This window comes from Winogradskyella sp. ECml5-4 (genome assembly GCF_036903175.1).
In the GTDB taxonomy this organism is placed as follows: domain Bacteria; phylum Bacteroidota; class Bacteroidia; order Flavobacteriales; family Flavobacteriaceae; genus Winogradskyella; species Winogradskyella damuponensis.
The window spans coordinates 57,672-173,014 of the sequence record NZ_JAYJLF010000003.1; the positions used below are offsets into that span (position 1 = coordinate 57,672).

General features: G+C 32.8%; 90 protein-coding genes. 32 read left to right on the top strand and 58 right to left on the bottom strand.

All coding sequences use genetic code 11. The features are described 5' to 3' along the window. Nucleotides 1-6 precede the first annotated feature (6 nt). A complete protein-coding gene (locus tag VDP25_RS03565) occupies nt 7-1,494 on the top strand; it encodes a pyridoxal phosphate-dependent decarboxylase family protein (protein WP_334466978.1) in 1,488 nt (495 codons plus the stop codon). Nucleotides 1,495-1,549: 55 nt separating this feature from the next. Here VDP25_RS03565 and VDP25_RS03570 read toward each other — a convergent pair whose 3' ends face one another. The 4 genes from VDP25_RS03570 to VDP25_RS03585 form a co-directional block, all read right to left on the bottom strand. Continuing rightward, on the bottom strand, nt 1,550-2,455 hold the full coding sequence (locus tag VDP25_RS03570; protein ID WP_334466981.1) for a TIGR01777 family oxidoreductase: 906 nt from the start codon (nt 2,453-2,455) through the stop codon (nt 1,550-1,552). Between the two features lie 169 nt (nt 2,456-2,624). Beyond that, nucleotides 2,625-3,314, bottom strand: coding sequence for a tRNA (5-methylaminomethyl-2-thiouridine)(34)-methyltransferase MnmD (mnmD, locus tag VDP25_RS03575; protein ID WP_334466984.1), 690 nt, complete (start codon nt 3,312-3,314; stop codon nt 2,625-2,627). Nucleotide 3,315: 1 nt separating this feature from the next. Next, nucleotides 3,316-3,774 carry a hypothetical protein gene (locus VDP25_RS03580; RefSeq protein WP_334466987.1) on the bottom strand — a complete coding sequence of 153 codons (459 nt, stop codon included), beginning with the start codon at nt 3,772-3,774 and terminating at the stop codon, nt 3,316-3,318. After that, nucleotides 3,752-4,255 (bottom strand): DUF4920 domain-containing protein, encoded by a 504-nt coding sequence (locus VDP25_RS03585; protein WP_215925475.1) that lies wholly within the window; start codon nt 4,253-4,255, stop codon nt 3,752-3,754. The genes VDP25_RS03580 and VDP25_RS03585 overlap by 23 nt, the downstream gene beginning before the upstream one ends. A 117-nt stretch (nt 4,256-4,372) precedes the next feature. Between VDP25_RS03585 and VDP25_RS03590 the strand changes: the two genes are divergently transcribed. Next, entirely contained in the window at nt 4,373-5,446 is a 1,074-nt protein-coding gene (locus tag VDP25_RS03590; RefSeq protein WP_334466989.1) for a branched-chain amino acid aminotransferase, read from the top strand. 46 nt (nt 5,447-5,492) lie between these two features. Here the strand turns inward: VDP25_RS03590 and VDP25_RS03595 are convergent, their stop codons facing one another. Then, nucleotides 5,493-5,879: a nucleoside triphosphate pyrophosphohydrolase family protein gene (locus VDP25_RS03595; RefSeq protein ID WP_334466992.1), complete on the bottom strand. Its 387-nt coding sequence runs from the start codon at nt 5,877-5,879 to the stop codon at nt 5,493-5,495. A 41-nt stretch (nt 5,880-5,920) separates the two neighbouring features. Between VDP25_RS03595 and VDP25_RS03600 the strand changes: the two genes are divergently transcribed. From VDP25_RS03600 to VDP25_RS03620, 5 genes are all read left to right on the top strand, one after another. Next, nucleotides 5,921-6,106, top strand: coding sequence for a hypothetical protein (locus tag VDP25_RS03600; protein ID WP_215925472.1), 186 nt, complete (start codon nt 5,921-5,923; stop codon nt 6,104-6,106). A gap of 230 nt (nt 6,107-6,336) precedes the next feature. Continuing rightward, nucleotides 6,337-8,142, top strand: coding sequence for a tetratricopeptide repeat-containing sensor histidine kinase (locus VDP25_RS03605; RefSeq protein WP_334466995.1), 1,806 nt, complete (start codon nt 6,337-6,339; stop codon nt 8,140-8,142). Beyond that, nucleotides 8,139-8,759 carry a response regulator gene (locus VDP25_RS03610; protein ID WP_215925470.1) on the top strand — a complete coding sequence of 207 codons (621 nt, stop codon included), beginning with the start codon at nt 8,139-8,141 and terminating at the stop codon, nt 8,757-8,759. The genes VDP25_RS03605 and VDP25_RS03610 overlap by 4 nt, the downstream gene beginning before the upstream one ends. Nucleotides 8,760-8,928: 169 nt before the next feature. After that, entirely contained in the window at nt 8,929-10,251 is a 1,323-nt protein-coding gene (locus tag VDP25_RS03615) for a DUF5723 family protein (RefSeq protein WP_334466999.1), read from the top strand. 105 nt (nt 10,252-10,356) lie between these two features. Next, nucleotides 10,357-10,968 carry a hypothetical protein gene (locus VDP25_RS03620; RefSeq protein ID WP_334467001.1) on the top strand — a complete coding sequence of 204 codons (612 nt, stop codon included), beginning with the start codon at nt 10,357-10,359 and terminating at the stop codon, nt 10,966-10,968. A gap of 97 nt (nt 10,969-11,065) precedes the next feature. On the opposite strand, the gene VDP25_RS03625 is transcribed toward VDP25_RS03620, so the two are convergent. Then, nucleotides 11,066-11,719: a YceI family protein gene (locus tag VDP25_RS03625; RefSeq protein ID WP_334467004.1), complete on the bottom strand. Its 654-nt coding sequence runs from the start codon at nt 11,717-11,719 to the stop codon at nt 11,066-11,068. Between the two features lie 150 nt (nt 11,720-11,869). On the opposite strand from VDP25_RS03625, the gene VDP25_RS03630 reads away from it, so the two are divergent. The 9 genes from VDP25_RS03630 (at nt 11,870) to VDP25_RS03670 (ending at nt 21,057) form a co-directional block, all read left to right on the top strand. Next, the gene (locus VDP25_RS03630) at nt 11,870-12,427 is read left to right on the top strand and encodes a nucleotide exchange factor GrpE (protein WP_334467007.1); all 558 of its coding nucleotides are present in this window, start codon (nt 11,870-11,872) and stop codon (nt 12,425-12,427) included. Between the two features lie 51 nt (nt 12,428-12,478). Further along, nucleotides 12,479-13,603, top strand: a complete 1,125-nt coding sequence (dnaJ, locus tag VDP25_RS03635; RefSeq protein WP_334467011.1) for a molecular chaperone DnaJ — start codon at nt 12,479-12,481, stop codon at nt 13,601-13,603. 243 nt (nt 13,604-13,846) lie between these two features. Beyond that, nucleotides 13,847-14,773: an ABC transporter ATP-binding protein gene (locus VDP25_RS03640; RefSeq protein ID WP_215925464.1), complete on the top strand. Its 927-nt coding sequence runs from the start codon at nt 13,847-13,849 to the stop codon at nt 14,771-14,773. 2 nt (nt 14,774-14,775) lie between these two features. Next, complete coding sequence (locus VDP25_RS03645; RefSeq protein ID WP_215925463.1) at nt 14,776-16,089, top strand: ABC transporter permease; 1,314 nt, start codon at nt 14,776-14,778, stop codon at nt 16,087-16,089. 3 nt (nt 16,090-16,092) lie between these two features. Further along, complete coding sequence (locus VDP25_RS03650) at nt 16,093-16,968, top strand: mechanosensitive ion channel family protein (RefSeq protein WP_334467018.1); 876 nt, start codon at nt 16,093-16,095, stop codon at nt 16,966-16,968. Nucleotides 16,969-17,034: 66 nt separating this feature from the next. Next, complete coding sequence (locus tag VDP25_RS03655; RefSeq protein WP_215925461.1) at nt 17,035-18,198, top strand: sigma-54-dependent transcriptional regulator; 1,164 nt, start codon at nt 17,035-17,037, stop codon at nt 18,196-18,198. A gap of 11 nt (nt 18,199-18,209) precedes the next feature. Next, nucleotides 18,210-19,091, top strand: a complete 882-nt coding sequence (locus tag VDP25_RS03660) for a PPK2 family polyphosphate kinase (RefSeq protein ID WP_334467021.1) — start codon at nt 18,210-18,212, stop codon at nt 19,089-19,091. Beyond that, nucleotides 19,081-20,484, top strand: a complete 1,404-nt coding sequence (locus VDP25_RS03665) for a M20/M25/M40 family metallo-hydrolase (protein ID WP_334467024.1) — start codon at nt 19,081-19,083, stop codon at nt 20,482-20,484. The genes VDP25_RS03660 and VDP25_RS03665 overlap by 11 nt, the downstream gene beginning before the upstream one ends. 6 nt (nt 20,485-20,490) lie before the next feature. Continuing rightward, nucleotides 20,491-21,057, top strand: coding sequence for a hypothetical protein (locus VDP25_RS03670; protein WP_334467027.1), 567 nt, complete (start codon nt 20,491-20,493; stop codon nt 21,055-21,057). Between the two features lie 62 nt (nt 21,058-21,119). On the opposite strand, the gene VDP25_RS03675 is transcribed toward VDP25_RS03670, so the two are convergent. The 4 genes from VDP25_RS03675 to lysA all read right to left on the bottom strand — a co-directional run bounded on the left by VDP25_RS03675 (nt 21,120) and on the right by lysA (nt 27,128). Next, entirely contained in the window at nt 21,120-21,245 is a 126-nt protein-coding gene (locus tag VDP25_RS03675; RefSeq protein WP_334467030.1) for a hypothetical protein, read from the bottom strand. A gap of 9 nt (nt 21,246-21,254) precedes the next feature. Next, nucleotides 21,255-24,521 carry a S41 family peptidase gene (locus VDP25_RS03680; RefSeq protein ID WP_334467031.1) on the bottom strand — a complete coding sequence of 1,089 codons (3,267 nt, stop codon included), beginning with the start codon at nt 24,519-24,521 and terminating at the stop codon, nt 21,255-21,257. A 277-nt stretch (nt 24,522-24,798) separates the two neighbouring features. Then, nucleotides 24,799-25,833, bottom strand: a complete 1,035-nt coding sequence (locus tag VDP25_RS03685; protein WP_334467032.1) for an AI-2E family transporter — start codon at nt 25,831-25,833, stop codon at nt 24,799-24,801. A gap of 89 nt (nt 25,834-25,922) precedes the next feature. Next, on the bottom strand, nt 25,923-27,128 hold the full coding sequence (gene lysA, locus VDP25_RS03690) for a diaminopimelate decarboxylase (protein ID WP_334467033.1): 1,206 nt from the start codon (nt 27,126-27,128) through the stop codon (nt 25,923-25,925). Between the two features lie 241 nt (nt 27,129-27,369). Between lysA and VDP25_RS03695 the strand changes: the two genes are divergently transcribed. Both VDP25_RS03695 and sucC read left to right on the top strand, forming a co-directional pair. Then, nucleotides 27,370-28,026 (top strand): hypothetical protein, encoded by a 657-nt coding sequence (locus tag VDP25_RS03695; protein ID WP_334467034.1) that lies wholly within the window; start codon nt 27,370-27,372, stop codon nt 28,024-28,026. Between the two features lie 107 nt (nt 28,027-28,133). Beyond that, a complete protein-coding gene (gene sucC, locus VDP25_RS03700) occupies nt 28,134-29,324 on the top strand; it encodes an ADP-forming succinate--CoA ligase subunit beta (protein WP_334467036.1) in 1,191 nt (396 codons plus the stop codon). Between the two features lie 69 nt (nt 29,325-29,393). Here sucC and VDP25_RS03705 read toward each other — a convergent pair whose 3' ends face one another. The 3 genes from VDP25_RS03705 to VDP25_RS03715 form a co-directional block, all read right to left on the bottom strand. Next, complete coding sequence (locus VDP25_RS03705) at nt 29,394-30,095, bottom strand: phosphoadenylyl-sulfate reductase (RefSeq protein WP_334467038.1); 702 nt, start codon at nt 30,093-30,095, stop codon at nt 29,394-29,396. 84 nt (nt 30,096-30,179) lie between these two features. Further along, nucleotides 30,180-30,422 (bottom strand): DUF1456 family protein, encoded by a 243-nt coding sequence (locus VDP25_RS03710; protein WP_215925451.1) that lies wholly within the window; start codon nt 30,420-30,422, stop codon nt 30,180-30,182. A gap of 59 nt (nt 30,423-30,481) precedes the next feature. Continuing rightward, the gene (locus VDP25_RS03715) at nt 30,482-31,291 is read right to left on the bottom strand and encodes an alpha/beta hydrolase (RefSeq protein WP_334467041.1); all 810 of its coding nucleotides are present in this window, start codon (nt 31,289-31,291) and stop codon (nt 30,482-30,484) included. Between the two features lie 142 nt (nt 31,292-31,433). On the opposite strand from VDP25_RS03715, the gene VDP25_RS03720 reads away from it, so the two are divergent. Then, nucleotides 31,434-31,835: a TerB family tellurite resistance protein gene (locus tag VDP25_RS03720; RefSeq protein ID WP_215925449.1), complete on the top strand. Its 402-nt coding sequence runs from the start codon at nt 31,434-31,436 to the stop codon at nt 31,833-31,835. Nucleotides 31,836-32,124: 289 nt separating this feature from the next. Here the strand turns inward: VDP25_RS03720 and uvrB are convergent, their stop codons facing one another. The 12 genes from uvrB to VDP25_RS03780 form a co-directional block, all read right to left on the bottom strand. Beyond that, nucleotides 32,125-34,128: an excinuclease ABC subunit UvrB gene (gene uvrB / locus VDP25_RS03725; RefSeq protein ID WP_334467051.1), complete on the bottom strand. Its 2,004-nt coding sequence runs from the start codon at nt 34,126-34,128 to the stop codon at nt 32,125-32,127. 259 nt (nt 34,129-34,387) lie between these two features. Further along, nucleotides 34,388-35,842, bottom strand: coding sequence for a tail fiber domain-containing protein (locus VDP25_RS03730; RefSeq protein WP_334467053.1), 1,455 nt, complete (start codon nt 35,840-35,842; stop codon nt 34,388-34,390). A gap of 2 nt (nt 35,843-35,844) precedes the next feature. Continuing rightward, the gene (locus VDP25_RS03735) at nt 35,845-36,327 is read right to left on the bottom strand and encodes a T9SS type A sorting domain-containing protein (protein WP_334467056.1); all 483 of its coding nucleotides are present in this window, start codon (nt 36,325-36,327) and stop codon (nt 35,845-35,847) included. A gap of 727 nt (nt 36,328-37,054) precedes the next feature. Next, nucleotides 37,055-39,544 (bottom strand): T9SS type B sorting domain-containing protein, encoded by a 2,490-nt coding sequence (locus VDP25_RS03740; RefSeq protein ID WP_334467058.1) that lies wholly within the window; start codon nt 39,542-39,544, stop codon nt 37,055-37,057. Between the two features lie 33 nt (nt 39,545-39,577). Continuing rightward, nucleotides 39,578-41,866 (bottom strand): gliding motility-associated C-terminal domain-containing protein, encoded by a 2,289-nt coding sequence (locus tag VDP25_RS03745; protein ID WP_334467061.1) that lies wholly within the window; start codon nt 41,864-41,866, stop codon nt 39,578-39,580. Between the two features lie 67 nt (nt 41,867-41,933). Further along, a complete protein-coding gene (locus tag VDP25_RS03750) occupies nt 41,934-44,279 on the bottom strand; it encodes a choice-of-anchor L domain-containing protein (protein WP_334467063.1) in 2,346 nt (781 codons plus the stop codon). 74 nt (nt 44,280-44,353) lie between these two features. Next, nucleotides 44,354-50,854 carry a choice-of-anchor L domain-containing protein gene (locus VDP25_RS03755; RefSeq protein ID WP_334467066.1) on the bottom strand — a complete coding sequence of 2,167 codons (6,501 nt, stop codon included), beginning with the start codon at nt 50,852-50,854 and terminating at the stop codon, nt 44,354-44,356. Between the two features lie 165 nt (nt 50,855-51,019). After that, complete coding sequence (locus VDP25_RS03760) at nt 51,020-55,861, bottom strand: choice-of-anchor L domain-containing protein (RefSeq protein ID WP_334467069.1); 4,842 nt, start codon at nt 55,859-55,861, stop codon at nt 51,020-51,022. Between the two features lie 459 nt (nt 55,862-56,320). Continuing rightward, nucleotides 56,321-58,159 (bottom strand): gliding motility-associated C-terminal domain-containing protein, encoded by a 1,839-nt coding sequence (locus tag VDP25_RS03765; protein ID WP_334467071.1) that lies wholly within the window; start codon nt 58,157-58,159, stop codon nt 56,321-56,323. Between the two features lie 37 nt (nt 58,160-58,196). Then, complete coding sequence (locus VDP25_RS03770; RefSeq protein ID WP_334467073.1) at nt 58,197-61,643, bottom strand: T9SS type B sorting domain-containing protein; 3,447 nt, start codon at nt 61,641-61,643, stop codon at nt 58,197-58,199. Between the two features lie 108 nt (nt 61,644-61,751). Continuing rightward, nucleotides 61,752-62,576 (bottom strand): ABC transporter permease subunit, encoded by an 825-nt coding sequence (locus tag VDP25_RS03775; protein WP_215925441.1) that lies wholly within the window; start codon nt 62,574-62,576, stop codon nt 61,752-61,754. A gap of 64 nt (nt 62,577-62,640) precedes the next feature. Continuing rightward, complete coding sequence (locus VDP25_RS03780; protein ID WP_215925440.1) at nt 62,641-63,534, bottom strand: ABC transporter ATP-binding protein; 894 nt, start codon at nt 63,532-63,534, stop codon at nt 62,641-62,643. Between the two features lie 182 nt (nt 63,535-63,716). On the opposite strand from VDP25_RS03780, the gene VDP25_RS03785 reads away from it, so the two are divergent. After that, entirely contained in the window at nt 63,717-64,778 is a 1,062-nt protein-coding gene (locus VDP25_RS03785) for a hypothetical protein (protein WP_334467078.1), read from the top strand. Nucleotides 64,779-64,791: 13 nt separating this feature from the next. Here the strand turns inward: VDP25_RS03785 and VDP25_RS03790 are convergent, their stop codons facing one another. From VDP25_RS03790 to VDP25_RS03815, 6 genes are all read right to left on the bottom strand, one after another. Beyond that, the gene (locus VDP25_RS03790; RefSeq protein WP_334467079.1) at nt 64,792-65,313 is read right to left on the bottom strand and encodes an IS1096 element passenger TnpR family protein; all 522 of its coding nucleotides are present in this window, start codon (nt 65,311-65,313) and stop codon (nt 64,792-64,794) included. Between the two features lie 25 nt (nt 65,314-65,338). Beyond that, a complete protein-coding gene (locus tag VDP25_RS03795) occupies nt 65,339-66,364 on the bottom strand; it encodes a COX15/CtaA family protein (RefSeq protein WP_334467081.1) in 1,026 nt (341 codons plus the stop codon). Nucleotides 66,365-66,407: 43 nt separating this feature from the next. Beyond that, nucleotides 66,408-67,832, bottom strand: a complete 1,425-nt coding sequence (locus VDP25_RS03800; RefSeq protein ID WP_334467084.1) for a CCA tRNA nucleotidyltransferase — start codon at nt 67,830-67,832, stop codon at nt 66,408-66,410. A 124-nt stretch (nt 67,833-67,956) separates the two neighbouring features. Then, nucleotides 67,957-68,640 (bottom strand): acylneuraminate cytidylyltransferase family protein, encoded by a 684-nt coding sequence (locus VDP25_RS03805; RefSeq protein ID WP_334467087.1) that lies wholly within the window; start codon nt 68,638-68,640, stop codon nt 67,957-67,959. Nucleotide 68,641: 1 nt separating this feature from the next. Then, nucleotides 68,642-69,346: a nucleotidyltransferase family protein gene (locus VDP25_RS03810; RefSeq protein ID WP_334467089.1), complete on the bottom strand. Its 705-nt coding sequence runs from the start codon at nt 69,344-69,346 to the stop codon at nt 68,642-68,644. Nucleotides 69,347-69,349: 3 nt separating this feature from the next. Next, a complete protein-coding gene (locus tag VDP25_RS03815) occupies nt 69,350-70,564 on the bottom strand; it encodes a UDP-N-acetylglucosamine 4,6-dehydratase (protein WP_334467091.1) in 1,215 nt (404 codons plus the stop codon). A 282-nt stretch (nt 70,565-70,846) separates the two neighbouring features. Between VDP25_RS03815 and VDP25_RS03820 the strand changes: the two genes are divergently transcribed. Further along, on the top strand, nt 70,847-71,641 hold the full coding sequence (locus tag VDP25_RS03820) for an ATP-grasp fold amidoligase family protein (RefSeq protein ID WP_334467094.1): 795 nt from the start codon (nt 70,847-70,849) through the stop codon (nt 71,639-71,641). Here VDP25_RS03820 and VDP25_RS03825 read toward each other — a convergent pair. Both VDP25_RS03825 and VDP25_RS03830 read right to left on the bottom strand, forming a co-directional pair. Beyond that, nucleotides 71,622-72,728 carry a glycosyltransferase family 4 protein gene (locus VDP25_RS03825; protein ID WP_334467096.1) on the bottom strand — a complete coding sequence of 369 codons (1,107 nt, stop codon included), beginning with the start codon at nt 72,726-72,728 and terminating at the stop codon, nt 71,622-71,624. The two genes, VDP25_RS03820 and VDP25_RS03825, sit on opposite strands and share 20 nt — an antisense overlap. A gap of 42 nt (nt 72,729-72,770) precedes the next feature. After that, nucleotides 72,771-73,622 carry a glycosyltransferase gene (locus VDP25_RS03830; RefSeq protein WP_334467097.1) on the bottom strand — a complete coding sequence of 284 codons (852 nt, stop codon included), beginning with the start codon at nt 73,620-73,622 and terminating at the stop codon, nt 72,771-72,773. 130 nt (nt 73,623-73,752) lie between these two features. On the opposite strand from VDP25_RS03830, the gene VDP25_RS03835 reads away from it, so the two are divergent. Beyond that, nucleotides 73,753-74,526, top strand: a complete 774-nt coding sequence (locus tag VDP25_RS03835; protein ID WP_334467098.1) for a lipopolysaccharide kinase InaA family protein — start codon at nt 73,753-73,755, stop codon at nt 74,524-74,526. On the opposite strand, the gene VDP25_RS03840 is transcribed toward VDP25_RS03835, so the two are convergent. Then, nucleotides 74,523-75,281, bottom strand: coding sequence for a glycosyltransferase family 2 protein (locus VDP25_RS03840; protein WP_334467100.1), 759 nt, complete (start codon nt 75,279-75,281; stop codon nt 74,523-74,525). The genes VDP25_RS03835 and VDP25_RS03840 overlap by 4 nt on opposite strands. Nucleotides 75,282-75,321: 40 nt before the next feature. On the opposite strand from VDP25_RS03840, the gene VDP25_RS03845 reads away from it, so the two are divergent. Beyond that, entirely contained in the window at nt 75,322-76,146 is an 825-nt protein-coding gene (locus tag VDP25_RS03845; protein ID WP_334467102.1) for a glycosyltransferase family 2 protein, read from the top strand. 3 nt (nt 76,147-76,149) lie between these two features. Continuing rightward, a complete protein-coding gene (locus tag VDP25_RS03850) occupies nt 76,150-76,971 on the top strand; it encodes a glycosyltransferase family 2 protein (protein ID WP_334467103.1) in 822 nt (273 codons plus the stop codon). Here VDP25_RS03850 and VDP25_RS03855 read toward each other — a convergent pair. Both VDP25_RS03855 and VDP25_RS03860 read right to left on the bottom strand, forming a co-directional pair. Continuing rightward, nucleotides 76,968-78,035, bottom strand: a complete 1,068-nt coding sequence (locus tag VDP25_RS03855; protein ID WP_334467105.1) for a glycosyltransferase family 9 protein — start codon at nt 78,033-78,035, stop codon at nt 76,968-76,970. The genes VDP25_RS03850 and VDP25_RS03855 overlap by 4 nt on opposite strands. An 88-nt stretch (nt 78,036-78,123) precedes the next feature. After that, nucleotides 78,124-78,939: a 2,3,4,5-tetrahydropyridine-2,6-dicarboxylate N-succinyltransferase gene (locus VDP25_RS03860; RefSeq protein WP_334467107.1), complete on the bottom strand. Its 816-nt coding sequence runs from the start codon at nt 78,937-78,939 to the stop codon at nt 78,124-78,126. Nucleotides 78,940-79,405: 466 nt separating this feature from the next. On the opposite strand from VDP25_RS03860, the gene ruvX reads away from it, so the two are divergent. The 4 genes from ruvX to mazG all read left to right on the top strand — a co-directional run bounded on the left by ruvX (nt 79,406) and on the right by mazG (nt 81,755). Continuing rightward, nucleotides 79,406-79,816, top strand: a complete 411-nt coding sequence (ruvX, locus tag VDP25_RS03865) for a Holliday junction resolvase RuvX (protein WP_215925423.1) — start codon at nt 79,406-79,408, stop codon at nt 79,814-79,816. Nucleotides 79,817-79,946: 130 nt separating this feature from the next. Next, on the top strand, nt 79,947-80,537 hold the full coding sequence (gene def / locus VDP25_RS03870; protein ID WP_334467109.1) for a peptide deformylase: 591 nt from the start codon (nt 79,947-79,949) through the stop codon (nt 80,535-80,537). Between the two features lie 10 nt (nt 80,538-80,547). Continuing rightward, nucleotides 80,548-80,979, top strand: a complete 432-nt coding sequence (locus VDP25_RS03875; RefSeq protein WP_215925421.1) for a DUF5606 family protein — start codon at nt 80,548-80,550, stop codon at nt 80,977-80,979. A gap of 2 nt (nt 80,980-80,981) precedes the next feature. Then, nucleotides 80,982-81,755, top strand: coding sequence for a nucleoside triphosphate pyrophosphohydrolase (gene mazG, locus VDP25_RS03880; protein WP_334467112.1), 774 nt, complete (start codon nt 80,982-80,984; stop codon nt 81,753-81,755). A 359-nt stretch (nt 81,756-82,114) separates the two neighbouring features. Here the strand turns inward: mazG and VDP25_RS03885 are convergent, their stop codons facing one another. From VDP25_RS03885 to VDP25_RS03960, 16 genes are all read right to left on the bottom strand, one after another. Continuing rightward, nucleotides 82,115-82,990, bottom strand: a complete 876-nt coding sequence (locus VDP25_RS03885) for a T9SS type A sorting domain-containing protein (protein ID WP_334467114.1) — start codon at nt 82,988-82,990, stop codon at nt 82,115-82,117. Between the two features lie 160 nt (nt 82,991-83,150). Continuing rightward, nucleotides 83,151-85,103 carry a DUF349 domain-containing protein gene (locus VDP25_RS03890; RefSeq protein WP_334467116.1) on the bottom strand — a complete coding sequence of 651 codons (1,953 nt, stop codon included), beginning with the start codon at nt 85,101-85,103 and terminating at the stop codon, nt 83,151-83,153. A gap of 90 nt (nt 85,104-85,193) precedes the next feature. Beyond that, the gene (locus VDP25_RS03895) at nt 85,194-85,955 is read right to left on the bottom strand and encodes a shikimate dehydrogenase family protein (protein WP_334467118.1); all 762 of its coding nucleotides are present in this window, start codon (nt 85,953-85,955) and stop codon (nt 85,194-85,196) included. Then, nucleotides 85,924-86,943, bottom strand: a complete 1,020-nt coding sequence (locus VDP25_RS03900) for a DUF368 domain-containing protein (RefSeq protein WP_334467120.1) — start codon at nt 86,941-86,943, stop codon at nt 85,924-85,926. Before VDP25_RS03900 ends, VDP25_RS03895 begins: the two co-directional genes overlap by 32 nt. After that, entirely contained in the window at nt 86,943-87,911 is a 969-nt protein-coding gene (locus tag VDP25_RS03905) for a DUF368 domain-containing protein (protein ID WP_334467122.1), read from the bottom strand. Before VDP25_RS03905 ends, VDP25_RS03900 begins: the two co-directional genes overlap by 1 nt. 38 nt (nt 87,912-87,949) lie before the next feature. After that, nucleotides 87,950-89,356, bottom strand: coding sequence for a tetratricopeptide repeat protein (locus VDP25_RS03910; protein ID WP_334467125.1), 1,407 nt, complete (start codon nt 89,354-89,356; stop codon nt 87,950-87,952). 161 nt (nt 89,357-89,517) lie between these two features. Next, nucleotides 89,518-90,693 carry an aspartate aminotransferase family protein gene (locus VDP25_RS03915; RefSeq protein ID WP_334467128.1) on the bottom strand — a complete coding sequence of 392 codons (1,176 nt, stop codon included), beginning with the start codon at nt 90,691-90,693 and terminating at the stop codon, nt 89,518-89,520. Further along, a complete protein-coding gene (locus VDP25_RS03920) occupies nt 90,694-92,490 on the bottom strand; it encodes an OstA-like protein (RefSeq protein ID WP_334467131.1) in 1,797 nt (598 codons plus the stop codon). It abuts the gene before it with no gap. A 191-nt stretch (nt 92,491-92,681) separates the two neighbouring features. Next, nucleotides 92,682-93,962, bottom strand: coding sequence for an adenylosuccinate synthase (locus VDP25_RS03925; RefSeq protein ID WP_215925411.1), 1,281 nt, complete (start codon nt 93,960-93,962; stop codon nt 92,682-92,684). Nucleotides 93,963-93,974: 12 nt separating this feature from the next. Beyond that, nucleotides 93,975-94,427 (bottom strand): Fur family transcriptional regulator, encoded by a 453-nt coding sequence (locus VDP25_RS03930; protein ID WP_215925410.1) that lies wholly within the window; start codon nt 94,425-94,427, stop codon nt 93,975-93,977. Between the two features lie 115 nt (nt 94,428-94,542). Beyond that, a complete protein-coding gene (locus VDP25_RS03935) occupies nt 94,543-96,750 on the bottom strand; it encodes a RelA/SpoT family protein (protein ID WP_215925409.1) in 2,208 nt (735 codons plus the stop codon). A gap of 130 nt (nt 96,751-96,880) precedes the next feature. Continuing rightward, entirely contained in the window at nt 96,881-97,384 is a 504-nt protein-coding gene (locus VDP25_RS03940) for a hypothetical protein (RefSeq protein ID WP_334467135.1), read from the bottom strand. Nucleotides 97,385-97,510: 126 nt separating this feature from the next. Then, nucleotides 97,511-98,230 (bottom strand): 3-ketoacyl-ACP reductase, encoded by a 720-nt coding sequence (locus tag VDP25_RS03945; RefSeq protein ID WP_334467138.1) that lies wholly within the window; start codon nt 98,228-98,230, stop codon nt 97,511-97,513. 143 nt (nt 98,231-98,373) lie between these two features. Then, nucleotides 98,374-98,823: an SET domain-containing protein-lysine N-methyltransferase gene (locus tag VDP25_RS03950; RefSeq protein ID WP_334467140.1), complete on the bottom strand. Its 450-nt coding sequence runs from the start codon at nt 98,821-98,823 to the stop codon at nt 98,374-98,376. A 49-nt stretch (nt 98,824-98,872) separates the two neighbouring features. Then, entirely contained in the window at nt 98,873-100,105 is a 1,233-nt protein-coding gene (locus VDP25_RS03955) for a M48 family metallopeptidase (protein WP_334467141.1), read from the bottom strand. Between the two features lie 91 nt (nt 100,106-100,196). Continuing rightward, nucleotides 100,197-100,994 (bottom strand): TrmH family RNA methyltransferase, encoded by a 798-nt coding sequence (locus VDP25_RS03960; RefSeq protein ID WP_334467142.1) that lies wholly within the window; start codon nt 100,992-100,994, stop codon nt 100,197-100,199. A 48-nt stretch (nt 100,995-101,042) separates the two neighbouring features. Here VDP25_RS03960 and VDP25_RS03965 point away from each other — a divergent pair, with 48 nt between their 5' ends. The 3 genes from VDP25_RS03965 to VDP25_RS03975 all read left to right on the top strand — a co-directional run bounded on the left by VDP25_RS03965 (nt 101,043) and on the right by VDP25_RS03975 (nt 104,744). After that, nucleotides 101,043-102,812: a T9SS type A sorting domain-containing protein gene (locus VDP25_RS03965; RefSeq protein ID WP_334467144.1), complete on the top strand. Its 1,770-nt coding sequence runs from the start codon at nt 101,043-101,045 to the stop codon at nt 102,810-102,812. A 252-nt stretch (nt 102,813-103,064) separates the two neighbouring features. After that, nucleotides 103,065-103,814, top strand: coding sequence for a hypothetical protein (locus tag VDP25_RS03970; protein WP_334467146.1), 750 nt, complete (start codon nt 103,065-103,067; stop codon nt 103,812-103,814). Between the two features lie 132 nt (nt 103,815-103,946). Further along, nucleotides 103,947-104,744 (top strand): hypothetical protein, encoded by a 798-nt coding sequence (locus VDP25_RS03975; RefSeq protein WP_334467149.1) that lies wholly within the window; start codon nt 103,947-103,949, stop codon nt 104,742-104,744. A gap of 93 nt (nt 104,745-104,837) precedes the next feature. Here the strand turns inward: VDP25_RS03975 and VDP25_RS03980 are convergent, their stop codons facing one another. The 3 genes from VDP25_RS03980 to VDP25_RS03990 all read right to left on the bottom strand — a co-directional run bounded on the left by VDP25_RS03980 (nt 104,838) and on the right by VDP25_RS03990 (nt 110,431). After that, nucleotides 104,838-106,148 (bottom strand): amidohydrolase family protein, encoded by a 1,311-nt coding sequence (locus VDP25_RS03980; RefSeq protein WP_334467151.1) that lies wholly within the window; start codon nt 106,146-106,148, stop codon nt 104,838-104,840. A 12-nt stretch (nt 106,149-106,160) separates the two neighbouring features. Beyond that, entirely contained in the window at nt 106,161-109,133 is a 2,973-nt protein-coding gene (locus VDP25_RS03985) for an amidohydrolase family protein (RefSeq protein WP_334467154.1), read from the bottom strand. 230 nt (nt 109,134-109,363) lie between these two features. Next, nucleotides 109,364-110,431: a DUF3810 domain-containing protein gene (locus VDP25_RS03990; protein WP_334467156.1), complete on the bottom strand. Its 1,068-nt coding sequence runs from the start codon at nt 110,429-110,431 to the stop codon at nt 109,364-109,366. Between the two features lie 145 nt (nt 110,432-110,576). Between VDP25_RS03990 and VDP25_RS03995 the strand changes: the two genes are divergently transcribed. Then, nucleotides 110,577-112,040, top strand: coding sequence for an aminoacyl-histidine dipeptidase (locus VDP25_RS03995; RefSeq protein WP_334467158.1), 1,464 nt, complete (start codon nt 110,577-110,579; stop codon nt 112,038-112,040). A 124-nt stretch (nt 112,041-112,164) separates the two neighbouring features. On the opposite strand, the gene VDP25_RS04000 is transcribed toward VDP25_RS03995, so the two are convergent. The 3 genes from VDP25_RS04000 to VDP25_RS04010 are packed head-to-tail and all read right to left on the bottom strand — an operon-like array spanning nt 112,165 to nt 114,956. After that, on the bottom strand, nt 112,165-113,385 hold the full coding sequence (locus tag VDP25_RS04000) for a peptidylprolyl isomerase (RefSeq protein WP_334467160.1): 1,221 nt from the start codon (nt 113,383-113,385) through the stop codon (nt 112,165-112,167). Next, entirely contained in the window at nt 113,378-113,911 is a 534-nt protein-coding gene (gene gldI, locus VDP25_RS04005; RefSeq protein WP_334467162.1) for a gliding motility-associated peptidyl-prolyl isomerase GldI, read from the bottom strand. The genes VDP25_RS04000 and gldI overlap by 8 nt, the downstream gene beginning before the upstream one ends. Nucleotides 113,912-113,939: 28 nt before the next feature. Beyond that, nucleotides 113,940-114,956: a DHH family phosphoesterase gene (locus VDP25_RS04010; protein ID WP_334467163.1), complete on the bottom strand. Its 1,017-nt coding sequence runs from the start codon at nt 114,954-114,956 to the stop codon at nt 113,940-113,942. Between the last annotated feature and the right edge of the window lie 387 nt (nt 114,957-115,343).

A 115,343-nucleotide genomic window follows, 5' to 3' on the forward strand; every position in this document is an offset into this window, starting at 1 on the left:
CAGAATATGGATAAGCGAGAAAATTCAATAGAGATCAGTAAAACTGAATTTCGAAAAATGGGTTATCAGCTCATCGATACCATTTCTGATTTTCTCGATGATATTTCAAATCAACCCGTCACAACAACCAAGTCAATAAAAGAATTACAACAGCTATTAGGTAATTCATCTTTACCTAATAAAGGTGTTTCGGCAGATGAGCTTTTAATATCAACTTCAAAATTATTATTTGATAATTCGTTATTAAACGGTCATCCTAAATTTTTTGGATTTATAACATCGTCAGCTGCACCAATTGGAGCTCTAGCCGATTTGCTAGCCGCTTCGGTTAATCCTAATGTTGGTGGACAAATTCTAAGTCCGATAGCCACCGAAATAGAAAAACAAACCATTACGTGGTTAGCCGAATTTATAGGAGTGTCTCCAAGTTATGGAGGCGTTTTAGTTAGCGGAGGTAATATGGCTAATTTTACAGCGTTTTTAGCAGCAAGAACAGCTAAGGCACCAAAAAGTATAAAAGAAAACGGACTTTCAAATACTTCTAAACAGCTCATTTCATACTGTTCAAAATCTACACATACATGGATAGATAAAGCCGCGATTCTGTTTGGTCATGGTAGCAATTCTATTCGTTGGATTCCAACTGACGCTTCAAATAAAATGAATATTAAAGCTTTAGAGCAAAGCATTAAAGAAGATATTACACAAGGTCATCAGCCCTTTATGGTTGTTGGGACCGCTGGTGATGTAAGCACAGGTGTTGTAGATAACCTTCAAGCTGTTGCAGCTGTTTGTAAAACTCATGATTTATGGTTTCATATTGATGGAGCTTATGGTATTCCAGCCGCAGTTATTCCTGAGTTAAAAGATTTATTTAATGGAGTAGAGGAAGCAGATTCCATAGCACTCGATCCTCATAAATGGTTATACAGCCCTTTAGAAGCCGGTTGTACGTTGGTTAAAAATCCAAAACACTTAATTGATACCTATAGTTCGCATCCCGAATATTACAATTTTAGTTTAACAGAAGAAGGAGGTGCTTTGAATTTCTTTGAATATGGACTTCAAAATTCAAGAGGATTTAGAGCTTTAAAAGTTTGGTTGGCCTTGCAACAAATAGGCCGTGATGGTTATGTGAAGTTAATTAGAGAAGATATATCCTTATCAAAATATTTTGCTGAATTAGCAGAACAGCATTCAGAATTAGAACCTGTGACACATAATCTAAGTATTGCAACCTTAAGATACATTCCTCAAAATCTTGAAGTAAAGGGTGAAAAACGAGCCGAATATTTAAATACATTAAATGAAGCTTTAGTGAATGGACTACAAGCGGAAGGTGAGTTGTTTTTATCTAATGCTATTATTGATGAGAAGTATTGTATGAGAGCTTGCATTGTTAATTTTAGAACAACCAAAAAGGATATTGAAGAGTGTATTGAAATTATTGTCAAAGAAGGTCGAAAATTACATTCGTCACATAGTTTGACTTAGATAGCTACTATAGCTTAATCAAGTTGCTATTCGTAAGCCAAATAAGTAATTTCTATTAACCCAATAAATCGTCTAAAGCAGGTCTTAAGTTTACATACGTAAAGTTAAAGCCTTCAGATTCTACTTTTTGAGAACTGACGCGTTGGCTTTCAAACAAAAGAATATGCATCTCTCCTAAAACGAGTTTCATAGCAAATTTTGGAATGTTGGGTAATATTAATGGCCGATGTAAAACCTTTGCTGCAGCTTTGGTTAACTCTTCATTGGTTACGGGATTTGGAGCTACACCATTATAAATACCTTCAAAATTGTTTTGTACGGCATAAACAAAAAGTGAGGCTAAGTCTTTAACATGAATCCAACTTTGCCACTGTTTGCCACTTCCAAATGCTGCGCCAGCACCAAACTTAATGGGTTTTACAATTTCGGGTAAGGCACCACCATCTTTGGCTAAAACGAGTCCTATTCTAATTTTTGCGACTTTACAGCCTAAAGCTTTAAAACCATCTACAGCAGTTTCCCATTTGTCTACAACGTTACCTAAAAATGATTCTGATATTTCAGTATTTGTTTCTTGGTAATATTTGGTTAAACTCGTTGGGTAAATTCCAATAGCACTAGCAGACACTACTAAGTTAATTTTATAATTGTATTTTTTTATGGTGTCTTGTAGTAGTTGTGCTGTTTTAGTTCGGCTTTCAAGTATGGCTTTTTTATAGCTATCGGTCCAACGTTTAGATATGGAAGCGCCAACCATATTGATAATTGCAGTAACGTTTTCAAAACATTTAGGATCAATTTTATTGGTGTTAGGATTCCAGTAAAACCCTTTATAGTTTTCTTTGGTACTAAGTTTAGATTTTGAAGTTGTTAAATAATGCACAGCGATGCCTTTAGCATGACATTGTTTTACAATTTCCTGCCCAATTAATCCTGTCGCTCCTGTTATTAAAACGGTCATCTTTCCTTTTTATGTAAAGATACGAAATGGGAAAGGTGTGGGTGTGGAGTTTAGTTTGGATTTAACGTTTAATAGGGCATTGTAAAAATGATTTACCTATATGGTAATCTATTTCACCAGAAATGACTGTAACTAAAGAATATTGTTTTAAATATTTAATCTATGATGTTTAGAATGTTATAGACTCTTTTTTTTGAGCTCGTAACATTTCGCGTTTTCCAGGAGGTCCAGGCAGTCGCTCTACTGTAAAACCAACAGCTTGCATAGCGCGTCTTACACTTCCTTTTGCAGAGTAGGTTACTAACACACCATTCTCTTTTAGTGCATCAAACATGATTTTAAAAATGTCTTCTGTCCATAAATTTGGTTGAACGCGTGCACCAAAAGCATCAAAGTATATGAGGTTAAATTCGTTTTTATCTTCTATATCCTTGAAGAATTTTTGTTGTTTTTTTAGCTGAAAACTTGAAGTGATTTCATGTTGTTCCTCCCAAGACGTATTATGAAGTTTTTCAAAAATAGCATCGTGATTTTTTGAAATTAGCTCAACATAATTTAGTTGATTTATTTCTTCTAATTGAACAGGATAAGCTTCTACTCCAACATAATTAAGTGCTAATTTTAGCTTTTCGGCTTCAATTAAAGTTAAGAAAGCGTTTAGTCCTGTACCAAACCCTATTTCTAGAATGGAAATGGGGTTAGATACCGAATAATTCTCAGAATAAAAAAGCAAACCATGTTTTAAAAACACGTGGTTTGCTTCTTGTATAGCACCATGAATAGAGTGGTATTGTTCGTTCCATTCTTCAATTTGTATGGTTTTAGAACCATCTGAGGTGGTAATTATTTTTCTCTTCAAATTATTGAATCAATAGTTTTTTAATTTTAGGAATAGGACCTGTACATTCTGTTTTATGGCAATTAAGACAATTCGTAATTGCTGTATTAAAACGCTCTTTTAGATCCGTATTTGAAAGTGTATCTGCAATAGCTTCTTGTGATTCTATAAATACATTTACAAAACTCTGCCAATTTTTGGTTCTAGATTTACCATTTGTCATTTCTGCAGAATGTAATTTTAGTAAATCTAAAGGCATTGAATTTGGTGTTTCTCCTGCAACAATTTGCGCTTTTAATTGTTGGTTGTATACGTACATTGCATTCATAAAACCTGCCATTTCAGAAGGTTGGTACATCTCGTATACGACCTTTTCTTGTGTAGGTTCTATAGGTGTTTTTTCTTCATTTTTACAATTATAAAATATTGAAAATGATAGAAATATTAGTGCATAGTGCTTATTTTTTAAGTAGAACTCCATCAGCTTCAAAACCATATTCAAATTTAGGGTCTGTAATCGCAGCAATTTCTTCTTCTGATTTACCAGCATCTTCTGCGTAATGTTTCAATTCATCAACAGATGTTTCAGAAACATAAGCTTTTCCGTTCATTACAACTTCACCTTCAGCATTTAATGGCATAAAAAAACCGTAATCTTTAAATTTTACCATTATTTTATCTTCACCGTTTACATCTATAGTCATCCAACAACCTTTCTTAGAGCAAACTTCTACAATTTTTCCTCTCATTTTTGCGTTAATAGTGTCTCCTGCTTTTAAGCCTTTATAGTGTTCCATCATACGCTCTGTAGTTAAGGCATCAGCATCGTTTATTTCTTTTCCGAAAGATGCATAAGCGATTTCTTGTGTAGCTTCTTCCACTTTGTTTTCAGTAGTTTTAGCTTCGTTTTTACAAGAAAATGCTACTAAGCTAATCGCTAAAAGTAAAATGATTTTTTTCATTATTTATGAATTTTGAATTGAATTATTATCGAATTGCGAATTTAAGCAATTTAAAGGAATATTACCTTTTTTTAACGGTGCCGATTATGTATTTTTGTTGCAAAACCGCATTCAATTATGGCTATTTATACAGATAAAATCAGTGTTGAAGTATCTAAGACGTCTAAAATCGAAAATGTAGATTTTAGTGATTTAACATTTGGCCGTGTATTTACCGACCACATGTTTGTCTGCGATTATGAAGATGGTAAATGGCAAAATCCAAAGATTATGCCTTATCAAGCTATGACTTTTGAGCCATCGGCACGTGTGTTTCATTACGGACAAGCCGTTTTTGAAGGTATGAAAGCTTATAAAGATGATGATGGAAAGGTTTTTCTATTTAGGCCTAAACAAAATTTTAACAGAATTAATAAGTCGTCTGCTCGATTAGCAATGCCTGTTTTTCCTGAAAACTATTTTTTTGAAGGTTTAGAAACTTTATTGAAATTAGATAGCGATTGGATTAAGCCAGGAGTTGGTAACTCATTGTACTTACGTCCATTTGTAATTGCTACAGAGCCAGCGATTTCTGCGTCACCTGCTAGCACTTATAGGTTTATGATTATTTGCTCGCCTGCAAAATCGTATTATAACTCTGCAGTACGTGTTTTAATTGCAGATCATTATAGTCGCTCTGCCAATGGTGGAGTTGGTGCGGCAAAAGCGGCAGGGAATTATGCTGCTCAGTTTTATCCGACAAGTTTAGCACAACAAAAAGGATTTCAACAAGTGGTTTGGACAGATGCAGACACCCATACGTTTCTTGAAGAAGCAGGAACCATGAATGTGTTCTTTAGAGTAAATGATAAGCTAATTACAGCACCAACAAGTGATAGAATTTTGGATGGAATTACTCGTAAAAGTATTATTCAACTTGCAGAAGATTTAGGTATTACTTGTGAGGTAAGACAAATTACAGTAGAGGAAATAAAAAATGCAGCAAAAGATGGAAGCTTAAAAGAGGTTTTTGGCGCCGGAACAGCTGCGGTAATTAGTCCAATATCTGCATTTGAGCACCAAGATGAATTATTTGAAATTTCGGGTGTTGATGCAGAAGATTCTTATGCTAAATTATTTAAGCAAACCTTATTAAATATTCAACATAATTTATCTGAAGATAAGCATGGTTGGAGACATGAGGTAAAATAAAATAATAATAATAGTAAAAAGAAAAGCAGCCCGTGGGCTGCTTTTTTTATGATTCTAAAATGGCTTTAATGTGAGGTTTAAAATAGTTAGGACCTTTTAAAACTTTGCCATCTTCACGATAAATTGGTTCGCCATCTGCGCCTAATTTACTCATGTTACTGCGTTGTATCTCTTCAAAGACTTCTTCTATTTTGTGCTGCATACCGTGTTCTATAATGGTACCACACAAAATGTAGAGCATGTCACCTAAAGCATCTGCAACTTCAACTAAGTCATTATTACTAGCAGCTTCTAAGTATTCTTCATTTTCTTCGCGCATTAATTTGTAGCGTAACATATTTTTTTCGTGACCTAAGTCGGCTTTAGGTGTTTCACGATGTCCTATTTTGAAAGCCGTATGAAACGCTTTTACTGCATTAATTTTGTCTTGCATAGTTGTTGTTTTAATCCTTATTTTTGCATAAAAATAAGAAGATGTTTAGTACTGGTCAATTGATTTTTGGAATATTATTTTTTATTGCATTTGTAATCGTTATTGCATATCAGTATCGTAAAGATCTTCAACTTCATAAGAAACACTATAAAGGAACCTTTTGGGTGCTCATTGCTTTTATTGGTTTTATTGGTATGATTGCAGCAATTAAGTATGTTTTTATGTAATCATCTGTTTTTTAGTCTTTTTGTCTAAGATTAGTATACAATTCAAATTTTATAACTTATTTTCAAAAATATACCTCTTATTAGGTATGTTTTGGTGTGTTTTTACTTTGCATCTTTGACATGAAAAATGATTTTTAAATCAAAAATTTATAAATCCCTGAGATTTTATGAAAGTAGAGTGCTGTTATACAAATTTTAAGATTATACTATGTGTCTTACTACTGCCATTGATGTGTAATAGCCAAAAACAACAAGATTCTTTATATACAATTTGGGGGAATACGCAATTAGCTGATACTACAAGAGCTAGTGCTTACAGGGATTTTATTTACAATAATTATTTCGAAAATAAAACAGATAGTGCTTATGCTATGGCATTGCGTTTAATGGATTTTACAGAAGTACATCAATTAAAAAAACACAAAGCAGATGCACTTATACTTTTAGGTAAAATAGAACATATTTTTGGAGACACTCCTAAAGCGTCAAAGAATTTTGAGTCGAGTTTGAGCATTTATAAGGAATTAAACAATAAAAGAGGGCAGGCAAAAGCTATTAATGGTTTAGGTGTTTCTTATAAAAAAGTGTTTAATCTTGATGAAGCCAAAACATATTATGAAAAATCATTAGAGCTCAGTAAAGAGATTAAGGATACCATTTTAATGTCTCAATCTTTAGTTAATATAGGTAATATCTATATTTGGAGATACAAATCAGACAAAGCACTAAGTTATTATACGGAAAGTTTAAAGCTATCTAAAGCCGCTAAAAATAAACGAGAAGAAGCTTTAGCTTTAATAAATATAAGTAATGCTTATACCCAGAAACAAGATTATAAACGGTCTGAAAATTATATGAATGATGCCATAAAAATTGGAGATTCATTAAATAATTATAACATTTTAGCTCATGCCTACCAAGGGTTGTGTCTTAAATATTTTAAACAAAAGGATTATGATAAGCTTATAAGTACAGCAGATAAGCTATTAGGCTATGGGCAAAAGACGTTTAATGATGAAATGATTGGTTCCGCTTATTATTTTCTTTTAGAAGGCTATAAGGGAAAACGAAACTTTGATTTAACCGTAAAATATCTAGAGTTAATTAAAGATTTTAAAACCAATATAGATGATGTTCTTACAATAAGAACACTAGCAAAAATAAAAATAGATAACCACCGCACAAAAGATAGCCTTCTTCATATAAACCATACCTTAAAAACAGGAATGTCGCATCAAAAGGAAAAAGCGAATCTGTTTTTAGCTTGGGGCGGAAGCATAGCAGTGCTTTCAGTTATAGCGTTTTTTATATACAAAAATATAAAGCGCAAGCAACATAAGGCAGAGAAAGAACGTCAAGATGAAATTGATGAAAAAGAAAAAATTCTAAAAGATTTAGAGCTATCTACGATTGATGCTATGATTGAAGGTCAGGAAAAAGAGCGCAAACGTTTGGCTGCCGACTTACACGATAGTGTTGGTGCTACTTTGGCAGCAGCAAAATTACAGTTCGATTATTTAGTAAATCATCAAAAAGATACTGCAGATTCAGAAGAGCTCACAAAAAAAATAAGCACATTATTAGAAACGGCCTATGTTGAAATTCGCTCTATGGCACATCTAAAAAATTCTGGTGTAATTGCAAAAAATGGTTTACTACCAGCTGTAGAAAAATTAGCAAAAAATGCATCCGGAATAAACGGGTTAGAGTTTGAAGTTCAGAGTTTTGGTTTAGATCAGCGTTTAGATAATTCGTTAGAAATTTCAATTTTTAGAATTATTCAAGAATTGGTAACTAATATTATAAAGCACGCTAAAGCAACTCAAGGAACAATTCATATTACGAATCACTCTGATAATCTCAATATCATGGTCGAAGATAATGGTGTTGGCTTTAATCCTAAGCAACTATCTAAAGTAAAATCGAAAATGGGAATCACTAGTATAGATAGGCGTGTAGAGTCTTTGGGTGGAGAGTTTACAATTGAGTCTGAAATAAGTAAAGGAACAACAGTAATAATAGATCTGCCATTATGATAACAATAGCTATAGCCGAAGACCACCAGTCTTTTATAGATGGTATCAAATTGCTTTTAGAATACGAAGAAGATATAGAAATTGTAGGCACTGTAAACGATGGTGAAGCGCTTTTAGATTTAGTACGCCTTAAACAACCTAATGTGGTGATTACAGATATAAGAATGCCAAAAAAGGATGGTATTACGGCAACAAAAAAGATAAAAAAAGAATGGCCACACATAAAAATATTAGGCTTTACAATGTTTGATCAAAAAGATGCCATTAAACAAATGTTAGAAGCAGGAGCTTCTGGGTATTTATTAAAAAACTCACCTTTAGAAGAGGTTCTGAAAGCTGTAAGATCAGTATATGAAGGTAATACTTATTTTGACGCTAACATTGAAATAGAAGTAGAGAATGATGCCAATAAAAAGGCAAAAAGCATTCTAACGAAACGACAAGTTGAAATCTTAAGTTTAGTAGCACAAGGAAAAACATCTCGAGAAATTGCAGACGAACTTTTTATAGGTGTGCATACCGTTGAAACACATCGTAAAAACATGATTCGAATTCTTGGGCTTCATGGTAAAGGAGAGTTAATGCGTTATGCTTTAGAAAAGAAGTATAGGTTTTAAGATTATTACCAGCTTGCTATATGTCAATTCCAGAGCAAAAGTATATCCTGTTATCGGCATATTATTAAAGCAACTAAAATTTTAACCTTTAAAAAAGGTTTTATATCTAGAAAAAAAACTCAAACTCAATTATAATTCTAATTTCGCTATTAACCAACCTTAATGTATTATGAAACATAAAAACCTATTAAACATTTCTTTTTTTCTCTTAATTCTTAATTTATCCTTTGGCCAAAGTTATGTTGGTCATTCTATTGATAATTATTCTGGTATCCAGGGTGTAATTTACAATCCATCGAGTATTGTGGGCTCTAACTTAAGAGCTGATGTAAACTTAGTATCTGCTAGTGTCTTTGGTGGTAGCGATTATTTTGGAATAAATGCCAGTGATATTATAAATTCTAATGGTAGTTTTGATTTTGAAGAAGATAGTGAAAAATTCTCAAGTAATTCTAATAACTTTTTTTTAAACGCAGACATTGTCCTGCCATCGTTTATGTTCAACCTTACTAAAAAGAGTAGTATTGGTATCGTAACTAGAGCAAGAGCAAACTTTAATATTAATAATATAAATGGAGAGCTTTATGAAGTCATTGCAGATGATTTTAATTCAGATGAAGACTTTGACTTTGATTCTAAAAACTTAAATGGAACAGTGCATGCATGGGCAGAAATAGGATTAGCCTATGGTAGAATACTTATGGAGAAACCTAATCATATCTTAAAAGGAGGTGTGACCTTAAAATACCTCCAAGGTGCAGGTAGCGTATTTATGAGTAGTCCTGGTTTACAGGGAAACTATGTGGCATCAACAGAAACATTAACAACTCAAGGTGTTTTAAATTACGGTACAAGCCAAGATTTTGATAACGATGATATAGATTTTAGTAATCTTACCTCTGGTTTTGGTTTAGATATTGGCTTTACTTACCAATGGTATAAGGAGCGTGAGAATGATGATCTTCCTACTTACAAAGACCCTTATAAATTAAAAGTGGGTGTATCTGTTACAGATATTGGTTCTATTAATTATGATAATTCTACTGTTAATAGTTACGATTTAGATGCTACGGTAAATACGGCAAATTATGAAGACGATGTAGAAGACTTTTTAGATTCTAACTATGCAACTGTAGAAACCAACAAAGCAGCAAAAATAAACTTGCCAACGGCATTACATTTACTTATAGATTACAGGCTGACAAAAAAGTGGTTTGTGAGTGCGCAAGCAGATTTGTCTATGGTAAAAAAAGGATCAGAGTTAAGTACTTCTGTTCTTAATACGGTAACTATGGCGCCAAGGTTAGAAACAAAATGGTTTAGCTTTTACGCACCACTTAGTTTTAGACAATATGGAGATGTGTCTTTTGGAGGTGGTATTCGATTAGGACCTTTAACAGTAGGTTCTGGATCTGTTTTTACAAACCTTTTATCTGATAGTTCTAAAACTACAGATGTTTATTTGGGGTTAAAGATTCCGTTGTATAGATAACATTAGATATAAAAGATAAATTAAAAAATACCCAATAGCGGGTATTTTTTTAATTTATAGCGTTTTGTAAGTTTACAGAGCTATTAATCAGTAAATTATAATGTTATGAAGCAATTAAAAATTTTATCTGTTCTTTTTATTTTTGTTATTTTTTCAACCTCTTGTAGTAAAGATGATGATGAAGCCAGTGATTTTGATGGTAGTATAGAATCTGTTAAAGACTTTTTTACACCAGAACTTGTAGTCGCATTAGAAGACCTTGGCTTCAATATTAATCAAGGAGATACTCCTCCAAATATAGAAGGATCTTATTTGTCTGCACCTTTTAAGCTAGAAGCCTCAACAGTATCTGGAGATTTTGTAGGTAAAAGTTTTCCAGATTATACTTCTATTTTTTCAAACCAAAATAATAGTCGTTTAAAAATAGATTTTAATGGCATGGGTGGCAGCCAAACAGACGAAGGTTATGGGTCTTTAATTTCAGGAACTGATAATGAATTTTCGGTTTACTTAAAACTTACCTCACAAATATCTGGCTCTGTAGAAGTGGTGTCTGCCTATGCTATATCTGGTAGAATGACCGATAATGGTATCGAAGATTTTCAAATGGCTATTTTAATGTTAGATGACAAAGGTGATCCAGACGGTGTCTACATTGATAACAATACAGGTAGGTTATTATACGATACAGATAACTTCTCAGAAAAAATTAATTAAAAACCTAAATTATGAGAATTTAAAAATTTATTTCTCTTTTAATAAAAAAAAAGCAGCCATTTTAATGGCTGCTTTTTTTTTGTAATAATGGGATCTTTTAAGCTTTATTTGCTGTTAAAGTGACTTTTAACTCAATGTCATCGTTAATAAATTTATCGCCTAAATTATCAAAGAATGATTTAGAACCATATTCAACATTCCACTTAGAACGATCTATTGTAAACGTTTCACTTGTTAGCGTTAATTTATCACCATTAACAGTTGTTGTTACAGGGATGCTGATATTGTTTGTAGCGTCTTTTAATGTTAAATTGCCAGATAGCATAGTTTTTCCATCTTTAGTTTCAATTCCTGTAATCTGAAATTTTGATACAGGATATTTTTCTACATCAAAGAAATCAGCACTTGATAAGTGTCCTACTAATTTGGCATTACCTTCTTTTTCTACTGGAATATCTAAAACAGTAATACTAGTCATGTCAATAGCAAATTTACCACTTTCAATAGCTCCGTCATTAACATTTATTATTCCTTCTTTAATGTTAATTGTGCCATTATGAGTGCCAGTTGGTTTAAAACCTTTCCATTCAATAGTAGAATCATCGGTATTAACATTGTATGTTACAGACATAGCTTCAGCAACTGCCGCTTCTGCAGCTTTCTTCGTTTCTGCTTCTTTTGCTTTATCACCACAACTTGTAAATGTAATTATAGTAATTAGCGTAAAAATGTTTAAAAAATTAGATTTCATGTTAGTGTTTTTTTTATTAGAGTTGTTAAAAACAAAGATATGAAATACTGTGTTTAATGTATGATAAAAAAATGTTAATGACATTTTGACATTTTTATAATAATGGCAGTACTTTTGCCTATCTAATTGAAAGTTAAAAAAGAACTCAAAATGAGTAAAAGAGATAAAAACAATAAGGTTGAGGATCCACAAGTAGAGGATCAAGCAACAACTACTACAGAAGCTGATGTTGAAACACAAGAAAACGAGATGAAATCTCCAGAAGAACAATTACAAGATCAACTGGTTGCTGAGAAGGATAAATTTATGCGTTTGTTTGCTGAATTTGAAAATTACAAAAAGCGAACTACAAAAGAACGTATAGAATTGTTTAAAACAGCAAGTCAAGACGTTATGATGTCTATGTTGCCTATTTTGGATGATTTTGAACGTGCTTTAACACACATAGAAGACGATAAAGAAGCCGAAGAATTAAGAAAAGGTGTCTTATTAATTTACAATAAGTTAGTAAGTACATTAGAGCAAAAAGGCTTGTCTAAAATAGAAGTAAGACAAGGAGATGTCTTTAATGCTGACAACCACGAAGCAATTACCCAAATTTCTGCTCCAAGCGAAGACTTAAAAGGAAAAATTATTGATGTTGTAGAACATGGTTATAAGTTGGGAGATAAAGTCATTCGTTTTCCTAAAGTGGTAATTGGGCAATAAAATTAAAAAAAAGAGTTTTCCTTTATACGGAAACGAACAATAAAGCATTCGATGAAAGAAGATTATTACGATATATTAGGCATAAGCAAAGGAGCTTCTGATGCAGAGATAAAAAAAGCATATCGAAAGATGGCTTTAAAATATCATCCAGATAAAAATCCAGATAATATTGAAGCAGAAGAAAAGTTTAAGAAAGCAGCTGAAGCTTATGAAGTATTAAGTAACGCTGATAAAAAAGCACGTTATGACCAATTTGGTCATCAAGCCTTCAACGGTGGCGGCGGTGGCGGCTTCGGTGGCGGCGGAATGAATATGGATGATATCTTTAGTCAGTTTGGCGATATTTTCGGAGGAGGCTTCGGAGGTGGAGGCGGTTTCAGTGGCTTTGGCGGAGGTGGCAGACAGCGCGTAGTTAAAGGTAGTAATTTACGTATTCGTGTAACGTTAACTCTAGAAGAAGTCGCTAACGGTATTGAAAAGAAGATAAAAGTAAAGCGTAAAATTCAAGCGCCAGGAACAACGTACAAAACGTGTAGTACCTGTAATGGATCTGGTCAGGTTACAAGAGTTACTAATACTATTTTAGGCCGAATGCAAACTGCAGCAGCTTGTCCAACTTGTGGTGGAGCAGGTCAAAGTATTGATAAAAAACCTTCAGATGCAGATGCACAAGGTTTAAAAGTGTCTGAAGAAACCGTAACGGTTAAAATACCAGCTGGTGTTGTAGATGGTATGCAACTAAAAGTAACAGGAAAAGGTAACGATGCGCCTGGAAATGGTATTGCTGGTGATTTGTTAGTTGCCATACAGGAAGAAGATCACCCAACATTAAAACGAGAAGGTGATAACTTACATTACGATATGTATGTTAGTCTTCCAGATGCCGTATTGGGTAACTCAAAAGAAATAGATACCGTAACCGGAAAAGTAAGAATTAAGATTGAAGCTGGCGTGCAGTCTGGTAAGATATTAAGATTACGTGGCAAAGGTATACCTAGTATTAATGGGTATGGTAAAGGAGATTTATTGGTTCATGTAAATGTCTGGACACCAAAGACTTTAAATAAAAAGCAAAAAGACTTTTTTGAAAGTATGAAAGAAGATGAACATTTTGAGCCTAAACCTGAAAGTTCAGATAAATCTTTTTTCGAAAAGGTAAAAGATATGTTTTCATAAGCACATCTATTTAATAAAAAATAGTATATTTGAATTATCGCTAATGCTAATTAGCGGTAATTTTTCTTTTTCATAGCAATTTTTTCCCATCCTTATTTAGTTATAAGGGTGGGTTTTGTTTTTATAATATTCGATGTTTTAGTGCATTATAAAAAAGAATAATTAGTAAGGTTTTTATTCTTTATAACTCTTCAACATTTAATATATTTACATACGAACCTATTTATAAAAAACTAATTGAATATGAATGACTTATTAGTCGCAAATTCTGTATCAAAAAATTTTGGGGATTTTAAGGCGTTAAATAAAGTTTCTATTGCGGTACCTAAAGGTAGTATTTTTGGCTTACTAGGGCCAAATGGCGCAGGGAAAACAACGCTAATTCGTATTGTAAATCAAATTACAATGCCAGACGAAGGCACTGTGCTATTAGATGGAAAAACATTAAAGCCAGAACACATTAGAGATATTGGTTATTTACCAGAAGAACGAGGCTTATATAAGTCTATGAAAGTTGGTGAGCAATGTTTGTATTTAGCACAATTAAAGGGTTTAAGTAAATCTGAAGCTAAAACAAGATTAAAATATTGGTTCGATAAGTTAGAAATTGGAGATTGGTGGAATAAAAAAATTCAAGAATTAAGTAAAGGACAAGCACAGAAAATACAGTTTGTAGTAACGGTTTTACACCAACCTAAATTATTGATTTTTGACGAACCTTTTTCAGGTTTTGACCCTATAAATGCGAATCTTATTAAAGATGAAATCTTACAGCTTAGAGATGAAGGAGCAACGGTGATTTTTTCAACCCATCGTATGGAATCTGTTGAAGAATTATGCGATCATATTGCTTTAATTCATAAGTCTAATAAGGTTTTAGATGGTAAACTGAATGATATAAAACGCCAATACAAAACAAATACGTTTGAAGTAGCCTTAGAGTCCCCAAATAAGGAAAGGGTACTTTCAGAAATTCAAAATACTTTTGAAGTGCTTCCTGCAACGTTTAAAAATTTGAATAACGATATTAAATTGAATGTGAAAATAGGAGAAAACACATCGCCAAATGATTTATTGTCGTTTTTAACCTCAAAAGCAGAAGTACATCATTTTGTAGAAGTTATACCTTCAGCTAATGACATTTTTATTCAAACTGTAAAAAATAACTAAAAATGAATCATTTACCACTCATTATAAAGCGTGAATATTTAACAAAGGTTAAGAATAAGTCATTCATTATAATGACCTTTTTAAGTCCTTTAATAATGATAGCGCTGATTGCAGTTGTTGCTTATTTATCACAATTAAATAACGATAAGCAACGTACAATTTCGATATTGGATGAAACAGGTTATTTGTCTGATATTTTTCAAAATACTGAAAATACAACTTACACCAAATTAAACGGATTAGATTTAGATGATGCTATAGCTTTAGTTAAAGAAAAAGAAGATTACGGACTTTTGCATATTGCTAAAGTAGATGCTTTGGATGCCGTTTCTAATAATGTAAAATTCTATTCAGAAGAGTCGCCTTCATTGAGTATTATGTCTGGTTTAGAACGAAAAATTGAAAAGCGTTTACAAGAAATAAAATTGCAAAAAGATGGAGTGACACTTACTCAAATAGAAGCTTCTAAAACCAATGTAGATATTGCTCAAGAAAGTTTTGAAGGTGAGAAAAGCTCTAAAATAGACAATGTGGTCAAATTGGCTTTTGGAGGTATTGCGGGGTATTTGCTATTTATGTTCATAATTATTTATGGAAATATGATCATGCGAAGCGTAATAGAAGAAAAAACCAGTAGAATTATTGAAGTAATTATTTCTTCCGTTAAGCCTATTCAATTAATGATGGGTAAAATTATTGGGACGTCACTAGCCGGTGTTACGCAGTTTGCTATTTGGGTTATTTTAGGTGGAGTTTTAATGATGGTAGTGTCTTCAATTTTTGGAATAGATTTGTCACAAGCCTCTACACCACAACAAGAATTAATGAACCAAGCTATGGAAGCCGAAGGAGCGCAAGCCATGGCAGAAAATTTAATTACTGCGATTAGTAACTTGCCATTAGCAAACCTTGTAGTTGCCTTTATGTTTTTCTTTATCGGAGGTTATTTATTGTATAGTTCTTTATACGCAGCAATTGGTGCAGCGGTAGATAATGAAACAGATACTCAGCAATTTATGCTGCCAATATTAATGCCATTAATTTTAGCCGTTTATGTTGGTGTATTTACGGTTATTGAAGACCCTCATGGAACGGTTTCAACCGTATTCTCGTTTATTCCATTTACATCTCCTGTGGTAATGTTAATGCGTATTCCGTTTGGTGTACCGCTTTGGCAACAAGGCTTATCATTAGTGTTACTAATAGGAACATTTATTCTTGCAGTTTGGTTTGCAGCTAAAATTTATCGTGTAGGTATTTTAATGTATGGTAAAAAACCAACCTATAAAGAATTATTTAAGTGGTTGAAATATTAATTAATGGTTCAAGATTTAGAACATATTGAAGATACGATTACCAATAGTAGTTTTTGGGAAGCAACTAAAAATTTCTTAGGATTACACATGAATATCGGTAACGATATTAGTATTTCAATTCTTGATGTTCTCGTTATCATTACAGCTATTTTTATTACAACAATTGTATTAAGAATAGTTTTAAAAATAATGATAAGAAAGATACCAGAAGAAAATAAAGGTAAGTTTGGTGTTGTATATGGGTATTTTAGATGGCTTGTATATATTATAATATTCTTAATAACCTTACATAGTGTAGGTGTAAATATAACAGCTGTTTTTGCAGCTTCTGCAGCACTTTTAATAGGTATTGGTTTAGCCTTGCAAACCTTGTTTCAAGATATTATATCTGGTATATTTATTTTAATCGATCAATCAGTACATGTAGGTGATATAATTGAAATTGATGGTAAAGTAGGTAGAGTAGAGGAAATTAAACTACGAACAACGAGAGCTGTAACCATTGACAATAAGGTGCTTGTAATTCCTAATCATTTGTATTTAGAAAACAGTTTATACAATTGGACACAAAATGGAAATACAACTCGCGAAAGTGTAGAAGTTGGTGTAGCTTATGGCAGTGATGTTCAGTTGGTAAAGAAATTGCTGTTGCAGGCAGCAAATACAAATGAGAGTGTACTTTCAGAACCAGCACCATCAGTCATTTTTACAAATTTTGGAGACAGTTCTTTAGATTTTAAGGTTTCATTTACAATAGCAGACAGTTTTAAAGCGCAGTTTCCTAAAAGCGATATTAGGTTTGAAATCGATCGTCTTTTTAGAGAGAACAATGTTTCTATTCCGTTTCCTCAACGCGATATTCATATTATTAAAACATAAAATATGTTAGTGATTTTAATCGATTGAAGTATTAAAATTAGTTATAACATAAAATAAAATAGAGTTATGCCAAAAATATTAATTATAGAAGATGAAGCTGCAATTCGCCGCGTATTAGTAAAAATACTTTCTGAAGAAAATAGCACGTATCAAGTTGAAGAAGCAGAAGATGGTTTGGTTGGAATTGAAAAAATAAAAAAGAACGATTACGATTTAGTATTGTGCGATATTAAAATGCCAAAAATGGATGGTGTAGAGGTATTAGAAGCAGCTAAAAAAATAAAGCCAGAAATACCAATGGTAATGATTTCTGGACATGGAGATTTAGATACGGCAGTAAATACAATGCGTTTAGGAGCTTTTGATTATATCTCAAAACCACCCGATTTAAACCGGTTATTAAATACCGTTCGTATTGCTTTAGATCGAAAAGAACTCGTTGTTGAGAATAAGATGCTTAAGAAAAAAGTAAGCAAAAACTACGAGATGATTGGTGAGAGTGACGGCATTGCACGTATAAAAGATATGATTGATAAGGTTGCACCAACAGATGCAAGAGTATTAGTTACAGGTCCAAACGGAACAGGAAAAGAACTTGTTGCGCACTGGTTACACCAAAAAAGCGACCGTTCAAAAGGGCCAATGATAGAAGTGAATTGTGCTGCAATCCCTTCAGAGTTAATAGAAAGTGAACTGTTTGGTCATGTTAAAGGAGCATTTACATCTGCTGCAAAAGACAGAGCAGGTAAGTTTGAAGCAGCTAATGGAGGTACCATTTTTTTAGATGAAATTGGTGATATGAGTTTGTCTGCGCAAGCCAAAGTATTACGTGCTTTACAAGAAAGTCGTATACAACGTGTTGGTAGTGACAAGGATATAAAAGTAAATGTAAGGGTAATAGCTGCAACCAATAAGAATCTTAAAAAGGAAATCGAAGACGGTAAATTTAGAGAAGATTTATATCACAGATTAGCTGTAATTTTAATTGAAGTTCCTGCTTTAAATGAAAGAAGAGAAGATATTCCTTTACTGATCAATTATTTCACAGATAAAATTTCTAAAGAGCAAGGCACATCTAAAAAATCATTTTCTGAAAAAGCGATAAAATTGCTTCAGAATTATGACTGGACAGGTAATATTCGTGAACTCCGAAATGTGGTAGAGCGTTTAATTATTTTAGGAGGAACTGAAGTTAGTGAGAGTGATGTAAAAGCATTTGCTTCAAAATAAAATGTATAAATATGAAAGATATTAGCATTGATAATTTTAAAATTTCGTCTCCAATAAATATTAAGGACTTGCAAACGTCCTTCGATTTAGAAACAAAGAAAAAGAAGATTGAGCGTGAACTTAGAACGGTAAGCGAAAACTTAGCAGACATACAAAACACCATGTATGCGCATGGTAAATATGCCGTTTTAATGTGTATTCAAGGTATGGATACAGCAGGTAAAGATAGTTTGATTCGTGAGGTTTTTAAGGAGTTTAATGTTAGAGGAATTGTGGCTCACAGTTTTAAAAAACCTACAGAGTTAGAATTAAAACACGATTACCTATGGAGGCATGTCATTGCACTGCCAGCAAGAGGAAAATTTGGCATTTTCAATAGAACACATTACGAAAATGTATTGGTAACAAGAGTACATCCAGAATACTTAATGTATGAGAACATGCCAAACGTTAAAACAGTTGAGGATGTTACTGAAGCATTTTGGGATAAGCGTTTTAATGAAATCAATAATTTTGAAAAACACATTGCAGATAATGGAACGATAATTTTTAAGTTTTTCCTAAACATTTCTAAAGACGAACAAAAAAACAGATTACTAAGACGACTTGAAAAACCAGAAAAAAACTGGAAATTCTCACCAGATGATTTAGACGAACGTTTATGCTGGGATGCATATCAAACTTACTATGAAGATGTCTTAAACCGAACTTCTAAATCACATGCACCTTGGTATAATATTCCTGCAGACGACAAACCAACGGCAAGATATATTGTAGCTAAAATTCTTTACGATACTTTAAAAGAATACAAAGACATTAAAGAACCAGAATTACCGGCACATCAAAAAGCAAATATAGATTCTTACAAACAGCAATTAGAAAATGAAGACTAAACTATTTACAATAATTTTATGTTGTTTTTTAACATTCAATTATGCACAAGAAGATGAAACTGTATTAAGAACACTATATACAGTATCATTAACAGATGGTATGAGTTACGAGTGGTTAGATCATTTGTCTAATGAAATTGGCGGACGATTATCAGGTTCTAAAAATGCTGAGTTAGCTGTTCAATACACAAAAGCAGAACTTGAAAAATTAGGTCTAGATAAGGTGTGGTTACAGCCGGTTATGGTTCCAAAATGGGAAAGAGGCGAAAAAGAAAAAGCATTTTTTGAAGTTGCTGGTTTTGTTAACGAAGTTAATATTTGTGCTTTAGGTGGTTCTGTTGCGACTCCAAAAGATGGGATTTCTTCAGAGGTTGTAGAAGTTCAGAATTTTGAAGAATTAGCCGCTTTAGGAAAAGAGAATATAGAGGGTAAAATTGTGTTTTACAACAGACCAATGCAAGCCGATTTAATAAGCACGTTTAATGCTTATGGTGGTTGTGTAAATCAGCGTTATGCTGGTGCAATGGAAGCTGGTAAATATGGAGCGGTAGGTGTTATTGTAAGATCTATGACTTTGCGTCAAGACGATTTACCACATACAGGAAGTATGAGTTATGGAGATTTACCTGTTAATCAGCGTATTCCCTCTGCAGCAATAAGTACTAATGATGCAGATTTACTGAGTAAAGCATTAAAGAAGAATAAAGGAATTCAATTCTATTTTAAACAAAGTTGTCAGCAATTTGAGGATGTGTTATCTTATAATGTCATTGGTGAAATTACTGGAAGCAAATTTCCAAATGAATATATTATTGTTGGTGGTCATTTAGATTCTTGGGATTTAGGAGATGGAGCACACGATGATGGTGCTGGAGTGGTGCAGTCTATGGATGTATTAAGACTTTTAAAGAAAAGTGGCATTACTCCAAAACGAACTATCAGAGTCGTTTTATTTATGAATGAAGAAAACGGTTTACGTGGTGCTACGGAATATGCCAAAGTGGCTAAAGAAAAAAATGAAAATCATATTTTTGCCTTAGAAAGCGATGCTGGTGGTTTTACTCCAAGAGGCTTTTCGTTTGCAGCAAATGAAACCAATTTTAATCAAGTATTAGGTTGGAAAGCTTTATTTAAACCTTATTTAATTCATTATTTTGAATTAGGAGGAAGTGGAGCAGATGTTGGGCCATTAAAGTCAGAAACCAATGTATTGGCAGGTTTACGACCAGATTCGCAGCGTTATTTTGATCATCATCATGCTGCAAATGATACGTTTGAACATGTTAATAAACGCGAATTAGAATTGGGAGCCGCAACAATGGTATCGTTAGTATATCTGTTTGATAAATATGGCGTTAATCCAATTACAAATCATCGTAAAATTAAGGAGTAATAAGATATGAATAAATTGTGCTTAATTCTAATGTCAATGGTTTCTATTAATAGTTTTTCGCAAGACAAAGACCAACTTCCATACTACGAAATTCCTGATTATCCTGAAACATATACAGCAGGTACAATGGCAGCAAGAATGGTAGATGCTTTAGGGTTTCGGTTTTATTGGGCTTCAGAAGGTTTAACAGAAAAAGATTTAGCATACAAAGCTAATGATGATGGTAGAACCTCATTAGAAACTATTGGGCATATCTATAGTTTGTCTAAAACCATCGTTAATTCTACTTTAAAACAATCCAATTCTAGAGCAAAAGAAGATTTAAGTTATTCAGAATTACGATCTAAAACATTACAAAACTTAAAAATAGCAGCAGATATTTTGCGAGAGAGTGATGATATCTCGCAATACAATATCATTTTTGGAGATCGAGAAATTCCATTTTGGAATCAGGTCAATGGTCCAATTGCAGACGCAATTTGGCATTGTGGCCAATTATCTATTTATAGACGGTCAACAGGTAATCCTATGAGTCCTAAAGTAAATCATTTTAGTGGTAAAATTAAGGACTAAATCATAATCATTGAGTATTATATCTAAAGCAATTGTGTGTTTTTATGTAGAAAAAGAGACTTTTAATCTAGTCTTTTTTTTTCGCCTTCATCTTCTTTTTTCATTTTAATATATTTAGAGACTAATCGCATTCCTAATCTTGCAAAAAGGATTACGGCAAATACCAATACAATATCTAATCCTGTCATTATTTTATATTAATTACCTGTTGCTGGAAGGGGAAATTGAGGTGCTTTAACTTCAGGTTTACTACGTAACTGTGTCATTAATTCCTTAACGGCTCTTTCGAGTTGAGGATCGTTTCCATTAGATAATGCTTTTGCATCTTGCCTTACTTCAATATCTGGTGCGACTCCTTCATTCTCCGCAATCCATTTGTTGTTTATAGGATCAAATACTGCATTGTCAGGTGCTGTTAAACCTCCGCCGTCAATTAAAGTATAATGTGTTGACGATTTTACCAAGCCTCCCCAAGTTGTCATACCTATGAGTTTTCCAACATTTTGTTGTCTAAACACCCAAGGGAAAAAATCTCCACCAGAACCAGCAAGTTCATTTATCAATAATACTTTTGGACCTAATATACCTGCAGGCAAGGTTAATGGTTTGCCATTGGGTACTTCATTGGTTAAGCCGGCTCTTAAGCTTCGCGTCATTAAATCTACCATATAATCATCTAATAAACCACCACCATTAAAACGCTCATCTATAACAGCCCCTTCTTTATCTTGCTGTGCAAAGTAATATCTGTTGAAAGATACAAATCCTGGACCTCCTGTATTTGGAACCCAGATATAACCGAGGCGTCCATTTGATAGTTTGTCGACTAACCTACGATTGTCTTCCACCCAAGTCCGTTGTCTCAAAGAGTTTTCGTTAGAAATAGGTTCTACAATTTCAGTCCAATGGCCTTTAAATTCAGGTTTGTCATTAATATGTAAAAGGGTTTGTTTTCCTGATGTACCATCAAGATATTTGTAAAAATTGTCGCCAGCCTTTATTTCGTTCCCGTTAATACCCACAATATATTGGCCTTCTTTTATGTTTAGTCCAGGCGCATCTAATGGTCCTGTTAAACCTGGATTCCAACTTTCTGTTGTGTATATACGGTCAATTTTCCAATGGCCTTTATCTAGTGCTAAATCGGCTCCGAGTAATCCTGTTGTAGAACGTTCTACATCTGGATAATCACCTCCAAACACAAAGCTGTGCCCAACGGATAACTCACCATTTACCTGATCTAAAATATAATATAAATCTGTACGATGCTTTATAAACGGAACTAATGGAGCGTAACGTTTATATACAACGTTCCAATCACGACCATGCATGTTGGGATCGTAAAAATAATCGCGCTCGTATCTCCAAGCCTCTTCAAACATTTGTTCCCATTCGGCAGAACGATCTAATTTCATTTGTAGATTAACCTTAAGACGTTTGCCTCCTTTTGCATCGCTACCGCTTGTGCTTATAACTTGCCAATCTCCATTAATTTGAGCAAGCATGTGTTCACCGTTTGTGGTTACAGAAACTGAACGTACGCCAGAAGCAAATTCTTTGCTTTCTTGTTTTTTAAGATTAAATTTATGTAGTGTTGCACCTCTGTCATTTGGAATGTATTCGGAAATAAACATTGATCCTTTTGGGCCAGCAATGATATAACCATAATTTCTTGAAGGTATTGAAAGCGCTAGCGTACGACGACCAATAGCTTCAAAATCTATAATCATGGATTTATTTTCGTCGTCCTTCTTTTCTTTATCTTCTTTTTTTGCTTTGTCTTCACTTTTGCTGTCGTCCTCTTTTTTTATGTCTTCTTCATCACTTTTGGGTTTAAAAGGGGAATCGTCGTTAGCATCTAAATTAATGACATAAGCGGAGTAGGCTGGGTTTGCTGTCATAGAGCTTGTGTTAGCCCAACCAGAACCAAGAGCTACATCGGTACTCGCTAAAAAGTAGAGTTGTTTTTTGTTTAAATCCCAAGCCGGTGAAAAAGAATCGGCGAAAGGATCTGTAATTGGTGTTGATGTGTCGTTTTCAATAGAGTAGATATAAATCTGTCTAAAGTTATTTGAAGCCGATTTTTCATAAGCAATCCATTTACTATCTGGGGACCATTTTAATTCAATACTGCCACGCTCTAGGTTGTTGCCGCCTATGTCAAAGGTTTTTATTTTTTTTGTCTCTAAATTCACAAAACGCAAGCGCACATCATCATCAACAAAGGCAATGTGCTTTCCATCCGGAGACCATGTTGGGTTCCAACCCAATTTAGATTCTCCAATAGAAATGACTTCAGGTTTTGATAAACCATTCTGATCTGAAATCATTAACGTATAATTCTTTCTATCGGCATCAGAAAACCAAGCTATTTTATCTCCTTTTGGTGACCATATAGGACGTCTATCTGCTATGCCAGAGCTTTTAGTAATATTTCTTGAATCACCGAATTCTACAGGAATTGTAAAGATATCGCCACGAGATTGCATAATCGCTCGTTTACCATTTGGAGATAAAGATGCAGAACGTGTACTATTAGAAACATCCTCCCATTTGGTTTCAGCCCAAGGAAAATCACCAACCACAGTAATTGATAATTGGGTGTGCTTACCTGTTGAAATGTTCATGATATGTAAATAACCATCACGTTCATAAACCAAAGTATCTCCATTACCACTTAACCATTTAATATCAGAACCTTTAAAGGTTGTGATTTGCTCAATTGATTTTGTCTTCGGATTGTAAGACCAAATATTAGCGACTAAATCGCGATCTGATAAAAAATAAATGTGATCGCCTAACCACAAAGGCTGAATGTCTGTTGTTTTTTTATTAGGTAGTAAAACTTCGTTCTGCGTTTTTAAATCTAAAATAATAAGTGGTGTATTTTGGCCGCCTCTATAGGCGCGCCATTCTTCATCCCAACGATCCATTTTATCTAAAATTAATTGCGTTCCATCTGGTGAATACGACCCATCATTACTCCATTGTTTGGTAAGTAATTTTGGAGCGCCACCTTCAACTGAAATTGTATAAAGGCGATTATATGGACGTGGAGCTGTTGCTCTGTTGCTTGCAAATAAGACGTGCTCTCCGTCGTTGGTCCAACCTCTAACTATAGAACCACTAGGATGCCAAGTTAAGCGTTTTGGTTCTCCTCCATTTTTAGAAACGACGTAAACATTGTTTGTGCCAGCTCTGTTAGAACTAAATGCAATCCAATTACCATCTGGTGAAAAGTATGGGTTAGATTCCACAGCAGCAGTCGAGGTGATGCGTTTAGCTTCGTTTGAATTTAATGCAGAAATCCAAATATCACCACCATAAGTATATGTGATATGGGTTTGACTGATATCTGGTTGTCGTAGTAACCTTGTCCCTTGAGCAAATGTAGTTAGGCTTGATAGTAGGAATAAAAGAGCGAAAAATGAGGTTTGGAAATTCGTTTGAAACTTTAACTTCATATGAGGTAATGGATTAAATTAAAAGGTTGACGTTCTAAAGTTACAAATAAGAGTGTTAAGAGCATAAGTTAAAGTCTCTTTTAAAAGAAATGACTAAATCATTTATTGAATTTCGTTATAACGCAAATGCAGTTATAACCTTTAGAAGTATGAGATTTTAAAGGGAATTCTATTTTTTTAGTGAAGTTGAGAACCTCTTGAATACTATGAGTTTATAAATATTAAAATTATTGAGGTTGTTTTAGTTACTTGTATTTAAAGTATTAGTACTGAAAAATTAGGTGGGTTTTGACTGGTTTTCTTCAGTTTTACCATATTCTTCTGTATAAATTTTAACCAAAGCCATAAAAATACTTATAAGTAAGGGGCCAAAAATCAAACCGATAAATCCAAATAATGGCACTCCTACAATAACACCTATAAGGGTAACTAAAGGATGTACATCATCGAGCTTTTGTAATACATATAACCGAATAATATTATCAGTAGAACCGACAACAACAATACCATAAATTAAGATGCCCCATGCTTGAGCAGATTGGCCACTAGATAAGGTTAATATAAAGACAGGAATAATGCCCACAAAAGTACCTATAAAAGGGATCATGGATCCAATGGTAACTATGACAAACCAAAATAACGGATCTTCAACTCCAAAAATTAAAAAACCAATCAACGCTATAATTCCTTGGGCTATGGCCACTAATGGAATTCCAATGGCATTTGATTTGACCATGGCTTGGATTTCGCTACCAATTTCAGAAATATTTTTATTATTCATTGGGATGTAGTTTTTAAGCGATTGCCTTAATTGCTTACGATTGGTAAGCATAAAATAAAGCATAAAGTACATTAGTCCTAAAGCGACAAGTAAGTTAAACGTACTGCCAGCCATACTTTGTGCGCTTTCAGAAAGCCATGTGGTGATTGCTTCTGTATCAATTTGAGAATTAATGTCAAAGCCCGTTTTAAATTTTAATTGGCCGACTTGATCTTTAAATGCATCAATAACTTTTTCACTATTACTAGCTACATCCGAAATTTTGTTTCCTAGCATAATACCAAAACCCGTTAGAGGTACCATTATAATAATGAAGGAACTAAGCATCAAGGTTAAAGCAGCTAGCGTAGGATTCCAATTATATTCATTAACTAATCGTTTCATTAGTTTTCGAAGCAATATGTAAAATGTAATTGCGCCTAAAACACCGCTCAAGTATGGTAACATTTCACCAAAAATTAGACTTCCAAAAAGTATAATTAATAGTAAAATGAAAATTTGACGAATTATTTTAGGCGCAATTTGTGTCATTGGAAGAGTGTTTTAGTCTTCTCAAAGGTAATTGCAAACTATCTATAGGCTTACTTTAATCCCGCAAAATGTTAACTCAGATAACTAAATTATATGGCAATTTCAATTTGATTATGTAAGATGTCTTCAAAGACTTCACGTTTTCTAATGAGTTGCGCCTTACCTTTATATAGCAATACTTCGGCAGGTCTGTAACGCGAATTGTAATTGCTGGCCATAGAGTAACAATAAGCTCCTGCATTTTTAAAGCAAAGAATATCTCCTTCGTTTATTTCTGAAATCCGCCTGTTATTAGCAAAAGTGTCCGTTTCGCATATGTAACCAACAACCGAATAAAAACGTTCACGCCCTTTAGGATTAGAAATGTTTAAAATATCGTGTTGAGAACCATATAACATTGGTCTTATTAAATGATTAAATCCAGAATCTATTTGAGCAAAAACTGTAGAGGTGGTTTGTTTTACAACATTAACTTTTGCTAAAAAGACACCAGCTTCGCTCACTAAAAATTTACCAGGTTCAAAAGCTAAGGTTAAATCTTTACCGTATGCTTTACAGAATTCATTGAAGCGTTTTGATAGTTTGTCTCCTAATTCTTCAATATTGGTTTCTATGTCCCCTTTTTTATAAGGCACTTTAAATCCTGAACCAAAATCTATAAACTCAAGCGTTTTAAAGTTCTTAGCCGTTTCAAATAAAATCTCGCTGGCATATAAAAATACGTCAATATCTAGAATATCACTTCCTGTATGCATGTGAATACCGTTAATATTCATCTTTGTATTTTCTACAATACGTAATAATAATGGAATCTGATGTATAGAAATTCCAAATTTGCTATCTATATGACCAACCGAAATATTAGTATTTCCTCCAGCCATAACATGAGGATTTATTCGAATACAAACAGGGATTTTTGGATGTTTGGTTCCAAATTGTTCTAAAATAGAGAGGTTGTCAATATTTATCTGAACGCCTAATTTTGCGGCTTCTTCAATTTCTTCAAGAGATACTCCATTAGGTGTAAAAATGATATCTTCAGGTTTAAAACCAGCTTTTAATCCTAATCGTAATTCCTGAATAGAAACCGTATCAATACCTGATCCTAGCTTATTAAACAATTTTAAAACAGAAATGTTAGAAAGGGCTTTAACAGCGTAATTCAACTTTAGCTGTTTTACCTTACTAAATGCTTTTGTTAATCGTTTGTATTGAGATTCTATTTTTTCAGCGTCATAAACATAAACCGGACTCCCAAAGTCTTTAGCAATCTGTAATAAGGTACTATCTTTCATTCTTTATCTTTCTTAAAATTATCTGGCGAAAATAGATGTAATCCATCCTATAAACATAAAAAATGAAAAAATATAGCTATTTTTACACAAAATGTTAAATAGTTAACAAAATGAAACAGATATTTAAAAGGAAACTATTTTTTAAGTCATAATTGAAGCTTTTTAAAATATGAGAACACAGTGGTTTTACGCGTTCTTCGTCTTATAATTATTTGTTTCACTATTATCAAAATTTAAACCTGTGAAAACTATTGCGTCCTGTGTACAAGATATTATAGTTGCTAGTCCTTTTTTAGAAGAAGGCTTATCTCGAGAGATTATTAATTTTTCAGCTTTAGCAAAAGATTTGAACGCACCTATTTCTAAAATGTTACGAAAACCTGTAAAAGATGGAGCGATTATGATGGCATTACGTCGTTATCAGCAACCCTTAAATCTTGAAAATTCAAAAAGTTTAAAGAAAACCTTTAGTCAATTAGGAGATATTACGGTACGGTCTAACTTAAGTGATTTTACATTTCAAAATTCAAAAACATTAATCCATAGTCACTCTCAAATTTTAGAGAAGATAAGTGAAAATCATCAAATATTTTATGCCTTTACACGTGGTATGTTTGAAAGTAATATTATCATTTCAACTTCTGAAAAAGAAGATATGCTCAAAGCATTTAAAAATGAAACACAAATAGGTTTAAAAGAAAAACTATCTGCTATTAGTATATATTTACCTAAGGGGAGTTCTAAAATAGTTGGCTTATATTATCAAATATTTAAGCGCTTGGCATGGGAAAATATCACATTATATGAAGTGGTTTCTACAACAAATGAGTTTACTATTGTAGTAGAGGATTATTTGGTAGACAAGGCCTTTTCTGCTATAAAGCGTTTAATAGATTAATCCTATAATTTAGAAAATGAGAAACCTATATAAATCAATTTTAAAAACAATTGGTAGAAACTATTAGTATGCTTATTTTTGTTGGACCAATAAATTTCTGATTAAAAATGAATTTACACGAATATCAAGGAAAAGAATTATTAAGCAGTTTTGGAGTACGAATCCAAAGAGGAATTGTAGCTCAAAGTGCTAAAGAAGCTGTTGATGCAGCAAAGCAATTAACAGCTGAAACTGAAACAGGTTGGCATGTTATAAAAGCACAAGTTCATGCAGGTGGACGTGGAAAAGGTGGAGGCGTTAAATTGGCCAAAAACCTTAAAGAAGTTGAAGAAATTGCAGGACAAATCATAGGAATGGATTTGGTAACACCTCAAACTTCTGCAGAAGGAAAACGTGTTCATCAAGTTTTAGTTGCTGAAGATGTTTATTATCCAGGTGAAAATGAGCCAGACGAATATTATATGTCTGTTTTATTAAATCGTGCAACAGGAAGAAATATGATTGTATATTCTACAGAAGGTGGAATGGACATTGAAACTGTTGCCGAAGAAACACCAGAATTAATACATAACGAAGAGATTGATCCTTCAACTGGTATATTGCCTTTTCAAGCACGTCGTATAGCCTTTAACTTAGGGTTATCAGGTACTGCTTTTAAAGAAATGACAAAATTTGTAACAGCTTTATATACTGCTTACGATAAATCGGATGCGTCTTTATTTGAAATCAACCCAGTATTAAAAACTAGTGATAGTAAAATAATGGCTGTTGATGCTAAAGTAACTTTAGATGCTAACGCATTATACAGACATAGAGATTTAGCTGAATTACGTGACTTACGCGAAGAGAATCCAATTGAAGTTGAAGCAGGTGCTTTAGGTTTAAACTATGTAGACTTAGACGGAAACGTTGGTTGTATGGTTAATGGTGCTGGTTTAGCAATGGCAACTATGGATTTAATTAAGCAAGCAGGTGGTGAGCCAGCTAACTTTTTAGATGTTGGTGGTACTGCAGATGCAGCTAGAGTAGAAGCAGCTTTTAAAATTATATTAAAAGATCCTGCTGTAAAAGCTATCTTAATCAACATTTTTGGTGGAATTGTACGTTGTGACCGTGTTGCTCAAGGTGTTATTGATGCTTATAAAAACATGGGGAATATTAATGTTCCTATCATTGTACGTTTACAAGGAACAAATGCAGATATCGCAAAAGAATTAATTGACAATTCTGGATTAGATGTAATGAGTGCTACTGAGTTCCAAGAAGCAGCTGATAAGGTGCAACAAGTTTTAGGATAGTATTATTTTATACTAAACAGTTAATTATAAATTAAAAAGGTTCTCAAATTTGAGAACCTTTTTTGTTAGTTATAAATGTAATCCACATTCCGTTTTGGGATTGTTATTCCATCGTCCACTCCTATCTTTTCCTGGAACAGTACAATGCTTACAACCAATAGAATGATAACCCTTTGCAACTAATGGGTGAAAAGGGAGTTGATGTTCTTCAATATAAGCATCTCTTTCTTTTTTTGAAACATCCAATAAAGGGTAGAATTTTAAAATATTACCACGTATTTCAAAAATATCTAAAGATGCTCTGTGATCACTTTGCCATTCCATTAAGCCAGACATCCAAATTTTATAATGTTGTTTAATACGGTCTAAAGGCTGTACCTTATTTATAGAACAACAGAAATCAGGATTCTTTTTCCAAGTTTCATCTTTGGTGGTAAACTCGTGTTCTTCTTTAATTGCAGATACAGATTTTACATTGAGATTGTACTTAGCTTGTAAAATGGATTTGTACTTTAAAGTATCATCAAAATGGTAACCCGTATCAATAAAATAAATTTCTTGCTTTAGGTTTGTATCAGACACTAATTTTAACAAAAATGCAGATGTAGCAGCAAAAGAACTTGTGACCATAACATCTGTAGTCTCAAAATCTTTATACAGTTGTGCTATACGTTGGCAAGAAGTAAGTGGCTTATACTTTTTATTTAATGCTTTTATATCTTCAATAGAAAAATACTGTTGTGGATCAATTTTGGGTGTTGTTTCAAACATGGATAAATTTCTTCTGTTGAGTACAAGTTATTAACTTAAATTTTAAGTAAAAAATTTACTTCTAAATTTTATGGATATTTTAATTTACTCCTTCTTTTTTTTAGGTTTTGGCATTGGACCTCTTAAATGGATGATTAATCCATTTAAAAAATTTCGTAGAATTTGATCTCCACATTCCATATATTTAGGATGATCTTCATTTCTGAACATGGCATTAAGTTCACTTTTAGAAATTCTGAAGTCAACTAATGATAAGATTTTTACAATATCATCATCTCTTAGTTTATGTGCTACTCTTAGCTTTTTAAAGATGTCGTTGTTTGTCATTTTAGAGTTTTAATTATGTTGTTTGTGATATAAAATCTGTTATTTTTAATAGTAGGAAATTAAGGTTTTTTATTTAACCAATCATAGGCTTTATTAAAATTTGTAGCCCATAATTTTTCATTATGTTGGCCTCCTTCAACAATATGATTTTCAATATGTGTTTCCTTAACTCCTTTAAATTTTAATAATTTAAGCATTTCTTCTAATTTCGGAATCATAGTTTCTCCTTCATCAGTACCAGCTAAAAAATAAAATTTTGAAGTTTTTGGGATATCAGTTGATGCTACCATTTCGAAAATTTCAGGATTAATCCAAAATGAAGGTGAGAATGCTACAGCGGTTCCAAATGTTTCAGGATATTTTATTGCAGCATAGAATGATATTAAGCCACCTAAAGACGACCCAAATATTGTAGTGTTTTCTGTTTCTGATTTTGTTCTATAGCTAACATCAATATGAGGTTTTAAGGTGTTTTTTATAAATTTTAAATAGGAGTCACCTTTTCCGCCACCATACTTTTCATGTTTATACGGTGTGAGTTCATTTATGCGTTCTTCATTGCCATGTTCTATGCCAATAATTATACTTTGGTTGTCTATTAATGTATCCATATATTCATCAACTTCCCATTCTCCTACATAAGATGTTGTAGCATCAAATAAATTTTGTGCATCATGCATATAAATCACAGGATACGATTTTTCTGATTTTTCATATTCTGAAGGCAAATACACCCAAATTGTTTTCGACGTATTTAATTGAGGAGCAGCAATTGAAAATCGTTTAACTTGTTTAGAGGCAGTGCTTTGGGCTGTTAGTTGAGTGGTTGTAAATGCTAAAATAAGCAGGTATAAATACGGTAATTTCATCCTGTTGCTTGTCTTGTGAGTTGACAAAAGTTTAAAAAAATCGACTAAGTACATTTAATTTTTCGACAAGATACATTATATCAACGACAATAAAATAATCAACCTCTGTAACTTTACAGTATTAAATAATCCCCTCTTAATAATGATAAATCGTGCTGAAAAACTGAGCTTACTTTCTGAAATGATAGCATTCGCTCAAACAGATGAAAATATAAGGACTATTGAATATAATTTTTTATTCAGTATTGCCAAACAATTAGATATATCTAAAGAAGATTTTGAATACCTTTTTAATCATCCTGTGACATATGTTAACTTAAAATCTCATAGCGAAAGGATTGTTCAATTTCATAGATTAGTACTTCTAATGAATTTAGATCACAAAGTCGCACCAAAACAATTGGTTAAAATTCACAATTTTGGATTACGAATGGGATTAAGTCATGAATCAATTAACCGCGTTCTAGATTTAATGGATAGTTTTCCTAATAAAATTGTACCACCAGATTTCTTGATTGATATTTTTAAAGTGCAGTATAACTAGTTTTTAGTATCTAGTATTCAGTTTGCAGTCTCAATGGTAATTTTAAAAAGCTATCCTATTTAAATATATGCTTAATTTTTAGAACAATCTCTCTGTGAATCTTTGTGCCTTCTCTGTGTAATAATTTCAGTTTTCAGTTTTAGTCTCAGTTTTTAATCTTGAAATTTAGTTATTGAGTTTCGGAATGTTTTCTCCTTCGGAACTTTATGTAAAATCTTCCAATCTTCCGTCAATTTTTTTAGTTTCACTCTTCACTCTTCACACTTTTTACTAATCACTGACCACTGATTTACACCTTTAACTTCTCTAACTTACTCTGATAGGCTGTAATTTCATCTCTAAAACGAGCGGCTTCTAAAAAGTCTAAAGCCTTTGCGGCTTGTTCCATTAATTTGCGTCGTTCTCTAATTTTCTTTTCGAGTTCTTCTTTTGTTAAATATTCGCTTTCTGGTTCTGCAGCTATTTGCGCATCTAATTCGGTCCGATAAGTACTTACGGAGTTTTTAGTTAATGCACTATCTAAACTCTTATTTAAAGCTTTAGGTACAAGATTGTGTTTTGTGTTGTATGCAATTTGTTTTTCACGACGATAATTAGTCTCATCAATAGTTTTTTGCATGCTTTTTGTAACTTTATCAGCATACATTATAGCTTTTCCATTTAGGTTTCTTGCGGCTCTACCAACAGTTTGTGTTAGTGAACGCGCAGATCTTAAAAAACCTTCTTTGTCAGCATCTAATATGGCTACAAGTGATACTTCGGGTAAATCTAGACCTTCACGCAGTAAGTTAACACCAACCAAAACATCAAATACCCCTTTTCGTAAATCTTGCATAATTTCAACACGCTCCAGAGTATCTACATCACTATGGATGTATCGGGTTCGTACTGAAATTCGAGTGAGGTATTTCGTCAATTCTTCCGCCATTCGTTTGGTCAACGTGGTTACTAAAGTCCGTTCGTCTTTTTCAACACGATTTTGAATTTCTTCAATTAAATCATCAATCTGATTTAGGCTTGGGCGCACTTCAATAATAGGGTCTAATAAGCCTGTTGGACGAATGACTTGCTCTACATAAACACCATTTGTTTTTTGCATTTCGTAATCGGCTGGAGTGGCCGATACATAGATTACTTGGTTTTGAAGTGCTTCAAATTCTTCAAACTTTAAAGGTCTGTTGTCCATGGCGGCTGGCAATCGGAAACCATAATCAACTAAGTTGACTTTTCTGCTTCGGTCACCTCCGTACATGGCATGAACTTGTGAAATGGTCACGTGACTTTCATCAACCACCATTAAAAAATCATCTGGAAAATAATCGAGTAAACAGAACGGGCGTGTTCCTGGTAATCGTCCGTCTAAATATCGCGAATAATTCTCAATACCTGAACAATACCCTAATTCTCGAATCATTTCTAGATCAAATTCTGTACGCTCTTTAAGACGTTTGGCTTCAAGATGTTTACCGATCTCTTTAAAGTAATCGTATTGTTTTACCAAATCATCTTGAATATCTTTTATTGCCGCATTTAGTACATCAGGTGATGTTACAAACATATTTGCAGGATAGATATTTAGACGATCGTAGCGTTCTATAACTTCGTTGCTTCTGGCGTCAAACGCTTCAATTTCTTCAATTTCATCACCAAAGAAGTGAATTCTAAATGCATGATCAGCATAACCAGGAAATACATCTACGGTATCACCTTTTATTCTAAAGTTTCCGTTTTTGAATTCAGATTCCGTTCTAGAATATAAACTTTGAACCAGTTGGTGTAATAGTTTAGTACGAGAAATAACTTGATCGCGTTCTATAGAGATGACATTCTTCTGAAATTCTACAGGATTTCCAATACCATATAAACACGATACTGAAGCAATCACAATCACATCACGACGACCAGAGAGTAGGGAAGATGTGGTACTTAAACGCATCTTCTCTATTTCCTCATTGATAGATAAATCTTTCTCTATATAAACGCCAGAAACGGGAATGTATGCTTCGGGTTGGTAGTAATCATAGTACGATACAAAATACTCAACAGCATTCTCAGGAAAAAACTGTTTGAATTCTGAGTAGAGTTGTGCTGCTAAAGTTTTATTATGTGCCAAAACCAAAGTTGGTCGTTGTACTTCTTCAATAACATTGGCAACAGTAAAGGTTTTACCAGAACCAGTAACACCCAAAAGCGTTTGGTATTTTTCGTTATCGGTAATCCCTTTTGCTAGTTTTTTTATAGCTTGTGGCTGATCACCAGTAGGTTTAAATTCGGATTCAATTTTAAATCGCATTTTTTTGAAGTGCCTAAAGTTAGAAAGTACTTCAATTAGTAAAGTACTTAGTGTTAAAAGTACGTATTGTGACTAAAATCAAAAAAGTACTTAGAAAACAAAGTTACAAATAAGTATTAAAGCTAGAATTTAATTTCTAATAGTAGTGCGGTACGCATTAATCGTTTAATCCCATCTAAATAATAAACCCAAAGCCGAAATAAATTAATATTACAGACTTTGGGTTTTTTACTATTTTAAATAAGGTAATGACAGATAGTTAATTGTTTTCTAAAATCTCTATACGTGCTTTCAGCGTTTCTATAGTTTGCTGTTGCTCTTTTATGGCTTTAAGTGCGATTACCGTAAGTTGGTTATAATCGACCATAAGCGTACTTTCATTTTTACCTTCTCTATCAGCTATTTCTGAAACGACTTCTGGAAATTGTTCTTGAATATCTTGAGCTATAAATCCAATAAATTGCTTTTTGAGATTGGTTTTGTAATTATAAGATTTGGCGTCTAACTGAGTTACTTTGTTAAGAACGTTTTGGGCGGGATTAATATTCGTTTTTAAGCGACGGTCTGAAGTCGCACTGTAGTTACCACTGTTTTCGTTAAAATTACCCACTAAACCTGCTCCTGAATAGAGATTTAAATTTCCTGAATTTGAACCGAATAACTCCCAGTTTTTGGTAGCATCAGTACCATTGACCAATTGTAGCCCAAAAATACTTGGCTGAACAATACGAACCGCATAAGCATTGTCGCCAACACCTGGCGCAGTACCAATATTTAATTGGCGTGTGCGCATTTCTATGATACCTTCTCCAACACCTGTAGCATCTGAAGCTCTAATCCTAGAGTAACCAAAAGTAGAACTGGAACTTAATTTTAAATTTGTTGTAGGATTTCCAACTTGTAAACCTCCACCAGTAGCATTACCAATAGTTGCAGCAGGAATAGCCCAACCTGCCCCTAAATTATCACCAATAACAAGTTCTTCGTCTGGATTCGTATTGCCAATACCTACATGGCCATTTTGTTTTAAGGTAAATCTATTACCTACAGTAGCAGACCCAGATGCTCTAGATTGAAATAAAAGGTCTTCACCTCCATTTAAAGTTGAAAAAAGCCATTGATTGCCATCACCTGGATACCCAATTTTAAATTTACCTGAATTAGATTGTACTAATAAATCACCATCGACATGTAAATCCGCTTCTGGTTCATCTGTACCAATACCAACATTTCCATATTCGTAAGCAATATCATCTACACCTTCTGCAGGAAACCAATATTGGTTACCTGAACTTAAGGCATAGGGAACAGCATGCATTTCTGTAGTGCCGATTTCTGTACCGTTTAGTGAGACGTTAATGTAAGGGGCTAAATTTCCCCATTCTAAAGTGTCATAATCTCCAAAGGTTGTTGTACCATCTCCAATTCTTAGGTTAAAAACACCACCTGCATCTGTGGTAACATTATGAGTTTCTGTATATAATGAAGAGATATTTGGGGCACCAAAGCGTAGTTCTATTTCTAAAGCAATGTCTTGATCTGCTAGAATATCTCCTTCGGCATCTCTAGCAACACCTTGGTAGTTAATAAAATGAGATTGACTAGCTTGTGCATTTATAAATTGCGTGGCTAAAAATAATGCGCTTATTAGTGTTATATACCTTATGATAATATTTATCACATGAGTTTCTTTATTTGTTTTTGAAAAGTTCATAATTATAGTTTTAAGAATTTAATTGTTTTTGAAAAAGTTATAGCTGTGTCTGAAATCTTTAAAAGATAAGTCCCGCTAGGTAGCTTTGCCACATTAAGTGTACTAATGCGTTTGTTGTTTACCGAAGATTCTAGTATTTTTTTTCCTTCAATATTAAAAATGGTAAATACATAGTCTTGCTCAATGTTAGAGGCGATGGTTAGCTCTTGGTCTACTGGATTTGGAAATATGTTCAGTTCCATGTTCAGTGCAATGGCGTTTGTGATACCTAAAGTTTCGTTTGAAAAAGAGATAGCCCAAAACCCTTGATGCAAAGTTTGAGAACTAGTAACAGTGCCAACTATGGGTTCTCCAATAGTAGCGTTAATTGAATTTGTTCCGTTACTTATTAATTCGCCTCCGTTTGAGAAGGAGTGGTCTTCAATAGATTGTGCATTGATAAATGCACAGGTTAACAAGAATAATAACGTTGTTTTTGTTTTCATAATTTTTGTTTCTTAAAATGTGGTTATTAAATGAATTGTTTTCCGTGTATAATTTTTAAAACATTCTTACCAAGTAGCTATAATTATTTATAGGTCTTGTTTTAAAAATAAAGTTGCCAATATTACATTCATGGAAGTAAGTTTTAATTTTACACTTCACAAATCTAACTTTAAGATTATCAGTTGTATATAAGAAATGTAACAAAGGATATAACTATTGTGACATTGTTGAGATATGAAAGGGAATAAACGTTAAGAAATTGACATGTTTTAAAAAAAAAACGTTTTTAAAACGCTATGTCATAAAAGTGATCTGTAATATATTAAGTCTAAAAAAATGTAAACTTCTGTGAATATTTAATTCCGTATAAATTAAGATTGAAATTACACGGTTTTTTTTATTAGAGTTTCCTAAAGAGAGTATTATAAAAAATGACTTCTTTTAAATTGTTCGAGACAATTATTGCCATAGCCTTATGTTGCTAGATCAGTATTTTGTGAAATTTTACAAGATTAACGGTATCATTTATTTATAATGAAAAAGCTAAATCATCACGTCTCGATCACTAGAGAGTAGGGAAGAGTTTGTGCTTTTTATTAATATTGAGTGCGGTGGTTTTTCTATAGCTTGTGATAGATTGCTAATAGCATCAAATACTGAAGCCCTTAATACTTACATTGTCAGATTTGGTAACCTTTTTTTAATTAGAGTAATTGTAAAAAAGACTTAATGCTTTAAAGCAAAATGCCCTCTAAGCTCTTTACCATTTTTTAATGTAATTAAATACCAGAAATCATTGGATTCTAGCAGTTCTCCATTGTAATAGCCATCCCAAGAATATTGTGAAGGGATTAATTGTTTGATAAGTTTACCGTATCTATTAAAAATAAGTATTTCTTTTACAATGCTATTTCTGTCAATAACGGTCCAGAAATCATTAGTAGTATCGTTATTAGGAGTGAAAAAGACAGGAATGAAAAGATCTACTTCAATTTCAAAAGAGAGTGTTTTTAAAACACAACCGTTACGGTCTTGAACATATAACAGGTGTAAACCAGTTGTAAGGTTATTAAAGGTATTAGATATTTGAAAATTGTTGTCATCTATTGCGTATTCGTAATCTATAGATGCATCTGTCATGTTTACAGTAAGTGTTCCTTCATTTATGATAATATTAAAATCATCTAAAGTAAAATCTACAGCATCATTAATAGTAATATCAAAACTACTTTCGTTAGAGCAGGTATTTGGCGCTGTGCCTATTTCGTTATAAATGTATAAGGTTTGTGAATTTGTAATAATATCTCCAGCATTGAGTTGCGTTCCTGTACCATTTGTTCCTGTAAAATAGTTACCATTGTTTAGTGCTGGTAATATAAATTCAGAACATATAGTTTGGTTAGCAAGCGTATCTACATTTGGTGCACCAGTAATAGTAACATCAAAACTACTTTCGTTATTACAAGTGTCTGGGGCTGTACCAATTTCAACATAGATATAGATGGTTTGTGAGGTTGAAATAGTATCTCCTGCATTTAGAGGTGTACCTGTACCGTTTGGTCCTGTGTAGTAGTTGCCATTAGTAAGTGTTGGTAAGGTATATGAACCACACTCTGATTGATTAGAAAGCGTATCTACATTAGGAGTTCCACTCACTGTAACTTCAAAACTACTTTCATTTGAACAAATATCGGGAGCTGTTCCTGTTTCGTTATAGATGTAGATGGTTTGCGTTGTTGAGATGGTATCACCAGCATAGAGTTGTGTTCCTGTGCCATTAGTGCCCGTAAAATAATTACCATCAGTTAATGTTGGTAATGTATAATCTGAACATACAGCTTGATTAGCAATGGTATCTACATCAGGTGCTCCTGTAATAGTCACTTCAAAACTACTTTCATTAGAGCACGTATTTGGTGCTGTTCCTATTTCGTTATAAATGTAAATGGTTTGATTTGTTGAAATGATATCACCTACATTAAGTTGTGTTCCAGTGCCATTAGTGCCTGTAAAATAGTTACCATTAGCTAGTGCAGGTAAGGTATAACCTGAGCATGTAATCTGGTTTGAAAGCGTATCTACAGCTGGACTATCAATAATTAATTGAGCTACATTTGTAATTAAAGAACAAGAGTCGTAGATGACTTCGCAATAGTATTGATTTCCATTAAAATTTAAAGGAGCATTAGTGATATCCAACCAGCTGTTTTGTGGGTCAGAATATGGACTAGCATTAGGAACGTTTATCCAATTTCCAGAAGTATCAAGAACTTTCCATTGGTATTGGAATATACTATTATTTAAAGATGTCGTAAACGTTACAGAACCATTCTCACAAATGGTTTGGGTTATTGGGTCAATAATATTTGGTATGTTATTTGTAATTGGATCTGCTGTATGTGATCCTAAATCCGAACAATTTTCACTAGATTGAATAGACCAATCACTACTATCATATGTCGTTTGAGGTAGTGGTGCATCTGCGTTTCTAACAATAGTATAACCTCTTTCGTCAGGTGCGTTTACAATATCAATAAGATTTCCGTTTTTAAAGAGTTTGAATTCATCATTATCATTAATCCCTGTAGGAATATTGAAATCTACATCTAGAGGAGAACAATCATTGCCACTTCCCATTTGAATGATAAATGTATCTAGTGGTGGAATTGTTCCGGTAATGTTATTAAAAACATTATTAGGTGTTGGGTTTCCTACATCACCATAGCGTTCTATGATATAAATATTATCTAAAACCACAGGAGCGTTTGTAGGATTATAAAGTTCTATAACTGCATAGTCACCACTATTGGCATCAAATATTTCTGAAATATAAATATCGGCAGGTTCACAATCTGAAGTTATCAACGTAAAATCTGCAGCAGATGTCCCAGTGCAACCTCCATTACTTACAATTGAAATGCTAGAAGTATCGCTTATACCAGCAGGTATAATAGCAGTAATTTGATTGTCATTTATAATGGTGAATGTCGTGTTAACACCATCGATAGAAACCGAAGCAGTAGCATTAAAATTACTACCACTAATTGTAATCAATGTGTTTTCCGGTCCACTAGAAGGTGTAAATGTATTAATTATTGGAGCAGGACAAAAGTTATTATCTGTTATAGCATCGCTAGCCATTATGGCATAAGCGTTCGTTATAAAAAATAAACTTAAGACGTAGGTATAGTGAATTAATAAATTAATGCGCGTCATTACTTCAAATTAAACGTTGAAAAAATAATTGATTTATTTATTGAGGTACACCCAACCTGTATAAGGTTTAGAACTTGTATTAGGCTCATTTAAATATAATACGTAGAAGTAAGTGCCTACAGGTAGTACTTTATCTGTATGCATTAAGCCTTTGTTTGCTGTTCCGAACCATTTTTTAGTATTGTTGCCTTCAAAAACTAAAGTACCGTATCGGTTATAGATTTCCAACTTATGGTTGGTGTAGACATCATATAGTCCTTGAATGTTAAACCAATCATTCTTGTTGTCATTATTAGGTGAAAAACCATTTGGTATAATTGGTTCATCTACTAATGCAGCAATGTTAAAATCGATGGACTTAATAATACAACCATTAGAATCTTGCACATATAAGGTGTGAGTGCCTTCAGAAATATTTGTAAATGTATTTTCACTTTGAAAACTAGAACCATCAATGGCGTATTCGTAATTTATTGTTGTGTCAGTCATGGTTATCGTTATTGAATCTTCATTGATGTCAATATTCGAATCCGTTAAAGTAAAATCTGTAGAAGGATAAATTGTAACATTAAAGCTGCTTTCGTTATTACAAGTATCTGGAGCTGTACCAATTTCATTAAAAATGTAAATGGTTTGTGAAGTTGAAATAATAGCACCAGCACTAAGTTGTGTTCCTGTGCCATTGGTTCCTGTAAAATAGCTGCCATCTGTAAGGTTTGGTAAAATAAATTCAGAACAAATAGACACATCAGAAAGGGTATCTACATTTGGCGTGCCAGTAACATTAATATCAAAACTACTTTCGTTAGTACAAATATTAGGAGCAACTCCAACTTCATTATAAATATAAATTGTTTGTGATGTCGATATGATATCTCCTTCATTTAAAGCTGTACCATTACCATTAGCAGCGGTAAAATAATTTCCATTAGTAATACTTGGTAGCACATATTCAGAACAAACCGTTTGGTCTGCTAATACACTTACTAATGGGTTTCCACTAATAGAAACGGTGAAGCTAGATTCATTTTGGCAGGTATTAGGAGCAGTGCCAGATGTGTTAAAAATATAAATGGTTTGGAAAGAGGTTATAATATCCCCGGCATTAAGCTGAGTTCCTGTACCGTTAGGTCCTGTATAGTAATTTCCGTTAGTTAACTCAGGTAATGTATAATTAGAGCATACAGTTTGGTTTGGCAAAGTATCTACTTCAGGATTTGAAACCTCAAGTTGAGCTGCATCTGAAACAAGGTTACAACTTACAGATGATAGTAAACAGTAATATTGAAGACCATTAAAACTAGTAGGCGCATTAGTAATGGTTAGGGTGTTGGTAGTTGCACCAGAATAATTACTGTCATTATTGACATTTACCCAGTTTCCTGAAGCGTTAAGAACTAGCCATTGGTAAGTATATGAGCCTGTATTTACAGCTACAGAAAAAGTTGCTGTACCATTTTCGCAAATGTCCTGATTATTAGGTTGTGTAATATTTGGAGTAGAACTCGCATCTGAAGTGTGCGATCCTAAATTTGAGCACTCTTCAACCTCTAATAATAACCATTCGTTAAGGTTAAATGTTGTACTTGGAGCAGATGCATCTGCATTTCTAATAAAAGTATAGCCTACTTCATCATCTGTATGCATGACATCTATGATAGCTCCGTTTTTTAGTAATTTAATTTCATCATCTTCATTAATACCAGCAGCTACAGATGTACCAGCAGTTAAGCCACTACACGTATTGCCTGTACCACCCATTTCGATAATATAAGTACTAAGAGGCGCAATAGAACCTTCTAGTAGGATTGTAGCACTTGGAGCAACATTACCAATATCTCCAAAACGTTGCACTTCGTAAATAGAATTTAAACTTATGGCTGTATTGGTTGGATTGTAGAGTTCTATAACACCATAACTTCCTCCGTCAGAATCATAAACCTCTGAGATATAAATCTCATCAGCAGAAGTGCAATCAGAATTAATTAAGGTAAAATTAGAGGAGGTTGTTGTATTACATCCTCCAGAAGTTGTAAGCGTTATATCAGACGTATTAGAAATTCCAGAAGGAACAAAAACTGAAATTTGAGTATCACTTAGTATTGAAAAAGGAGCATTAACACCATTAAAGTCTACTGTTGTTGTCGTAGTAAAATTACTTCCATTTAGTGTAATTTCTGTATTTACAGGTCCACTAGAAGGATTAAATGTATTTATTATTGGCGCCGGACAATCTATATCGATAATAGAATTATTAGAACTATATAAAAGGTGCGCGTTAATTAATAGGGTAATTGTAAGTAGAAAAAATCGGTTATTCATTTCGTTATTTTAAGCGGTAAAAATAGATTAGTAATACGTTTTTATTGTTAAGCCTCGGTTAATATAATTATCTTTTTAATGTAAAATGACCAATGTAAGTTTTGCCATCTATAAAATTGGCAATAAACCAATAATCGTCACTTGGGAGTGGTTCGCCATTTAGAGTTCCATCCCAACCAGCGGTCATTGCATTTTGTTGCGTAATTAATTTGCCATAGCGATTAAAAATTTGAATTGATGTTATTTGATTGAATTGTGCATCCGTGCCTATAACTTGCCAAGTAGGATTGTCATCATCTCCATTTGGTGTGAAGAATTTAGGGAACCCTAAGACTGAAATAGTTGCTTCAATAGCATCACAACCATTTTTATCTTTAATATAAACGGTGTGAAAACCTTGAGAAACATTAGTAAAGACAAAGTTATCTTGATAAAATCCATTAGGATCATCTAAAGCTATTTCATAATCACCTGTACCAGAAACAGTAATTGTAACTGTATTATTGGGAGCAACACCAGTAACACTAATTCCTTCAATAGTTGCGGATTCTGAGGGTAATACGGTTATTGTTCTACTAGAAGAGCAACCGTTTGGATCTGTAACAATTACAGTATAATTGCCAGCTTCTGTAAGGTTGTAAAATGAGGTGTTTATATCTGTAACAGTACCATTAAACTGCCATTCGTAATAATAATTATTAGGTAAATCATTAAGAACACCTCCATATATAGTTAAAGGTTCTGAAGAATCTATACAATAAATATGTGTTTCATCAGCCTCTAATAAAGGTGTATAAAGTATATTAAGATTTACTGTAGAAATACTAAAACATTGATTGTTAGTACTCACTTTTACATAAATAGTTTGAGAATTTGCTATACTATTTTCAAATGTATTAGAAAGCGCATTGGTTTCATTAAACGCATCTTCTTCGGTTTCGTAATAGGTTACATTAGAATCAACCGGAATTTGATTTAAAATAGAAGTTTCAATTTCAGATAAATCAAAAGTTGTAAAACCATCTGTAACATCGCCGTCACAACCTTGTAAATCAGGAATAGTTAAAATATTATTTGACGTTTGTAATTCTAACTCTGAGATATTAAAACAATTAGATCGATTAACAATTCGTGCATAAACGGTTTGGAAAGGGGAGGTGTTTTCAAATGTTTCAGGATTTGCAATTGCATTTATGTTTGCAATAGCATCAGTTTCTGATAAGAAAAAGCTATCCACATAAACCTCTTGGTCTCCGTTAGTTAAATCGTTAGAAGCATTAAATAAATTATAAGTGGTTATACCATCTTGATTTAAATCACATTCAATTAAAATAGCATCAGATTCAATAGGTAATGAAGCATATTCTATTATTACTTCTCCATAAGCAATACAACCATTAGCTAGCGTTACTTCTACAGTATAAGTTCCTGCCTCTGTAACAGTATAAGTACCACATGTGCCACAAATAAGAGAACCACCTTGTACTAGTACGTTATCTTTATACCAATCATAAGTGTTTTGCCCATTTTGATAAGCGTTTAATTCTAATGTTTCGCCTTCGCAAAGAGCGTTTTCAGTAGCAATAAGTCGGTTTGGTCCAATATCGGAAGACAACTCAAAACTACTAGCTTCTAAAAAAACAACAGAGTCATATCTGTAGTTATTTTCGTCTGCAATTACTAATTTAACGTGATATGTTTCATTGGGTACTACATTTGCAGTTGCTGTTAAAATCGCAGTCTGGCCATTAAAGTTTATAGGTGAGTCAGCTCCGTTAAAACTACCAAAAAAGGTCTCGTTTTCAGGAGGACAGCTACCAGGAACTCCCGGAGAAACCGTTGTTACTTTTACAGGAATGTCTGTATTTGGTACTAAAGCAATATTTTCATAAGGGGTTTGGTTATCGTCAGGACGAATTAAAAACCCAAATAAATCTGAATATTGACAGGTATTAGCATTGTTTTCTTGATATTCTTCAGAAGCAAAAATATATCTGAAGCTAATTTGAGAAGCCACAGACGTAAATTCAAATTCTAAAATGGTAGCGTTTATTGTTCCAGATTCATTCAGTGCATTTTCTAAGTCAGCATCTCCATTCCAATTTGGTGCATCATCATCACTTAAATTATTATTTGGCCCTGGGACATTATTTAATCTTCCTGTACTTAAAACTATACCGCTTTGAAAAGGAAAAGTAGAACCTGTGGCATCAAAATAGCCATAGCTTTGATCTGCTCCACCAAAATCGCCCCCAACAACATTAGTTACAGTAACATTATCTATACAATCACTATCAATTAAAATATCCTCTACAAGTTGTTGAGGCGTATAGGTTTGGCTATCTATCGTAATGTTTTGAGAATACGTAAATAAAGATACCAATAAGGCAATTAAAAGGATTATTTGCTTCATTTTTAATTTAAGGGACAGCGAAGATAAGTAACTAACTTTTATTGGGATTAAAAAAAGGTGTTAAAGGTCGTAACTTAACGACGTAATGTAAAATGACCTTTCACTTCAAAAGCAACATTACCTTGTTTTATTTCTGCTAAAAACCAATAATCACTGGCAGGCATATTGTAACCATTATATGTGCCATCCCAACCTTGAGTATGAGAGCTCAGTTGTTTTAAGAGTTTACCATAACGGTCAAAGATATAAATAATACTTCCTGGCAAAGTTTCAATACCAACAATATGCCAGGTTGGATTTTGTGCATCACCATTAGGAGTAAAAAATGGAGGAGCATCTACAACGACCACTTCTTTAGTTACTTCTGCACAACCATTTAAATCAATTATGGTTACCGTATGATACCCTAAAGCCACATTTTCAAAAACATTAGACTCTTGAGGGAGGCCGTCGTCTAAAATATAAAGGTAATTACCAATCCCTGTAATGGTTATTGTAATATTATTTGGGTCTGAAAAGTCAACAGTTTCAGCAAGTTCTATTGTTGCTGATTCAGATTCAATAACATTAAAAACACTTGTTGTTTGACAGTTATATTCTGAAGTTACAGTAACAGAATAGGTGCCAATTTCTGTGATTTCAATTTCAGGACTTGTTTGGTTTGTAGACCATAAATAGGTGTCAGTGGTATTAGACGTTTCTGCAGAAACCGTTAAAGGTAAGTTGTCTATACAAACAACCTGATCTGGAATATTGACATAAGGTTTGCGGTTTACAATTAATGAAAAATCAATAAAACTATAACAGCCTGTTAAATTGTTTTCTATGCGAGCTGTGATAATTTCGTTGTTATACCCATTATAAGATGCGCTGTTGATATAATTTAGTCCTTCTTCGGCATCTACAGTATTGTTATAATAAGTAATACTGTAATTATTTGAATTTTGATTGCCTAAAATAATGGCTGTTTGTTGGTTTAAATTGAAATTAAAATGTCCATCAAAATCATCGTCACATGTAGTGAGATTTGGTGGTTGATTGGCTATAGGTAGTGGGTTTACACGTAGCTCAATTGGGAAAACATAAAAACAATGTGTGGTGCTGAATTCTACACGCGCATATATAGTATCATTTGTACTTGTATAACTATAATTAGTGTCTAATTCATTTTCATTAGCATTAGCGTCAATTTCAGAAGCGAAATAACTAAAAAGCACATTAAAATTGTTGTTTGAAATCTCTTGATTTAGAGTGGTTAAGTCGAAACTGTTAGTGTCGTTTTCACAAATGTCAAATACATTGATAGCATTAGTTGCTGGTGGCAGATTTACATTTAATTCTAGAGGAACATAAGTGTAGCAAAGGGCTGTTGTATTGTAGATTTTTATAAAAACGGTTTGTGGATTGCTAATGTTAGAATAATTTTCAGGATTTAAAATAGGGTTGCTATCAGTTTGTAAATCGTCAAATGTTTTAAAATAAGAGATATTATTATCAGGGTTTGATGTTGAAAATAAATCAGTTTCAGCCAGTGTTAAATCAAAAGTTGTCACAGCATCATAATTATTGTCGCAGGCTATAAGTGGTTCTGGTATATTAGGATGTGGATTTACAATTAAAGTAAAATCAGTTAAACTAAAGCAACCTGTTTCATTATTTTCAATTCTTACAATAATTAATTGTTCATTTAATCCTGTATATAAAGGTCCTATAGCATTATCACCACTTTCTGCATTTTCAGTATTAAGGTGGTAGGTTACTGTAAAATCATTAGAGTTTTGCGTTCCTAAAACAGTATTGGTTTGCAATTCCAGATCAAAAGAAGCTAGCCCATCATTAGAGTCGTCATCACAAGCTTCAATGTCGTTGGGTTGATTAGCAATAGGAAGTGGATTAACCTGAAGGATAAAGTCATAAACATAAAAACAACCTGTATTAGGATCTTCTACACGAATAAAAATATTGTCGTTTATGCTTTGGAATGTGTAGTTTGTAGCTAATGGACTCGTATTGTTTTCTGCATTATTATAAGTTTCAAAATATGAAAGTAAGGCTTGCGTTTCAGGATTTATAATGGCGAATTCTACTTCAGAGAGGTCAAAATTATTTGTTGGGTTATCGCAAATTTCAAACACTTCAAAATCATTGATTGGTGGTGGTAAATTAGTGTTTATTTCTAATGGAACTGTTGTGTAGCAATTAGCAGCATTGTTAAAAACTCTAATGTATAAGGTTTGTGGATTGCTGAGGTTGGTGTAATTTGTTGGAGACGAAATTTGATTTGTGTTTGCTTCTAAATCGTCTAGTGTTTCAAAATAAGAAATTGAAATGTTACTTGGTATTGTGGGAAATAAATCAGATTCTGCCGTTGTAAGATTAAAGGTGTTTATACCATCATAATTTGTGTCGCAAATAGTTATTGGAGTTGCACTTGAAGGAGCAGGATATACGATGGCATTAAAATTGGTTATAGAAAAACATCCTGTATCTATGTTTGTGACTCTAGCAAAAATGGTTTCATTGTTTTGAGCATTGTAATCTTCTGGTAATGCGTTTTCTCCATTTTCAGCATCTTCTATAGAATTATGGTAACTGACTATAAATACAGTTGAGTTTTGCCCTTGAAGAATTGTACTGTTTTGTGCAGTTAAATTAAAAACTTCAAAGGTGTCGTTAGAAGTGTCATCACAAGTTTCAATATCATTAGGTTGATTTGCGATAGGTAATGGGTTAATCACAAGTTCAAAAGGATAAGTAATGTAACAACCGGTTGTACTGTAAGCTAATCGTACAACAATATTATGAGATGCTGCCGTATATATATAATTAGTGTCTATTGGGTTTATATTCGCAATAGCGTCTGCATTTGTATTATGATAGCTAAATACAATACCTGTTGTATCATCTACAATCATATGGTTTACTGATAGTAAGTCAAAACTAGACGTGGGATTATCACATATTTCAACGATTTCAAAGTCATTAATTGGTGGCGGTAAATTAATAATTAAATCTAAAGGAACAGTTACAAAACAGTTGCTAATAGTGTTATTTACTTTTATATAAACAGTTTGCGGATTTGTGATATTGGTATAGTTTTCAGGATCTAAAATAGGATTTAAATCGACTTCTAAATCTTCAATAGTTTCAAAATAAGAAACGACTATATTATCTTGTCTTACATCTAATATGTCTTCTTCTGCAATTGTAATATCCCAAGTTAAAATCCCATCATGGTTATCGTCACAACGTTCAATAGGTGTTGAAGGATATACAACAGGAGCAGAAATGATATTAATTTCAAAAGCATTAATTCCTTTACAATAATTACCATTATCTACTCTAGCAAAAAGCTGTTGTGGGTTTGTAGAATTGGTATAAATTAAAGGCACTGCATTAAGGTTGTTATTTGCGTCAAATTCTGAAGGGTGAAATGTAATAGTTAAAGTTTCTGGACTATTCGCTATCATTTCTGCAATGGTTTCATTAAGATCAACGGTTACAAAACCATCATTACTAATATCATCACAAAGGGTAATTGTTTCAGCAGGATTAAAAATAGGAATTGATCCCACTTCTAACTGAAATGAAGAAGTGCCAAAACAATCTGGATCGGATAAGTTTTCTACTCTAACATATATAATTTGAGCGCTAGTAGTATTTTGGTAAACGGAATATTTATCAATAGCATTAATACCTGCAATAGCATCAGCCTCCGTTTCAAAATATAAGACTTGTTTGTTGGGTTGTCCGTTTAGTATTTCAGCATCTTTTAAATAAAAATAAAAGTCAGCAACACCACTAATATCTGCTTCGCAATTTTCGAAATTTGTAATTGGTATAAATTGTGGTATCGTATTAATGTAGACATAAAATCCTGAAAGACTATAACAGCCTGTTGTTTCATTTTCTACTCTTGCATAAATGTACTCTGTTGAGGTTGTGTAATTGGCAGGATTAGCAATTTCATTTTCTCCTGCAATCGCAAAACTATAATCATTGTAAAATGTAATGTTAAAACCAGCCGTTGTGCTTGTGATTTCTGGTATTTTAGAAACTAAATCTACGGTAGAAATACCATCGTTATCGTCGTCGCAAACAATTATAGACTCAGGGTACATGATAGTTGGAGCACTAACAACGTTGACTTCTAGGGTAGAAATGTCATAGCATCCTGTTTGTGAATTGGTAACTCTTATATGAAATAATTGCGGATTAGATGTGTTGTAATAATAATTAGGAAGTATATTTTCATTGTTTATAGCGTCTTCCTCTGTAATATAATATTTTACATTTACAGCTGGTACACCTTGAGCAGCAACACTATTAAAAGTTTCCATAATTAAAGTGGTAAACCCATCATTGTCTTCATCACAATAATCTGTACTTTGAGGTGTTAAAACTATTGCTGGAGAAATTTGTAGTACAACATCTACATATTCTATACACTCGCCGTCTACAACAGTTGCATATATTATTGTGCCATTATCTGTAACATTAAAAGGGACGGTTTTATTTAAAACATTTATAGCATTTTCTCTGTCATTTTCAGTTTCAAAAAAGGTGATTTCAAATTCGTCATAACCATCAGCAAGATCTGTTTCAACGTCATTTAGGTCAAAATCAGCGATACCATCATTAGATTCGTCATCACAAACTATAACGGCTTCATTGGATATCCCTGTTTGAATAATATTAGCATGCAATTCAAGATTGGTAACCGTATAACAACCTGTGGTAGGATCTAAAACACGTATATAAATTAATTGAAAAACAGGTGTTGTATTTTGATAGTTTTCAGGATCAGGTATTGGGTTTAAATTGTTGTGAGCATCGTAAAACGTGGTGTGGTAACTAACGTCTAAGCCTGTAACTCCTTGTAAAACATTATCGATAACACTAGTTAAATCAAAATCTTCAAAGCCATCTTCGTCTTGCTCACAAGCGTTAATCCACTGATCGTTTAAGTTAATCGGTGGACTATCTTGAAATTCTATAGCAATTGATGTTGTAGAATAACAACCTGTTTCTGCATTGTAAATTCTAACATATAGAGTTTGATTTGTGTTAAAATTTGCATAAGGTGAAAGAATAGGGTTATAACCTAAATCTGCTTCGGGTTGGGAGTAATGATAAGAAATGTATAAATCATTTGCACCATTTAAAATCTGATCATTTGCAATGTTCAAATCCACAAACGTATAGCCATCTAATGTGGGATCTGCACAGGCTATTATGGTATCTGGTTCTACATATTCGGGTTTTTCATTGACAACAAGATTAAATGTAGAAAAAGCCAAACATCCGTTTATTGTATCTTCTATGAGGACAAAAATAGCTTGAGGTGAAGTTGTATTTTGTATTGTGCCAATAATTGGGTTGACACCATTTTCAGAATCTTCAAGTGTATAATGATAGCTTATATCATAGTTGGATGGAGGTACAGATGCTAGTACCTCATTGTTTTTTGTAGTGAGATCAAAATCTTCTATACCATCACCATTATCATCACAAAGAATATAATCTGAAATTTGAGTTGAAGCCTGTTCAGAATCTAGTGTAATTTCTACTGTATCTTCAATAACACAAGAGGTTTCATTGAGCTGAATGGTAATTTCAACTTTGTAAGTTCCTGAAGAAACCGCTTGTAAAATAGGATCGTTTTCACCTGTTATAGGAATATTATTTTGAAACCATTGATATGTGGCTTGTGAGTTTTGAATATCACCATTTAAAGTTACAGAATCTCCACAAGTGCTAATATCAGGACCTAAATTTACATTGGCATTAAAACTATTCCCTTCAATAAACACTGCTGAATCAAAATTTTGATCATCTTGATCTGCTATAATAAGTTTTATTTCATACTCTACATTTGGTAGAATTGTAGCAGTAGCAGAAAGTACAACTGTACGACCGTTATAATTTGTATCTCCAACGTTGTAGCCTTCAAAAAAGGTTTCGTTTTCGGCAGCACAAGATCCCGGAATTATAGGATGTATGGTGTTGGTATTTACAGGTATTGAGGTGCCAGGAATTACAGCAATATTTGTAAATGGATCAGAAGAACCCGCTTCTTTTATTAAAAAAGCAAATCCATCAGAATAAAAACAAGGATATTCTTGTTGGTACTCTTCGGACGCTAAAATATAATTGAACTGAATTTGATTAGCGACAGACACAAAGTTAAATTGTACAGAAGTCGCATTTAAGGTTTCATTTATACCTAAGGCATTTTCTAAATCAGTGTCAGTTCCCCAAGATTCATCTCCTTCATTTAAGGGGTTTGTATTAAGTACATTTCCTGCGGAATTTACATTTCCTGTAGTTAATAAGATGCCATTTTCAAATGGAAAACTAGAATTGCTACGTTCAAAATAGCCATAACTATTGATGCCATTTAAACCTCCGTTTACATTGGTTGAAATATTTGAAATTTCAACACAATTTTGTCCTAAGTTTTGTTGAATAAGTTGCTCTAAGGGTAGTGAATCGTCTGTGGTTATTTGTTGAGCATAGAAAGGAATAATACTAATTAAACAAATAAAGATGGTTAGGGTATACTTTAATTTCATTGCAATATTTTGAGAAATATGCCCTAGCAAAATGAGCAAAATTTAATTGAAAGCAATTTAGGTGAAGAAAAAGTAATTAAAAATCCCCAGTATTGGGGATTTTTTAAGGTAAGTTACTTGTTTAATTGGATGAATGACAATTGTTTAAATTATTTTTTTGAAAATTTATCGTTTTAGGGTGAAATGTCCTTTAACTTGAAATGCAATAGAGCCACGCTGTACATCTGCTACATACCAATAATCATTTGTAGGCATTTTTTCACCATTATAGTTACCATTCCAACCAGGCGTGTTAGAACTCAATTGGGTGATAAGTTTACCATAGCGGTCAAAAACACTAATAGTTGTACCAGGTAAAGTTTCTATTCCTACGATATGCCAAGTGTCATTAGTGCCATCATTGTTAGGTGTAAAGAATTTTGGAATATCAACAACCAAGACTTCTTTAGTAACATTAGAACAACCATTTAGGTCTATAATAGTTACAGTATGATAACCCATAGGTACATTGTCAAAAACATTAGATTCTTGAGGGTCTAAATCGTCTAATTGGTATAGGTAATCACCAATTCCGCTAATAGTTACTGTAATATTATTGGGATCTGAAAAATCAATAATTTCAGTGGTTTCAATAGTTGCAGATTCAGATTCAGAAACACCAAAATAACGTGTGTTTTCGCAACCAAATTCTGAGGTTACTTTTACCCAATAACTACCAACATTTGTGATTTCAATTTCTGGTGTAGTTTCTCCAGTTGACCATAAATAAGTATCTGTAGGGTAATTAGTATTTGCAGAAACTAATAATGGCCCACTATCTAAACAAATTACTTGATCTCTAATATCTATAATAGGAAGTGGGTTTACTATGATAGAAAATTGACCAATACTATAACAACCTGTAGTATTGTTTTCTACACGTGTGTAAATTACTTCACCATCATAAGCCATATAATTGGTGTCTAAAGCAAAATTGTTTTCTTTGGCTTTAAGTTCGGTATTATGATAAGTTACTGTAAATAAATTAGGATCTTGACCACCTAAGATACTAGCATTTTGTTGTGATAAATCGAATTCCAAAATACCATCAAAGTCATCATCACAATCTATTAAATCACTTGCTTGATTAGCAATTGGTAAAGGCTGTACTTTTAAATTAAATTGATAATAGGTTGAACAATGCGTAGTGCTATATTCTGTTCTTACAAATAAAGTGTCATAATCTGTCTGATAAGTATAATTTGTGTCTAAAGCATTTGTATTGGCAATAGCATCTGCTTCATTAGAAAAATAACTAAATAGTACATTATAATTAACGTCAGTAGCAATCTCATTGATCTCTGTTAAATCTACACTATTGGTATCATTAGCACATATAATGTATTCTTCAAAATCATTAATAAGTGGAGGTTGATTTACTATTAACTCTATAGGTTGCGTTGTATAACAGTTAGATATAGTATTAGTTACTTTAATGTAAACTGTTTGCGGGTTAGAGGTGTTTGTATAGCTTTCAGGATTACTAATTTCATTAGCATTCGCTTCTGCATCTTCAAAATTCTCATAGTAGTTAATAAGAAGATCTTCCTGTCTAATATCTAAAATATTATCTTCTGCACTTGTTAAATCAAATTGAAGTGAGCCATCTGTATCATCATCACATTCTATTATAGGATCTGTAGTTGAAACATTTGGAGTGCTAATTACATTAACAACAAATGATGTAATAGACTGGCAAATAGTACCATTATCTATTTGTACATATATTTGTTGCGGATTTACTGTATTTGCAAATACTAGTGGAATTTCATTAATGTTATTTATAGCGTCTTCTTCCGATGTGAAGAATTTTACAGTTTGTATATCTGGAATACCAGCAGACACTTCATCAATTTTACTTGAAAAATCGAATGTTACTGAACCATCAACAGTACTGTCATCACATACAAATATATCTGTAGGTTCATTGTATTCAGGATTGGTACCAACTTCAATAGTAAAAGAAGATGTTGTATAACAAGATTCATCTGTAATATTATCAATTCTTACATAGATTTCTTGTGGATTACTAATGTTTTCGTAAACACTTGTTTTGTCTATGGCATTTGTTTTATTATCTGCATCTGCTTGACTTAGATAATAAGACACTTCTTTTCCAATTTGCCCACTTAAGGCTTCTGTATCTTTGTTTTGGAAAATAAATTCTCCTATACCATCTGAGTTATCTTCACAAAAATTATATTCGTTAACATAGTTAGATAAATCTCCAACAAAAGGTAATTTGTTTACTATAATATCTAACTCTTCTATAGAATAACAACCCGTGTTTGTGTTTTCAACACGCATATAAACAATTTCTGTTTGTGCTGAATAATTAAACAAGTCAGTTATTGGGTTTTCATCTAATTGTGCATCACTTAGACTATTGTGAAAAGTAACAGATCTATTAGGTGTTGCTAAAATTGAGTTAGGAATACTGTTATTTAAATTAATAGGAGAAAAACCATCTCTATCTGCATCACAAATAATGATATCTAAAGGTTTTTCGCTTTCGGGTGCTGGTAATACAGTAACCTCAAAAGAGTTATAGTCGTAACATCCTGTTTGAGTAAATGTAATTCTTGGGAATAAGGTAAACGGATTGGTTAAGTTTGTATATAAGTTAGGTAATGGATTTGTATTATCAATCGCATCTTGTTCTGTTAAAAAGTAAGTTACTCCAAAACCTTCTTGTCCATTGGTAACGTCTGCATTTAAACTTGATAAATCTGTTGTTGTTAATCCGTCTTGGTCTGTGTCACAAACAATTAGGCTTACAACAGATTCAAAAGTTACGATAGGGAATAATATTAAATTAAATTCAGCGACTTCAAAACAAGTTGGACTTTCTAAAGTTATATATATTGTTTGTGGGTTGCTTTGTGAGTTATAGACAACGCTTTTATCAATAGGATTGATTTGATTATCTCTGTCTGATTCAGTTTCGTAAAAAACAACTTCAACATCTTCTAAATCATTAACAATACCTACTTCAATGTTTTCAAAATCAAATTCTTCTGTACCGTCATCACTAATATCACATAAGGTGACATCTCTAATATTTGTGGCAGTCAAAAGTAAATTAGTATGGAGTTCAATAGGAGTAACAGAAGCACAGCCAGAAGTTCCATTTTCTACTCTAATATATACGATTTGTTCTTCACTAATAATATTTTGATAGTTTGTATCATTTGCAATAGGGTTAGCACCAGAAAGTGCGTCTTCTGAAGAAACATGAAATGTTACATTAACACCTGTTATGCCTTCTAATACATCAGGAATAATTGATGTTAAATCAAAATTAGCAAAACCATCATGATCTGCGTCACAGGCATCTATAAGATGAGGTTCCATATTAATTATAGGACTCTCTATAACACTTATATCTAATGTTGTTGTTCTAATACAGCCTGTTTCAGGGTTTTGAACACTAACAAATAATTGCTCAGTTGGGTTAGTGTTGGTATAAGGCATTGGGTAAGCGTTAATACCAATAGCAGCATCACTTGCAGAGCTGTGATAAGTTACTACAAGATTAGTTTGTCCAAGAGTAATTTCGTTATCTTTAAGAAAATTTAAGTCCATTGCAGTACTTCCGTCTGCTATTTGATCATCACAAACCTCTAAAGGCGATGGGTCCGTTATTATAGGTAAACTATTAACGATTAAGTTAAACGTAGAAAATGCTAAACAACCATTAATAGTATCTTCAATTCTTACATGAATGGCTTGTGGGTTTCCTGTATTTTGAATAGGATTTGTTATAGCGTTACTATTACTAACAGCATCTGAGTTGGTGTAATGATATGAAATGGTATAACTAGAAGCAGGTACAGAAGCCAATACTTCTGCATCTTTATTAGATAAGTCAAATGTTTCAATACCATCGCCATTTAAATCATCACATAAGAGATAGTCTGTAATAGGATCTGATGTTTGTGTAGAACTTAAAGTGATATTAATTTCATCTTCGATAACACAAGAGCTTCCTGCTAAAGGAAGTTCAATTTCTACTCTATAATTTCCTGATTGTGACGCTGTTAATGTCGATTGGTTTTCTGAAGGAATTAAAGCATCATCTAAATACCAAGAATATGTTGCGTTTATGTTATCTATATTTCCATCTAGTACAGTACTAGTGGCACATGTTGTAAAATCTTCACCTAAATCTACAGAAGCATCAAAACTATTACCTTCAATAAATACAGCTGAATCATAATTTTTATCATTTTGATCAGCAATTACCAGTTTGATTTGATATTGCACATTAGGTTGAATAGTAGCTGTTGCAGAGAGTACAGTTGTTCTACCATTATAATTTGTGTCACCAAGGTTATAACCTTGAAAATATTCTTCGTTTGAAGCAGGACAAAAGCCTACAATTTCATCGTGAACTGTATTTGTATTTACAGGAATTGTTGTACCTGGTATTAAAGCAATATTGGTATAAGGGTCACTCGTTCCAGCTTCTTTAATTAAAAAGGCGAATCCATCAGAATATTCACATGGAAAGTTTCCAAAGTATTCTTCAGAAGCGAGGATATAATTAAATTGTATTTGATTTGAAATAGAAGTAAATTCAAATTCTATAGATGTTGCATTTACTGTTCCTGAGATACCTAAAGCTGTTTCAAGGTCACTGTCTGTGAGCCAGGTAGCATCTCCTTCGTTTAATATGGTATTGTTTTGTCCATTACCGGCTGAGTTGGCATTACCTGTGGTTAAAACAATTCCGTTTTCGAAAGGGAAATTTGAAGCAGCGCGTTCAAAATATCCAAAACTGCCTATGCCAATAGACGATCCGTTTGAGGGTGATGAAATATTTGAGACTTCTACACAGCCTTGAATTAGTGTGTTTTGTATTAAGTCTTGGGGTGAAACTGAATTATTTACGGTAACTTGTTGTGCAAATGAAAAACTACAAATTAAGCCTATAAATAAGCAGAGGGAGCGGTTAAAATAAGTCATTAGTTTCGGTTGAGTTTAAATTTTTAGTGTAGGGTAGATTTGGGGCTAACGCTAACACGTACTTTAATATGGGCGAAATGTAAAGTTAAAAAAGTCGAAATGCAATAAAATACGTTGAAATACACAAAATGTTAACATTTTGTACGTATAAACTTACTTTTAAAAATAAGAAAGGCCTCTAAAGAGGCCCTTCTTCCCAAATTGAATTAAAAAATTCTAACCGTAATGTATTAGAAGTAGCTTAACCCGAAACTCTTATGACTATGATTTTACCTAATTAAAAAATCTAACTTATAGACTTTTAATTTAAGTACTATTATCGAGGGAAATATTAATAAAATGAAGAGGGAATTAACAGTGAAACTTGTTAACGGATATAAAATTAAATGAAGTAATTCGTTATTGCAAAAAAATAAGACGAAAGGGCTAAAACTTTAACAAATTAAAAAAAGGCACATTTTAGTAGTTTACATAGACCCAACCCATAAACGGTTGGTAGTTAGAATCATTCAAGTTTAAGAGGTAGAAATAGGTGCCAACAGGCACTTTATTACCTATATTATTAAGACCTCTATTTATCTTTCCAAACCAAGGGTTACTATTGTTACCTTCATAAATAAGAACTCCGTAGCGGTTATATATTTTTAAGTTGTGTTCTGTAAATATATCGTATAAGCCTTGAATATTAAACCAATCGTTATGCATGTCGTTATTAGGTGAAAAGCCTTGAGGTATAAAAGGTGGACAGTTTTCGGTGTTTAAATTAAACTGAAAAATTTCATAACAGGGCAGACTTACCATACGCATGTAAATTGTTTGAGGGTTTGACGTATTAGTATAGTTACTAGGTATTAATATAGGGTTAGATTCTGTTTCTAAATCTTCTAAAGAGTGGTAAAAAGCTACATTTTCTTCAGTATAACTTAAAGTATCAAGTGCCTCATATAAATTATAAGTAGATTTTTTAAAACCCTCATTACATCCTAAAAGACTAGGGAGAATTGTTATTTCAGGAATGAGCAGCAATTCAATATCAATAAATGTACTATTGTTATTTTCATTAGTTTCAGTAACAATTCCATTTAATGCACCGTCATCATCTACGATTGCTAAAATGTTTACATTAGGATTTGTGCTTTCAGGAATATTAAGCATAATGGAATTACTTTCACTAGCATTTATTGCGATATCATTTATAGTTTGGCTTTCACCAATAAGTAGACCATCACTATAAAAAGCTATAGGAGTATTAGCAGGTAAAATGTCTGTAGAGTTAAAGTTGTTTACGGTATAATTGACTTCAATATTAAAATCATTACAATAGACGAAATAATTATCTAAGGTAATTGTAGCATCTGGTAACTGACTATTGAGAACAGTGATGATATTATTGATAATAATGAGGTCGGCTTGAAATATACCATTTGTATCATAATCACCAGTAGTAAGTTTAATAGAAACAGAAGTGTCTCCAATAGCAATATTGTTTTCTATGCTATAAACATCTAAATCTCCATTGAAAAAAGTGTTAGAATTGGTAAATGTATTAGTGCCATTAAAAGCATTGTTGGCAAGATTTAATGGAGGATTAGAAATTAAATTATTATTAATAGAAAGTGATTCGCCATAATTTAAAGCGTTATCTCCTTCCCACGCTAGAAAACCTATTCTTGCTCCATCATTATCTAAAACATTAATATCTGATAATGTCATATCTAGTTCGGGGACATTTCTACTAATAATTTCTAGACCTTGAAATAAACTAATTTGATTTAAAGGAAGGGTATTGTCTTCATATATGACATAAATGCTCCAACCACCAAAATTGGTTCTGTTTCCGCAATACCCAGGATTTGATAAAATTGAAGTATTAATATCTGCATTAGCAAATTGATAGTTTACATTACCTTCAGTTATAATTTGTTCTGTGATATCGGCATAGCATGAGAAGTAACTAAGTTCACCAAAAGTTGTATCATCGTAAAACACATTATAGGTATGGTCTGCAATAATTGCTGTGTCATTTAAAGTTACTTCTGTATCTCCAAGTCCAGATCCTGCCCAATAAAGGTAGGCTTTAACAACCGTAAAATTAGGGTCTAAAGCTAGTGTTGCACTAGATGTGTCTAAAATACTACAAAACGAAGACGTATTATTTTCGCTTGGATTTAGCGTATTACCAATAGCCGTATAATCATATCTACCATTGAATTGCTGAAATAATGAAATATCTTGTGCAACTAATGGAAATGATATACTTAATAGAAATAAGTATAATATATAATATGTGCTTTTCAAGGTATTAGATTGGTAGGACTAAAATACAATAATTAAATTACCGTTTCAAAGTAAAATGACTAGTAAAGGTTCTGCCATCTTCTAAAGTTACTTTAAACCAGTAATCGTTAGTAGGCATATTTTCACCGTTATACCTGCCATCCCAACCAATACTTAAGGGATCGAGTTCTTTTAGTAGCTTACCGTATCTATCAAAAATATAGATTGTTGAATTGGCCTGAAACTCTTCCGTAATCCCACGAACTTGCCAATAATTATTGTCATAATCATCATTAGGTGTGAAAAATTTAGGGAAACCTATAACCGAAATTAAATCTTCTACAATACCACATTCGTTTTTATCGCGTACGTAAACGGTGTATAATCCTGGTTGCACATTACTAAATGTGTTAGAGTCTTGGTAAGGACCATAAATATCATCTAATGCATATTCGTAATCTCCTTCACCTGTCACAAATACTGAAATTGAATTGTTTTGTGTAGCATCAATGACTTCAATATTTAAAACTGTTGCGATATTAGATGGTAACACGGTAATGGTTCGGTCTTTAAAGCAACCGTTGGTGTTTGTTACTCTTACGTTGTAGGTGCCTGGAGTGTTAATTTCTATTTCTGTAGTATTTTCACCTGTAGACCATTCGTAATAATAGTTACTTGGAGAATCACTTATAACTCCACCATTTAATACAAGTGTTTCAGGGAATGAGTTTAAACAATATAGTGTTTCAAATGTTGTTTCAATATTGGGTAACTCTAAAACAGTGAGTTCAATTTCGCTTATGCCATAACATGCGCTTGCGTTTTCTACACGTCCGTAAATTGTTTGGTTATACGGAATGGTATTGGTAAATGTAGTCCCAATAGGATTTGTTTCTACTAAAGCATCTTCATAGGTTTCGTAATAAATTACATCTAAACCACTAGGTGTATTGGCTAAAATGATGTCATTGGTTTCTGTTAAGTCAAAGGTCATAAAACCATTTTCAGTACCATCTGTATCACACAATGCTATGCTTGCGTTGTTAGACGAAGTGGTGCTTACTTCTAAAGAAATTTCACTATAATTATAACAGGCAGAATCTGTATTTGTTACTCTTGCATATATGATTTGAGGATTGAAGAAATTATTGAAAGCATCACCATTTATTTCATTTTCTTGATTTTCGGCATCTAATAACGATAAATAAAATTCAATGCTATTATTTGAGATGTCATCTGTAATATCTTCTAAATAATTATTAATATTAAAGGTGGTAAAGCCTTCAGGAATACCGTCTTCGTCACATTGTAAAATAGAAATGTTATTTGCAACAGGAATAGGATTTACTACGAATTCAAAACTAGCTGTAGTAAAACAATCTGTATTTGCTGTATTTTCAATTCGGGTAAAGATAGTTTCATTAAAAGCATCACTGTTTGTATAGCTTAATGGTAAAGGGTTTAAATTATCATTTGCATCGTCTTGTGAGGTATGAAACGTAATACTCGTTTCATTTTCATCTTGTGTTCCTCTTATTGTTGGTTTTAAATCTTCTAAATTTACTGTAGCAATACCATCTAATTCATCACCTAGGTTATCGCAAATCTCAATAGTGTTTAATACGGGGACTTGTGGTGTTGAAAAGACTTCAAGCTCAAAGGAGTTAATGTCGTAACAATTGGTGTTTTCAATATTATTTACACGAACAAAAATCCTTTGTGGATTACTAATATTGGTGTAAGGAAACGCAATTTTATTGTCACCAGAATTGGCATCAGCTAGTGTTTCAAAATAACTAACCTCATACAGTAAGGGGTCTTGAGTTAAAAGGGCTTCGGAGTTCTTATCTGTAAAATCGAAAGAAAATAGACCATCATTATCTGTGGCATCACAAACCTCTACTCTTGAAAGTGAATTTGCTACAGGAATATCAAAAATACCAACAACAGCAGTTCCTTCTATTGGGCAATCACCATTATTAGGTTCTATATACACTTCGTAAAATCCAGGAGTATCTACAAACAATTGTGATGAGGTTTCAGATATGATTAAGCCATTATAAGACCAAACATAATCTGCTCCAACAATATCGGTAGCTTGCAGCGTGTAGTTGTCTCCTGTACAAAGTTTTAGTTCTGAGGTGCTAATACCATTTTGAATAATATCAATTTCAGAATTAAACAAAGATTGAATAAAAGGAGGTAAGCCTATCTGACTTCTATTTGTTGGTGGTCCGCCGACATCAAGAAGAACACCTTGTGCGTCGTAAATAACATCTTGCCAATCTGCTTCTGGGTTGGTAATAACTCCGAGATATGTGCCTGAATTACTTTGATTATTAAAATCAAATTGTGCTCTGTAAATTTTTCCATCAATTCCTAGTTGAATGGCTGCTGCACTATATTGATTTGCGTTTGGAGTACTAATGGTTCCTCTAGAGTTGGTGATGTGGTCATTATCGCCATCTAAATCCCATTGCATAATTTCACTTGATCCAGAACCGGCAGCTCCTATACCAATGGTGGCATATACTTTTTTATTATTTGCAGAAAACTCAACACCATACGGACTATTGCCTTCAGAAGGACTGTAAAGTTCTAAAGGATTAGAGATTAAGCCAGAATCGTTATCAAAATCAAATAAATAAACACCACCAGGCGCATCATTTCCCGCTTGCGTATCTTCAAAACCATGATGTGCAACAACTAATTTAGTGCCATCAGGCGAGGCTTTTATATAGCCTAATGCATTTTTGCGATAGCCACTAGCTGGTACAATAAGATTATCACCATCACTAGTGTCAAATGTAGAAATTACAGGACCTATATTTACACCATTTTCGTTAATAGAAACACCATTTTCAGTAACCTTAAAGGCATAAAAAGAATCTACAAAATGTGTAATTACCCAAAAAGAGGTACAATCATCTGCTTTTACGGCTGTAATTTTTTCTGAACATTTAAGTTCCGATTCTAATGGATTTGTAGGGTCATAAGTTATAAGTGGTACGTTTTTCTCAATAGCATCAACAGCTCCTAAACCACCATCTTCATTCATGTTTATTTTGGTATACATTAAACCATCATTTACACCATCTCCATCTGTTTGTCCTGAAAAAGCAGGATTAGACGTGTTAAAATGATGTGGCTCATCTACCGTAAAAATGTAATAAATATTAGGGTCTTGTGGTTTGGGTACAATTAAACCAGAAGAGGTACTAGATGGGTCTCCTTTTAAACCTGTACCATTTTGCATTATAGCATGCTGACTGTTCCAAACAGTTATACCGTCAGAATAGAATAATAAGTTGCCATCAGTATCAGATATTGAAGTACAGCCTTCTAAAGTATTAATTTCTCCGTCATTTACAGCTGTAACAGTATTACTAGAGGCATCAAAACGCAAACCCGCATTTCTTCCAAAATACCAAAATGAGGCTTCATTTTGTGCAAAAAGTTGGGTGCTTGTACATAGTAAGAAGATAATAAAAAGAGTCTTTTTCATAATAACTTTGGTGTATTGCTAACACACTAATCAATACTATATAACAACTAGAGCTGTAAAAGCCCTAGTATAGTGTTGAGTTTGTTATAGCAATTGCTATCAAAGGTATTATAAATCTCTCTTTTTTAATAATCGGTATGATAAAAAGATAAAAATGGCAGTCCAACCTAGTACGATAGCTATTTCATACCAATGTACAGCGTAATCATACATAATGTCTGCTTTTTCTGGGAACTTTGTCATTACAATTCTCTGAATAGGTTGGTTAATTAAATTCCACATAGATTGTAAAGGCATGAAATTGTAAATTCCATCTGCAACGGTTTCATTAAGTTTCCATTTCATTAAGCCATAAGTAATACTTTCTGTAATAAATAGTAGGAATAAGAATCCTAATGCAAATGCAGATCGTTTTAATAGCATACCTAAGAATAAACACAAACTAAAGAACCCAACAAGTTTTACAAAATAAGCAAGTAAAAATTCTACTTCTCTAAAAATAATGGAAGCTTCTGTATAACTTGAATAATATAAGCCAATTAAGAATGTTGCTAAGCCAATTAATAGCGTAGCACACAATGAGAAAAATACAATAGTATAAAATTTAGATAGTATAAATTCCTTTTTACTCAGCCCATCAATAAGGTTTTGTTTGAGCGTTTTGTTACTGTATTCATTACCAATCATGCTTACGACAACTATAGCAAAGAAAAATTTGAATTGTGCCGCAAAGAAGGTTGTAATATGCCAAATTATTGGGAAATTAAAAATACCTAACTCACCTAATTCTAAAGTAAAAAAACCAAAGAAGTTAATTTTTATTGAAGACAAAATTAATACCGTAAATGGTAAAATAAATGAGATAATTATTAAAACTCTACTCGCTTTATTAAGCCAAAGTTTTTGTAATTCGAGTTGTATAAGACGTAACATATATTGGTTGGTTTTACATCCTTCTTAAAAGATAAGAAGGGTGCTGTTTTTTTTGATTGATTTATTAATGGTCTGTTAATTGTAAAAACTGTTCTTCTAAACTTTCTTTTCGTTTTACAAGATGTGATAGAAAAATACCTTTTTCAAACATTAATTTATTAAAATCAGAAGCAGACATTGGTTCGTTTAAAAAAGCCGTAATCAATTCGTCCTCTACTGTTACGTTGCCAATGTTGGGGTGTGATTCTAATATGGCTATTAACTCTTGGTGTTTTTCGGCTTTTAATTCAAAAAAACCATGACTGTTAATCATTTCATCTACACGACCAGAATACAATTTTTCTCCTTTACGTAAAACAACCACATGCGAGCAAACTTTTTCAACTTCGTCTAAAAGATGCGAAGCTAAAAGAATGGTAGTGCCTTTAGCTGCAATTTCTTTTATAATTTGACGTATTTGATGAATTCCTTGAGGATCTAAACCATTAGTAGGTTCATCTAATATTAAAATTTCAGGATCGTTAAGTAGGGCAGAAGCAATGGCTAAACGTTGTTTCATTCCTAAAGAATAAGTTCTAAACTTATGGTTTTTTCTATCTAATAAACCAACGACTTCAAGTTTTTCGTCTATTTTACTATGCTCAACTCCTTTTATTTTACAAACGAGCTTTAAGTTTTGTTCTGCCGTCATATAAGGATAAAAGTTTGGTCGCTCAATAATAGCTCCAACTTGTTTTAAAGCATTGTGTGTAGTGGTATTGCCATCAAACCAATGAAAATCGCCTTGTGTTTTGTTTACGACATTTAAAACAATACCTAATGTGGTAGATTTACCACTTCCATTTGGTCCTAAAATGCCATAAACATTGCCTTTGTTAATTGTGAAACTCAAATTTTTCACAGCTGTTAAATGACCAAATTTTTTTGTGAGATTATTGATGGTAAGGATTGGCTCCAAAATGATTGATTTTTAAAATATCAAAATGACACTTCAAATAGCTTAGTGTGACAAATTAGATATTGGTTGGTTATAAAGGTAAGACGATTAAGACTTTTAATTGTTACAATTATTTTTGTTTTATATAAAATAACTTCATTATAGGTGCCAATAAATTTATTAAAAACACTTAAATTTAACACATGAGCAACGATTTAAAAATATCAAAGAAGAAACCAACCTATCCTATTTCAGAGAAACTAGATGCTTATTTGTTTAAGTATAGAAGAAATATAGATTTACCTATTTTATACTCAGATTTATTACGGTTTCAGGGGTCAATAGTTGTTTATGATAAAAATGATGTTGATACGCTTTGGGTACGTGTATTTTACAATGAATTTGAGCGCGAAGAAATTGACAGTAGTTTAAAACAAGTCTATTCTAGTTTAATCTCAGATGGAGGAACATGGATTTTAAAATATTTGAATGTAGATGCGATTGATTTTTGCACGTTTGGAAATTCGAAACCGTTCAGAATTAAAGTTAGAAATATTCTCAATGATAATTTTACTCATTTTTATGTTAAAACAGCAGATGCATCAAGGGTTTATGGGCTAGAGTTAGAACAGATGCTATCACCATATCAAATTAATTTTTTGGTATGTAAAGACACATTAATTGAAGAGCATATTGCAGGTATTCCTGGTGATGAGTTTATAAAAAATATGTTGCCAGATTGCAGTCCGTCAGAGAAAGCACAAATAGCCAAAGAATTTGTAAAGTTTAATGAACGTTGTTTAATTAGGCTTTTGGGAGATATGCGTTCTTATAATTATGTGATAGTACCAACGCACGATTTTGACCATGTGGTTTTTAAAATTAGGGCCATTGATTTTGATCAACAATCTTTTGAAGGTAATCTAAAAATTTATAGACCTCAGTTTTTTAAAGAGAATTTTAAGATGGTTGAGTTGGTGCGTCAAAAAATTCAACACGAATCAATCGATCAGTATAAGGTTGAAGAGCGTTCTATAGTTGCCAAACGAATGCTAAGTTATCATACGCGTTTAAATGCCTTGTTAGATTGCATGGAGGCAGATGAAATCTCACTTCCAAAACATATAGAACGGCTTAAAGAAGATATCTATAATTATACCATGGATTTAAACTTTAGAAAGAGTAAAAACATGGGGGAAATACTTAAAAATGCACTCGATTTTGTAAGACGGAATTACGAGGATGTTAGTTTAAAGCGGTTTTAATTATACCAGCTTTTTAATTCCAATTTTCATCAAAATTCAAATTATCGTAATCATTAGGATCTAAGTCGTCTTCAAACTCATTATAAAGGTCATCTTCATCTTCATCGGCTTCAAATGTTTTCTCAGGTGCTTGATCTGGAATTTGGCCATGAACATACATTAAGTTTGGGTAGTCTGTTCCTTCTGCTTCTTCAACAATTTCACCTAATTCTACATAAAATGTCCACATATTCATAAAGTCGTAGAGATAGATTAAGCGTGTAGATGCTTCATGAATCATATCTTTAATGATGGTGGTACTCATCATTTTTACTTCGTTACCAGCTTCACTCATATCCATCATCGCAATTTCTTCTCCTTGATTCCACTGCTCATCACTCATATAAAATGAAGCCATTTCCATACCGTCAAATCCAAAAGATTGTGTAATAACATTATGCAAATCTTCCATGGTATCCGTTTCGCGGATTTCTATATCGCGGAATACATCATCTTCGGTATCGTTATCTAGTATAATTCTAAATCTATAAATCATGCTGCAAAGTTAAATCATTTTTTAATTATTTCGTAAAGCGATGTAAGGTAAATGTCATAGCACTTAACAAAATAAATGCACCTACTTGATGTAAGACACCTAGCCATACAGGAACGGCTAATATTAATGTAAAAACACCTAGTAAAAACTGAACACCAACCATTACTAAAAGCGTATTAATACCTTTTGTTTGCCATGTAGTTAATTGCATACGATTAGCTTTATACCAAATAGCTAAAATAAATATTACCACAACATAGGCTAGAGTTCTGTGTACAAACTGAACGCCACTTTTACCTTCTAAAAAGTTGAGGTAAGTTGGGGTTTGTTCAATAAAAACGGTTTCGTGAATCCATTTACCTTCACTCATTAAAGGCCAGTGGTTATGAATCCATCCGGCATCTAAACCTGCCACAAAAGCTCCATAAATAATTTGAAGTATAAGAACAGCTAAACCAATTCTTATAAAATTTCTAAATTTTTTATCAATGACTTTCTTGTCAGGGAACATGAGATCTAAAGCCACCCAAAAGGTGTAAGCAAAGGTTAAAAATGCTGTGGTTAAGTGTGCCGCTAATCTAAAATGACTGACGTTAGGCTCGTCTACTAAACCAGATTTTACCATATACCAGCCTAGAAAACCTTGAAAACCTCCTAAAATAAGAAGTATTACGGATTTTTTTATTGTGGATGTTGAAAGGCGTTTTTTAATTAAGAAATAAATAAAAGGAATGATAAAAACTAAACCAATAAAACGTCCAATAACTCTGTGAATCCATTCCCAGAAGTAAATGTCTTTAAATTCTTCTAAACCAAAGTGGTTATGTAATTTTTGATATTCAGGGTATTGTTTGTAAAGTTCAAAGGCTTCATTCCATTCTACTTCATTCATTGGAGGTATAGTACCAGAAATTAATTTGTAGTTTGAAATAGATAAGCCCGAATGTGTCAGTCTAGTGATACCACCAACAATCACCATGATAAAGATTAAAACACAACCTGTCAATAACCAATATATAACTGCTTTGTTTTCTTTTGTTTGATGAGCCATAAATACAAGAATTAATATTATTTTACTGCTTACTGCTTACTGCTTACTGCTTACTGCTTACTGCTTCAAGTCCTAATTTTTTACCTTTCTCTAACATCAACTCAAAAGCGGCATCATGTTCATTAGGAATTTCTCCTTCTAAAATGGCTTCCTTAATTGCTTCTTTAATTATTCCAATTTCTCTAGACGGTTTTAAATTAAAGGTTTCCATAATTTCTTCTCCAGAGACTGGTGGTTGAAAATTTCTTACCTGATCGCGTTCCTCTACTTCAATAATTTTATCTCTTACCTTCTGAAAGTTGTTGTGATATTTTTTAAACTTTTTAGGATTTTTTGTTGTGATATCAGCTTCACAAAGTGTCATTAAGTCTTCAACATAGTCACCTGCATCAAACACCAAACGTCTAACGGCAGAATCGGTTACATCTGAAGCTAATACAATTGGTCGCGAACTCATAAATACCATTTTCTGAACAAATTTCATTTTATCATTCAAGGGCATTTTTAGTCGCTTAAAGAGTTTATAAACCATTTTAGAGCCTACAAATTCGTGCGCATGAAACGTCCACCCAATTTTTTTGTGAAATTTCTTAGTTGGTGCTTTTCCTATATCGTGTAATAACGCAGCCCAACGCAACCATAAGTTGTCTGTAGTTCTAGCGATATTATCTACAACTTCTAAGGTGTGATAAAAATTATCTTTATGACGTTGACCTTCAATTTCATCAATACCTTTAAGTGCTGTTAGTTCAGGAAGAATATATTGTAAAAGGCCTGTTTTTTCTAAATGAATAAAACCAATAGACGGAGTTTTACTTTCTAGAATTTTATTGAGTTCAACAACAATACGTTCTTTGGTAATAATTTTTATACGCTCTTTATTATCGGTAATTGCTTTAAGAGAGGCGTCTTCAATTTTAAAATTTAGTTGCGTTGCAAAACGAATAGCACGCATCATACGTAATGGGTCGTCGCTGTAGGTAATGTTGGGTTCTAAGGGGGTCCGAATAATACCTTCATCTAAATCTTCAAGGCCATTAAACGGATCTAAAAGCTCGCCAAAATTGTTTTCATTTAAACTTAAAGCTAACGCATTAATCGTAAAATCGCGTCTATTTTGGTCGTCTTCTAAAGTACCATTTTCAACAATTGGATTTCTGCTGTCTTCATTATAGCTTTCTTTACGAGCACCAACAAATTCAATTTCAATATCGTCAAAGCGTAACATCGCTGTTCCGTAGGTTTTAAAAACTTGAACTTTAGGTTGGTTAGGTAGGTTTTTTGCTACTTGTTTTGCCAATTCAATACCACTTCCAACAGCTACGACATCAATATCTTTAGCATCACCACGGTCTAGGAGATAATCGCGAACAAAACCACCTATAACATAACTTTCTACCTGTAATTCTTTAGCAGATTTTGAAATGTACTTAAAAATATTGTGCGTTAACGCTTGTTTGTGGTTCATAAGCTAATTGAAACAACAGAAATTCTATAAATAGGTTGAAGAAATATCTGTTTTTTTGCTGTGCAAAGATACGACACAGCACTAACCTTTAAAAATGAAAACTAAGCTTTTTAAGGTGTAATATTTATTTGGAATCTTGAAGATAGAATTCTGCGATTTTCCAATCTAAAGGAGTGTCAATATCAATAGAAGTTTCTTCAGACATGATATATTTTTTAACTTTACTAAATGCTTTTATTTTTTGTGTTCTCAAAGCTGTTGAGTTAATAACATAGATGGCTCCATTTAGTTCCCAAACATCAGGGCAATCTTGTCGTCTGGTGTAGTTTCCTTCTTTTGAAGGCTTTAAAAAGCCATTGTTTTCTTCGTATAAATTATAATAAGGATTTGCAGATGCTTGCTTTGCAGATACAACCATGTCTATAGAATTATCATAGCGGTTTATACAGTCTTGAACTTGCTCTAAAGTTCTAAACGGCGAGGTTGGTTGTAATAGTACAATAGCATCGTAAGTTTTATTATTTAGTTTTTCGTAGGCTTCTAAACCATGTAAAATAACATCTTGAGAATTGGCGGTGTCAGTTGCTAATTCTGCTGGGCGTTTAAACGGAATTTCTAAACCAAGCTTTTGGGCAACCTCAATAATTTCATCGCTGTCGGTTGTAAAACAAATGTCTTTTTTATCTGCAATTTTTTTAGCAATATCAATACTATACTGAATTAAAGGTTTGCCGTTTAAAAGTTTAATGTTTTTTTTAGGAATGCCTTTGCTTCCGCCACGAGCTGTTATTACAACGAGATAATTCATATTACAATTTTATGTGTTTTATGTCTTCTTGTGCTTTTTCAAAATCTTCAGGTTTGCCAATGTCTAACCAGTATGTTAAAATTGGATAATTGATGATTTTTTTATTCTTAGATAGTAAAACCTCAATTAAATCAGTGGCATCGAAAAAAATATTTTCAGGAATAAAATTTAAACATTCTTTTTTAAACATATAAATACCAGCATTTGAGTAATAAGTATAAGAGGGTTTTTCTTTTAAGTCGGTAACATAACCCGCTTTGGTTTCTACAACACCATGTGGAATATTTACTTTATAAGGTATAGTTGCTATTAAAGCATCACCTTTTTTTGAAAGAAAATCATTAAAAATCGCTTCAAAATTTGCATTAGTGAGCAAATCTGCATTCATCACTAATATGTAATCTTTTTTTAAGTTTTTGTTTAGTTTTAATGCTCCAATAGTTCCTAAAAACTTGGGTTCTTTTATAAAATTGAAATCAATTTGATGCGGATTATTCTTTTGAAAATAAGCGATAATTTGATCACTTAAATAATTAACAGTTATATTAATATGTTTAATTCCGTATGAAGCAAGAAGGTCTGTATTGTACTCAATTATTGGTTTGTTACCTACTTTTAAAAGAGGCTTTGGTGTGTCTGCGGTTAATGGCATTAAACGTTTGCCTTTGCCACCAGCCATAATTACAACATCTATTTTGTTAAGCATCAGCTACATTTTATGATCTAAATATTTCCCAGTTTCTTTGTGGTTAAAGTTCGGTAATATTTTATGAAATAATTGAGTTATATCTGCCTTTGTCCAAGATTTTTTTGCTCTTAGGTTATTTATTTCATTAGAAAATAATTTGTGTTGATCTTTAGTATTTGTGTTGGGCTTGTTTTTTATAATTCCAATAGCATTATAACGCTCTATGTCTAAGGTTTCATTTTCTGTAAAAAACACTTCAAAATCTTTTTCGCCAGTGGTGTCTGTTTTAGTAAATAAGCAAGGCCATTTTCCGGTTTGAGGTAGGGTTTTTGCTAGTTGTCTAGCTTCATTTTCATCTTTACATAGATAAGGTTCGTAACCTAAGTGTTTAATATATTTTACAGCAATATTAGCAAAACTAACAAGTTGTAGGTTTGTATTCAGTTTAGGAAAAAATATATCATTATTCTCTCCAAATATACAGGACATTAAACAGAGTTCTCCAGATTCTTTTGGTGTAATAAAGTATCTTTCAATATCGTTTGGAGCAACGATGGGTTGCTGTTGTTTAAAGCGTTGCTCAAAGCTATGTAATAAAGAACCATCAGAAAAAGCAACATTTGCAAAACGTGCTGTAGAAATATTAATTTTTTTACTTTTTTCCATTAAAAAAAGTTCCATAATGCGTTTAGATGCTCCCATCATGTTTACAGGATCTGAGGCTTTATCTGTAGAAACGCAAAAATATTTTTTTACATTATTTTCAATGCATTGTTGAACTGTTTTTTCGGTGTTTAAGATGTTAACATTAACCATGCGCATTAATGTAAATGGATCTTCTTCGCTTCTTACATGTTTTAAGGCAGAAAGATTTAGAACATAATCATAATTGCCGTCTGAAGCTATAAATGCATCGTATTCAATAGAACCAATATCTAAAGCAAAAGTTTTAAAATCTCCATTGCTATAGCCAAAAGAACTTCTAATATCTCTTACCAATTCTACCAAGTTGTTTTCACTAATATCTACAACATGAAGTTTTTTAGGATTGCGTTTAAAAATTTCTTTGGTCACTGCTAGACCAATAGTGCCTGCGCCTCCTAGAATTAAAAATTTTGAGGCTGAAATGATAGTGTTTAATTCCGTGTGATATTTATCGATATCAGTTTTAAATAACTCACTTTCTCTATTGATGAGGTTTAGTATGTTGTTTTTGTTGGCTTGATTGTAATTCATAAGAGTAATTAAAACGACATAACCGTTTTTTATGGTAGTGTAAAGATACGATTCGGAACCAATGATTAAAAATTCATTAATTTATCACATGTCAAATGATATTGATTTGAAAATACTTTATTATTTATAAAATATAGTAAATAACTATTAATATTTTTGTGATTCAATAAATCGAGCTATTTTAATATGAATTTTTTTAAAAGAAAATATTATCAAATACTTACAAAGTATCTGCAGAATAAACCTAATAAAGTTGAGGAGTATTTAAAAAGCTCATATTACTTGAAAAATGAGAAGCATCTCAATATTGAAAATCCAAAAGAGATTTCCGAAAAAATTCAATGGTTAAAATTGAATTTATATACAGAAGCATATAAAGATTATGTAGATAAATATGAAGTTAGGTCTCACATAAAAAAAGTTTTGGGACCTGAATATCTTGTTGATATCATTGGTGTTTATGATAATGTAGACGATATTGATTTTGAAAGCTTGCCAAATAAATTTGTTATGAAAGGAACACATGGTTCTGGCTATAACGTAATTGTAGAGGATAAAGCTAGCTTAGATTGGCAAAAAACGAAAAGAGAGCTTAATAAATATTTATCATTGAATTATTACGATAAATATAAAGAGCTTATATATAAAGATATAAAACCTAGAATTCTAGTTGAACATTTTTTAGATCAGCTTAGTGATGCGGCTATTGTAGATTATAAATTTTTGTGTTTTCATGGAGAACCAAAATATATATATGCTAAAGCAGAAGAGGATGGTATAAGAAAGAGGTCTTATTATGACATGGAGTGGAATAAAATAGAGTTGCCATCTGAAAAACCAAATTATTTAAGACGCGCATTAGATAAACCAGAGAACTTTGATGAAATGGTTGAAACAGCTAGAAAACTAGCTAAGGATTTTATTTTTATACGTGTAGATTTATACTCTATTCAAGGGAAAATATATTTTGGTGAATTAACTTTTTTTCCAAAAAGTGGTATGAAACGCGTTATGTCAGAACCTCTTAATCAAATAATGGGCGACTTAATACAACTGCCTAACGAAGCTCGTGCTTAGATAGTTCGTCAAACATCTTTTTAGAAATTACCGATTTAGTAAAATTATCTAAAAGGTATTGGTATCCATTGGTTGTAAATTTATCTTGAAGCGCTTTATCATGCATTAATATCGTCACTTTTTTAGCAAAATCGGTTGCATTACCAACTTTTGCCAAAAGGCCAGTTTCGCTATCTACAATAACTTCTGATATGCCACCTGCATCAGCAGCAACAATAGGCACTTTGCAGGCGTAGGATTCTAATAACACACCACCTGTAGGTTCATTATTAGATGTAAATAGAAATAAATCAAGCTCAGGTAATAGTTCTGGGACATCACGCCTAAAACCTGTAAAGATAATATGTTCTGTTAACCCTTTTTCATTAACATAATTGCGTATATCTTGTTCCATACTACCTTTTCCAACTAAGATATATTTGGCTTTAATTTTATTTTCTTTTACTAAAATTTCAACCGTATCAACCCAAGTATAGTGGTCTTTAAAACCTGTAAACTCTGCAATATTTCCTATGAGTTTGTAATCTTCAGGAATTTTAAATTCTTTATGCAGCATTCCTGTAGGAGCTTGTTTTTTAAATTTGTTAATATCAGTCACACTTCCTATAACGGTAAATCGGCTATGGTCTTTTACAGCAAACTTTAAAGATTCAACTACAGGTTGCGACACACATATAATTTTTTTAATGCCTTTGTAGTTGTATTTCCACTTTCTAAAAAAGTTAGTGTCTACACGTTTTATAAGTGTTCTACAAAGCACTAAAGGTACTTTCATACCATAAATAAAATGCGATAGTACAGCTAAAGTATGTGCTTTACTACTGTGAATAAAAATAACAGATGCTTTCTTCTCTTTGGCGAGTTTTTTAAATGCCTTAGCATAAGATAAACTGTATTCCGATTTGTATTCAAACGGAATTACTTGCATGCCTTTTTCTGTTGCAATGCGATACAATTCTGAATCTATAGGACAAACAATCCATTGGTCTTCAACATAGCCTTCCGCTTTAAAAGCTTCATATAAATAAATGATTTTTTGTTCGTGTCCACGCCAACCATTTGAAGCTGTAAATTGTATTAATCGCATTTAAGAGAGGTTTGATTTTTGGTAAAAATAGGAATTATAAGCTTACTTAATTTTATAAAGTCCTACGGCTTTTTTTAATTTCTTACTCATTAAGACATAGTTGACGTAAAGTTTATTTTTAAAACTTAAATAGCGCCATTCTTTATGAGGAATGATGTGTTTTGAAACCTTAGCGTTGATATCGTCAGAAACAATAAAGTCGGTTTTTATTGCATCCCAACTTACGTTGTCATAACCATCAAACTCGTTGACTTTATTTTTTTCGTGAATAATAGACATCCATAAGCGTTGATTGGCTATTTCAACACGTCTCGATTCTTTTTTCCACATATTATGGTCACTAAACCATACTGTTTTTGGTGTGTCGTTTTTTTCAATCAGGCTTATAAAAGGATTAAAAATATGCTCTTTCTTTCCTAGCATAATATCTGGTGAAACTTGTAGTGAGTAGCCTTTTAAAATATCAATAGCCATAAAATCTTGCGATTTAAATTGCTGTTGAATTGTTGCTATATAGTCTTTACGAATACAATCGTCGTTATCAATTCGCGATGTAATAATATAAGGACTGTCTTTGCTGTCTTCTGCTATATATGATTTAATAGACGAATGAAAAGCGTCCATACCATCAATGTAAAAAGCCTTAAAATGTGGGTAAGGTTTTAAAAGCGCTTCAATTTCTGTTTTAAAATCGGCATCGGTTGTCGTGTCAAAAAATAACAACCATTGGAAATCTGTATTGGTTTGGCTAGCAACTGAGGGTAAACAGAAATTACTAAACAAACCAATTCTATGTGTCATCCACTCTCTAGTTAATAATGTTTCGTTATTCTTTGTGACGTCCCAATTTTTATTTTTGAGATTAAAGCGAGTGATGAGATAGTGTTTAAACATAGGAGATTATTAGATGACACAAATTTACAGAAATATTTGGAAGTCTTTCAGCTATAATTGAAGCGGCTTTTAATCTTTTGTCCAAAGAATTAAATACCTACTTTTGCAGTCAAAGATTACTATTATTTATATGTCAGTAACTGTAAAAATTCATGATAATTCTGCACTAACTAAAGATCAGTTAATGAGTGCCATTAAAAATTTTGACCAACAAGGTGAAATGATTGGTAATGGTTATAGGAATGTTATAAAAATACTGACTATTGGTGGAGAACGCTACAATATAAAAGAATTTAAAGTCCCTAATTTAGTTAATAAAATTGTCTATAAATTTTTTAGAAAAAGCAAAGCAGAGCGTTCATTCTTATATGCAACACGTTTGCTTAAAGCAGGTGTTTTAACCCCATCACCAGAAGCTTTTGTTGAATATAAGTCGGCATTTACTTTTGGTAGTAGTTATTATATCAGTAAGCAATTAACATACGATTTTACAATACGAAAGCTTATTGATGAGCCAGAATGTGATGATTATGATAATATCTTAAGGCAGTTTACACAATTCACTTACAGGTTGCACGAAAATGGTATTCATTTTTTAGATCATTCGCCAGGTAACACATTGATACAAAAAGAAGATGGAGTTTATAACTTTTATTTGGTAGACCTTAATCGAATGGATTTTAAAACCTTGAGTTATGATGAACGATTAGCAAATTTTGCACGCTTATCTCCTAAGGATTATATGCTGGATATTATTAGCGATGAATATGCTAAGTTAATTGAGAAGCCACATGATGAAGTTAGAGAACGTATGTATTTCTTCTCTCAAAAATTTTCATCAAGTTTTAAAAAGAAAGAAGCGTTTAAAAGAAAGTATTATTTCTGGAGAAAGAAAAAACGTTAAGGTTTTTTATATAACTCACGCAATTTAGAATACTTTAAAAATGTAATATTTGCGGTTTGTACACAAATAACAAATCCATTAAACCCATCTAAAAAACCTAATCTTAGGACATAAGATTTAAAAAAGGCCCAAGTTGGATTGCATATAATTTTCCAAAGAGGAGCTTTTTTTCCTTTATCCATATAAGCTTTAGCTGCAATCGTAGAGAAGTATTCTGTTTTTTGATTAAACTCGGAATACGTTTGATATGTTTTGTGTAAAATATCACCTTTTAAGTGGCCTGTTTTAGCGTTGGTATCAAAAAGTTGCACATTATCGTGCGGATTAATGCCTTGCCATTCCGCTTTTCTTCTATCAAAAATCCTAAGTTTTTTATTTGGGTACCAATCCGAATGTTTAATCCATTGTCCACAGAAATTATTAAAACGATTGGCATAATAACCGTCAAATTTCCAGTTCGATTTTAGATTTATAATCGATTTTTGAAGGGGTTCAGATAAGGCTTCATCTCCATCTAAAGAGACCACATAGTCATAATTAGCTTGAGATAAAGCAAAATTCTTTTGTTCTATATAGCCTAAGAATTTTTGTTCAATAAAAACCACGTTAAACTGTTCGCAAATAGCCTTGGTGTTATCTGTAGAAAAAGAATCTACCACCACAATTTCATCAACAACACCTACTAAAGACTGCAAACATTGCTTAATGTTGCGTTCTTCGTTATACGTAATAATGACTCCAGATAGTTTTAACATTGTATTAATTTCTCAGTTGTAAAAATAGTATTTTTGTGCTATGCAATCTAATTCACAAGCATCTGTAATTATTAGTACCTACAATCAACCAGAATGGTTAGCTCTGGTATTGTATAGTTATAGTATTCAAACGGAAAATAATTTTGAAATTATCATCGCAGATGATGGTTCTGATGAGCGAACAAAAGCTGTAATAGATAAATGTTCTTCAGAGACAGAATTAAAAATTACTCATGTTTGGCATGAAGATAATGGTTTTCAGAAAACAAAAATTTTGAATAAAGCGATTGTAGCATCACACTCAGACTACCTTATTTTTACGGATGGCGATTGTATTGCCAGACAAGATTTTGTAGAAACACATCTTAGATTACGCAGACCTAACTGTGCCCTTTCAGGTGGCTATTTTAAATTGGTAGCGTCTATTTCAAATGCTATAACTAAGACTATTATTTCTACGCAAAAGTGTTTTGATAAAGATTGGTTAATTGCTGAAGGACAACCTAAAAGTTTTAAATTCAATAAATTAACTAAGTCTAAATCTAAAGCAAACATTTTAAATAAAATAACACCAACTAAAGCCACTTTTGATGGTATGAATGTCTCCTGTTTTAAATCTGACATTTTAGCTGTTAATGGTTTTGATGAACGTATGCAATACGGAGGAGAAGATAGAGAAGTAGGTGAACGGATGATGAATAATGGTGTTAAGTTTATACAAGTACGTTACAGTACTATTTGTGTACATTTGCATCATGAAAGGCCTTATAAAAATGAAGAAGCAAGAGCTTTGAATGAACAAATAAGGAAAGAAACAAAACAAAAGAAAGTAACCTATACCAGTTTTGGTATTAAAAAAGAATAGACAATGGCACTACCTAAAATAACAGTGATTATTGCAACCTATAATAAAATAGATTGGTTAGAGAAAGTCCTTTACGGTTATAGCGTTCAGACTTATAAAGATTTTGATATCATTATTGCAGACGATGGTTCTACCAGTGAAACCAAAGATCTAATCGATAGATTTAAAGCAGATTATCCCGTAAATATAACACATGCTTGGCATGAAGATAAAGGGTATAGACGTCAAAAAATATTGAATGAAGCCATTGTTATGGCTAAAAATGAATATATTTTATTCACTGATGGAGATTGTATTCCGCGTAAGGATTTTGTAGAAACGCATGCTAAATTTGCTGAAAAAGGGTATTTCTTATCTGGTGGTTACTGTAAGCTTAATATGGATTTAAGTGAAACCATTTCTGAAAATGATATTACGTCTCACAATTGTTTTGATGTAAAATGGTTAAAATCTAAAGGTGAATTAGGGAGTAAAAACACTCTGAAATTATCGGTTAAAGACGGATTAGCTAGCTTTTTAGACGTGGTAACACCAACAGGAGCGACCTTTAATAACTGTAATTCTTCTGCTTGGAAATCAGATTTAATTGCCATTAATGGTTACGATGAGCGTATGCAATATGGTGGGCCAGACAGAGAATTGGGAGAGCGCTTAGTGAATTTTGGAATGAAGACGAAGCAAATACGTTATAAAGCAATCGTTTTACATTTAGATCATGCTAGAGGCTATAAGACACAAGAATCTTTAGATCGAAATTTAGCCATTAGAGCTAAAGTGAAAAAAGAAAATTTAAAATGGACACCATTCGGAATTAAAAAAGATTAGTGCAACCGTTTTAAAAAAGCCTTTAAATTACTTTCAAAAAAAGCGGGCTTAAAATCTAAATACAATTCTGTAGCTTTTGATTTTAATACTTTAGGGTGTTCAATATTTAGATATGGTTTATTGTCATAATCTTTAAGATGAACAGAAACGTATTTTATATTGTCGTCAAACATATTCCAAGCCTCTTTCTTAATCCAAGGTGAGAATATGGTAAATGTTGGAATATAAAGTGCTTTTGCCATATTTATGGCTCCGCCTTCATTGCCTATTAAGGCGTCACAATGCGAGGTTATAGCCAAAAAATCTCTTAAAGATTTTCCAAAGACATCAAAATAAATATGTTTTTGAGTTTCTGGAGAGCATAATTCTAAAATAGCTTTAGCATCTGCTTCCTGTTTTGGAATGTAATTGAATAAAATCTGACTAGTGGGTTGTTCTAATACGATTTGGTCAATCACCTTTGCCATATATTCAAAAGGATAGGTTTTGTTGTGGCCGCTACCTAAGACACCAATCATAAATAGGGGGTTTTCCAAATCAATAGCGCTAGATTCTAAAAATTGTTTAGCGTTATTTTTTTCATCTTCTGTGAGATATATTTTTGGTCGTACAATTTTTAAAGCATCAATGTCTAAAGGTTTTAACAGTTGTAAACGATTTTCAATCGCTAGGCCAGCATTTGTATGTGCTTTGCTTTTATGTTTAAAGGTGTGAGTATAGATAAACGATTTTTTTCCTTTATCAATAGAGATTTTAGTTTTTGCTTTAGATAAAAAAGTCATGAGTTTACTCGATAATTTAGAGTAAACATCAATAACGACATCAAAATTTTGCTTGTTTAAATCTTTAGCAAATTTATAAAGTTGGAATTTGCTCTTTTCGTGTTCCGGAGTGAAAAAATGAAAATAATCAATAAAAGGATTGTTTTTAACCACAGGAAAAGTGTGCGAATTAATCACATAGTGTAATTCTGCTTTAGGATATTTATGTTTTATAGCTTCAAATAAAATACTTGTAGCCAAAACATCACCAATCATTTTTTGTTGAATAACTAAAATTTTCATTCTTCAAGTTATAAGAAATCCAACTGAAAATCAATAGCTCTCAGTTGGATTGTTATAGGTTTATTTTTTTTAGAGCTCATATAACCAGTTAAACAGCTACATCATACTCACGTAAAGCGTCATTTAAAGATGTTTTCTTATTTGTACTCTCTTTACGCTTACCAATTATTAAAGCACAAGGAACTTGGTATTCGCCAGCAGCAAATTTTTTGGTGTAGCTGCCAGGAATAACTACAGAGCGCGCAGGAACAACACCTTTAGTTTCTATAGGCTCATCACCAGTTACATCTATAATTTTTGTACTCATTGTTAATACTACATTAGCACCTAAAACAGCTTCTTTTTCTACACGTACGCCTTCAACAACAATACAACGAGAACCAATAAACGCACCATCTTCAATAATAACAGGAGCAGCTTGTAAAGGCTCTAACACACCACCAATACCAACACCACCAGAAAGGTGAACGTTTTTACCAATTTGTGCACAACTACCAACCGTTGCCCATGTATCTACCATAGTACCTTCATCTACATAAGCGCCAATGTTTACATAACTTGGCATTAAAATAGTACCAGAAGAAATGTAAGCTCCATGTCTAGCTACGGCATGTGGTACAACTCTAATTCCTTTTTCTGCATAACCACGTTTTAGTGGGATTTTATCATGATATTCAAAAATTCCAACTTCAAATGTTTCCATTTTCTGAATTGGAAAATATAAAACAACTGCTTTTTTTACCCATTCGTTTACCTGCCATCCATCATCAGTTGGTTCTGCGACACGTAAGGTGCCCGCATCAACAAGATCTACGACGCTTTTTATCGCTTCAATAGTAACGTTGTTAGTTAAGAGAGAACGATCGTCCCAAGCATTTTCTATTACAGATTGTAGTTGTTTCATATGTATCTATTTTATTGTTTTATTAAAGTCACATGCTGTTGGCTATTTATTATTTATCATGATAATAAAGCTTATACATGCTCATTTCTGTAGAAAAAATTAAGTTCAAAGATAAGTCCATAAACACCCATCAAAAAATATTTTTTAAATAAATGTGACCTATTCAAAATACAAGTGTCTTATAGAATATTAAATGGAGGGTAATTTATTTTTTTTATAACTTTTATCTGATAATTTAATTAATAGCTAGTATAGAAAACCCCTTTCCCCGTAATTTAAGGGGTTTTCTTTTTTTTAGGAAGATATATGTGACTTAAGTAAAAATGAAGTGTCTTATATATACATTGATAAAGTGATTTATTTTTTGAGGGAATAAAATCATAACATTGGTTTGATTAGATTGGTTATCTATGGAAACGCTTCTTTTTTTAAGGAAGCGTTTTTTAATTACTGTATCTTTGCAATTATGGGAAGAATTTTAGCCATTGATTTTGGTACAAAACGAACAGGTTTAGCGGTTACAGACGAAATGCAAATTATTGCTTCTGGTTTAACCACAGTTGATACTAAGGAGTTACTACAATTTTTAAAACACTATGTTTCTACTGAAAAAGTTGAGAGATTTGTAGTTGGCTTACCTAAGCAAATGGATAATACAGCATCAGAAAGTGAAGTTTATATTCAGAAGTTTTTAGAAAAATTAAGTAAAAGCATTCCTGAAATTCCTGTAGATCGAGTTGATGAGCGTTTTACATCTAAAATGGCTTTTCAAACGATGATTGATAGTGGGTTGAAGAAAAAGCAGCGACAAAATAAAGCCTTAATTGATGAGATTAGTGCAACACTTATTTTGCAGAGTTACCTTTCTAGTATTTAGTAAATAAATGTAAAGTGTTGAAAATTTGCGTCTTTGCTACTTAGCGAGAACGTCTGTGGGAATTTAGTTTTTGAAATTTGAAATTATATTCTTTAAAATTGATACTTTTGCACTCGAAAATAAACGAATTATGATTTTACCAATCGTTGCCTATGGAGATGCTGTTTTAAAGAAAAAAGCAAAAACCATTGATAAAGATTATCCAAAGTTAAATGAGCTAATTGAAAACATGTACGAAACCATGTATGGTGCGTATGGTGTTGGTTTAGCGGCACCTCAAATAGGATTAGCTATTCGTATGTTTTTAGTTGATGCGAGTCCCTTTGCTGACGACGACAGTCTTTCTGAAGAAGAGCAAGAACAACTTAAAGGTTTTAAAAAAACATTTATAAATGCTCAGATTTTAGAAGAAGAAGGAGAAGAATGGGCTTTTAACGAAGGCTGTTTAAGTATTCCAGATGTAAGAGAAGATGTTTTTAGAAAACCTAAGATTAAAATTCAATATCAAGATGAGAATTTTGATACTCATGTTGAAGCGTACGACGGTTTAATTGCAAGAGTAATTCAACATGAATATGATCATATTGAAGGTGTTTTGTTTACTGATAAATTGTCGTCATTTAAAAAGCGTTTAATAAAAGGGAGATTGACTAATATTTCAAAAGGTAAAATTAAAATTGATTACAGAATGCGTTTTCCTGCAATGAGCAAGAAACGTTAATACAATATATATGAGCTTAGACAAAATTTTATCCATTTCTGGAAAACCAGGTTTATACCAAATCGTAACACAGACTAGAACAGGTGCTGTTGTAGAATCTTTAATAGACAAAAAAAGAATCACAGTTGGTGCACATAGTAATATTAGCATTCTTAGTGAAATTGCAATTTATACGCTAGCAGAAGAAGTGCCTTTAAAAGATGTGCTTAAAAAAGTAAAAGACAAAGAGAATGGACAGCCAACATCTATCAGTCATAAAGATGGAAAAGATGTTTTAGAAGAATTTTTCTTTGAAGTATTGCCAGATTATGATGAAGATCGTGTGTATCCTTCTGACATAAAAAAAGTGGTACAGTGGTATAATTTACTTCAAAAGAATGACCTTTTAGATGCGCTTGAAGAATCTAAAACCAACAACGATACTTCTGAGGAAGAAGAATAAACATGTCTGATAAAACAGCTCAATTAAAAGCCTTTGAACGTTTGTTACGTATCATGGACGAGTTGCGAGAGCAATGTCCTTGGGATAAGAAGCAAACAATGGAATCTTTACGTCATTTAACTATAGAAGAAGTTTATGAACTTGGAGATGCTATTCTTGATAACGACTTAGAAGAGGTTAAAAAAGAATTGGGCGATGTTTTACTTCATATTGTGTTTTATTCTAAAATAGGGAGTGAAACCAATAACTTTGATATCGCCGATGTTTGTCATAGTATTTGTGATAAGCTTATAGATCGTCATCCTCATATATATGGTGATGTGGTTGTAAAAGATGAAGAAGAAGTAAAACGTAATTGGGAACAATTAAAGCTTAAAGAAGGCAAAACAAGTGTGCTTGAAGGTGTCCCAAAAAGTTTACCAGCTATGGTAAAAGCAAGTCGGATACAAGATAAAGTTGCAGGAGTAGGATTTGATTGGGAAACACCTGAACAAGTCTTTGAAAAAGTAGAAGAGGAGCTAGCCGAACTAAAAGTTGAAATTTTAAAAGGCGACCAGGATGCTATTGAAAGTGAGTTTGGAGACGTTATGTTTTCAATGATAAATTACGCACGTTTCCTTAACGTAAATCCTGAAAATGCTTTGGAGCGCACTAATAAAAAATTCATTAAACGCTTTCAATATCTAGAAAGCAAAGCCAAAGCCTTAGGTAAGTCTTTAAAAGACATGACACTTTCTGAAATGGATGTGTTTTGGGAAGAGGCAAAACTGTTATAAAATTCCTGATAATTTAAGAATTCCTGTAGCAAATTAGAGACGTTTAGCCTCTGTCTACGCAGTGTAAAACAGTAAAAATGCTGTGTTTTACTATCTAAATCATAAAATTTTCTAAAAATTTAAAATAGAAACATCCAAAACTAATTTCTGTGCGTAAATACTTTATATAAAAACAAAAAACGTTTTTATAATCTTAGTAGGAGATCTTAATTATTATTTTAAGCGGTTATAATTAAGGTTAATTTAGTTTAGTTAGGGCAAAACCCATCTGTAGAGACAGATGGGTTTTGATATGTTATGGCTTTAATGAGCCTATTTTTTAATTTATTGATGTGGATTCTCAATATAAATAAAGAAGCTTAATTTTTTATAAGCTTTTTTCTAAAGATGTTTCCGTTAGTGTTTTTTATCTCAATAATATAATTGCCAGAATTTAGATCTTGGATATTAATTTCCTGATTTAATTTAGACTGCCCATTTTTAACAATTCTGCCTAATACATCTATAATGTTAAATGTAATAGCTTCTGTTACATTTTCATTACTGGTAATTGTAATAGCATTACTAGTTGGGTTAGGAAATAATTTTAATTCAGGCTTTATTTCAAAAGTTGGTGTGCTTAACGTTTGATCTTCAGCCATAATATTATCAATATCTAATATGGCATCTATAGGTTCTGATTCCCACGAAGGAACAGCATTGTGTAATATTCTCATTTCTTCAACTCCTTGACTTCCACTCCCAAAAGTAACGGCATAATTAAAAGTATCAGACAGTGCTGTAATGTTTTCTTCAAGTATAGAAAAGGAAATTCGTTTCCATCCTTCGTTTGGTAAAACAGCTATAGCATTAGTAGTACTACAACGATAAATAAGACCATAATCAGTTTGAAAAGAAAGTCTCAAAAAAATAACATTAGAACCAGAGTTTCTAACATCCATTGATATATATTTTACGCGACTTGAAAGATTACCTTGATAGTAATTGCCCTGCCACTGTGCATTGTTTTTAGTCATTAATTCGAGGTCTGAACCAGAGCCACTAGAAGTGACACGTAAAAAATTATCCTCGTCACCTAAAGGTCCTCCGTTGTAAATGTTTTCATTTGGTATGGAACTGTTTTTTGTCCAATTGCTCATTGTGTAGTCTTCAAAGTCATCAACTTGATTTAACGCAACTTGTGATAATACTACAGTGGGTACGCATAATAGTAAAAAGGGTAATAGTTTTCTCATAAATTTTTTTGGTGTTAATATTTAGTTTTTCTTTTTAATGGACTATGCTATAAAAAAATTATAGCACTACTTTTTCTTTTAGCATTAAAGCGAAAGCTTCTGGCTCATGACAAAATCAACGGTCATAAGTTGAAGCACTCTGTTTATGTTAATTGTGATTTTAATTATACATCCCCCGAACTTTAGTCAGCTTGGCTTTCCAAGTATCTAATTCTTTTTTATGGTTAGCAATATTTTTGTGTACATCTTTTACTAACGGATTATCTGATTTTACATTAGAGAAAAACTGTAAATTATTTTCCAATTGATTAATTTCAGATTTTATCTCATCAATTCTCTTTTTGATAAAGTTATACTCATTGTCAAGTAATCTTGTATCATCAGGATTAGCTAAATTTTCAAGCTTGCTTTCAAACTTAATCATGTCTAATTTAGACTTATCCATTTTTAGCTTATCAAAGGCATCATCTATTGCTTTGTAGAATTTACCATCAATGTAACGTTTGGTTTGTGGTACATGACCAATTTCTTTCCATTCAGAAATTTTAGCTTTTAAAACGTCAATATCGGCTTTAGGATCATCTGTAAGCTCTAAGGTTTTTAAAGCATCTAGAAGCTTAACTTTTTTGTCGAAAGCATCATATAAGTGTTGGTCTTGTGCTTTACGCTCTGCATGCATTCTGTCAAAATAATGGTTACAAGCTCCTTTAAACTGCTTCCAAATTTTATCGCTATCTTTTCTTGGAACATGACCTATTTTTTTCCATTCATTCTGAATTTTCTTCATCAATGGAGTTACCGTTTTAAAGTCGTCACTGTCTTTATGCTCTTCTGCAATTTGAATTAAATCCTTTTTCTTTTTAAGGTTATCGTATTGATCTTTCTTTAAATCTTTGTAGAAGTTATTTTTACCACGATTAAAAGTTCTTACAGCATCTTTAAACTTTGCCCAAGTTTGTTCGTTTACTTTTAGTGGTACTTTTCCGGCTTTGAAAAAAGCATCTCTTAAAACTTCAATATCTTTAATTTTTTTCTGCCACGCACTATGAGAATTACCTTTGTCTTCAGCAATTTTTACTATTAGTGCTATAATTTCTTCTTTGCGTTCAAGATTTTTTTCGTGGGCTTTATCCATATCAGCATAATAAGCTTGGCGCTTATCGTGTATGGCTTTTGTTGCATTACTGAAACGTTCCCAAATAGCTTCTCTGTGTTCTTTACTAACAGGTCCAAGCTCTTCTTTCCATAATTTATGTAAGACTTGTAATTCTCTAAATGAACGATTGGTGTTTTCGTCTTGTGCTAATTCTTCAGCACGTTCTATGATTTTTAATTTTTGATCATAGTTGTGTTTAAAGTCCATATCTCTCAAATCATTATTGAGGTGTAGAAAGTCATAGAAACGTTCTACGTGATGATGGTAAGTATTCCAAGCGTTATTGTATTTGTCTCTAGGAATTGGGCCAGCATTACGCCATTTTTCTTGTAATTCTTTAAAGTGCTTATAGGTTGTGCCCATGTTTTCTTCAACACTAAGCAGGCCTTTTATGTCTTCTATAATTTGTAGTCTATCGTCTAAGTTTTGCTTGAGGTTTTGCTCACGCTCCTTATAATAGGCATTTATTTTTTGTTTGTATTCCTTATAAAGTGAATTGAAATGTTTTTTGGTGTCGTTGGTATAATAGAAATCTATTTCATTACCACCTTCTGCAATAAACTCTTCTTTTTTCTCGTCTAAAAGTTCACTGAATTTAGCATTGAATTCAGTTTTAATTTCATTAACGTGCTTTGAAATGGTCTGAATTTTATGATTTTTTAGGAGTCTGCTGATTTCGGTTGTCAGCTCATCCATAGTCATGGCATGATAATCTTTTTCTTCAACTTCATGACGTTCTGCATTAGACTCGTCTTCGGCATCTTCAGCATTTGAAGCTTCTATTTCTTCAACGTGATTGTCTTTGGTTGAATCCGTTTTTGTTTCAATTTCTAGAGCCTCGTCAGTTGAGGTTATTTCAGTTTCAACGTTAGAAGTTGTTTCTTGTGTTGGAGTAGTTTCGTTAGATACTACTTCTTTTTTTCCATCTGCTTCTTGCAGGTTATCATTCTCAGACATGTGTCAATTTTTTTATATAGGAGGTTAAAGATACTAACTAGTAGCTGAATTACAAAGGGATTTGCAGATTGTACTAATATTATTGAGCGTTTAGGGCTTATTCCATATTTCCCAAGATTTTTCGGCCTGTAATCGTAACATCTCTAAGCCATTAATAGTTGTAGCTCCTTTTAAACGTCCTTGGTTTAAAAACTTAGTTTCTTCTGGATTGTAGATAAGGTCGTATAAAATGTGATTTTCACATAAAGCTTCGTAAGGTATATCTGGACATTTATCTACATTTGGAAATGTGCCAATTGGGGTACAATTAATTATAATAGTATGTTCTGAAATGATTTTTTTAGTCAAATCTGAATATAAAAAACGAACCCCTTCTTTATGAGAACGCGATACAAAATTTAATTTAATGTCTAGCTTTTTAAGCGCATAAGCAATGGCTTTAGAAGCGCCTCCAGTGCCTAAAATTAAAGCCTTTTTATGATGTGATTTTAAATGTGGTTGTATAGAGTTTTTAAACCCGTAAAAATCGGTATTATAACCTATTAGTTTTTTGTTTTTTGTAAACCTGATGGTGTTTACAGCTCCAATTTCTTGTGCTTTTTTATTAAGTTTATCAAGTAAAGGTATTACTTGTTCTTTATAAGGAATAGTTACATTAAGTCCTTTTAAATTTGAGGTGCTTGTTATAACTTCTGAAAGTTCATCTATAGATTGTAAGTCGAAATTTACATAAGAGTGCTGTAAATTTTCAGTTTCAAATTTGGTTTTAAAATAACTTCTAGAAAAGGAGTAGGAGATGTCTTTACCTACGAGTCCGAATTTAAGTTTTGAGTTGTCTTGTGCGTTGTCCATACCATTCTAATCCTAAAACTATGAGGATTCCTAAGGCAATATAAGCAATTGCAATGTAAGTTTGCGTATTCAAATCTGGTAAAAAGCGTTGGTAATTGGCAATAATTTGTTTTCCAGTTGAATCCAAAATAAGTGAACCTTCAAGATTTGTTTTGTAAATCGTTTCTTTCCAAGGCCAAACCACACCAAGTGAGCCAATTATAAACCCCATTATAGTTGCTAAAGTAATGTTTTTATAATGTTTTAGAATATAGTTTAGGATATGAGAAAAGGTTACTAGACCAACAACAGACCCCAAAGTAAAAACAGCTAAAACTTTTAGCATTCGTATTCTTACGGCATTGTGTATAAATTCAAAATTACCACTAAAAATATCAAATACAGTATCGTAAAGTGCATTTACAGAATCGACTAAGAGCAATACATAATTGCCTAATAAAATAAGAATAAAAGACCCAGAAAATCCGGGTAATGTCATGCCGGAAACGCTTATAATTCCACAGAAAAACACAAAAAAGAGATTGTCGTTTTCTTTAGCAGGGTCTAAGAAGCTAATGCTAATTCCTGCTATAGCGCCGAGTGTTAGCGCTAAAATAGTGGTTCTATTCCATTCTTTAAAATCTTTACTTATGTAGTAAATGGAACCTAGAATCATTCCAAAAAAAGTACTCCAAACATAGAGTTCGTAATGTACAATGAGGTAATCTAATAGTTTAGAAACGCTAAAATAGCTTACTATCATACCTAAGAATAATAGGCTTAAAAATTTACCATTGATGTAACGATAAAAGCTTTTAAATCTTCCGTTAAGTAATAGTCTAAAAGCTGTTTTGTTAACACGTTGTAGTGAGTAGATAAACTCTTCGTAAAAACCGGCGACAAAAGCAACCACTCCTCCAGAAACACCAGGAACTTTGTTTGCAGCTCCCATAGCCAAACCTTTAATGACCAGGAATATACGATCTTTAAGGGCTCTTGTGCTTTGCATTACACGTTGTTTTTTTGTTTTCCTAAAGTTTCTAAAACAAGAATTGCAGCAAAACCAATAATAATAAATACAATAGCCATTACTATCTCATTATCTCCACTATAGGAAGACGGTAAAATACTTTTGTCTAGTAAGGTTACTACTTCTCCTTCAGAATTTACGCGTGTTTTTAAAACCTCTTTCCAAGGCCATATTTTGTTTAAAGACCCAATCATAAAACCAGTTAAGATGGCTAATGTTAGGTTTTTATGATGCTTAAACATCCAGTTTAGCGCTTTAGAAAAGACTTTAAGTCCAATGACAGCACCAACGGCAAGTAATACAAATTTAAAAAGAGCATCTTTAAAAAGTTCCATGTTACCATTAAGTAAACCATCTCTTAAATTGTTAATTGTATCTATTGCTGTTTGGTAAGCTCCAAGAATAAGTAAAATAAAAGCACCAGAAACACCAGGTAATATCATAGCTATTATGGCAATAAAACCACAAAACAACAAATAGAATGGACTGTCTGGAGAAGCAAACGGTTCTGCTAGTGTAATGTAAAATGATAAAATAGAAGTAATAATAATTGCAATTACTAATTTTAACGACCAACCATTGATTTGTTTAGCGATGTAAAGAATACTTGCTAAAACAAGTCCAAAAAAGAAAGACCAAAGTAAAATAGGTTCATTGTGTAGTAGCCATTTTATCAGTTTTGCTAAGGATAAAATGCTAATAGCAATTCCTGAAAATAGAGCTAATAAAAAATTACCGTTAATAGAATTCCAAGCGGTTTTAAAGCCATCTTGTTTCCAAACTTTAAAAACATTTAGATTTACTTTGTCTATACTTTCTATAAGTTCTTCGTAAATACCAGAAATAAAAGCAATAGTTCCTCCAGAAACACCTGGAACAACATCTGCAGCTCCCATAGCAATACCTTTAAAAGTGATGGCTAAATAATCTATAAATCGTCTTTGCATTCTTTTGTAAAATAAGAGCTGCTAAGGTAAGATTTTTTTTAGTTTGATGTCTTTTTAGCTTCTGAAATTATAGCCTTAATTAAAGGTCTGTCTGTGAGTTGAGGAAATAATTCTGAAATAATAAAACTATAGTCAATATTAAGACATGTGGCGTTTTTTAGATGGAAACGGCCTTCTTCAGGTTGATATACCATAAAGTAGAGTCCTGCTAAACGATACTCAACTTCAGGGCTTTCTGGATAGAATTCTGTCGTTTGTAATAAATTGAAAATAGCAGCTTGGTACTCGCCAAGTTCAATTAAGATATCTGTTCTGTTTAACCAAGTATCTAATTCGTAATTTCCTAGTTCTAAAGCGCGTTTGTAACCTTGTTCTGCTTCTTCAAGAAAATTTAAATGTTTGTTTACTGTGGCATACAATTTCCAATATAACACATTGTCTCCGTCAATTGCAACGGCTTTTTTTATGTAATCAAGTGCGTTTTGGTAATCGTGACGTTTAAGGTAAAATTTAGTAATTGCAATCCAACCTTTATCTAGTAAAGCATCTTCATCAATCGTTTTTTTGAAAAATTGAATAGCTAAATCACTCTGTCCAAGTTTTGAATAACAATAGCCAATTCTCAAAAGCGCAAAAGAAGTAGGATCGTCTAAAGCTAAAGTGATTTTATAATTTTCAATCGCTTCTTCGTACTTTTTTAGTTTTTCTAAAACTTTACCTTTTTCAATATAAGCTCCGACAAAAGTATCATCAGAAATAATTGCAAAATCAAAAGCTGCACTTGCTTTGGCATATTCTTTAATAGCAAAATATTGTCTGCCTAATTGATGCCAGGCAACTTCACAATAAGGATTAGTATCTAGGAATTCATTCAGGTATTCTATTGCTTCAGAATTTTTATTTAAAAAATCGTAGCAGTAAATTATATTATGAAGTGCAGAATAATCTGTAACATCACTTTCTAGACATTTTTTAAAATAGATAATAGCATCATCAAACTGATCTAGGAATAAATATTCCATACCTACCAAAGCGTACAAATCTGCATCATCTTCTGGTGAGTTAGACATGTCAATGGCAATAAGCAATGTATTTATTGCTTTTTGATGCTCATCTTGCTTAGATAATACATTTGCTTTTTGAATGAAAATCTCTTCGTTAGTGGGTTCTAAACTATGAAGTTTATCGAGAAGTTCATTGGCTTCTGCAAACTTATTCTCAATAACCAATATTTCTACTTGAAATAACCTGAGGTTAATAGATGTAGGGTGTTGTTCTAAACCTAATTTTATAGCACGTTTAGACAAAGCAATTTTACCATTTTCAAGATAATGATGAATAATGTTCTCAAATTCGGCCGAATCAAAGAACAATATATTATTGGTCTTTAACATCGATTCAAATCGAGTAAGTGGAAAATTTTCGTCTTCGTGACTGTACTGCATATATGGATTAATATTTCACCGAAATAAAATTACAGTTATCCTTTAGTCTACATTGCTTTTTGAGCGAATGTTTTTAACAAAGTAGTTAACATTAAAACCCCACTTTATTTGTTGTGGCTTAAGAATCTGTAATTTAGTAACTTGTGTATTGAAGGATATGTTTAGATACTGTCTAATATTGACGTAATAATACGACAGCCTTCAATTATTTCATCATTTGAGATGGTTAATGGAGGTGTAATTCGGATAGCTTTTGGTTCAAAAAGTAACCAAAATAGGATTAATCCTTGGTTTTGAGCTTCTAAAATAACCTGACTTGTAAGGTCTGCACTTTCTGTTAAAGCGGCTAACATTAATCCACGACCTCTAATTTCTTTGATGTGTTTATGCTGAAGGTGTTTTCTTATTAATGCTTCTTTTTTTAAGGTTTCAGCAATGAGATTAGACGTTGTTATTTCTTTTAAAGTAGCTAAAGCAGCAGCAGCAATTACAGGATTGCCTCCAAAGGTTGTGATATGTCCAAGTTTAGGATTGTCGCTTAAAGTACTCATCATTTCTGTTGAGGCGGTAAAAGCTCCAATGGGTAAACCGCCTCCTAAGCCTTTACCTGTAACAACAATATCTGGTTGGCAGTTGTAGTTTTCAAATCCAAATAGCTTTCCCGTTCTGCCAATTCCTGGTTGAATTTCGTCAAGAATAAATACAGCTCCAACGGCATTGCAACGTTCTTGAACTTTAGCTAAATAATTATTAGTAGGTTCAATAAAGCCTGCTCCTCCTTGAATGGTTTCTAAAATAACTGCAGCTGTGTTTTCTGTAATTTGAATTAAATCGCTTTCTGAGTTAAATTCAATATGTTTTATGTCTGGAATTAGTGGTAGAAAAGGGTGTTTACGTTCTTCGTAATCCATTAAGCTTAATGAGCCTAATGTGTTGCCATGATAGGCATTTTTTGCAGCAATTATTTCTGAACGCTGTGTATAACGTCTTGCTAATTTTAGGCTACCTTCAATAGCTTCTGTACCAGAATTAACTAAATAGGTAGATTCTAATGGTTTTGGCAAATGTGCAGCGATGAGCTTAGATAATTCAACAGCAGGTGCTTGAATATACTCACCATATACCATGACATGAAGGTATTTGTCCAATTGCGTTTTTACAGCGTCAATGACTTTAGGGTGTGCATGTCCTAGGCTACAAGCAGAAACACCTGCAACAAAATCTAGATACGCTTTAGCGTTGGTATCATAAATATAAGAGCCTTTAGCATGGCTTATTTCCATGGCTAATGGATGTGGTGTTGTCTGGGCTTGGTATTTAAAAAAGTCTGTTTTCAATTAGTCTTTTTCTTTTTTTGATTGTAAGGGTTTTGCTTTTTTTAACGTTGCTTTTAAAGGAGCCGTCGTTGTTTTTTTAGGTAAATTCCGAGCTGCTTTGTTGTCTTTTTTTGGTGTTGCTTTTCCGGCTTCTTCAACACGTTTGGTGGTGTTGTCATCAATAAATTCTTCGGCAGGAACGTAATCTTCTAAGCCTTTAATTATTGGCAAATCTAATGGAGGATCGTCTTTAAATAAATCTTCAACTGAGAGTGGGCGCTCTTCGCCTCGCCAATCAAAACCTCTTAATTGTCTTGCGCTTTTAGGGAAATCTGTCTCAGGAAAAATATCTCCATCAATTTGGTTAATAAAGCGTACTTCCTCAACAGCTTGGTCAATAATTTTAACATTAATACTACCAGATTTTGACTTTTGAATACCAATTAATTCATTGTCGTCATTCCGTAAATAGCGAATGGTTTCTGCATTTTTGAGTACATCAACATTGTATAGTTCATTGTCTTTAAATAAACCAATTAGTTGTTGTCCTTTTATTTGGTTGAAGCCATCTTTGCTTATAGTGTCTTTACTAACTAAAAAAGCATTGTTGAATACTTTTAACGAATCGAGTTGTTCCGTTTTAACGTTAGAAATTAAATGAATAGTGTCTCCTGTCATTTGATTTTCTATATTCCAGAGTACTGGTTTGCGCTGTATTGCAAATGCATCTGTAGAGCTAAATCGGCTGAGATTTATCATTTGTGTCAATCCCGTTTTGTGATCTACGTGAATAGAGTCTGATTTACCTGCTAAGTCGCTTTTGTATAATTTCACATTGTAAAAAGCTCTTGTGATTCTGTGATCTTCTTTACCTGTAACCAATAAGGTGTCTGCGTGCATATAAACAGAATCTTTTTCTTGAACGGTTATGGCTAGAGCTCTTTTGGTAATATACATAGAGTCTTTTTCGCGCCAGACTTCAGCATAATGGCCTTTTACAATACTTTTATTTAAAGTGTCTGTTACAGTAATATTATTAGTGGCTGAAGCAAAATTTTTGTTTCTATCAAAATATAAGCTGTCTCCTTCTACGGTTCTGTTTTCATAATCGATTTTAGCATTACGCTGAAAATGACCAGTATCGTTGTTGGTGTTGTAAAAGCCACGTTCGCAATAGACCTTACTGGTTTCTCCAACAATAGTTGATGGTCCAAAAAGGTAAGCGTGTCCATTTTCTGTATAAAAATCGAGACGCTCTGTATTGAGTGTATATTGTGGGTTTACAAGTACTACATCTTTTACAAATTGATATTTACTCGTATTCATGTAGTAACGGCCAATTTGACTTGTAATGGTTCCTGAAGAATCTCTTACAACCGTTCCACCTGTATTGTAATAAGCTTGTTGTCTGGTTCTATTAAACCAAAGTGTATCTGTTTTTAGTGTTGATTGTGGTTCGGTTAAAACAACATCTCCACTTGCAAAAGCTAATTGTGTTTTTCCGCTATACTCTACATATTTGGCAACCATATTAATAGAGTCTCCTTGTTTCATTACAACATTACTAAAAGCTTCAATGAAATCTTGATCTTGATAATAAATAGCTTTGTCGCACCACATATTTACTCCTTCATGGATAAAGTGGATTTGTTGTGATTTGTCTCTAAGAAAGACTATGGCGCCATCTTCAACTTCTGGAGCGGTTGAAGCATTACCAGCGTATTTAATGGTAATACGTTGTTTTTCTTGAGCAAAACTAATGCATACAAAGGAAAAGCAAATGAGAAATAATAAATTCTTAAAACGTTTCAAAGGCATATGTTTTTTACAAAATAACACTTATTAGATTTGCTTTAGTATGTGTTAACGTTTTTTTTAACAGAAATGTATAGCTTACCAAGCTTAATAGTAGATAAAAATATTGGTTTTTCTGAGAAATAGTTTAAAGTTAAGACACTATATCTTTACCGTAAATTTCACAAAAAAACCAATATTTTATTTAAGTCTAATTATATCTTCTTACGAATGATAGTCTGTTTACGATCAGGACCCACAGATACAATTGTAATAGGAATATTTAATTCGTTTTCTAAGAATTCAACATAACCATTTAAATTTTCAGGTAGTTGTGACGCTTCAGTCATTCCTGTTAAATCTGCAGCCCAACCTTTTACTTCTGTATAAATAGGAGTAATGTTTTCTTCTTCAATGTTATATGGTAAATGCGTAATGGTTTCACCTTTATACTTATAAGCAGTACATACTTTAAGGGTTTTAAAACCAGAAAGCACATCTCCTTTCATCATTATTAATTGTGTAACTCCGTTAACTTGACAAGCATAACGTAAAGCGACTAAATCTAACCAACCACAACGTCTTGGGCGACCTGTAGTAGCTCCAAATTCGTTTCCAACCTTGGCCATAGTTGCGCCATCTTCATCAAATAATTCTGTTGGAAATGGTCCAGAACCCACACGAGTAGTATAAGCTTTAAAAATTCCGAAGACTTCTCCAATTTGGTTTGGTGCAACCCCTAAACCTGTACAAGCACCTGCCGCAGTGGTATTAGACGATGTTACAAAAGGATACGTTCCAAAATCAATATCTAATAAAGAGCCTTGAGCCCCTTCTGCTAATATCGATTTTCCAGATTGTTGTGCTTGATAAATGTATTCTTCAGAGTCAATAAACTGTAATGATTTTAAAGTTTCGATAGCTTCAAAGAAATCGGCTTCTAATTCTTTTAGGTTGTATTGAATATCTACGTTGTAAAATTCAATCATTGCTTCGTGCTTGTCTGCTAAAGCTCTGTATTTGTCTTTCCAATCGGCTAATTCAATATCTCCAACTCTAATTCCATTTCTACCAGTTTTGTCCATGTATGTTGGACCAATACCTTTTAATGTAGACCCTATTTTAGCTTTACCTTTAGAAGCTTCACTTGCGGCATCTAATAAACGATGCGTAGGTAAAATAATATGTGCTTTACGAGAAATGCAAAGGGATTTTTTATAATCTACGTTTTGTTCTTTTAACTTATCTAGTTCTTTCTTGAAAATAACAGGATCGATAACAACACCATTACCGACGAGATTCACTTTGTTCTCGTGAAAAATACCTGATGGAATTGTGTGCAATACATGTTTTTTGCCGTTAAATACCAAAGTATGACCTGCATTTGGCCCACCTTGAAAGCGTGCAATAATATCGTAGTTAGAGGTAAATACATCGACAATTTTTCCTTTGCCTTCATCTCCCCATTGTAATCCAAGTAGTAAATCTACTGCCATTTTAAAATTGAGTTAGTCGTCTTTTTTACGATTACCGTAAAAATATAGTGAATGATTAGTTATCTGAATATCAAAAACCTCTTCAATGGTTTTTTTTATGGATTGAATGCGTGGATCACAGAATTCTATAACCTCTCCTGTGTCTGTAAGAATAACATGATCGTGATTTTTGTCGAAATAGGATTTTTCGTAATGTGCTTGACTTTTTCCAAATTGGTGTTTGCGAACCAAAGCACATTCTAACAATAATTCAATCGTATTATAAAGCGTGGCTCTACTTACACGGTAGTTTTTGTTTTTCATTTTAATATAAAGAGACTCTATGTCAAAATGATCTTCGCTGTCATAAATTTCTTGAAGTATAGCGTAACGCTCAGGTGTTTTTCTGTGACCTTTATCTTCTAGGAATTGTGTAAACACGCGTTTTACAATTTCTTGGTTGCTTTCTTCTGTAGTTGCATTCATAATTAAGGAGCAAATTTAAGCAAATTTTAAATGATATAAATTGTAAAAACTAGGATTTAAAAGGAAAAGAAATGAACATGTTTTTAATAACTTTTTAAAAGTTTAAAAAAACGAGTTATACTCTAGTAACTTTATCAATGCCATTAATTTTTTTAAGCTTTTCAATTACCTTTTTTAGCATAGTTTGGTTTTTGACTTCCACTGTTATTTTTCCTGTGAATACACCGTCATCACTAGAAAAGCTTAGGCTTTTCATATTTACGTGCATATTCTCGGAAATTAATTTTGTAATATGATTCACCAGTCCCATATCATCAATACCAGATAATGTAATCTGTGAGGTGTATACTTGCTGTGACGAATCTATCCATTTTGCTTGTAAAATTCTGTATGCGTAATTAGATTGTAAGCTTACAGCATTAGGGCAATTTTTCTTGTGCACTTTTATACCTTCATTAATGGTTACAAAGCCAAATACTTTGTCGCCAGGAATTGGATTACAGCAATTTGCTAATGTATAGTTGAGTTTTTCTTCCTCTTTACCAAAAACCAACATGTCATATTTAGAAGTAATTTCTTCTTTATGAATATCTTTTGGAACCGATGGTTTGTATATTTTGTTTTTAAAATAACTAACAAAGGCATTGCTACGAGAAGACGCAAATGCTTTTAATTTGCTGTTGTCAATAGTACCAATACCAACACGATAAAATAAATCTAAAGACGTATTTAGTTTAAAATAACTAACCAATTCATTAATGGAACTTTCATTTAAAGTTATTTTTAATTGCTTTAATTTTCGTCTTAAAATCTCTTTTCCTTCTTCTGCGATAAGCTTGGTGCCTTCGTTTAATGCCGATTTAATTTTACTTCTAGCTCTTGCTGTAGTAGCATAATCTAGCCAATTGGCGTTTGGTTTGGCATTTTCTGAAGTCATAATCTCAACACGATCGCCACTTTGTAGTTCATGACTTAAAGGCACTAATTTTCCATTCACTTTGGCACCGCGAGTTTTCATACCCACTTCTGTGTGAATACTAAATGCAAAATCGAGTGGAGTTGCCCCTTTTGGAAGCGATTTTAAATCACCTTTGGGTGAAAAGACAAAAATTTCTTTAGAATATAAGTTGAGTTTAAATTGTTCTACAAAGTCTACAGCATCAGCTTCATTGTTTTCTAAGGCTTCTTGTAAACGGTTAATCCACAAGTCTAAATTGTCTTCTTTGGCATCTGCATTTTTATATTTATAGTGAGCAGCATAGCCTTTTTCGGCAATTTCATTCATGCGCTCACTACGAATTTGAACTTCAACCCAGCGGCTTTTTGGACCAACAACTGTAATATGAAGTGCTTCGTAACCTGTAGATTTTGGTGACGAAATCCAATCTCTAAGTCGAATTGGATTTGGCGTAAAATGATCGGTTACAATAGAATATATTTTCCAAGCTAAGAATTTTTCGTTAGCTAAATCTGATTTATAAATAATACGAACCGCAAACTTATCGTAAACTTCTTCAAAAGAGACGCCTTGTTTTACCATTTTTCTACGAATGCTAAAAATGGATTTTGGCCGTCCTTTAATTTCGTAGTTTAGACCTTCGGTATTTAAAGAGTCTTCAATAACTTTAGAGAATGCTTTGATATATGCATCTTGCTCTTCTTTGCTATCTTTAATTTTTTCTAAAATATCATTATAGACCTCAGGTTCAGTGTATTTTAATCCTAAATCTTCGAGTTCGGTTTTAATATTGTAAAGTCCAATTCTATGAGCTAGAGGTGCGTATATGTATAGTGTTTCAGATGCAATCTTGACTTGCTTGTCTGAACGCATAGAATCCATGGTTTGCATATTATGCAAACGGTCTGCGATTTTAATAATAATAACTCTTACATCGTCATTTAAGGTCAGAAGCATTTTTCTGAAATTCTCGGCTTGCAAAGACACATCCATATCTTTTTTTAACGATGAGATCTTGGTGAGGCCATCAACAATTCTCGCAACAGTTTCTCCAAACAGCCGTTCCATATCGTCAATGGTATATTCTGGGTTGTCCTCAACCACATCATGAAGTAAAGCTGCAGCAATAGATGTGGCGTCTAAACCAATTTCTTGAGCTACAATTTTAGCAACAGCAATAGGGTGAAAGATATAAGCTTCTCCAGATTTACGACGTTGATCTTTGTGCGCATCTACAGCGACATCAAAAGCATGACGGATTAATTTTTTATCCTCATCTGTTAACGTCTGATAGCTTACTTTTAGTAATTCTTTGTAAGCTTTTGCAATGGCCTTATTTTCTTTTTCTATAGCTTCCTCAGTCATAGAACTAAAGTAGTGAAAGGATTTCTAATTGGCAATTGTTTTTTTAAATGAAATTCGAATAAACTTTGATTTTTCAAGAAAACAGTGTCATTCTTTCAGGTAATAATAGAAAAATCAAGAGCTGTATTTATTATTGCGTAAGATTAAAAAAACTAATCATGGCTATTTGAATTAGCATTATGATAAATGAAGCTAAATTCATCTTTATTAATTCATTGCTTTTTATGTGATAAACGACCTTTGTATTGTCTTTATTGTTCATTACTCCAATGAAGATCATTGGAAGTATTACGAAAAGAAAAGCAATTACTATTGACCCATCTCGTTCAAGTTCGGCATCAATAAAAAAATAAATAAAAAGGCTTATTAAAAAATAGTAAAAGGAAAGCATTAGAACCCAACCCATTTTTGTTTTTAAGAAGACACCAATTAGAGGAATAAGCATTAAAAATGAAGTCCTTAATGTTGAAGTAGTAAATACTATTTTCAAATAGTCAACAATGGAGTTGCTATTTCCTGTTAATTCAAAATAATCAATTAAACTATTATAATCACGAATGAAGACTAGGATTGAAATAATAACAATTGGTATTTTAACTATAATATTTGTTATTGGTGTTTTAATTCTAGTCAATCTTAAGGGTTTAAATGTTTTAATTATAATGATTTAGAGTTCAATAATACAAATACTTCAAAATAAAAAACAACAAAACCCGCAATTAATGCAGGTTTTGTAATGACTTATTTCAATTTGAAACTTTTACGGATTAGTAGACCACAACGACGCATTAGCCATCATAGCGCGTCTAGGTAGTTTTAAACCAGATACAATTAGTTCTGCAAAATCTTCGGGCTGTAATACGCTGTCTTCAGAATCTTTGCTTGCAATACCTAATGCTATAGACATATCAGAAGCTATGGTGCTTGGTGTTAAAGTACACACTCTAATATTGTTTTTACGTACCTCTTTCATTAAAGATTGCGACATTCCAATAACGGCAAATTTTGAAGCTGAATATGCAGAAGTCGTAGCATTACCTGTTAAGCCTGCTGTAGAAGAGATATTTATAATATCACCTTCGTTTTTAGCTATTAAATGTGGTAAAACCTCTTTGGTGACGTAATACATTCCCATTACATTGGTTTGTATAATTTGACTCCATTGATCCACTTCCATATCGTTTAAAGATCCAAAAGCAGCTATACCTGCATTGTTCACTAAAATGTCTATAGCACCTAATGTTTCAATTAAAGAAGTAATGCCTGCTTGAACTTCCTCGTAATTACTCACATCAAATACAGCATATATAGCGTTAACTCCAAATGTCTTTAATTCTGAAACGGTTTCTTTTAAAACGGCTTCATTTCTGCCTGTAATAGCCACATCAATACCTTCTTTAGCAAAAGCGATAGCTGTTGCTTTTCCTAAACCTCTTCCGCCTCCTGTAATTATTGCTTTTCTATTTTTTAAATCTGTCATTTTATTATGTTTCTTTTTGTTCAAAGTTATAAAAATTGTGGGTTAGTCATGTTATAATAATGTGAACTTACAACCTTAAATTCTTAATGCGTTCTAAAAGTGTGAGATGCGTTTTTTTGACAAGTATTGGGTGTTAGAAAATGTTATTTACCGTGCTTTTTCCAATACGATTTACCGTAGCTGCAAAATACTTCTTCACCATAGTTTATGTCTTTTATTGCTTTGATGCAGACATTATTATCATCGTCTAAAGTAATTGCAGCATTATTTTTAAAATTACTTTGCGTTAAGCCTTCTGCATCATTAGCGTATTTGGCAAAGCAATGGGTATGCATACTGTCCATAATAGTGCCATCTAGTAAGTTAATAAAATACCTATCTTGGTGCTGTGCTGCTCGTTTTTCGGCTTCTTTGTTATCGATAATTTCCCCTTTAAACAACGCAATGATTTCATCTTTATAAATGTCAACTGCCGTAAATAAACCTTGTCCAGCATGTTTAATTTGTGAAGGTTGAATAAACAAGTAATCTGATTCTGGAGCTTCAATAGTATTTGTACTTGTATAATGGTCTTCTGTATTGGAGGCGTTCAAGGTTTATAAGATTTGTTAAGGTTGTTAGTTGCTAGAATTTAAATCGCTTTTATTTTTTCAAGTTATTTATGCGTTCTAAAAGCGTAGGATGCGAATAATGCATAAACACATAGGCTTTATGAGGTGTTAAATTACTCAAGCTATTTTTAGATAATTTCTTTAATGAGGTGATTAAAGGTTCGGCTTTGTATGTTGCTTTAGCATAATCATCCGCTTGGTATTCAAAAACTCTTGAAACATAATTCATTATTAAACTTGTGACTTCAGAAATAGGCGAGTAGAGTAGTCCAAAAGCAATTAAGCCAACATGAAAACTCGGCGTTTCAACTCCAATAGCATTGGATAATAACGGATTTGATATAAAGATGGATAAAATGAATAGTGTTAATCCTGTAAGTAGAATAGAGGTCACTAAATTGAAAATGATGTGTTTCTTTTTGTAATGTCCTACTTCGTGTGCTAAAACAGCAACGATTTCTTCATCGTCTAAATCATTGACCAAAGTATCGTAAAGGGTGACGCGTTTTTCACTGCCAAATCCCGAAAAATAAGCATTGGCTTTAGTACTTCGTTTTGAACCATCGATGATAAAAATCTTTTCAAGATTAAAACCAACAGATGCTGCATAGGCTGAAATTTTAGTTCTCAATTCACCCTCTTCTAAAGGAGTTTGTTTATTGAATAGTGGTACAATAAGTTTGGAGTAAAACATATTCATAAATACAGTGAAAGCGGTTACAATGCCCCAAGCGTATAGCCAGAACTGATTTCCTGTAACTTGATAAAACCAAACAATAAGTGCAATGATGCCTCCGCCGAGAAGTACGGTCATTAGCAAACCTTTTAATTTATCTAAAATAAAGGTTTTTTTAGTCGTTTTATTGAAGCCGAATTTTTCTTCAATTACAAAGGTTTTGTAATAGCCAAATGGTGTTGTAATTATATCGCTAGCAATCATAATAATGCCAAAGAAAATTAAGGCAATTAGTATTGGGTTATCAGAATAACGTCTGGCGAAATTATCAACGTATTCAAAGCCATCTAAAAGTAAGAAGCCTAAGGTTAATACAAAAGAAAACAAGGAGGTTATAAGTCCAAATTTATAATTCACGGTTTTGTAAGCTTGTGATTTTTTATATTCCTCTGCGTCATACACATCGTTTAATACTTCAGGAATTGGATCGTTATAATGTTTTGCGTTTATAGCATCGAGCACTTTATCGATTATAAAGTTGATGACAATAATAGCGATGATGATATAGAATAGGGTTTGTGCTGTCATTAATATATTTTTTTGTCACCTAGAGTTCAGGTGAAAGGTTTTAGAATACTATTAAAATAGGTTTCGACTGCGCTCAACCAAACAAATTAGGTTATTTAAAATTGCGTTGGCGTTTGGCTTCAAAAATAAGAATTCCAGCAGCAACAGACACATTCATGGAGTCAATCTCACCTTGCATTGGGATACTTATATTTTGTGTGGCACTTTGGCGCCATTCTTCGGTTAAACCTGTTGCTTCTGTACCCACCACAATAGCTGTTGGTAGGGTATAATCTTGCGTGTGATAGGGTTCTGATTCTTGTAGAATTGCCGAAAAAATATTGAAGTTGTATTTCTTTAAAAAGTCAATAGCTTCATCAGAACTGGCCATAGCAATTTCAGTTGTAAATACGCAGCCAACACTAGAACGAATAATATTAGGATTGTATAAATCAGATTTTGGATTTGCAATAATAACGGCATCAACATTTGCGGCATCAGCTGTTCTAAGCAAGGCACCAATATTACCAGGTTTTTCAGGGGCTTCGGCCACTAAAATTAGTGGGTTTTTAGATTCAAATTTTAAATCTTCTAATGTATGATGTTTTGAATTCACAACAGCAATAACCCCTTCAGTAGTATCGCGATGTGCTAATTTCTGAAAGACTTCTTTTGATATTTCAATAATCTCAATATTGTATTGTGACATCGCTTGAGCTTCGCTTTCAGAAAATAATTCTGGATAAAATAGTAAGGTGTCAATATTATAGGCACCCTTTATAGCTAATGATAATTCACGTTTGCCTTCAATTAAAAACAGTCCTGTTTTTTTGCGTTGTCTCGCTTTTTCTTTGAGCAGAACAAGTTGTTTTATAAATGGATTCTGAACGCTAGAGATGGATTTACTCATTACTATATTATTTATATCTATATTTGAGAGATACAAATTTAACCTATTATGAAACAAAAACTACTTTACCTATTTCTATTCTTAACAATCAACACAATTTCATTTGCTCAGGTGGCGAATCAACCAAACGATTACGTGGTTTGCGATGATGATAATGATGGTTTTGCTTTATTCGATTTAACTTATGCAGATGCACAAATTTTAGGAAGTCAACAAAGTGCTGTAGATTATACGGTAACGTATCACGAAACAATGAGTGATGCAATCAATGGAGTTTATGCGATTAATTATCCTTATGTTAATATTACCAGCTGGTTACAAATTATATATGTGCGATTAGAATCTAATGCTACTGGGAATTATGCGCTTACTGAATTAGCCTTAGTTGTAAATCCAACACCTATTGTTACTGTAGCAACATCCATGATGTTATGTGACGACAATGCCGATGAGATTGCTGTATTTGATTTAACAGCAAACAATTTAGAAATAACAGCGGGTAATACAGATTGGTCAGTAGCCTATTATGAAACACAATCAGATGCTCAGGTGCAGATGAATATGATATCTAATTCAGTAGCTTATACAAATACCTCAAATCCGCAGACATTATTTGCAGCAGTTACGGATACCAATACAGGTTGTGTAGGTATAACGCCATTAACTATACGTGTATTACCAAATCCTTCTGGAGCTATGGGAACTCCAAATGATATTGTACAATGCGATGACAATTATGATGGAATTACCGCTTTTGATCTAACACTAATCGAGGGTGAAATAAATCCGTCAGGAGAGCTTTTTACACTCTCTTATTTTATAGATGAAGCTGATGCTTTAAGTGATTTTTATCCAATTTCAGATCCAACTAATTTTACAAACGTAAGTAATCCACAAACTATTTATGTTAGAGTTGAAAATCTAGACGGCTGCTATGCACTTACTAATTTTGATATATATGTAAATACGTTGCCACAGTTAAATTTAGAAAGTAGTTATGGCTTTTGTGTAGGAGATTCAGTGGTCTTAGATACAGAATTATCTGCTACAGACTATAGTTTTCAATGGGCCAATGATGGTGGTCTTCTACCAGGTGAAACGCAATCGTCTCTAACGGTATCAGAACCTGGTTTTTATTATGTAACGGTTGTTGCTTTTTCTGGGTGTGGAACAGTTTCTACTATGATTAACGTAGAGGAAGTGGTTTGTACAGACACGGACAGTGACGGTGTCATTGATGCCGATGAAGATATCAATGACAATGGTAATCTAGAAGATGATGATACCGATGGTGATGACATTCCAAATTATTTAGACGATGATGACGATGGGGATGGTGTTGCTACTAGTGTTGAAATCAATATTGTTTTAGGACGAAATACGATGCATCCATTTGTGGATACCGATAATGATACTATTGAAAATTATTTAGATAACGATGATGATGGCGATGGCGTATTAACTATTGATGAAGATTATAATAACAACGGCGATCCAACAGACGATGATACGAATAACAACATGATTCCAGATTATCTTGAAAGTTCAGTAGCTTTAAATGTTGAACATTTTAATGCTATTGAATTTAAACTATTTCCAAATCCGGCAAAAGGCAAAGTTAACATTCAGTTCGCAAATTCTTCTTCTGAAGTAGTAACCGTTAATGTTTTAAACCTTCAAGGCAAGTTGATTTTACCAGCAATGGAAGTTCAAGAGCAGTCTCTATCATTGGATATTTCTACTTTAGAAAGTGGTTTATATTTTGTGACTTTAACAACGCAAAGTATATCTGTAATTCAGAAATTGGTGGTGAACTAACTTAAATTATCAGTATTAAAAAAAGCTTCAGGGGTTTCTTGAAGCTTTTTTTGTTCGGATTAGTTATAAGAGGTCATTGTTTTTATTGGTTTAAATTTCAATCATAGTTATTATTTTTACTTGTTTAAGTATTTTATATGTCGCTTAATCAGCATCCTACAACGTTTTTTAGGGTTAATATTTCAATGGATAGGGCTTAAAGTACAACGTTTGCAGCCCTAAATTTGTAAGTAACCGAAATAAACATTGATGATGATTAAAAATTTCACAGTCCTTATATTAGTATTTGTCAGTCTCTCGTCTTATAGTCAGGGAATAACTTTTCAAAAAAACACCAACACTGCAGCTCAAAAATTCAATTTAGTACAAAAATTGAATAAGAGTGGTGATAGTTTAATCCTTGCTACAGACCATAAAAAAATAAAACAAGTTGATATATTAAACTACGAGTATTTAGAGACTTTTGAAATTAATAATTTAAATGCAAAAATTGGTTTAAGCCATCTCTCTATAGGGAATTATGTGGTACAAGCCAGAATAGGCAGACACTGGATTGTGATGTACTTAGAAAAAAGAGATTTAAAAGCAGAAGGTATTAAAACCACAAATATTAATATTAATAGTAATGTAAAAGAAATGGTTTCTAAGAATCCAATTGCTTCAGAGTCCTCATCAATAGATACATCTAACTTACTTCAACTTAATGAAAATAAAATGTATTGGGTGGTACAGGAGACTAATTCACAGTTTTCGTCATATAAAACAATGGGTTTAAAATTTTCATCAGAAATTTATAAATTAATAGATCAAATAGAATTAGAAATGAAATCTGAAGTGGCAAAAGCTAATACCCTACGTGTTTATGAGGTTTTTGATAAATCTGAATTTATGCGTAAACAGTTCAAAAATAAAAATTATCATAAAAGAAAAAGTTCTAAATTATTTAATGTTAATCCAATATATAATTCTGAAGATAAAAGGAAATCTATAAGCAGTTTGTAATTTAAGGGGTTAAAGCAGTCAGTGTTTTAAGGTTTGTCCTTGAGGTAACTGCGGATTTTTAAATTATTTCTAGAACTTTTTTGTAATGACTTAGGCTCAATATCGTCCAATAAGACAACTTAAAACCATATCATGAAAAAATTAGTACACCTATTTCTTTTAGCAGTCTTAATTACAGCTTGTAAAAACGAACCAAAACAAGACACTAAAATTGTAGAAGAGGTAAAGCAAGAAGAGATTACCACAAGCATCTATCCAGAATCTATAACTAAAGTGTTTGATGCACATGGAGGCATTGATAACTGGAACAAAATGCAAACGCTTTCTTTCTCCATTACAAAACCTACAGGAATAGAAAAAACCACAGAGAATTTAAAAACAAGAGCTGAGTTAATTGATACACCAACTTACACACAAGGATTTGATGGAGAAACGATTTGGATTAATGAAAAGGGAGGTAAAGTATATAAAGGCAACGCTACATTTTATAAAGGTCTAATGTTTTATTTCTATGCGATGCCATTTGTTTTAGGTGATGAAGGTATAACATACGAAGATACAGACCCATTAATTTTTGAAGGAGAGACTTATCCTGGAATCTTAATTACTTTTGAAGCAGGTGTTGGAGAATCTTCAAATGATCAATATAAGGTTTTTTACAATGCTGAATCTGGTCAAATGGAGTGGTTAGCTTATACGGTAACCTTTGGAAGAACAGAAGGAAGTCCAGATTTTCATTTTATAAGATATAATAATTGGCAAACGGTTAATGGACTTCTAGTACCTAAAAGTGTAGACTGGTACAACTATAAAGATAATTTGCCAACAGAAAAACGAAATACAGTTGAGTTTAGTGATGTTGTACTTTCTGAAAATGCACCAGATAACGGGATATTTTTAAAACCTGAAAGTGCTAAAGTGATTGAATAATCAATATATCTAAACACAAAAAAAGCGAGCCATTTGGCTCGCTTTTTTTGTGTTTAGATGTTACGTAAACGTGCTAAGGTAATTTAATAGTTGTTAATCTTCTTGTTTAGGTTTCTCTGAAAACCGTTTCCAAAGTTCTGTTTGGTGGGTTTCTAAGCTTAAATTTCTACCATCAATAAAAGCATGTGTTAATTGATTGGTGCGCATATCTAAGGCATCACCTTCACTAATAAATAGTGTTGCGCTTTTACCAACTTCTAAAGTGCCATACATATCATCAATACCCATGATTTTTGCAGGGTTTTGTGTGATTAACTGTAAGGCTTGTGCTTTGGTTAAGCCATGTGCTACAGTGGTGCCAGCATAAAACGGGAGGTTACGAGAATTCATACGTTCCATTTGTCCGCTTGGTTCTAAAGCTACTAAAACACCAGCATCTACTAGCTTTTTTGCAAGTTTATAAGAGGTGTCATAATCATCATCTTCTAATTCTGGTCTAGAGTGAATTCGTCTTAAAAAGACAGACACATCATTTTGTTTTAAAAAGCTAGCGACATTACCTGCTTGATAACCACCAACAATTGTAATTTTAGAAACTCCATGGGACTTTGCAAAATTTACAGCATCAGTAATGCCTTTTTCATCATTAGCATTAATGTATAAACGTTTAGAGCCATCAAATAAGCCCGCTAAAGCTTCAAAAGGTAAATGTAATTCGGATTTATTTCCTTTATTATAACTCTTAGATTCATTAAAGTAATCTGATAATTCTTTTACTTGCTTGGTATAATCCTTATTGGGCTTTAAACCTGGATCTTCACCTAGCCACCAACGCCCACGACTAAAACTACTTGGCCAATTGACGTGAATTCCATTGTCCATTTTTATGGCGGCATCTTCCCAATTCCAAGCATCATACTGTACTACAGAAGATGTACCCGAAATACGGCCTCCTCTTGGAACAACTTGTCCAAGTAATACGCCATTCGGTCGCATAGACTCAGTAACTTTAGATTCGGTATTATAAGCGATAATACTTCTAATATGTGGATTATATGTTCCCATTTCAGACAAGTCATCAGAAGCTTTTACAGCATCAACTTCTACTAAACCTAAGGTGCCGTTAGCGACAATAAAACCGGGATAGACGTCTTTTCCTTTAGCGTCAATAATATCCATGGCTTGTCTGGTGAGTGGAGTTGTAGCTTCGGGTCCAATGGTTGTTATTTTTCCATTACTAACCACAATAATGCTGTTTTCTATCACAGTGCCATTACCAATATGAGCGGTGGCACCAATAATCGCAAAGTCTTTGGTTTGCTTAGGTGCAGGTGTTTGCTGTGCGATTCCTAAAGTAACACACAACAAAAACAATAGACTATTTATTTTATTTAAGTTTTTCATTTTAAATCGTTTTTAGTGGTGTGAATCCATAGTGTCACAATGCATTAATTTCTCTTCTTTTTTCTTAACAGGCTGTGTTTTTAAGCCTTTGTTTTTTTCTTGAAGCATTAAGTTTGTGAGTTCACTTTTTTCTTTTTTAATAGCTTCACGCATTTGTTGATCTCTAGCTAAATCAAAATAGGTTATTCCTTCAATAATCGTTTTTTCAGCTTTAGCATAAATAGATAACGGATGATCGCTCCATAAGACCACATCGGCATCTTTTCCAACTTTTAAACTTCCAACGCGGTCATCAAGATGTAAAAGCTTTGCAGGATTTAACGTCACAAATTTTAAAGCCTCTTCTTCACTAACGCCACCATATTTTACAGATTTTGCTGCTTCTTGATTTAAACGACGCGACATTTCAGCATCATCACTATTAATAGCGACGGTAACACCAGCATTATGCATAATAGCTGCATTATAAGGAATGGCATCATTTACTTCATATTTGTAAGCCCACCAATCGCTAAATGTAGAACCACCAACTCCATGTGCTTTCATTTTATCAGCCACTTTATAACCTTCAAGGATGTGCGTAAATGTGTTAATTCTAAAATCGAATTGCTCGGCAACTTTCATCAGCATATTAATTTCACTTTGTACATAAGAATGACAAGAAATAAAACGCTCACCATTCAGAATTTCAGCAAGTGTTTCCATTTCGGCATCATGTCGGTATGGTTTACCGCTTTTCTTTAATTCGTCATAAGCTTTTGCTCTTGTAAAATAATCGACAAATACCTGTTCAACACCCATTCGCGATTGTGGGAAACGCGAATTAGTTCTGCTTCGCGATTGCTTTACGTTTTCACCCAAAGCAAACTTGATAAACTTGGGAGAATTATCATAGATTAAATCGTCAGCAGCTTCTCCCCATTTTAATTTAATAATTGCAGAGCGTCCACCAATAGGATTGGCTGAGCCATGTAAAATTTGAATGGAGGTCACTCCACCTGCCAAATTGCGATAGATATTAATGTCTTCATCATTTACAACATCTTCAATAGTCACTTCTGCTGAAGAATTTTGACCTCCTTCATTTATTGAAGCGGCTGCAATATGCGAATGTTCATCAATAATACCAGCCGTAATATGTTTTCCTGTAGCATCAATAACTTTTGCGTTTTTACTCGATAGGTCTTTTCCTATTTTGGAAATTTTACCGTCCTTAATTAAGACATCAGTTTGTTCTAAAACACCTTCTTTTTCATTTGTCCAAACCGTTGCATTTTTGAATAATAAAGTTTCCGATTTTGGTTTCTCAGTAAATCCGTAAGCTAAATTAGGATAGGTGATAGGACTCATAAAAGGCGTCTCTATAGCATCATTAGCTTTCTTTTTGTCGTCTTTTTTATTGGTGTCTTCTTTGGCCACTTTATTTGCAAAAAAGGATAGTTCATTACCATTAGGTAAAATAGCCTTACCGTTTAAAGTATTGTTGTTTGCTGCGTTAGCTATAATTCTAACGTATGCTTTTTTTGTGCTATCAGCAGTTTTGAACGTCAGATTAACCCAGTTATCTGAGTAGTTCATTTTTGTACCTAAAGTTTGGTCACCACTTTCAAGTTTAGCTGTTGGTTTACTTGTGCTTCCAGAAATGGTAAGTTTATAATCATTTCCAGCGAGTTTAAAATTGTAATCGCCATCAATGTCTTTTGTATTCATATTGGCTATAATATGTGGTGTGCCTTGTACCCAATTTTCAAAAAGTTTAGTTTTCTTTTCGAAAATGTCTCCATCAGTAATTAAGAAATTGGCATAGCTTCCCGTTTTTAAAGTGCCTAAAACATCTGATTTTCCTAATAATGACGCCGGAATAGTGGTTAAAGCTTCTAATGCTTTTTGTTTAGAAAGCCCATTTTCAATCGCTTTCATTAAATTAGAAGAAAAGCTTTTATTCGATTTTAAACCATGTGTGGTTAACGCGAATTTGATACCGTTTTCAGCCAATAATCTTGGGTTATGAGGTTCTTGATTCCAAGCACGCATATCACTTAAAGACAATGTGCTAGCTAAGAATGGATCATCAACATCATAAGCCAATTGAAAATCTATGGGAAGAATAATGGTGGCGTTTGTGCGTTTGATTTCATCAATACGTTCGTATTCATCTCCACCACCAACAATGGTATATTGAATATTAAAAGCATCTCCAACTTTATCTGCTCGCATCAAATTAGCTCTGCTGCCAGCTTCAAAAATTTGAAGTAAGTTTTTGTTTTTGTTTAGAGCTTCTAATGATAAGTCTTTGGTATCAATATGTCCTGCTTCATACCATTTGGCATCATTATACATTTGACGCAATAAAGCCATGCTGCCCATAATTGAAGATGGGTACGATTGGCGAGATCTTACACTTTTACGAAATGATAAATGTTGTGTAGTTTCACCATCAACAACACGCATAGCATTGTCCGCATTATTGTTAAGTGCAATTAAAGCACCTGTGCCTCTAACAACACCATCTGGCATGTGTGTATTTACAACACCAAAGCCTAATTTGTGTAGCTCTGATGCCGATTTTGCATCATATTTAAAACTTGCCATAACGTCTTGTTCTGGCATAATATGGTCGTTCCAATAATAGCCACTTCGGCTTGCTCCATATTGTGGACCGCTGCCACCACGTTTGGGTTTTTCTACACCAAAAGTGGTATACATATCAATGAAAGACGGATAAATGGTTTTTCCTGAAAGATCAATCTTTGTTGTATTCTTCGGAATGTTTACTGATTTTCCAACACTCACCACTTTACCATCCTTAATGAGGAGCGTGGCATTGTCTATTATTTCGGTTGGTGATACGTGAATTGTAGCATTTGTAAATGCTGTGTAGTTAGAGTTGTTTGCAATGACTCCAGAATTGCTCGGAAAGTAATCTTGTGCAAATAACGAAAAACTGCACATAAAAATGAGCAGCCGTAAATGAACTTTAATCATATGGTTTTGGTTGGTTAGATTGAATTCTAAAGATAGGAATTATAGCTAAATAGGTATTCATTATTTGAATACTTTAACATTTTCTAAGTAGAATTCATGTTGTATTAATGAGCTAGATGGCCATTTAACGTTTAATAAAGTTTAAGCCTATTGCTGAAATTTAACTAAAATGTTGAATGTTTGGATTGTCCCCTTGAGGGGACTTTAGGGGTGTTGTTTTAAGGATTAATTCACAATTGTTTGTCCTCATAATAATTAACCAATAGAGCAACGACATAACTGTAGCTTTTCATACCAGCAGATTGATTGTTTGCTTTTAAGAAACTATCAAACGTTTTTTCGAAAATAGGTTCTATTGGATTTTCGTAAGACTTCCAGAAATCTTGGACCTCTTGGTAGTTCTTTAAAATACCTTTATTTATCGTAGGAAGGATAGCGATGTAAAGATCTGGTTCTCTATTGTATATTTCAGCTAAGCAATACCGGAGTGCAAATGTGTGACCTGAGTATTTAAAATAGATATCGTCATTATGAATGGCAGCGAGACTTCCTATAAAATTCGCTTCATTTTCGGCGGCATAACCGAGTTGATGTGCCGCTTCATGACAAGCTGTGGTTGGAAACTTGTAGGAAGATATTAAACCGTTCACTTGAGCTTCATTTGTAAACGGATTTAGATACCCTGAAAATCCCATATAAGTTAGAGGTAAGCTATAGATTGATTTTTTGATGCTTTTGGGATGATAATCCAGATGCGGGTAGACTTCTGAAAGTGCACTGTAACCCTCTTTTACCTTACTTAAAATTTCAGATTTAGTATAAGGTAACTCAACTTTTAAAGTATCGTTTTTTGCTAATTGAAGGTGTAGGTTATTCGATTTTTGAATTAATTTTTCTGTAAACGAAATCAGTTGTTCTGTGGTATAATCTGCCTCAAGATTTAAGGATTTGTACAGTGGTTGTCTGTAATAATTGAATGCCCAAAGGATATGAAATGCAAAATAAGCGATTGATAAGGTTGCGCCAATATCGAGGAACCAATTTAAGGTGTCTTTAATGATGCGTTTCCGATTTATAATTAACCATCGTATTATATAAATTCCTACAAGTGTGTATAATATATCTCCAACCGAAAAAGGGATCCAGCCAAAAACATAGCGACTGAGTTTAGATAAGAACACGTACAGTCCATTGCTGTAAAATTGCTCAACAAATTCGGGATAATGCTTCAGTATAGCAATTAAAGCAATTTGAATTCCTAAGAATATAACTAAACCTAATTTTTTGTTTTTGAGCATAGACCAAAAATAGGAAAAAGATAGGATTGATTTATGGTTTTTCTTCTATAGAAATAGAACTGTAATGAGATTCTGAAACAAGTTTAAAATGACCACATAGAGTTATCCTTATTTTGTAAATTTGCTTTTTTAAAATTATATAAATATGAGTTCAGAAATAAGAGCCTTAGAGCCAAAAGAATTATGGAATAAATTTGCAGATTTAAATGCTGTACCACGTCCTTCAAAAAAGGAAGAGCGTGTGATTCAATTCATGAAGGATTTTGGACAAAACTTAGGTTTAGAAACGATAGAAGATGAGGTTGGTAATGTAATTATCCGTAAGCCAGCATCAAAAGGTATGGAAGACCGAAAGCCTATTGTGATGCAATCGCATTTAGATATGGTACATCAAAAAAATAACGATACGGTGTTTAATTTTGATGAGCAAGGTATTGAAATGTATGTTGAAGGCGACTGGGTAAAAGCAAAAGGTACAACTCTTGGTGCCGATAATGGTCTTGGTGTAGCAACAATTATGGCTATTTTAGAAAGTGATACAATTGCACATCCAGCACTTGAAGCGTTGTTTACTATTGATGAGGAGACAGGAATGACAGGTGCTAAAGGATTAAAAGGAGGTTTACTTAAAGGTGAGATTCTTTTAAATCTAGATACCGAAGAGGATGATGAAATTGGTGTGGGTTGTGCTGGTGGAGTAGATGTTACTGCAACACGCGAGTATAAAGAAGAAGAAACTCCAGAATTTAAAATTGGGTATACAATTACTGTAAAGGGCTTACAAGGAGGGCACTCAGGAATGCAAATTCACGAAGGCTTAGGTAATGCTAATAAACTAATGAACCGTTTGTTATTTGATGGTTTTGAAGATTATGGACTTCGTATCTCTGAAATTGATGGAGGAAGTTTACGTAATGCTATTCCTAGAGAAAGTAATGCAACTGTTGCAATTGATGCGGTACACGAAGCTGCTTTTGAAGCGGAAATGAAAGCTAAAGCTGATGAGCTTAAGTTTGAATTTAAAACTATGGAACCTGATTTAGAAGTTGTTGTTTCTAAAACTGAGACTCCAGAGAAAATAATGGATTTAGGTGTGCAAGAAGGCTTAACAAGAGCATTATATGCTGCATGGAATGGTGTATATCGTATGAGTCCGGATATTGAAGGCTTAGTAGAAACGTCTAATAATATCGCTAGAGTTATTGTAAAAGAGGGGCATATAAAAATTGGTTGTTTAACTCGTAGTTCTGTAGAAAGTACAAAACAAGACTTAGCAAATACCTTGCGTGCTGTTTTTGAACTTACAGGTTGTGAGGTTGAGTTTTCTGGTGATTATCCAGGTTGGGCACCAAATATGGATTCTGATATTTTAAAACTAATGGTGCCAATTTATGAGCGTTTAAATAATGGAGAGAAGCCACATGTTGCTGCTTGCCATGCAGGCTTAGAATGTGGGATTTTAGGAACAAACTATCCAAACATGGATATGATTAGTTTTGGACCAAATATTAAAGGTGCCCATTCTCCAGATGAGCGTGCACAAATTTCTTCTGCTCAAAAGTATTGGAAATTTGTATTAGAGATTTTAGAAAATATTCCTAAAGCTTAATTATAAAGGATCATAAATTTCACTTTATTGTTTTTTTAGTAAAGACAATATTGAAATTAGAGCAAAAAAAGACCTGTTAAGTTCTAAACTTAACAGGTCTTTTTATATTATTCAGTTATAGTAACTATTTTTTAATTCCAGCTAATTCAATGTCAAAAACAAGGTTAGCATTTCCAGGTATTACAGGAGGATTTCCTCTTTCTCCATAACCTAAATAGTAAGGAATATAAACTCTTGCTTTGTCACCTATTTTCATATGTAACATAGCTTCTCTAAAACCTGCTATTAAGGTCGCTGTTTCGTTGTAAGGCATGTCAAAAGATGTATAACGACCAGCTTTATCAATTCGTTCGTCATATTTTCCATTTTTTTCAGCGACATCTTTCCAAGTGGTCCAGAACAACTCTCCGTTTTCTAAATAACCAGCACATTCGATATTGACACGATCTGTAGATTTTGGTGTAACACCATTACTCTCGTGAGTAAATATCATAGCCATTCCTGTTGGAGACTCAATTTTACGTCCTTTAAGTTCTTCGTTCTTTTTTAAGAACTCGGTTTTTGTTAAATCAGCTTTTGCTTTTGCTTCTAGTCTTTCTTTTTCAGCTTTTGCTTCTTTTTCAGCTTTAGCGATAGCTGCTCTTTCTTTAATTTTTGGTAATTCTTCTGTAAATACTTTAGGAGCATCGAATTTTTTTGCGGTTGAACCAATTCTTATGATATTTACTTTTGTAATAACCACATCTTCAAGTGGTTTGCTAGATCGAGGTTCTACTTTTACATTAGATATAGTATCTAATACTGTTAATCCTTTTACTAATTCACCAAAAACAGAATGGCAATATACTCTTGGGTTTGCACAATCTTTTAAGTTTCCTTCAGCATCGTAACCATCTAGCCATGGAGTTGCTTTTTCAGTGATATAGAATTGACTTCCATTAGAGTTAATACCAGAATTGGCCATAGATAATATTCCTGGTTTATCATGTTGCAATTCCTGTACAAGTTCATCTTCAAATTTATAACCAGGATCACCAGTTCCTGAAGCTGTTGGGTCACCTCCTTGAATCATGAAATTATTCATTACTCGGTGAAATGTTAATCCATCATAAAAAGGCTTTCCTTTAAATTCTTCTTTAACTAAGGGATGATTTCCTTCTGCTAAAGCTACAAAGTTAGCGACTGTAACAGGTGCTTTTTCAAAAAATAGTTTTGCAACCATCGTATCTTTTGATGTTACAAATTCGGCATAAATTCCATCTCCTAAATCAGAATAACGTTCTTGGCAGGATATATTTACCAATACTAATAGTACAACGAATGCGGTAAGTGCTTTTTTAATCATTTTTTTCAATTATAGTGTTTAAAGTTACTTCACAAATTAAAGGAATGTTAGTTCCTATTTTATATTCATCTCCATAATAGCCAAATGCTTTTTGAGATGGAAAAATAAAAGTTGCTGTTTCAGATGGCTTCAAAAGTTTTAAGCCTTCACGTAAACCGGTGAACAATTCTTCTTTGTCCATAACATAGGTTTTGGTGGTCTTAGCATAAATTTCATCTCCTTCGATATTAGAGACATCGTATGTAAAATTTATAACACTACCAAATTGGGGTTGTATAGTGTCACTCTCAATTTTTGTATTGTAATAATACCAAAATCCACTTTCTGAAGCGATATAATTTTTATTAGGATTACTTTTTATAATGTCTTGAATTTGCTGACGTTCGTGCTCGTTTAGCTTTTTATTACGCTCGGCAGAGGCTTTTAAGAAAGAACCCGATTGTACAGATTCTGGCATTCGTGCTTCTGGCGATTTACAGCTAAAACACAGCGTAGATAAGATGAATATTAAGAGTAGGTTTTTCATATTAATTAATTTATTGTCCGTTATGGGCTTAGGACAAATCTTGTTTATATTGTGGTAATATACTAATAAATTTATTTATGGTGGTTTGCATATCGTCTTCACTGCGTCCTCCTGCTGCATTTGTATGACCGCCTCCATTAAAATATGCTCTCGAAAATTCATTTACTGAAAAATCACCTTTACTACGTAAGGATATCTTTATGATATTGTCTTGTTTGTTTTCAATAAAAATGGCCGCAAATATAATTCCTTTTAAGGATAATGCATAATTTACAAAGCCTTCAGTATCTCCCTTTTTAAAGTTAAATTCGTCTAACTCGGCCTGAGATAAGGTGATGTAAGCTGTTCGTAATTCTGGAATGACTTTTAGGTTTTGCATTGCTCTTCCTAATAATTGTAAACGACTATAGCTATTAGTGTCGTATATATTATTATGTATTTGAGAATTATCGGCACCTTTATCTATTAAATGTCCAATAACAGCATGTGTTTTACTTGTGGTTGCAGGAAAGCGGAAAGAGCCTGTGTCTGTCATGATCCCAACATACAAACATGTTGCAATAGTAGCGTTTATTTTGTCAGTATCACTAAGCATTTCAATGAAATTATAGACCATTTCACAAGTTGAAGACATGTTTACATCAGAATACATAAATGTAGCATAATCATCTGGTTGCTGGTGGTGATCTATCATTATTTTAATTGCTGAGGATTTTTCTAAAACGTCAGCCATTTGATGACCAGCTCTATGAAAAGCATTAAAATCTAAGGTAAAAATGATGTCAGCCTTATCAATAAGAAGGTTGCTTTCTGCTTGTTGTGATTCAAATTTTAAAACGGTATCATCTCCAGGTAACCACTTTAAAAAATCGGGATAATCGTTAGGTGCAATAACTGTGGCATCATGATTATGAAGTTTTAAATAATGATACAATGCCAAAGTAGAACCCATAGCATCACCATCTGGATTTCTATGAGGAACAATAACGATGTTTTTAGGTGTGCTTAAAAGCGCTTTTATTTTGGTAATCTGTGTGTTATTCATAAGTTGCGAAGATACATTTTTTAGATATTTTGATGTGTACTTTTAATATGAAATTAATAACTTGATTATGTTTTTTAATGGCTCTAGATACGAAATTTTAGAAAGTATAGTTTTATTAAAATAGAGGGTAGAGGCTCTTCATTTTTGATGATTTGTTATAACGAGTGGGTTTTTTTAATGATTTTTAATTTTGAAAATGCTTTTTAGTATTAGACGTTGTATTGGTATGTCTTTATAATATGTACGCCTTGAAAGTTACTTGTATTGGGGCTGATTTTTAGAAAAAAAGCAAACGGACATTTAGTTATATGGTAACATATATTTAATAATAACAGCACTTGATTAATTAAAGAAATACATTACTTTTGCACTTCATTAAAAAAAAAT

Coding starts and splice junctions, on each gene's coding strand:
- VDP25_RS03565 (WP_334466978.1), top strand. CDS start 7: ATGGATAAGCGAGAAAATTCAATAGAGATCAGTAAAACTGAATTTCGA.
- VDP25_RS03570 (WP_334466981.1), bottom strand. CDS start 2,455: ATGACCGTTTTAATAACAGGAGCGACAGGATTAATTGGGCAGGAAATT.
- VDP25_RS03580 (WP_334466987.1), bottom strand. CDS start 3,774: ATGGAGTTCTACTTAAAAAATAAGCACTATGCACTAATATTTCTATCA.
- VDP25_RS03585 (WP_215925475.1), bottom strand. CDS start 4,255: ATGAAAAAAATCATTTTACTTTTAGCGATTAGCTTAGTAGCATTTTCT.
- VDP25_RS03590 (WP_334466989.1), top strand. CDS start 4,373: ATGGCTATTTATACAGATAAAATCAGTGTTGAAGTATCTAAGACGTCT.
- VDP25_RS03595 (WP_334466992.1), bottom strand. CDS start 5,879: ATGCAAGACAAAATTAATGCAGTAAAAGCGTTTCATACGGCTTTCAAA.
- VDP25_RS03600 (WP_215925472.1), top strand. CDS start 5,921: ATGTTTAGTACTGGTCAATTGATTTTTGGAATATTATTTTTTATTGCA.
- VDP25_RS03605 (WP_334466995.1), top strand. CDS start 6,337: ATGTGTAATAGCCAAAAACAACAAGATTCTTTATATACAATTTGGGGG.
- VDP25_RS03610 (WP_215925470.1), top strand. CDS start 8,139: ATGATAACAATAGCTATAGCCGAAGACCACCAGTCTTTTATAGATGGT.
- VDP25_RS03615 (WP_334466999.1), top strand. CDS start 8,929: ATGAAACATAAAAACCTATTAAACATTTCTTTTTTTCTCTTAATTCTT.
- VDP25_RS03620 (WP_334467001.1), top strand. CDS start 10,357: ATGAAGCAATTAAAAATTTTATCTGTTCTTTTTATTTTTGTTATTTTT.
- VDP25_RS03625 (WP_334467004.1), bottom strand. CDS start 11,719: ATGAAATCTAATTTTTTAAACATTTTTACGCTAATTACTATAATTACA.
- VDP25_RS03630 (WP_334467007.1), top strand. CDS start 11,870: ATGAGTAAAAGAGATAAAAACAATAAGGTTGAGGATCCACAAGTAGAG.
- dnaJ (WP_334467011.1), top strand. CDS start 12,479: ATGAAAGAAGATTATTACGATATATTAGGCATAAGCAAAGGAGCTTCT.
- VDP25_RS03640 (WP_215925464.1), top strand. CDS start 13,847: ATGAATGACTTATTAGTCGCAAATTCTGTATCAAAAAATTTTGGGGAT.
- VDP25_RS03645 (WP_215925463.1), top strand. CDS start 14,776: ATGAATCATTTACCACTCATTATAAAGCGTGAATATTTAACAAAGGTT.
- VDP25_RS03650 (WP_334467018.1), top strand. CDS start 16,093: ATGGTTCAAGATTTAGAACATATTGAAGATACGATTACCAATAGTAGT.
- VDP25_RS03655 (WP_215925461.1), top strand. CDS start 17,035: ATGCCAAAAATATTAATTATAGAAGATGAAGCTGCAATTCGCCGCGTA.
- VDP25_RS03660 (WP_334467021.1), top strand. CDS start 18,210: ATGAAAGATATTAGCATTGATAATTTTAAAATTTCGTCTCCAATAAAT.
- VDP25_RS03665 (WP_334467024.1), top strand. CDS start 19,081: ATGAAGACTAAACTATTTACAATAATTTTATGTTGTTTTTTAACATTC.
- VDP25_RS03670 (WP_334467027.1), top strand. CDS start 20,491: ATGAATAAATTGTGCTTAATTCTAATGTCAATGGTTTCTATTAATAGT.
- VDP25_RS03675 (WP_334467030.1), bottom strand. CDS start 21,245: ATGACAGGATTAGATATTGTATTGGTATTTGCCGTAATCCTTTTTGCA.
- VDP25_RS03680 (WP_334467031.1), bottom strand. CDS start 24,521: ATGAAGTTAAAGTTTCAAACGAATTTCCAAACCTCATTTTTCGCTCTT.
- VDP25_RS03685 (WP_334467032.1), bottom strand. CDS start 25,833: ATGACACAAATTGCGCCTAAAATAATTCGTCAAATTTTCATTTTACTA.
- lysA (WP_334467033.1), bottom strand. CDS start 27,128: ATGAAAGATAGTACCTTATTACAGATTGCTAAAGACTTTGGGAGTCCG.
- sucC (WP_334467036.1), top strand. CDS start 28,134: ATGAATTTACACGAATATCAAGGAAAAGAATTATTAAGCAGTTTTGGA.
- VDP25_RS03705 (WP_334467038.1), bottom strand. CDS start 30,095: ATGTTTGAAACAACACCCAAAATTGATCCACAACAGTATTTTTCTATT.
- VDP25_RS03710 (WP_215925451.1), bottom strand. CDS start 30,422: ATGACAAACAACGACATCTTTAAAAAGCTAAGAGTAGCACATAAACTA.
- VDP25_RS03715 (WP_334467041.1), bottom strand. CDS start 31,291: ATGAAATTACCGTATTTATACCTGCTTATTTTAGCATTTACAACCACT.
- VDP25_RS03720 (WP_215925449.1), top strand. CDS start 31,434: ATGATAAATCGTGCTGAAAAACTGAGCTTACTTTCTGAAATGATAGCA.
- uvrB (WP_334467051.1), bottom strand. CDS start 34,128: ATGCGATTTAAAATTGAATCCGAATTTAAACCTACTGGTGATCAGCCA.
- VDP25_RS03730 (WP_334467053.1), bottom strand. CDS start 35,842: ATGAACTTTTCAAAAACAAATAAAGAAACTCATGTGATAAATATTATC.
- VDP25_RS03735 (WP_334467056.1), bottom strand. CDS start 36,327: ATGAAAACAAAAACAACGTTATTATTCTTGTTAACCTGTGCATTTATC.
- VDP25_RS03740 (WP_334467058.1), bottom strand. CDS start 39,544: ATGACGCGCATTAATTTATTAATTCACTATACCTACGTCTTAAGTTTA.
- VDP25_RS03745 (WP_334467061.1), bottom strand. CDS start 41,866: ATGAATAACCGATTTTTTCTACTTACAATTACCCTATTAATTAACGCG.
- VDP25_RS03750 (WP_334467063.1), bottom strand. CDS start 44,279: ATGAAGCAAATAATCCTTTTAATTGCCTTATTGGTATCTTTATTTACG.
- VDP25_RS03755 (WP_334467066.1), bottom strand. CDS start 50,854: ATGAAATTAAAGTATACCCTAACCATCTTTATTTGTTTAATTAGTATT.
- VDP25_RS03760 (WP_334467069.1), bottom strand. CDS start 55,861: ATGACTTATTTTAACCGCTCCCTCTGCTTATTTATAGGCTTAATTTGT.
- VDP25_RS03770 (WP_334467073.1), bottom strand. CDS start 61,643: ATGAAAAAGACTCTTTTTATTATCTTCTTACTATGTACAAGCACCCAA.
- VDP25_RS03775 (WP_215925441.1), bottom strand. CDS start 62,576: ATGTTACGTCTTATACAACTCGAATTACAAAAACTTTGGCTTAATAAA.
- VDP25_RS03785 (WP_334467078.1), top strand. CDS start 63,717: ATGAGCAACGATTTAAAAATATCAAAGAAGAAACCAACCTATCCTATT.
- VDP25_RS03790 (WP_334467079.1), bottom strand. CDS start 65,313: ATGATTTATAGATTTAGAATTATACTAGATAACGATACCGAAGATGAT.
- VDP25_RS03795 (WP_334467081.1), bottom strand. CDS start 66,364: ATGGCTCATCAAACAAAAGAAAACAAAGCAGTTATATATTGGTTATTG.
- VDP25_RS03800 (WP_334467084.1), bottom strand. CDS start 67,832: ATGAACCACAAACAAGCGTTAACGCACAATATTTTTAAGTACATTTCA.
- VDP25_RS03805 (WP_334467087.1), bottom strand. CDS start 68,640: ATGAATTATCTCGTTGTAATAACAGCTCGTGGCGGAAGCAAAGGCATT.
- VDP25_RS03810 (WP_334467089.1), bottom strand. CDS start 69,346: ATGCTTAACAAAATAGATGTTGTAATTATGGCTGGTGGCAAAGGCAAA.
- VDP25_RS03815 (WP_334467091.1), bottom strand. CDS start 70,564: ATGAATTACAATCAAGCCAACAAAAACAACATACTAAACCTCATCAAT.
- VDP25_RS03825 (WP_334467096.1), bottom strand. CDS start 72,728: ATGCGATTAATACAATTTACAGCTTCAAATGGTTGGCGTGGACACGAA.
- VDP25_RS03830 (WP_334467097.1), bottom strand. CDS start 73,622: ATGTTTAAACACTATCTCATCACTCGCTTTAATCTCAAAAATAAAAAT.
- VDP25_RS03835 (WP_334467098.1), top strand. CDS start 73,753: ATGTCAGTAACTGTAAAAATTCATGATAATTCTGCACTAACTAAAGAT.
- VDP25_RS03840 (WP_334467100.1), bottom strand. CDS start 75,281: ATGTTAAAACTATCTGGAGTCATTATTACGTATAACGAAGAACGCAAC.
- VDP25_RS03845 (WP_334467102.1), top strand. CDS start 75,322: ATGCAATCTAATTCACAAGCATCTGTAATTATTAGTACCTACAATCAA.
- VDP25_RS03850 (WP_334467103.1), top strand. CDS start 76,150: ATGGCACTACCTAAAATAACAGTGATTATTGCAACCTATAATAAAATA.
- VDP25_RS03855 (WP_334467105.1), bottom strand. CDS start 78,035: ATGAAAATTTTAGTTATTCAACAAAAAATGATTGGTGATGTTTTGGCT.
- VDP25_RS03860 (WP_334467107.1), bottom strand. CDS start 78,939: ATGAAACAACTACAATCTGTAATAGAAAATGCTTGGGACGATCGTTCT.
- ruvX (WP_215925423.1), top strand. CDS start 79,406: ATGGGAAGAATTTTAGCCATTGATTTTGGTACAAAACGAACAGGTTTA.
- def (WP_334467109.1), top strand. CDS start 79,947: ATGATTTTACCAATCGTTGCCTATGGAGATGCTGTTTTAAAGAAAAAA.
- VDP25_RS03875 (WP_215925421.1), top strand. CDS start 80,548: ATGAGCTTAGACAAAATTTTATCCATTTCTGGAAAACCAGGTTTATAC.
- mazG (WP_334467112.1), top strand. CDS start 80,982: ATGTCTGATAAAACAGCTCAATTAAAAGCCTTTGAACGTTTGTTACGT.
- VDP25_RS03885 (WP_334467114.1), bottom strand. CDS start 82,990: ATGAGAAAACTATTACCCTTTTTACTATTATGCGTACCCACTGTAGTA.
- VDP25_RS03890 (WP_334467116.1), bottom strand. CDS start 85,103: ATGTCTGAGAATGATAACCTGCAAGAAGCAGATGGAAAAAAAGAAGTA.
- VDP25_RS03895 (WP_334467118.1), bottom strand. CDS start 85,955: ATGGACAACGCACAAGACAACTCAAAACTTAAATTCGGACTCGTAGGT.
- VDP25_RS03900 (WP_334467120.1), bottom strand. CDS start 86,943: ATGCAAAGCACAAGAGCCCTTAAAGATCGTATATTCCTGGTCATTAAA.
- VDP25_RS03905 (WP_334467122.1), bottom strand. CDS start 87,911: ATGCAAAGACGATTTATAGATTATTTAGCCATCACTTTTAAAGGTATT.
- VDP25_RS03910 (WP_334467125.1), bottom strand. CDS start 89,356: ATGCAGTACAGTCACGAAGACGAAAATTTTCCACTTACTCGATTTGAA.
- VDP25_RS03920 (WP_334467131.1), bottom strand. CDS start 92,490: ATGCCTTTGAAACGTTTTAAGAATTTATTATTTCTCATTTGCTTTTCC.
- VDP25_RS03925 (WP_215925411.1), bottom strand. CDS start 93,962: ATGGCAGTAGATTTACTACTTGGATTACAATGGGGAGATGAAGGCAAA.
- VDP25_RS03930 (WP_215925410.1), bottom strand. CDS start 94,427: ATGAATGCAACTACAGAAGAAAGCAACCAAGAAATTGTAAAACGCGTG.
- VDP25_RS03935 (WP_215925409.1), bottom strand. CDS start 96,750: ATGACTGAGGAAGCTATAGAAAAAGAAAATAAGGCCATTGCAAAAGCT.
- VDP25_RS03945 (WP_334467138.1), bottom strand. CDS start 98,230: ATGACAGATTTAAAAAATAGAAAAGCAATAATTACAGGAGGCGGAAGA.
- VDP25_RS03955 (WP_334467141.1), bottom strand. CDS start 100,105: ATGACAGCACAAACCCTATTCTATATCATCATCGCTATTATTGTCATC.
- VDP25_RS03960 (WP_334467142.1), bottom strand. CDS start 100,994: ATGAGTAAATCCATCTCTAGCGTTCAGAATCCATTTATAAAACAACTT.
- VDP25_RS03965 (WP_334467144.1), top strand. CDS start 101,043: ATGAAACAAAAACTACTTTACCTATTTCTATTCTTAACAATCAACACA.
- VDP25_RS03970 (WP_334467146.1), top strand. CDS start 103,065: ATGATTAAAAATTTCACAGTCCTTATATTAGTATTTGTCAGTCTCTCG.
- VDP25_RS03975 (WP_334467149.1), top strand. CDS start 103,947: ATGAAAAAATTAGTACACCTATTTCTTTTAGCAGTCTTAATTACAGCT.
- VDP25_RS03980 (WP_334467151.1), bottom strand. CDS start 106,148: ATGAAAAACTTAAATAAAATAAATAGTCTATTGTTTTTGTTGTGTGTT.
- VDP25_RS03985 (WP_334467154.1), bottom strand. CDS start 109,133: ATGATTAAAGTTCATTTACGGCTGCTCATTTTTATGTGCAGTTTTTCG.
- VDP25_RS03990 (WP_334467156.1), bottom strand. CDS start 110,431: ATGCTCAAAAACAAAAAATTAGGTTTAGTTATATTCTTAGGAATTCAA.
- VDP25_RS03995 (WP_334467158.1), top strand. CDS start 110,577: ATGAGTTCAGAAATAAGAGCCTTAGAGCCAAAAGAATTATGGAATAAA.
- VDP25_RS04000 (WP_334467160.1), bottom strand. CDS start 113,385: ATGATTAAAAAAGCACTTACCGCATTCGTTGTACTATTAGTATTGGTA.
- gldI (WP_334467162.1), bottom strand. CDS start 113,911: ATGAAAAACCTACTCTTAATATTCATCTTATCTACGCTGTGTTTTAGC.
- VDP25_RS04010 (WP_334467163.1), bottom strand. CDS start 114,956: ATGAATAACACACAGATTACCAAAATAAAAGCGCTTTTAAGCACACCT.